Annotated in this window: 111 protein-coding genes and 2 tRNA genes (1 of these 113 running past the window's edge); 63 read left to right on the forward strand and 50 right to left on the reverse strand. The window is 63.0% G+C overall.

Going from position 1 to position 113,465, the window contains the following annotated elements:
- The 22 genes from sdhC to purF all read left to right on the forward strand — a co-directional run.
- Positions 1–378 (forward strand): succinate dehydrogenase, cytochrome b556 subunit (sdhC, locus tag ACTJK4_RS11640; RefSeq protein ID WP_316871993.1); only part of this gene is annotated, 378 nt, incomplete at its 5' end.
- A 10-nt stretch (positions 379–388) separates the two neighbouring features.
- Positions 389–754, forward strand: a complete 366-nt coding sequence (sdhD, locus tag ACTJK4_RS11645) for a succinate dehydrogenase, hydrophobic membrane anchor protein (RefSeq protein WP_316882015.1) — start codon at positions 389–391, stop codon at positions 752–754.
- A gap of 3 nt (positions 755–757) precedes the next feature.
- A complete protein-coding gene (gene sdhA / locus ACTJK4_RS11650; protein WP_316882014.1) occupies positions 758–2,536 on the forward strand; it encodes a succinate dehydrogenase flavoprotein subunit in 1,779 nt (592 codons plus the stop codon).
- Between the two features lie 22 nt (positions 2,537–2,558).
- Positions 2,559–3,260, forward strand: a complete 702-nt coding sequence (locus ACTJK4_RS11655; RefSeq protein WP_009241007.1) for a succinate dehydrogenase iron-sulfur subunit — start codon at positions 2,559–2,561, stop codon at positions 3,258–3,260.
- A 71-nt stretch (positions 3,261–3,331) separates the two neighbouring features.
- Entirely contained in the window at positions 3,332–3,619 is a 288-nt protein-coding gene (locus tag ACTJK4_RS11660) for an FAD assembly factor SdhE (RefSeq protein WP_232040410.1), read from the forward strand.
- A 122-nt stretch (positions 3,620–3,741) separates the two neighbouring features.
- Entirely contained in the window at positions 3,742–5,043 is a 1,302-nt protein-coding gene (gene gltA, locus ACTJK4_RS11665; protein WP_232040409.1) for a citrate synthase, read from the forward strand.
- A gap of 217 nt (positions 5,044–5,260) precedes the next feature.
- Entirely contained in the window at positions 5,261–6,670 is a 1,410-nt protein-coding gene (leuC, locus tag ACTJK4_RS11670; protein WP_260802258.1) for a 3-isopropylmalate dehydratase large subunit, read from the forward strand.
- A 23-nt stretch (positions 6,671–6,693) separates the two neighbouring features.
- Positions 6,694–7,344, forward strand: coding sequence for a 3-isopropylmalate dehydratase small subunit (gene leuD / locus ACTJK4_RS11675; protein ID WP_260802259.1), 651 nt, complete (start codon positions 6,694–6,696; stop codon positions 7,342–7,344).
- 29 nt (positions 7,345–7,373) lie between these two features.
- Entirely contained in the window at positions 7,374–8,444 is a 1,071-nt protein-coding gene (gene leuB / locus ACTJK4_RS11680) for a 3-isopropylmalate dehydrogenase (RefSeq protein WP_440817975.1), read from the forward strand.
- 81 nt (positions 8,445–8,525) lie between these two features.
- The gene (locus ACTJK4_RS11685) at positions 8,526–8,702 is read left to right on the forward strand and encodes a hypothetical protein (RefSeq protein ID WP_414560779.1); all 177 of its coding nucleotides are present in this window, start codon (positions 8,526–8,528) and stop codon (positions 8,700–8,702) included.
- A gap of 82 nt (positions 8,703–8,784) precedes the next feature.
- Positions 8,785–9,888 carry an aspartate-semialdehyde dehydrogenase gene (gene asd, locus ACTJK4_RS11690; RefSeq protein WP_004634424.1) on the forward strand — a complete coding sequence of 368 codons (1,104 nt, stop codon included), beginning with the start codon at positions 8,785–8,787 and terminating at the stop codon, positions 9,886–9,888.
- Between the two features lie 387 nt (positions 9,889–10,275).
- Positions 10,276–13,191 carry a FimV/HubP family polar landmark-like protein TapV gene (tapV, locus tag ACTJK4_RS11695; RefSeq protein ID WP_440817976.1) on the forward strand — a complete coding sequence of 972 codons (2,916 nt, stop codon included), beginning with the start codon at positions 10,276–10,278 and terminating at the stop codon, positions 13,189–13,191.
- Between the two features lie 83 nt (positions 13,192–13,274).
- Entirely contained in the window at positions 13,275–14,099 is an 825-nt protein-coding gene (truA, locus tag ACTJK4_RS11700; RefSeq protein WP_232040403.1) for a tRNA pseudouridine(38-40) synthase TruA, read from the forward strand.
- Positions 14,096–14,815, forward strand: a complete 720-nt coding sequence (locus ACTJK4_RS11705) for a phosphoribosylanthranilate isomerase (protein ID WP_322016882.1) — start codon at positions 14,096–14,098, stop codon at positions 14,813–14,815. Before truA ends, ACTJK4_RS11705 begins: the two co-directional genes overlap by 4 nt.
- Before the next feature lie 95 nt (positions 14,816–14,910).
- Positions 14,911–16,104 carry a tryptophan synthase subunit beta gene (trpB, locus tag ACTJK4_RS11710; RefSeq protein ID WP_232040402.1) on the forward strand — a complete coding sequence of 398 codons (1,194 nt, stop codon included), beginning with the start codon at positions 14,911–14,913 and terminating at the stop codon, positions 16,102–16,104.
- 16 nt (positions 16,105–16,120) lie between these two features.
- Entirely contained in the window at positions 16,121–16,942 is an 822-nt protein-coding gene (locus tag ACTJK4_RS11715; protein WP_232040401.1) for a DNA-methyltransferase, read from the forward strand.
- A gap of 14 nt (positions 16,943–16,956) precedes the next feature.
- On the forward strand, positions 16,957–17,754 hold the full coding sequence (trpA, locus tag ACTJK4_RS11720) for a tryptophan synthase subunit alpha (protein WP_232040400.1): 798 nt from the start codon (positions 16,957–16,959) through the stop codon (positions 17,752–17,754).
- 30 nt (positions 17,755–17,784) lie between these two features.
- Positions 17,785–18,657: an acetyl-CoA carboxylase, carboxyltransferase subunit beta gene (accD, locus tag ACTJK4_RS11725; RefSeq protein ID WP_232040399.1), complete on the forward strand. Its 873-nt coding sequence runs from the start codon at positions 17,785–17,787 to the stop codon at positions 18,655–18,657.
- Positions 18,658–18,750: 93 nt separating this feature from the next.
- Positions 18,751–20,049 carry a bifunctional tetrahydrofolate synthase/dihydrofolate synthase gene (folC, locus tag ACTJK4_RS11730; protein WP_316871358.1) on the forward strand — a complete coding sequence of 433 codons (1,299 nt, stop codon included), beginning with the start codon at positions 18,751–18,753 and terminating at the stop codon, positions 20,047–20,049.
- Between the two features lie 13 nt (positions 20,050–20,062).
- Positions 20,063–20,923: an SPOR domain-containing protein gene (locus tag ACTJK4_RS11735; RefSeq protein ID WP_440817977.1), complete on the forward strand. Its 861-nt coding sequence runs from the start codon at positions 20,063–20,065 to the stop codon at positions 20,921–20,923.
- Positions 20,924–21,013: 90 nt separating this feature from the next.
- Positions 21,014–21,511 (forward strand): CvpA family protein, encoded by a 498-nt coding sequence (locus ACTJK4_RS11740; protein ID WP_440817978.1) that lies wholly within the window; start codon positions 21,014–21,016, stop codon positions 21,509–21,511.
- A 98-nt stretch (positions 21,512–21,609) separates the two neighbouring features.
- A complete protein-coding gene (gene purF, locus ACTJK4_RS11745; RefSeq protein WP_232040395.1) occupies positions 21,610–23,145 on the forward strand; it encodes an amidophosphoribosyltransferase in 1,536 nt (511 codons plus the stop codon).
- Between the two features lie 69 nt (positions 23,146–23,214).
- Here purF and ACTJK4_RS11750 read toward each other — a convergent pair whose 3' ends face one another.
- The 4 genes from ACTJK4_RS11750 to ACTJK4_RS11765 all read right to left on the reverse strand — a co-directional run bounded on the left by ACTJK4_RS11750 (position 23,215) and on the right by ACTJK4_RS11765 (position 25,919).
- Positions 23,215–24,036: an ABC transporter permease gene (locus ACTJK4_RS11750; RefSeq protein WP_232040394.1), complete on the reverse strand. Its 822-nt coding sequence runs from the start codon at positions 24,034–24,036 to the stop codon at positions 23,215–23,217.
- A gap of 11 nt (positions 24,037–24,047) precedes the next feature.
- A complete protein-coding gene (nodI, locus tag ACTJK4_RS11755; RefSeq protein WP_260802267.1) occupies positions 24,048–25,010 on the reverse strand; it encodes a nodulation factor ABC transporter ATP-binding protein NodI in 963 nt (320 codons plus the stop codon).
- Positions 25,011–25,169: 159 nt separating this feature from the next.
- The gene (locus ACTJK4_RS11760; protein WP_004634401.1) at positions 25,170–25,370 is read right to left on the reverse strand and encodes a glycine zipper 2TM domain-containing protein; all 201 of its coding nucleotides are present in this window, start codon (positions 25,368–25,370) and stop codon (positions 25,170–25,172) included.
- 138 nt (positions 25,371–25,508) lie between these two features.
- Complete coding sequence (locus tag ACTJK4_RS11765) at positions 25,509–25,919, reverse strand: PRC-barrel domain-containing protein (protein WP_260802268.1); 411 nt, start codon at positions 25,917–25,919, stop codon at positions 25,509–25,511.
- Between the two features lie 190 nt (positions 25,920–26,109).
- Between ACTJK4_RS11765 and ACTJK4_RS11770 the strand changes: the two genes are divergently transcribed.
- From ACTJK4_RS11770 to ACTJK4_RS11790, 5 genes are all read left to right on the forward strand, one after another.
- Entirely contained in the window at positions 26,110–26,619 is a 510-nt protein-coding gene (locus tag ACTJK4_RS11770; RefSeq protein WP_260802269.1) for a phasin family protein, read from the forward strand.
- 260 nt (positions 26,620–26,879) lie between these two features.
- The gene (locus tag ACTJK4_RS11775; RefSeq protein ID WP_232040390.1) at positions 26,880–27,119 is read left to right on the forward strand and encodes a hypothetical protein; all 240 of its coding nucleotides are present in this window, start codon (positions 26,880–26,882) and stop codon (positions 27,117–27,119) included.
- 151 nt (positions 27,120–27,270) lie between these two features.
- Positions 27,271–27,600 carry a hypothetical protein gene (locus tag ACTJK4_RS11780; protein WP_232040389.1) on the forward strand — a complete coding sequence of 110 codons (330 nt, stop codon included), beginning with the start codon at positions 27,271–27,273 and terminating at the stop codon, positions 27,598–27,600.
- A gap of 246 nt (positions 27,601–27,846) precedes the next feature.
- A complete protein-coding gene (locus ACTJK4_RS11785; RefSeq protein WP_440477084.1) occupies positions 27,847–28,134 on the forward strand; it encodes a hypothetical protein in 288 nt (95 codons plus the stop codon).
- 309 nt (positions 28,135–28,443) lie between these two features.
- The gene (locus ACTJK4_RS11790; protein WP_024972523.1) at positions 28,444–28,857 is read left to right on the forward strand and encodes a GlcG/HbpS family heme-binding protein; all 414 of its coding nucleotides are present in this window, start codon (positions 28,444–28,446) and stop codon (positions 28,855–28,857) included.
- A 206-nt stretch (positions 28,858–29,063) separates the two neighbouring features.
- Here the strand turns inward: ACTJK4_RS11790 and hemP are convergent, their stop codons facing one another.
- The 4 genes from hemP to ACTJK4_RS11810 all read right to left on the reverse strand — a co-directional run bounded on the left by hemP (position 29,064) and on the right by ACTJK4_RS11810 (position 31,424).
- Complete coding sequence (gene hemP / locus ACTJK4_RS11795; RefSeq protein WP_440477083.1) at positions 29,064–29,345, reverse strand: hemin uptake protein HemP; 282 nt, start codon at positions 29,343–29,345, stop codon at positions 29,064–29,066.
- Positions 29,346–29,569: 224 nt separating this feature from the next.
- The gene (locus ACTJK4_RS11800; RefSeq protein WP_024975369.1) at positions 29,570–29,980 is read right to left on the reverse strand and encodes an ExbD/TolR family protein; all 411 of its coding nucleotides are present in this window, start codon (positions 29,978–29,980) and stop codon (positions 29,570–29,572) included.
- A 9-nt stretch (positions 29,981–29,989) separates the two neighbouring features.
- Positions 29,990–30,718 carry a MotA/TolQ/ExbB proton channel family protein gene (locus tag ACTJK4_RS11805; RefSeq protein ID WP_440817979.1) on the reverse strand — a complete coding sequence of 243 codons (729 nt, stop codon included), beginning with the start codon at positions 30,716–30,718 and terminating at the stop codon, positions 29,990–29,992.
- A gap of 49 nt (positions 30,719–30,767) precedes the next feature.
- On the reverse strand, positions 30,768–31,424 hold the full coding sequence (locus ACTJK4_RS11810; RefSeq protein ID WP_260802272.1) for an energy transducer TonB: 657 nt from the start codon (positions 31,422–31,424) through the stop codon (positions 30,768–30,770).
- 516 nt (positions 31,425–31,940) lie between these two features.
- On the opposite strand from ACTJK4_RS11810, the gene ACTJK4_RS11815 reads away from it, so the two are divergent.
- The 6 genes from ACTJK4_RS11815 to ACTJK4_RS11840 all read left to right on the forward strand — a co-directional run bounded on the left by ACTJK4_RS11815 (position 31,941) and on the right by ACTJK4_RS11840 (position 38,397).
- A complete protein-coding gene (locus ACTJK4_RS11815) occupies positions 31,941–34,262 on the forward strand; it encodes an AAA family ATPase (protein ID WP_440817980.1) in 2,322 nt (773 codons plus the stop codon).
- Between the two features lie 74 nt (positions 34,263–34,336).
- Positions 34,337–35,617 (forward strand): hypothetical protein, encoded by a 1,281-nt coding sequence (locus tag ACTJK4_RS11820; RefSeq protein WP_440817981.1) that lies wholly within the window; start codon positions 34,337–34,339, stop codon positions 35,615–35,617.
- Between the two features lie 45 nt (positions 35,618–35,662).
- Positions 35,663–36,679 carry a ubiquinone anaerobic biosynthesis protein UbiU gene (gene ubiU, locus ACTJK4_RS11825; RefSeq protein ID WP_232040383.1) on the forward strand — a complete coding sequence of 339 codons (1,017 nt, stop codon included), beginning with the start codon at positions 35,663–35,665 and terminating at the stop codon, positions 36,677–36,679.
- Positions 36,680–36,689: 10 nt separating this feature from the next.
- Entirely contained in the window at positions 36,690–37,574 is an 885-nt protein-coding gene (locus ACTJK4_RS11830; protein ID WP_440817982.1) for a U32 family peptidase, read from the forward strand.
- Positions 37,571–37,996, forward strand: a complete 426-nt coding sequence (gene ubiT / locus ACTJK4_RS11835; RefSeq protein ID WP_414560772.1) for a ubiquinone anaerobic biosynthesis accessory factor UbiT — start codon at positions 37,571–37,573, stop codon at positions 37,994–37,996. The genes ACTJK4_RS11830 and ubiT overlap by 4 nt, the downstream gene beginning before the upstream one ends.
- Before the next feature lie 11 nt (positions 37,997–38,007).
- Positions 38,008–38,397, forward strand: coding sequence for a putative zinc-binding protein (locus tag ACTJK4_RS11840; protein WP_112184419.1), 390 nt, complete (start codon positions 38,008–38,010; stop codon positions 38,395–38,397).
- Between the two features lie 20 nt (positions 38,398–38,417).
- Here ACTJK4_RS11840 and ACTJK4_RS11845 read toward each other — a convergent pair whose 3' ends face one another.
- The 5 genes from ACTJK4_RS11845 to ACTJK4_RS11865 form a co-directional block, all read right to left on the reverse strand.
- Positions 38,418–39,095, reverse strand: a complete 678-nt coding sequence (locus ACTJK4_RS11845; protein ID WP_232040380.1) for a Crp/Fnr family transcriptional regulator — start codon at positions 39,093–39,095, stop codon at positions 38,418–38,420.
- Positions 39,096–39,099: 4 nt separating this feature from the next.
- On the reverse strand, positions 39,100–39,813 hold the full coding sequence (locus ACTJK4_RS11850) for an anaerobic ribonucleoside-triphosphate reductase activating protein (protein ID WP_440817983.1): 714 nt from the start codon (positions 39,811–39,813) through the stop codon (positions 39,100–39,102).
- Positions 39,776–39,952, reverse strand: a complete 177-nt coding sequence (gene nrdD, locus ACTJK4_RS11855; protein ID WP_440817984.1) for an anaerobic ribonucleoside-triphosphate reductase — start codon at positions 39,950–39,952, stop codon at positions 39,776–39,778. The genes ACTJK4_RS11850 and nrdD overlap by 38 nt, the downstream gene beginning before the upstream one ends.
- On the reverse strand, positions 39,949–42,012 hold the full coding sequence (locus ACTJK4_RS11860; RefSeq protein WP_440817985.1) for a ribonucleoside triphosphate reductase: 2,064 nt from the start codon (positions 42,010–42,012) through the stop codon (positions 39,949–39,951). The genes nrdD and ACTJK4_RS11860 overlap by 4 nt, the downstream gene beginning before the upstream one ends.
- 136 nt (positions 42,013–42,148) lie before the next feature.
- Positions 42,149–42,490 (reverse strand): DHCW motif cupin fold protein, encoded by a 342-nt coding sequence (locus ACTJK4_RS11865; protein WP_232040378.1) that lies wholly within the window; start codon positions 42,488–42,490, stop codon positions 42,149–42,151.
- Between the two features lie 371 nt (positions 42,491–42,861).
- Here ACTJK4_RS11865 and ACTJK4_RS11870 point away from each other — a divergent pair, with 371 nt between their 5' ends.
- Complete coding sequence (locus tag ACTJK4_RS11870; protein ID WP_232040377.1) at positions 42,862–44,139, forward strand: dicarboxylate/amino acid:cation symporter; 1,278 nt, start codon at positions 42,862–42,864, stop codon at positions 44,137–44,139.
- Between the two features lie 58 nt (positions 44,140–44,197).
- Here ACTJK4_RS11870 and murI read toward each other — a convergent pair whose 3' ends face one another.
- The 4 genes from murI to ACTJK4_RS11890 form a co-directional block, all read right to left on the reverse strand.
- On the reverse strand, positions 44,198–45,046 hold the full coding sequence (murI, locus tag ACTJK4_RS11875; protein WP_232040376.1) for a glutamate racemase: 849 nt from the start codon (positions 45,044–45,046) through the stop codon (positions 44,198–44,200).
- A gap of 14 nt (positions 45,047–45,060) precedes the next feature.
- The gene (locus tag ACTJK4_RS11880) at positions 45,061–46,584 is read right to left on the reverse strand and encodes a fumarate hydratase (protein WP_004634356.1); all 1,524 of its coding nucleotides are present in this window, start codon (positions 46,582–46,584) and stop codon (positions 45,061–45,063) included.
- A gap of 189 nt (positions 46,585–46,773) precedes the next feature.
- Positions 46,774–47,313 carry a TIGR00645 family protein gene (locus ACTJK4_RS11885; RefSeq protein ID WP_316880235.1) on the reverse strand — a complete coding sequence of 180 codons (540 nt, stop codon included), beginning with the start codon at positions 47,311–47,313 and terminating at the stop codon, positions 46,774–46,776.
- Between the two features lie 90 nt (positions 47,314–47,403).
- The gene (locus tag ACTJK4_RS11890; RefSeq protein WP_440817986.1) at positions 47,404–48,375 is read right to left on the reverse strand and encodes a DMT family transporter; all 972 of its coding nucleotides are present in this window, start codon (positions 48,373–48,375) and stop codon (positions 47,404–47,406) included.
- A 203-nt stretch (positions 48,376–48,578) separates the two neighbouring features.
- Between ACTJK4_RS11890 and acs the strand changes: the two genes are divergently transcribed.
- Both acs and ACTJK4_RS11900 read left to right on the forward strand, forming a co-directional pair.
- On the forward strand, positions 48,579–50,561 hold the full coding sequence (acs, locus tag ACTJK4_RS11895; RefSeq protein WP_232040374.1) for an acetate--CoA ligase: 1,983 nt from the start codon (positions 48,579–48,581) through the stop codon (positions 50,559–50,561).
- Between the two features lie 22 nt (positions 50,562–50,583).
- Positions 50,584–52,647, forward strand: a complete 2,064-nt coding sequence (locus tag ACTJK4_RS11900) for a sodium:solute symporter family protein (RefSeq protein ID WP_322016867.1) — start codon at positions 50,584–50,586, stop codon at positions 52,645–52,647.
- A gap of 122 nt (positions 52,648–52,769) precedes the next feature.
- Here the strand turns inward: ACTJK4_RS11900 and ACTJK4_RS11905 are convergent, their stop codons facing one another.
- From ACTJK4_RS11905 to ACTJK4_RS11920, 4 genes are all read right to left on the reverse strand, one after another.
- The gene (locus ACTJK4_RS11905; protein ID WP_316871383.1) at positions 52,770–53,573 is read right to left on the reverse strand and encodes a bestrophin-like domain; all 804 of its coding nucleotides are present in this window, start codon (positions 53,571–53,573) and stop codon (positions 52,770–52,772) included.
- Positions 53,574–53,577: 4 nt separating this feature from the next.
- Positions 53,578–54,591 (reverse strand): hypothetical protein, encoded by a 1,014-nt coding sequence (locus tag ACTJK4_RS11910; RefSeq protein ID WP_440817987.1) that lies wholly within the window; start codon positions 54,589–54,591, stop codon positions 53,578–53,580.
- Between the two features lie 324 nt (positions 54,592–54,915).
- A complete protein-coding gene (locus ACTJK4_RS11915; RefSeq protein WP_260802714.1) occupies positions 54,916–56,478 on the reverse strand; it encodes a methyl-accepting chemotaxis protein in 1,563 nt (520 codons plus the stop codon).
- A 525-nt stretch (positions 56,479–57,003) separates the two neighbouring features.
- Positions 57,004–58,998 (reverse strand): CocE/NonD family hydrolase, encoded by a 1,995-nt coding sequence (locus ACTJK4_RS11920; protein WP_440817988.1) that lies wholly within the window; start codon positions 58,996–58,998, stop codon positions 57,004–57,006.
- A 526-nt stretch (positions 58,999–59,524) separates the two neighbouring features.
- On the opposite strand from ACTJK4_RS11920, the gene ACTJK4_RS11925 reads away from it, so the two are divergent.
- Positions 59,525–59,806: a DUF7696 family protein gene (locus tag ACTJK4_RS11925; protein WP_260802286.1), complete on the forward strand. Its 282-nt coding sequence runs from the start codon at positions 59,525–59,527 to the stop codon at positions 59,804–59,806.
- Between the two features lie 416 nt (positions 59,807–60,222).
- Here the strand turns inward: ACTJK4_RS11925 and ACTJK4_RS11930 are convergent, their stop codons facing one another.
- From ACTJK4_RS11930 to ACTJK4_RS11970, 9 genes are all read right to left on the reverse strand, one after another.
- The gene (locus ACTJK4_RS11930) at positions 60,223–62,310 is read right to left on the reverse strand and encodes an acyltransferase family protein (protein WP_440817989.1); all 2,088 of its coding nucleotides are present in this window, start codon (positions 62,308–62,310) and stop codon (positions 60,223–60,225) included.
- A 319-nt stretch (positions 62,311–62,629) separates the two neighbouring features.
- Positions 62,630–63,676: an acyltransferase family protein gene (locus ACTJK4_RS11935; protein ID WP_440817990.1), complete on the reverse strand. Its 1,047-nt coding sequence runs from the start codon at positions 63,674–63,676 to the stop codon at positions 62,630–62,632.
- Positions 63,677–63,987: 311 nt separating this feature from the next.
- Positions 63,988–64,860, reverse strand: coding sequence for a hypothetical protein (locus ACTJK4_RS11940; RefSeq protein ID WP_433867476.1), 873 nt, complete (start codon positions 64,858–64,860; stop codon positions 63,988–63,990).
- A gap of 319 nt (positions 64,861–65,179) precedes the next feature.
- Positions 65,180–65,380 carry a hypothetical protein gene (locus ACTJK4_RS11945; RefSeq protein WP_440817991.1) on the reverse strand — a complete coding sequence of 67 codons (201 nt, stop codon included), beginning with the start codon at positions 65,378–65,380 and terminating at the stop codon, positions 65,180–65,182.
- An 18-nt stretch (positions 65,381–65,398) separates the two neighbouring features.
- Positions 65,399–65,605, reverse strand: a complete 207-nt coding sequence (locus ACTJK4_RS11950) for a hypothetical protein (protein ID WP_440817992.1) — start codon at positions 65,603–65,605, stop codon at positions 65,399–65,401.
- Positions 65,598–65,840 carry a hypothetical protein gene (locus tag ACTJK4_RS11955; RefSeq protein ID WP_440817993.1) on the reverse strand — a complete coding sequence of 81 codons (243 nt, stop codon included), beginning with the start codon at positions 65,838–65,840 and terminating at the stop codon, positions 65,598–65,600. The genes ACTJK4_RS11950 and ACTJK4_RS11955 overlap by 8 nt, the downstream gene beginning before the upstream one ends.
- Positions 65,840–66,076, reverse strand: coding sequence for a hypothetical protein (locus ACTJK4_RS11960; protein WP_440817994.1), 237 nt, complete (start codon positions 66,074–66,076; stop codon positions 65,840–65,842). Before ACTJK4_RS11960 ends, ACTJK4_RS11955 begins: the two co-directional genes overlap by 1 nt.
- Positions 66,073–66,237 carry a hypothetical protein gene (locus ACTJK4_RS11965; protein WP_232040547.1) on the reverse strand — a complete coding sequence of 55 codons (165 nt, stop codon included), beginning with the start codon at positions 66,235–66,237 and terminating at the stop codon, positions 66,073–66,075. The genes ACTJK4_RS11960 and ACTJK4_RS11965 overlap by 4 nt, the downstream gene beginning before the upstream one ends.
- A 10-nt stretch (positions 66,238–66,247) precedes the next feature.
- A complete protein-coding gene (locus ACTJK4_RS11970; protein WP_440817995.1) occupies positions 66,248–66,577 on the reverse strand; it encodes a hypothetical protein in 330 nt (109 codons plus the stop codon).
- Between the two features lie 222 nt (positions 66,578–66,799).
- Between ACTJK4_RS11970 and ACTJK4_RS11975 the strand changes: the two genes are divergently transcribed.
- A complete protein-coding gene (locus ACTJK4_RS11975) occupies positions 66,800–67,369 on the forward strand; it encodes a hypothetical protein (protein WP_440817996.1) in 570 nt (189 codons plus the stop codon).
- Complete coding sequence (locus tag ACTJK4_RS11980) at positions 67,366–67,602, forward strand: hypothetical protein (RefSeq protein WP_440817997.1); 237 nt, start codon at positions 67,366–67,368, stop codon at positions 67,600–67,602. Before ACTJK4_RS11975 ends, ACTJK4_RS11980 begins: the two co-directional genes overlap by 4 nt.
- Here the strand turns inward: ACTJK4_RS11980 and ACTJK4_RS11985 are convergent.
- Positions 67,592–67,993, reverse strand: a complete 402-nt coding sequence (locus ACTJK4_RS11985) for a hypothetical protein (protein ID WP_440817998.1) — start codon at positions 67,991–67,993, stop codon at positions 67,592–67,594. The genes ACTJK4_RS11980 and ACTJK4_RS11985 overlap by 11 nt on opposite strands.
- 150 nt (positions 67,994–68,143) lie before the next feature.
- Here ACTJK4_RS11985 and ACTJK4_RS11990 point away from each other — a divergent pair, with 150 nt between their 5' ends.
- Entirely contained in the window at positions 68,144–68,632 is a 489-nt protein-coding gene (locus ACTJK4_RS11990; protein ID WP_440817999.1) for a lipase family protein, read from the forward strand.
- Positions 68,633–68,689: 57 nt separating this feature from the next.
- A complete protein-coding gene (locus tag ACTJK4_RS11995; RefSeq protein WP_440818000.1) occupies positions 68,690–69,682 on the forward strand; it encodes an acyltransferase family protein in 993 nt (330 codons plus the stop codon).
- 300 nt (positions 69,683–69,982) lie between these two features.
- Here the strand turns inward: ACTJK4_RS11995 and ACTJK4_RS12000 are convergent.
- Positions 69,983–70,073, reverse strand: a tRNA-Ser gene (locus ACTJK4_RS12000).
- 180 nt (positions 70,074–70,253) lie between these two features.
- Between ACTJK4_RS12000 and ACTJK4_RS12005 the strand changes: the two genes are divergently transcribed.
- On the forward strand, positions 70,254–70,721 hold the full coding sequence (locus tag ACTJK4_RS12005; RefSeq protein WP_440818001.1) for a (2Fe-2S)-binding protein: 468 nt from the start codon (positions 70,254–70,256) through the stop codon (positions 70,719–70,721).
- On the forward strand, positions 70,718–73,015 hold the full coding sequence (locus ACTJK4_RS12010) for a molybdopterin cofactor-binding domain-containing protein (protein ID WP_440818002.1): 2,298 nt from the start codon (positions 70,718–70,720) through the stop codon (positions 73,013–73,015). The genes ACTJK4_RS12005 and ACTJK4_RS12010 overlap by 4 nt, the downstream gene beginning before the upstream one ends.
- Before the next feature lie 72 nt (positions 73,016–73,087).
- On the opposite strand, the gene ACTJK4_RS12015 is transcribed toward ACTJK4_RS12010, so the two are convergent.
- The 12 genes from ACTJK4_RS12015 to lpxO form a co-directional block, all read right to left on the reverse strand.
- Entirely contained in the window at positions 73,088–73,678 is a 591-nt protein-coding gene (locus ACTJK4_RS12015) for a peroxidase-related enzyme (RefSeq protein WP_440818003.1), read from the reverse strand.
- Entirely contained in the window at positions 73,675–75,567 is a 1,893-nt protein-coding gene (locus ACTJK4_RS12020) for an acyl-CoA thioester hydrolase/BAAT C-terminal domain-containing protein (protein WP_440818004.1), read from the reverse strand. The genes ACTJK4_RS12015 and ACTJK4_RS12020 overlap by 4 nt, the downstream gene beginning before the upstream one ends.
- A gap of 5 nt (positions 75,568–75,572) precedes the next feature.
- A complete protein-coding gene (locus ACTJK4_RS12025) occupies positions 75,573–77,147 on the reverse strand; it encodes an ABC transporter substrate-binding protein (RefSeq protein WP_440818005.1) in 1,575 nt (524 codons plus the stop codon).
- 53 nt (positions 77,148–77,200) lie between these two features.
- A complete protein-coding gene (locus ACTJK4_RS12030) occupies positions 77,201–78,202 on the reverse strand; it encodes an ABC transporter ATP-binding protein (protein WP_343620676.1) in 1,002 nt (333 codons plus the stop codon).
- Positions 78,199–79,203, reverse strand: a complete 1,005-nt coding sequence (locus ACTJK4_RS12035; protein WP_440818006.1) for an ABC transporter ATP-binding protein — start codon at positions 79,201–79,203, stop codon at positions 78,199–78,201. Before ACTJK4_RS12035 ends, ACTJK4_RS12030 begins: the two co-directional genes overlap by 4 nt.
- Positions 79,200–80,129, reverse strand: coding sequence for an ABC transporter permease (locus ACTJK4_RS12040; protein WP_440818007.1), 930 nt, complete (start codon positions 80,127–80,129; stop codon positions 79,200–79,202). The genes ACTJK4_RS12035 and ACTJK4_RS12040 overlap by 4 nt, the downstream gene beginning before the upstream one ends.
- The gene (locus ACTJK4_RS12045) at positions 80,126–81,109 is read right to left on the reverse strand and encodes an ABC transporter permease (protein WP_232040360.1); all 984 of its coding nucleotides are present in this window, start codon (positions 81,107–81,109) and stop codon (positions 80,126–80,128) included. The genes ACTJK4_RS12040 and ACTJK4_RS12045 overlap by 4 nt, the downstream gene beginning before the upstream one ends.
- The gene (locus ACTJK4_RS12050) at positions 81,106–82,605 is read right to left on the reverse strand and encodes an FAD-dependent oxidoreductase (protein WP_440818008.1); all 1,500 of its coding nucleotides are present in this window, start codon (positions 82,603–82,605) and stop codon (positions 81,106–81,108) included. The genes ACTJK4_RS12045 and ACTJK4_RS12050 overlap by 4 nt, the downstream gene beginning before the upstream one ends.
- The gene (locus ACTJK4_RS12055; protein ID WP_440818009.1) at positions 82,602–83,576 is read right to left on the reverse strand and encodes a LysR family transcriptional regulator; all 975 of its coding nucleotides are present in this window, start codon (positions 83,574–83,576) and stop codon (positions 82,602–82,604) included. Before ACTJK4_RS12055 ends, ACTJK4_RS12050 begins: the two co-directional genes overlap by 4 nt.
- A gap of 166 nt (positions 83,577–83,742) precedes the next feature.
- Complete coding sequence (locus ACTJK4_RS12060; protein ID WP_316871403.1) at positions 83,743–84,894, reverse strand: ABC transporter substrate-binding protein; 1,152 nt, start codon at positions 84,892–84,894, stop codon at positions 83,743–83,745.
- A 211-nt stretch (positions 84,895–85,105) separates the two neighbouring features.
- On the reverse strand, positions 85,106–85,723 hold the full coding sequence (locus ACTJK4_RS12065) for a BPSL1445 family SYLF domain-containing lipoprotein (RefSeq protein ID WP_440818010.1): 618 nt from the start codon (positions 85,721–85,723) through the stop codon (positions 85,106–85,108).
- A 315-nt stretch (positions 85,724–86,038) separates the two neighbouring features.
- On the reverse strand, positions 86,039–86,941 hold the full coding sequence (lpxO, locus tag ACTJK4_RS12070; RefSeq protein ID WP_147213844.1) for a lipid A hydroxylase LpxO: 903 nt from the start codon (positions 86,939–86,941) through the stop codon (positions 86,039–86,041).
- A 261-nt stretch (positions 86,942–87,202) separates the two neighbouring features.
- Here lpxO and ACTJK4_RS12075 point away from each other — a divergent pair, with 261 nt between their 5' ends.
- Positions 87,203–87,763 carry a hypothetical protein gene (locus ACTJK4_RS12075; RefSeq protein WP_322016852.1) on the forward strand — a complete coding sequence of 187 codons (561 nt, stop codon included), beginning with the start codon at positions 87,203–87,205 and terminating at the stop codon, positions 87,761–87,763.
- A gap of 12 nt (positions 87,764–87,775) precedes the next feature.
- On the opposite strand, the gene ACTJK4_RS12080 is transcribed toward ACTJK4_RS12075, so the two are convergent.
- Complete coding sequence (locus tag ACTJK4_RS12080) at positions 87,776–88,168, reverse strand: hypothetical protein (RefSeq protein ID WP_232040355.1); 393 nt, start codon at positions 88,166–88,168, stop codon at positions 87,776–87,778.
- Between the two features lie 104 nt (positions 88,169–88,272).
- On the opposite strand from ACTJK4_RS12080, the gene ACTJK4_RS12085 reads away from it, so the two are divergent.
- The 7 genes from ACTJK4_RS12085 (at position 88,273) to ACTJK4_RS12115 (ending at position 96,429) form a co-directional block, all read left to right on the forward strand.
- The gene (locus ACTJK4_RS12085) at positions 88,273–89,127 is read left to right on the forward strand and encodes a DUF4743 domain-containing protein (RefSeq protein WP_440818011.1); all 855 of its coding nucleotides are present in this window, start codon (positions 88,273–88,275) and stop codon (positions 89,125–89,127) included.
- 8 nt (positions 89,128–89,135) lie between these two features.
- On the forward strand, positions 89,136–90,002 hold the full coding sequence (gene purU, locus ACTJK4_RS12090; RefSeq protein WP_322016850.1) for a formyltetrahydrofolate deformylase: 867 nt from the start codon (positions 89,136–89,138) through the stop codon (positions 90,000–90,002).
- Positions 90,003–90,027: 25 nt separating this feature from the next.
- Positions 90,028–90,756, forward strand: a complete 729-nt coding sequence (dnaQ, locus tag ACTJK4_RS12095; RefSeq protein ID WP_260802300.1) for a DNA polymerase III subunit epsilon — start codon at positions 90,028–90,030, stop codon at positions 90,754–90,756.
- A gap of 71 nt (positions 90,757–90,827) precedes the next feature.
- Positions 90,828–90,902 (forward strand) — tRNA-Val (locus ACTJK4_RS12100).
- 660 nt (positions 90,903–91,562) lie between these two features.
- Entirely contained in the window at positions 91,563–93,485 is a 1,923-nt protein-coding gene (locus ACTJK4_RS12105) for a PrkA family serine protein kinase (protein ID WP_004634293.1), read from the forward strand.
- 54 nt (positions 93,486–93,539) lie between these two features.
- Positions 93,540–94,802, forward strand: coding sequence for a YeaH/YhbH family protein (locus tag ACTJK4_RS12110; RefSeq protein WP_260802301.1), 1,263 nt, complete (start codon positions 93,540–93,542; stop codon positions 94,800–94,802).
- Positions 94,803–94,920: 118 nt separating this feature from the next.
- Entirely contained in the window at positions 94,921–96,429 is a 1,509-nt protein-coding gene (locus ACTJK4_RS12115; protein WP_232040350.1) for a SpoVR family protein, read from the forward strand.
- Positions 96,430–96,519: 90 nt separating this feature from the next.
- Here ACTJK4_RS12115 and ACTJK4_RS12120 read toward each other — a convergent pair whose 3' ends face one another.
- On the reverse strand, positions 96,520–96,798 hold the full coding sequence (locus ACTJK4_RS12120) for a DUF1488 domain-containing protein (protein ID WP_232040349.1): 279 nt from the start codon (positions 96,796–96,798) through the stop codon (positions 96,520–96,522).
- Positions 96,799–96,971: 173 nt separating this feature from the next.
- Entirely contained in the window at positions 96,972–97,631 is a 660-nt protein-coding gene (locus tag ACTJK4_RS12125; RefSeq protein WP_232040348.1) for a LuxR C-terminal-related transcriptional regulator, read from the reverse strand.
- A 248-nt stretch (positions 97,632–97,879) separates the two neighbouring features.
- On the opposite strand from ACTJK4_RS12125, the gene ACTJK4_RS12130 reads away from it, so the two are divergent.
- The 4 genes from ACTJK4_RS12130 (at position 97,880) to ACTJK4_RS12145 (ending at position 100,417) form a co-directional block, all read left to right on the forward strand.
- Positions 97,880–98,548, forward strand: a complete 669-nt coding sequence (locus ACTJK4_RS12130; RefSeq protein ID WP_232040347.1) for a DUF2589 domain-containing protein — start codon at positions 97,880–97,882, stop codon at positions 98,546–98,548.
- Between the two features lie 109 nt (positions 98,549–98,657).
- Positions 98,658–99,431, forward strand: coding sequence for a DUF2589 domain-containing protein (locus ACTJK4_RS12135; protein ID WP_260771839.1), 774 nt, complete (start codon positions 98,658–98,660; stop codon positions 99,429–99,431).
- Positions 99,421–99,873, forward strand: coding sequence for a lysozyme (locus ACTJK4_RS12140; protein WP_012762196.1), 453 nt, complete (start codon positions 99,421–99,423; stop codon positions 99,871–99,873). Before ACTJK4_RS12135 ends, ACTJK4_RS12140 begins: the two co-directional genes overlap by 11 nt.
- 34 nt (positions 99,874–99,907) lie before the next feature.
- Entirely contained in the window at positions 99,908–100,417 is a 510-nt protein-coding gene (locus ACTJK4_RS12145; RefSeq protein ID WP_440818012.1) for a hypothetical protein, read from the forward strand.
- 17 nt (positions 100,418–100,434) lie between these two features.
- On the opposite strand, the gene rnhA is transcribed toward ACTJK4_RS12145, so the two are convergent.
- The gene (gene rnhA, locus ACTJK4_RS12150) at positions 100,435–100,881 is read right to left on the reverse strand and encodes a ribonuclease HI (protein ID WP_440818013.1); all 447 of its coding nucleotides are present in this window, start codon (positions 100,879–100,881) and stop codon (positions 100,435–100,437) included.
- 40 nt (positions 100,882–100,921) lie between these two features.
- Positions 100,922–101,827: a class I SAM-dependent methyltransferase gene (locus ACTJK4_RS12155; protein ID WP_232040343.1), complete on the reverse strand. Its 906-nt coding sequence runs from the start codon at positions 101,825–101,827 to the stop codon at positions 100,922–100,924.
- On the opposite strand from ACTJK4_RS12155, the gene gloB reads away from it, so the two are divergent.
- From gloB to ACTJK4_RS12195, 8 genes are all read left to right on the forward strand, one after another.
- Positions 101,826–102,665, forward strand: a complete 840-nt coding sequence (gene gloB, locus ACTJK4_RS12160; protein WP_440818014.1) for a hydroxyacylglutathione hydrolase — start codon at positions 101,826–101,828, stop codon at positions 102,663–102,665. The genes ACTJK4_RS12155 and gloB overlap by 2 nt on opposite strands.
- Before the next feature lie 137 nt (positions 102,666–102,802).
- On the forward strand, positions 102,803–104,353 hold the full coding sequence (locus ACTJK4_RS12165; protein WP_440818015.1) for a transglycosylase SLT domain-containing protein: 1,551 nt from the start codon (positions 102,803–102,805) through the stop codon (positions 104,351–104,353).
- Between the two features lie 145 nt (positions 104,354–104,498).
- The gene (gene prpE, locus ACTJK4_RS12170; RefSeq protein WP_440818016.1) at positions 104,499–106,400 is read left to right on the forward strand and encodes a propionate--CoA ligase; all 1,902 of its coding nucleotides are present in this window, start codon (positions 104,499–104,501) and stop codon (positions 106,398–106,400) included.
- Positions 106,401–106,745: 345 nt separating this feature from the next.
- On the forward strand, positions 106,746–107,882 hold the full coding sequence (gene carA / locus ACTJK4_RS12175; RefSeq protein ID WP_252691290.1) for a glutamine-hydrolyzing carbamoyl-phosphate synthase small subunit: 1,137 nt from the start codon (positions 106,746–106,748) through the stop codon (positions 107,880–107,882).
- A gap of 21 nt (positions 107,883–107,903) precedes the next feature.
- Positions 107,904–108,578 carry a leucine efflux protein LeuE gene (gene leuE, locus ACTJK4_RS12180; protein WP_232040338.1) on the forward strand — a complete coding sequence of 225 codons (675 nt, stop codon included), beginning with the start codon at positions 107,904–107,906 and terminating at the stop codon, positions 108,576–108,578.
- Between the two features lie 16 nt (positions 108,579–108,594).
- On the forward strand, positions 108,595–111,840 hold the full coding sequence (gene carB / locus ACTJK4_RS12185; protein ID WP_232040337.1) for a carbamoyl-phosphate synthase large subunit: 3,246 nt from the start codon (positions 108,595–108,597) through the stop codon (positions 111,838–111,840).
- Positions 111,841–112,035: 195 nt separating this feature from the next.
- Complete coding sequence (gene greA / locus ACTJK4_RS12190) at positions 112,036–112,512, forward strand: transcription elongation factor GreA (RefSeq protein ID WP_027681156.1); 477 nt, start codon at positions 112,036–112,038, stop codon at positions 112,510–112,512.
- A 20-nt stretch (positions 112,513–112,532) separates the two neighbouring features.
- Positions 112,533–112,991 carry a DUF4149 domain-containing protein gene (locus ACTJK4_RS12195; protein WP_232040336.1) on the forward strand — a complete coding sequence of 153 codons (459 nt, stop codon included), beginning with the start codon at positions 112,533–112,535 and terminating at the stop codon, positions 112,989–112,991.
- A gap of 66 nt (positions 112,992–113,057) precedes the next feature.
- Here the strand turns inward: ACTJK4_RS12195 and ACTJK4_RS12200 are convergent, their stop codons facing one another.
- A protein-coding gene (locus ACTJK4_RS12200) for a YhbY family RNA-binding protein (RefSeq protein WP_440818156.1) crosses the window boundary here: on the reverse strand, positions 113,058–113,465 show its 3' portion. It continues 93 nt past the right edge of the window; 408 of the gene's 501 nt are visible here — the last part of the coding sequence; its start codon lies off the right edge, out of view; the stop codon is at positions 113,058–113,060.

Below are 113,465 nucleotides of genomic sequence, written 5' to 3' on the forward strand. Positions count from 1 at the left end.
TACAGGAACATCGGTTTGGGCGATATCGCCCGTTACCGCTTGCCCTGGGCCGGTAAGGTGTCCATCTTGCACCGTGCCAGCGGTGCGCTGATGTTCCTTCTTCTTCCGTTCGTGCTGTACTTGTTCGAGCAAAGTCTCACGTCGGAAATCAGTTTCGCCAAGTTTTCGGCGCTTCTGTCCAACGGTTTTGCCAAGGTTGTCGTCCTTGCCCTCATCTGGGCATACCTGCACCACTTCTGCGCCGGCATCCGTTACCTGATCCTCGATCTGCATATCGGCATCGACAAGGCCTCGGCCTCCAAATCGGCTGTGAGCGTGCTGATCGTCAGCCTGCTGCTGACCGTCGTGTTCGGCGCCAAGCTGTTCGGCCTGTTCTGAGGAATCCGCAATGGCACAAAACAATATTGGTCCCAAGCGCCTCGTTGTCGGCGCGCACTACGGCCTGAAGGACTTCCTCGCGCAGCGCGTCACCGCCGTGATCATGGCGGTGTACACCATCGTGCTGCTGGCTGCGTTCCTGCTCTCGAAAGACACGTCTTACCAAAGCTGGGCGGGGCTGTTCGCCAACCAGTGGATGAAGATGCTGACGTTCCTGGCATTCGTGTCGCTCACGTATCACGCCTGGATCGGTGTGCGTGACATCTGGATGGACTACGTGAAGCCCGTGGCAGTGCGTTTGACGCTGCAAGTGTTGACGATTCTGTGGCTCGTCGGTTGCGCGGGCTACGCAGCTCAGATTCTCTGGAGGGTTTAAGACATGGTCGCAGTCAAGACTGGGCTGCCGCGCCGCAAATTCGACGTGGTGATCGTCGGTGCGGGCGGTTCGGGCATGCGTGCATCGCTGCAGCTGGCAGAAGCCGGCCTCTCCGTGGCCGTGCTGTCCAAGGTTTTCCCCACCCGCTCGCACACCGTGGCGGCGCAGGGTGGTATCGGTGCTTCGCTGGGCAACATGAGCGAAGACAACTGGCACTATCACTTCTACGACACCGTCAAGGGCTCCGACTGGCTCGGCGACCAGGACGCGATCGAGTTCATGTGCCGCCAGGCACCAAACGTGGTGTATGAGCTGGAACACTTCGGCATGCCGTTCGACCGCAACGCCGACGGCACCATCTACCAGCGCCCGTTCGGCGGCCACACGTCGAACTACGGCGAGAAGCCCGTGCAGCGTGCCTGCGCCGCGGCTGACCGTACCGGCCACGCGCTGCTGCACACGCTGTATCAGCGTAACGTACGGGCCAAGACCCACTTCTTCGTCGAATGGATGGCGCTGGACCTGATCCGCGACCAGGACGGCGACGTGCTGGGTGTGACGGCGCTGGAAATGGAAACCGGCGAGGTCTACATCCTCGAAGCGAAGACGACGCTGTTCGCCACGGGCGGTGCAGGCCGGATCTACGCAGCGTCCACCAATGCCTTCATCAACACCGGTGACGGCCTGGGCATGGCAGCGCGCGCAGGCGTCCCGCTGGAAGACATGGAATTCTGGCAGTTCCACCCGACCGGCGTGGCCGGTGCGGGCGTGCTGATCACGGAAGGCGTGCGTGGCGAAGGCGGCATCCTGCGTAACAAGGATGGCGAGCGCTTCATGGAGCGCTATGCCCCGACGCTGAAGGATCTGGCGCCGCGTGACTTCGTGTCGCGCTCGATGGACCAGGAAATCAAGGAAGGCCGTGGCTGCGGCCCGAACGGCGACTACGTGCTGCTCGACCTGACCCACGTCGGTGCCGAGACCATCATGAAGCGCCTGCCGTCGATCCGCGAGATCGGCCTGAAGTTCGCCAACGTCGATGCCATCAAGGAACCGATTCCGGTGGTGCCGACCATCCACTACCAGATGGGTGGCATTCCGACGAACTATCACGGCCAGGTCGTGGTGCCGAAGAACGGCAACCCGAACGAGGTCATCAACGGCTTCTACGCGATCGGCGAATGCTCGTGCGTGTCGGTGCACGGCGCCAACCGCCTGGGCACGAACTCGCTGCTCGACCTGGTGGTGTTCGGCCGTTCGGCGGGCAACCACATCATTGCGCAGAACCTGAAGAACCGCGAGCACAAGCCGTTGCCGGCCGATGCAGCGGACCGCGCACTGTCGCGTCTGGCCAAGCTCGATGCGTCCAGCTCGGGCGAGTACGCGCAGGACGTTGCCAACGACATCCGCCGCAACATGCAGTCGCACGCCGGCGTGTTCCGTACGCAGAAGCTGATGGATGAAGGCGTCGAGCGCATCCTGGAAGTGGCCGAGCGTGCTGGCAGCATCCACCTGAAGGACAAGTCCAAGGTGTTCAACACCGCGCGCGTTGAAGCGCTGGAAGTGGCCAACCTGGTGGAAGTGGCCAAGGCGACGATGGTGTCGGCCGCCGCCCGCAAGGAATCGCGCGGCGCACACGCACACAGCGACTTCCCGAATCGCGACGACGAAAACTGGATGAAGCACTCGCTGTGGTACAGCGAAGGCAACCGCCTCGACTACAAGCCCGTGCAGTTGAAGCCGCTGTCGGTGGAATCGGTGCCGCCCAAGGCGCGTACGTTCTAACGGATAAGAAGGGCCCACAAAAATGAAGCGTATTTTTGAAGTCTATCGCTACGATCCGGACAAGGACGCAGCGCCCCGCATGCAGACCTACGAGGTTGAGCTCGACGGTCACGAGCGCATGCTGCTCGACGCGCTGGTCAAGCTCAAGAAGCTGGACGAGTCGATCGCGTTCCGTCGCTCGTGCCGTGAAGGCGTGTGCGGCTCCGACGCCATGAACATCAACGGCAAGAATGGTCTGGCATGCCTGACCAACATGCGTGAGCTGCCCGAGAAGATCGTGCTGCGCCCGCTGCCGGGGCTGCCCGTGGTGCGCGACCTGATCGTGGACATGACGCAGTTCTTCAACCAGTACCACTCGATCAAGCCGTACCTGATCAACGACGAGCCGCCGCCCGAGAAGGAGCGCCTGCAGTCGCCGGAGGAGCGTGAAGAGCTCGACGGCCTGTACGAGTGCATTCTGTGCGCGAGCTGCTCGACGTCGTGCCCGTCGTTCTGGTGGAACCCGGACAAGTTCGTTGGCCCCGCCGGTCTGCTGCAGGCGTATCGTTTCATCGCCGACAGCCGCGATCAGGCGACCAGCGAGCGTCTGGACAACCTGGAAGATCCGTATCGCCTCTTCCGCTGCCACACCATCATGAACTGCGTCGATGTGTGCCCGAAGGGTCTGAACCCGACCAAGGCCATCGGCAAGATCAAGGAATTGATGGTGCGCCGCGCGGTGTAAGGCGCGAGTCAGGGCACTTTGGCATTGTGTGTCGCCGGAGCGGTTTCTCCGGCGACGCATTTCTAGGAAGTATGGTTGCTGTGAACACTCCGACGTTCTCCCATCAGTCCGATCCGCACAAGCGTGCCCGTTTACGCTGGCGTGCCCGACGCGGCCTGCTTGAGAACGACATCATCGTCGAGCGCTTCTTCAACCGCTACGAGACGGAACTGTCGGATGACGACGTTGCCGCACTCTCGCAGTTGTTCGAGCTACCCGACAACGACCTGATGGATCTCCTGCTTGCACGCAAGGAACCGGAGGGCGACCTCGACGTGCCTCACATCCAGCACGTCCTGACCTTGCTGCGCTCGGTCTAAACCGGCGCGCGAGAGGTTGCCGCAAGACGAATCAGTCCAGCCGCCCCCGGCCGGCGCCCCTTGATCCGTCTGGCGGGAGTCTCCCGACTTTATTTTTATAAACAGCAGAGAAGGAAACCGACATGACGCCGTCCGAAGTGAAAGCCACCCTATCGTTTTCCGATGGCTCGCCCAGCGTCGAGCTGCCGATCTACAAGGGCACGGTTGGCCCGGACGTGATCGACATTCGCAAGCTGTACGGTCAGACGGGCAAGTTCACGTACGACCCCGGCTTCATGTCGACCGCGTCGTGCAATTCCAAGATCACCTACATTGATGGTGACAAAGGTGAGCTGCTGTACCGCGGCTACGCCATCGACGATCTGGCCAGCAAGTGCGATTTCATGGAAATCTGCTATCTCCTGCTGAAGGGTGAGCTGCCCAATGCCAAGCAGAAGGAAGAGTTCAACCATGTGGTGACGAATCACACCATGGTGCACGAGCAGATGCAGTTCTTCCTGCGCGGGTTCCGTCGTGACGCCCATCCGATGGCCGTGCTGACTGGCCTGGTTGGTGCCATGAGCGCGTTCTATCCGGACGCTGCCAACATCAACGACCCGCGCGAGCGCGAAATCTCGCAGATCCGCCTGATCGCCAAGCTGCCGACGCTGGTGGCCATGGCGTACAAGTACAACATCGGCCAGCCGAACATCTATCCGCAGAACAACCTGTCGTACACGGGTAACTTCATGCGCATGATGTTTGCCACGCCGTGCGAAGACTACAAGGTGAACCCGGTGCTGGAGAAGGCACTGGACCGCATCTTCATCCTGCACGCAGACCACGAGCAGAACGCCTCGACTTCGACGGTGCGTCTGGCCGGTTCATCGGGCACCAACCCGATCGCTGCCATTGCGGCCGGTATCGCTTGCCTGTGGGGCCCGGCGCACGGCGGCGCGAACGAAGCTGCGCTGAACATGCTGGAAGAAATCGGAACCGTCGACAAGGTGCCCGAGTTCATCAAGCAGGTGAAGGACAAGAACAGCGGCGTGCGCCTGATGGGCTTTGGCCACCGCGTGTACAAGAACTACGATCCGCGCGCCAAGCTGATGCGCGAAACCTGCCATGAAGTGCTGAACGAACTGGGCCTGCACAACGACCCGCTGTTCAAGCTGGCCATGGAGCTGGAAAAGATCGCGCTGGAAGACGAGTACTTCGTCAGCCGCAAGCTGTACCCGAACGTCGACTTCTATTCGGGCATCGTTCAGCGCGCGCTGGGCATCCCGACTTCGATGTTCACCTGCATCTTCGCGCTGGCCCGCTCGGTGGGCTGGATTGCACAGTGGGAAGAGATGATCACGGATCCGGAATACAAGATCGGCCGTCCGCGCCAGCTGTTCAACGGTGCTGCAACCCGCGAAGTGCCGTCGATCGACAAGCGCTAAGCCAGGCTGTTTGCTTTACAGAAGCCCCGCTCGGGAAACCAGCGGGGCTTTTTGTTGCCCGCAGCTGTCAGAAGGGCTTTCGCATAATGGCGAAACCCCCTTTCGTCAGTCACGTCCGGTGCCCAATGCACCGGGTGGCATAATCGATCACTCCCCACGAAACTGCTCGCGCGGCGGCCCTGAAATAAGAAAGGGCGCGTTGTGCACGGATCGCATCATGGCCAAGACGCTCTACGACAAACTCTGGGACGACCACGTCGTTCATACCGAAGAAGACGGCACGACCGTGCTCTACATCGACCGCCAACTGCTGCACGAAGTCACGAGCCCGCAGGCCTTCGAAGGCCTGAAGATGGCCGAGCGTCCGGTGTGGCGCATCAGTGCCAACCTGGCGGTGTCGGATCACAACGTACCCACCACCGATCGTTCGCACGGCATTGCCGATCCGGTTTCGAAGCTGCAAGTCGATACGCTCGATGCCAACTGCGACAGCTACGGCATCACGCAATTCAAGATGAATGACAAGCGTCAGGGCATCGTGCACGTGATCGGGCCGGAGCAGGGCGCGACGCTGCCTGGCATGACGGTCGTGTGCGGCGATTCGCATACCAGCACGCACGGTGCGTTTGGCGCGCTTGCGCATGGCATCGGCACGTCGGAAGTCGAGCACGTGTTGGCTACGCAAACATTGCTCGCCAAGAAGAGCAAGAACATGCTCGTGAAGGTGGAAGGCACGTTGCCGCGCGGCTGCACCGCCAAGGACATCGTGCTCGCCATCATTGGCAAGATCGGTACGGCCGGCGGCACGGGCTACGCCATGGAGTTTGGTGGCTCGGCCATCCGCGCGCTGTCGATGGAAGGCCGCATGACGGTGTGCAACATGGCCATCGAAGGCGGCGCACGCGCAGGCATGGTCGCCGTGGACGATGTCACGCTGGAGTACATCAAGGGTCGTCCGTTCGCGCCTCAGGGCGTGGAGTGGGAACAGGCCGTCGCCTATTGGCGCACGCTGCATTCCGACGAAGGTGCGCACTTCGATCAGGTGGTCGAGCTGCGTGCTGAAGAGATTCGCCCGCAGGTGAGCTGGGGCACGTCGCCGGAAATGGTGGTCAGCATTGAAGACCGCGTGCCAGATCCTGAAAAGGAAAAAGACCCGAACAAGCGCAACGCCATGGAGCGCGCGCTCGAATACATGGGCCTGCAGCCGAACGTCGCCATCAGCGACATCAACATCGACAAGGTGTTCATCGGCTCGTGCACCAACAGCCGCATCGAAGACATGCGCGCTGCCGCGTGGGTCGTGCAGAAGCTGGGCAAGCGCATTGCCTCGAACGTGAAGCTGGCGATGGTCGTGCCGGGCTCGGGTCTCGTGAAGGAGCAGGCCGAGCGCGAAGGGCTCGACAAGATCTTCAAGGCGGCGGGTTTTGAATGGCGCGAGCCGGGTTGCTCGATGTGTCTGGCAATGAATGCCGACCGCCTCGACCCGGGCGAGCGCTGCGCATCCACGTCCAACCGCAACTTCGAAGGCCGTCAGGGCGCGGGCGGCCGCACCCATCTGGTCAGCCCGGCGATGGCGGCTGCGGCTGCGCTGGAAGGCCACTTCGTTGACGTGCGCAAGCTCGCTTGAGCGGCAGGATAGAGAGAGCAATCATGGAACAATTCACCATCCACACCGGCCTCGTGGCGCCGCTCGACCGCGAAAACGTCGACACCGACGCCATCATCCCGAAGCAATTCCTCAAATCGATCAAGCGCACGGGCTTCGGCCCGAACCTGTTCGACGAGTGGCGCTACAAGGACGTCGGCGAGCCTGGGCAGGACAACAGCAAGCGTCCGCTGAACCCGGATTTCGTACTGAACCAGCCGCGTTACAAGGGCGCCTCGGTGTTGCTGGCGCGCAAGAATTTCGGCTGCGGCAGCTCGCGTGAGCACGCGCCGTGGGCGCTGCAGCAGTACGGCTTCCGCGCCATCATCGCGCCGAGCTTTGCCGACATCTTCTTCAACAATTGCTTCAAGAACGGCCTGCTGCCGATCGTGCTGACAGAGTCGCAAGTCGACCATCTGTTCAACGAGACGCAAGCCTTTACCGGCTACCAGCTGACTGTCGATCTGGACAAGCAGATCGTCGTCACGCCAGGCGGTACGGCGTATCCATTCGACATCACGGCGTTCCGCAAATACTGCCTGCTCAACGGCTTCGACGACATCGGTCTGACCCTGCGCTACGCCGACCAGATCAAGGCTTACGAAGCGCAGCGCTTGGCCAGGATGCCGTGGCTCGCGCACAAGCTCGTCGGCTGAGCGGATACCAGAACAACAAGGACAACTACATGACCAAGATTGCAGTGTTGCCGGGTGACGGCATTGGCAAGGAAATCGTCGCCGAGGCCGTAAAGGTGCTCAAGGTGTTGGGCGAGCCTTTCGAGATGGAATTCGCCCCGGTGGGCGGCGCCGGTTACGAGGTCAAGGGCCATCCGCTGCCGGAAGACACGCTCAAGCTCGCCAAGGAGGCTGACGCCATCCTGTTCGGCGCCGTGGGCGATTGGAAGTACGACACGCTGGCGCGCGAGCTGCGCCCGGAGCAGGCCATCCTCGGCTTGCGCAAGCAACTGCAACTGTTCGCCAATTTCCGTCCGGCGATCTGCTATCCGGAACTGGCCGGCGCGTCGAGCCTGAAGCCTGAGATCGTCTCCGGCCTCGACATCCTGATCGTGCGCGAACTGACTGGCGATATCTACTTCGGCCAGCCGCGCGGCGTGCGAGCAGCACCTGACGGTGTGTTCGCCGGCGCGCGCGAAGGCTTCGACACCATGCGCTACAGCGAGCCGGAAATCCGCCGTATCGCGCACGTCGCCTTCCAGGCTGCCGCCAAGCGCGGCAAGAAGCTGTGCAGCGTCGACAAGGCCAACGTGCTCGAGACGTTCCAGTTCTGGAAGGACATCGTCACCGACGTGCACAAGGAATATCCGGAAGTCGAGCTGTCGCACATGTACGTCGACAACGCGGCCATGCAACTCGTGAAGGCGCCGAAGAACTTCGACGTGATCGTTACCGGCAACATGTTCGGCGACATCCTTTCGGACGAGGCTGCCATGCTGACGGGCTCGATCGGCATGCTGCCGTCGGCGTCGCTCGATGCGAACAACAAAGGCCTGTATGAGCCGTCGCACGGTTCCGCGCCGGACATCGCTGGCAAGGGTGTTGCCAACCCGCTGGCGACGATCCTGTCGGCGGCGATGATGCTGCGCTATTCGCTGAACAAGGCCGAGCAGGCTGATCGCATCGAAACTGCCGTCAAGAAGGTGCTGGCGCAGGGCTACCGGACCGGCGACATCCTGACGCCCGGTTGCAAGCAGGTCGGCACTGTCGAGATGGGCGACGCCGTGGTCGCTGCCTTGTAAATCAAAACATGCGTTGCGGTGCCGTCACATGCGGTGCCGCAATCGTCGTTTTTTCGGTGGACACATGTTGCAGTGCATTGTGTGGCCGCCAAATCGTGTATATTTTTGCAGATGATCTCGATCGCGCTCCCCGTCCTCGTACTGGGCATTCTGGGCACCCTGGCTATCGCCGCCAAGGGCACCGCCGCGCGCACTCGCATGACGCCTGTCGAGATTCGCACGACCACGGAAATCATTACCAAAAAAACGATCTCGTAGATCGTCCGTCGTGCCCGTTCGCCTTCCCCGCGCGGTCACGCCGGGCGACCGAGGCGGGGAAAATCACTAGAGGTTCACAATCATGAAGGTAGGTCTCGTCGGTTGGCGCGGCATGGTCGGTAGCGTGCTGATGCAGCGCATGCAGGAAGAAAAGGATTTCGACCTGATCGACACCGTGTTTTTCAGCACCAGCAACGCTGGCGGCAAGGCACCCGCATTCGCCAAGACGGATGCGCCCCTGGCTGACGCCAACGACATCGAAGCGCTGAAGGCATGCGACACGATCATCACGTGCCAGGGCGGCGACTACACGACCGAAGTCTTCCCGAAGCTGCGCGCTGCCGGCTGGAATGGCTACTGGATCGACGCCGCCTCGACGCTGCGCATGGAAGACGATGCCGTGATCGTGCTGGACCCGGTCAACCTGTCGCTCATCAAGAATGCGGTGGCGGCCGGCACCAAGAATTTCATCGGTGGCAATTGCACCAACTCCATCCTGCTGATGGGCGTGGGCGGTCTGTTCCGCGAAGGCTTGGTCGAATGGGTCAGCTCGATGACCTACCAGGCAGCCTCGGGCGGTGGTGCAAACCACATGCGCGAACTGCTCAAGGGCATGGGCGTGATCCACGGTGCTGTGGCCGATGAGCTGGCCAACCCGGCGTCTGCCATCCTGGACATCGACCGCAAGGTTGCCAAGACCATCCGCGAAGACGTGCCGACCGAATTCTTCCCGGCGCCGCTGGCTGGTGGGTTGATCCCGTGGATCGACAAGCAGCTCGACAACGGTCAGTCCAAGGAAGAGTGGAAGGGTCAGGCCGAGGTCAACAAGATCCTGGGCACGGCGCAGACGATTCCGGTTGATGGCCTGTGCGTGCGGATCGGCGCGATGCGCTGCCACAGCCTGGGCCTGACGCTCAAGCTCAAGCGCGACCTGCCGCTCGACGAAATCGAGCAGATCATCCGCTCGGGCAACCCCTGGGTGAAGTGGGTGCCGAACGACCGCAGCATCACCGAGAAGGAACTGACGCCGGCTTCCATCACGGGTGGCCTGGAAATCGGCGTGGGCCGTGTGCGCAAGCTGAACATGGGGCCCGAGTATGTGAGCGCCTTCGTGATCGGCGATCAGCTTCTGTGGGGCGCCGCCGAGCCGCTGCGCCGTACGTTGCGTATCCTGCTGGGCAAGTGATTCGGCCTTTGCTTTCCTTGTCAGGCCGGGCATCGACGGCTGTCGTTGCGGCCTGACAACAGAAAGTGCGCTTTTTCTACCAACGCCGCGCGGCCTGCGCGGCGTTGTGCCATCTGGACGCCCACGGTCTGTAACGTTGGTACACAATAGCGGCCGGAACGCTGTCCGCCCATTCGTGGGGTGGACGGGGCACGGGGAAGGGTTAGCGCCACATGAAGCACACGCATTCCGGGGGGTACGTCGGGTGCTTCAGAATCTCGCCAATTGTGTCGTTTTCATAAAGATTGACGGCGGTTCTTATCCAGCATTTCACTTTTTGGGTGAACTTGCTGCGCTAACTCGTTGATGTTAAGTTCGTTTGCACATTAAAAGATAACGGAGTCGAAGGTGAGGGTGAGCCAATACCGCCGGAGAGAATCGTCCCATCGCAGTCCTCGCTGGTCGGCCGTCGCGTTTGCTGCGGCGAGCCTGCTGCTGATTCAGCCCGCTGCGCAAGCGGCCGGTTTCGGCGCGCTGCACGTGCGTTCCAGCCTCGGCCAGCCGCTGCAGGCCGAAATCGATCTGACCGGCGTGACGCCCGAAGAGGCGCAAAACCTGGTCGCCAAACTGGCCGCGCCGGATGCCTATTCGCGTGCCGGCCTGACCTACAACCCGATCGTCTCCTCGCTGCGTGCCTCGCTGGAGCGCCAGTCGAATGGTAACTACGTGGTGCGTCTTCGCTCGACGCAGCCCGTCGCCGAGCCGTTCGTTGATGTTCTGGTCGACTTGAACTGGGCGAGCGGCCACGTTTCGCGCGCCTATACGTTCTTGCTGGACCCGGTGGGCTCCAGCAATACCGCACAGAATTTCGCGCCGACGCCGGTGGTGCAGGCCACCACGCCGGGCGCCGCTGAATCGACGTCGGCTGCCTCGGCAGCTCAACCGCAAGCTGCAGCCCCGACTGCGGCCGCACCGGCACCGGCACGCCAGCCCCGTGCTGCTCGCCAAGCCGCGCGTGCCCAGCAAGCTGCTCCTGCTGCTGCCGCGCCGGACGCTACGCCTGGTGGCTCGTACACCGTGCAGCGCGGCGATAGCCTGTATGACGTGGCGTCGACGGCCGCTCAAGGCCAAGAGGCCGTGTCGCTCGACCAGATGCTGCTTGCCCTGTATCGGAACAACCCCAACGCTTTCATTGGCGGCAACATCAACCGGCTGCGCACCGGCTCTGTGCTGAAAGTGCCGTCGCAGGCCGAAGCGCAGAAAACGCCTGCGCGTGAAGCACGCCGCGAGGTCATTGCGCAAACGTCCGGCTTCGCCGGCTACCGCAATCGCCTCGCAACGGCAGCGGAAGCCAATGCGGCCACGGATACCGATTCCGCCCGCCAGCAAAGCGGCAGCGTGTCGGCCCGTGTGCAGGATCAAGCTACGCCCGCTGCCAGCAGCCGTGACGAATTGCGTCTGTCCAAGGCTGACCGTGCCGGCAAGGCTGGCGGGGCAGCCGCCCGCGACGAGGAACTCGTCGCCAAGGAGCGCGCGCTCAAGGAGATGGAGTCACGCGTTGCACAGTTGGAGAAGAATCTCTCTGACATGCAACGCCTGGTTGAATTGAAGAACGCTGAACTGGCCAAGGCCGCCAGCGCTGCCAAGCCGGCCGCTGGCGCTGCACCGTCGACGGCGGCTCCGGCAGTGGCGGCGGCCAATGCGCCCGCTCCCGCACCGGCAGCAGCGTCCACGTCTGCCCCGGCCCCTGTTGCCGCTGCGACGGCGGAAACGGCCGCCGCCCCGGCTTCGTCGGCGACGGCTGCTGCGTCGGCTTCCGCACCGGTGGCCGCATCGGCGCCGTTGGCGGCAGCCTCTGCACCGCAAGCAACTGCCAGCGCACCGGTTGCTGCTGCGTCGGCTCCCGCTGCCGCGCCGAAGAAGGCGCCCGTGGTTGTGGCCCCGCCGCCGCCGATCCAGGAAGAATCGTTCCTCTCGTCGCTGCTGGGCAACCCGATGGCTCTGGGCCTGGGTGGCTTGGTGGTCGCCCTGCTGGGTGGTCTGGTGGTGTATCGCCGTCGCCAGCAGAAGCCTGAGCAGGCGCATGGCTTCCAGGACAGCCTGCTGTCGCAGGAAAGCACTGTGATGGCGGGTGCCAACTCGCTGTTTGGCGCGGCCGGTGGTCAAAGCGTCGACACTTCGCAGCACAGCGTGTTCGGTGCGGATTTCCGCATTGGTGGCGGCAACGAGAGCAATGAAGTCGACCCGATTGCCGAGGCCGATGTCTACATCGCCTACGGCCGCGACGTACAAGCCGAAGAAATCCTGCGCGAGGCTCTGGAGCAGCATCCGGAGCGCCAAGCCATTCGTCTGAAGTTGATGGAAATTTACGCGAATCGTCAGGACGCCCATGGCTTCCAGACCATTGCTGAAGAGATGCTGGCGCAAGTCGGCGCGGCCTCGTCGGAATGGGCAGAGGCGGCTGCGATGGGCCGCAAGTTTGATCCCGCCAACCCGCTGTACCTGACGGTGCAGGGTGATGGGAGCCATGTTGGTGCCGAAGCCCATGCGGAACCGAGCCACGCTGGCGCCGCAGTGGCAGGTGCCGCTGCCCTGGCCGGTGTGGGCGCCGCAGTGGCTGCCGAGGCCTTCAGCCCGACGGTGACCGGTCAAACCACCCGTCGCGGGGACGACTGGACCACGCTGTCTCCGGATCTGGACCCGTCCGCACCGTCGACCAAAGCGCCGCAACTGGCCGATTTCGATCTGCCGCTGGAGTCGTTCCCGGCGCCGGCAGCAGGCGAGCCGATCACCGCGCCGGAAGAAGCATCGGACATCTTCAAGGTGCATGCAGAACCTGAAGCGGATCTCCCCCAGTTCAACGCGCACGCTGGCGAGGCTTATCAGCCCGTCGCCGCGCCCCCGCTGCACATGGACTTGTCGGACTTGTCGCTGGATCTGAACCCGACGCCGCCTGCCGCAGAAACGGCTGCTCCGGCAGCCTCGGTTGCTGCGGAGGAAAGCCTGCCGAGCTGGGCTCAGCCGACCGACCTGTCGCAGGCTCCGATGCATTTCGAATCCGAGCCGCACCACGCAGAGCACGCGGAAGTCGCGAACGACGAACCGCAATCGGCTATCCGCCTGGACACCAACCTGCCGCACACGCTGTCCGGTGAGCACGGTGCCGACGGTGTGCGCGATCTGCAGATCAAGTTCGATCTGGCCAAGGCCTACATCGAGATTGGCGACAAGGAAGGCGCACGCGAACTGCTGCAGGAAGTGCTGGATTTGGGCGATCCGTCGTTCCACGCCGAGGCGCAAGCCTTGATGCGCCAGATCGGCTGACGCAACGCGTTTTACGCCATCGACAGCGCCGGCAGGGTGGTATCCTGCCGGCGTTTTTCTTTCCGCATGGGGATTCACACGGCATGACGCGCATCGCGCTTGGCATTCAGTACGACGGTGCCGCGTTTTCGGGATGGCAATCGCAGCCGCACGGCAACACCGTGCAGGACGCACTGGAGGCGGCCCTGCGACAGTTTGCCGGCGTGGCGCTCCCGACCACGGTGGCCGGCCGCACCGATGCGGGTGTGCATGCGCTGGGCCAGGTCGTCCACCTGGATACCGACCTCGTGCGCGAGCCGTTTTCGTGGGTGCGCGGCACCAACGCGTTTCTGCCCCCCACGGTGGCCGTGCGATGGGCGCAGGAAATGCCGGAGGACTTCCACGCGCGCTTCTCCGCGCATCGCCGCACGTATTACTACGCGCTGACCTTCGGCCCGACGCGCGCACCGTTGCTCGAAGACAAGGCGGGCTACGTGATGCTGCCGCCTGGCCAAGCGCTTGACGTGGCAGCCATGAACGAGGCTGCGCAGGTCTTGGTCGGTGAGCACGATTTCTCGTCGTTCCGCGCGGCCGAATGCCAAGCCAAGTCGCCCGTCAAAACGATGTACTCGATCGAGGTGCGAGGCGAGGGCGAGTGGGTATTCGTCCGTATTCGTGGCAGTGCATTCCTGCACCACATGGTGCGCAACATCATGGGCTGCCTGGTGGCGATCGGGCGGGGCCGGCAGCCATCTTCCTGGATGCGCGATGTGCTGGCAGCACGCAGCCGCGTCGCCGCCGCCCCGACCTTCATGCCCGACGGGTTGTATCTGGCCGAGGTCGGCTATCCTGATGTCTTCTCGTTGCCGGCATCTCCGGCATCGTCCAGCCTGTTTCGTGGCGTGTTCGACGAACACGTCGGCCCGTGAACTCCGCTTCCACCATGCCGTTGCACCGTACCCGTATCAAGCTGTGTGGCCTGACCCAGCCGGCCGACGTCGACCACGCCGTCGAGCTCGGCGCCGATGCGATCGGGCTCGTCTTCTATCCGCCCAGCCCGCGTTACGTCGCCACCGAACGCGCTGCCGAGCTGGCTCGCCGCGCCGGTCCGTTCGTCACCGTGACGGGCCTGTTCGTCAACGCCAGCGCGGACGACGTGGCGCGCGTGCTGGACAAAGTGCCGCTTACGCTGCTTCAGTTCCACGGTGACGAGCCGGCAGAGCTGTGTGCCGAGATTGCAGCGAAGGTGCGGCTGCCGTGGCTGCGTGCCCTGCGTGTTCAGCCCGGGGCCGATTTGGTAGAATTCGGCAATCGGTTTGCCGCTGCTCAAGGCCTGCTGCTCGACGCATTTGTTGAGGGGTATGGCGGCGGCGGCCACGTCTTCGACTGGACTCTCATTCCTCCGCAATGGCTCCCGCAATCGCCATCCTTGCCAACCACAAGCGCCGCTCCTCGGCTCGTTTTGAGTGGTGGGTTGAGCGCGCAAAACGTCGCTGGCGCGATTGAACGCGTGCGGCCTTACGCTGTTGACGTCAGCAGCGGGATCGAGGCCGCACGGGGCGTGAAAGACCACGCCCGGATGACCGCATTTGTGCGTGCGGTCCGCGAGGCCGATGCAGCCCTGGGCGCATCGGTTCAGGCCTGAGCCGATCCGGCAGGTCTTTCGCGACGCACGCCTTCCTGAATATTTCCGCCGACGGGGCTTCACCCTGACCTCGGCGGACGCCTCGAGAGATTGCCATGTACAACCTGCCCGACGCCCACGGCCATTTCGGCCCCTACGGCGGCACCTTCGTTGCCGAAACGCTGTCCCACGCGCTGGATGAGCTGCGCGACGCCTATGCGCGCTATCAGCACGATCCCGAGTTCATCAAGGAATACGAATACGAGCTGAAGCATTTTGTCGGTCGGCCGTCGCCCATCTATCACGCACGCCGCCTGACCGAACACTGCGGCGGCGCGCAGATCTACCTCAAGCGCGAGGACCTGAACCACACCGGCGCGCACAAGGTGAACAACGTGATCGGCCAGGCGCTGCTCGCGCGCCGCATGGGCAAGCCACGCGTGATTGCCGAAACGGGCGCCGGCCAGCACGGTGTTGCCACCGCCACGATTGCCGCGCGCTACGGCATGGAGTGCGTCGTCTACATGGGCAGCGAAGACGTGCGCCGCCAGGCCGCCAACGTCTACCGGATGAAGCTGCTGGGCGCGACCGTGGTGCCGGTGGAGTCGGGCTCGCGCACGCTCAAGGACGCGCTGAACGAAGCGATGCGCGACTGGGTGACCAACGTGGCCGACACCTTCTACATCATCGGCACGGTGGCAGGCCCGCACCCGTATCCGATGATGGTGCGCGACTTCCAGGCCGTGATCGGCGAGGAATGCAAAGTGCAGATGCCGGAGATGACCGGCCGCCAGCCGGACGCGGTGATCGCCTGTGTGGGCGGCGGCTCCAACGCCATGGGCATCTTCTATCCGTACATTGACCACACCGACGTGAAGCTGATCGGCGTGGAAGCAGCGGGCGAGGGCATCGAGACCGGTCGCCACGCCGCGTCGCTTACGGGCGGCTCACCGGGCGTACTGCACGGTAACCGCACCTATCTGCTGCAAGATGAAGACGGCCAGATCATCGAGACGCATTCGATCTCGGCCGGGCTCGATTATCCGGGTGTCGGTCCGGAGCACGCCTGGTTGAAGGATGTGCGGCGCGCGGAATACGTCGGCATTACCGACAAGGAAGCGCTGCAGTCCTTCCACGACCTGTGCCGCATGGAGGGCATCATCCCGGCGCTGGAATCGAGCCATGCGCTGGCGTATGCGTGCAAGCTGGCGCCGACCCTGCCCAAGGACAAGATCCTGCTGGTGAACCTGTCCGGCCGTGGCGACAAGGATATGCATACCGTCGCCGAATTCTCCGGCATCAAACTCTAACGGCACTGGCACACGCATGACCGAGCGCGCCATCGACGGCATCTTCAACGAGGACTGCATTACCGGGGTCGAGCATCTGGCCGACGGCAGTGTGGACCTCGTGATCGCCGATCCGCCGTACGGGCTGGGCAAGGATTACGGCAACGACTCCGACAAGCTGTCGGGCGATGCATACCTCGCCTGGTCCGAACGCTGGATCGATGCGGTGCGGCCGAAGCTGGCGCGCAACGGATCGTTCTACCTGTTCTGCACGTGGCAATACGCGCCGGAACTGTTCGTGATGCTCAAGCGGCGCCTCACGATGGTCAACGAGATCATCTGGGACCGCCGAGTGCCGAGTATGGGCGGCAGCACGCGCAAGTTCTCGTCGGTGCACGACAACATCGGTTTTTTTGCCGCTTCACGCGATTACTACTTCGATGTCGACGCCGTGCGCATTCCGTACGATGCCGAGACGAAAAAAGCGCGCAGCCGCAAGCGTTTCGAGGGCAAGAAGTGGCTGGAAGTTGGCTACAACCCGAAGGACGTGTGGAGCGTGTCGCGCCTGCACCGGCAAGACCCGGAGCGCGCCGAGCATCCAACCCAAAAGCCGCTGGAACTGGTGGAACGCATGATTCTGGCAAGCTGCCCGCCGGGCGGTCTGGTGCTGGACCCGTTCCTGGGCAGCGGCACCACGGCGGCCGCGTGTGCAAGGCTTGACCGCCGCTTCGCCGGCTTCGAGATCAATGCCGACTATTGCCGCGTAGCGCGCGAGCGGGTGGCTGCTGTGCATGCCGCCGCTGCCGCCAACGTCCAACCGACTGAATCGCAGGCGCCTGAGACTATCAAGGTCGCCTGAAACCTGATCCCCCTATGTCCCGCATCGCTCAAACTTTTTCGCAGTTGTCCGCACAGGGCCGCAAGGGCCTGATTCCGTTCATCACGGCGGGTGATCCGTACCCCGAGATGACCGTCGACCTGATGCACGCGCTGGTCAAGGGCGGTTCCAACGTCATCGAACTGGGCGTACCGTTCTCCGACCCGATGGCGGACGGCCCAGTTATTCAGCGTGCTTCGGAGCGCGCATTGGCCAAGAAGGTCGGTCTGCGCACGGTGCTGGAGTATGTGCGGGCATTCCGCACCACCGATTCAACGACGCCCGTGGTGCTCATGGGCTACGCCAACCCGATCGAGCGCATGGGCGTGGAGGCTTTTGCCAAAGCTGCATCCGAAGCCGGCGTGGACGGCGTCCTCGTGGTCGACTATCCGCCCGAAGAGTGCGAGGCTTTTGCCAACACCATGCGCGCCGCCGGCATTGATCCGATCTTCCTGCTGGCGCCCACGTCCACCGAAGCGCGTATCGCGCAGATCGCGCGCGTGGCGAGTGGCTACATCTACTACGTGTCGCTCAAAGGCGTGACTGGCGCGGCCACCATCGACCTCGACGCTGTGGCGGCACGCATCCCGCAAATCCGCCAGCACGCGCGGCTGCCGGTGGGCGTCGGGTTCGGCATTCGTGATGCTGCAACGGCACGTGCGATCAGCGGTGTGGCGGATGCGGTGGTCATCGGATCCCGCATTGTGCAATTGCTTGAAGAAGCACCTCGCGAACAAGCGGTACAATACTTGACTGATTTCATCGCGGAGATTCGCCAGGCGCTCGACGCCTGATCTCAGCGACATTGCATTCAAGGAGCACGCATGAGCTGGCTGGACAAACTGCTTCCGCCCAAGATCCAACAGACCGACCCGTCGCAACGCAAGGGCATTCCGGAGGGCCTCTGGGTCAAATGCCCGGCCTGCGAGTCGGTGCTGTATCGGACCGACGTCGAGGCCAACCTGCACGTCTGCCCGAAGTGCGACCACCACATGCGCATCGGAGCCCGTGCTCGCCTGGACGCGCTGCTGGACGCCGAAGGGCGCTATGAGCTGGGTCAGGAGATCCTCCCGGTCGACGCGCTCAAGTTCAAGGACAGCAAAAAGTACCCCGACCGCATCAAGGCCGCCATGGACAACACCGGCGAGACCGATGCCATGGTCGTGATGGGCGGCGCCATCCATGCGTTGCCGGTGGTGGTGGCCTGCTTCGAGTTCGAATTCATGACGGGCTCGATGGGCTCGGTGGTAGGCGAGCGTTTCGCGCGTGGTGCGCAGATGGCGCTGGAACAGAAGGTGCCGTTCATCTGTGTGACGGCCTCGGGCGGTGCGCGCATGCAGGAAAGCCTGCTGTCGCTCATGCAAATGGCCAAGACCACTGCGATGGTCCAGAAGCTGGCGCTAGCCAAGCTGCCGTTCATCAGCGTGCTGACCGATCCGACCACGGGCGGTGTGTCCGCCAGCTTCGCCTTCATGGGCGACGTGGTGATCGCCGAGCCCAAGGCAATGATCGGCTTTGCCGGTCCGCGTGTGATCGAGCAGACCGTTCGCGAGAAACTGCCGGAAGGCTTCCAGCGCGCTGAGTTCCTGCTGCAGAAGGGCGCCATCGACATGATTGTCGACCGCCGCAACATGCGCCGCGAGATCGCGGAGCTTCTTGCGCTCCTGCAGAAGCAACCGGCCGACGCGCTGGCCTGATGCAGCACATCTGTTGAACCGAAGCGCGGGCGTGAGTCCGCGCTTCTTGTTTTTGCGCGGCCCGTTTCCCTGACGTCGCGCCACCTATTTCGCATGCCTACATTCGACACGCTGCCCGACTGGCTGGCCCACCTGGAAACCGCACACCCGGTCGGCATCGACATGGGCTTGGCCCGCATCAGTCGCGTGCGCGATGCGCTCGGGCTGGAATTCAAGTCAGTCGTCTTTACGGTGGGCGGCACCAATGGCAAGGGCTCGACCTGCGCGATGCTCGAGGCGATCTTGCTGGCCGCCGGCTACAAGGTCGGTTGCCATACCTCGCCACACCTGATCGATTTTAACGAGCGCGCTCGCGTGAATGGAGAGATCGCCACCGACGCGATGCTGCTGCCGCACTTCGCGGCCGTAGAGCGCGCGCGCTGCAGCTTCCCCGAGCCCGTCAGCCTGACCTATTTCGAATTCACCACGCTGGCGATCATGCATCTGTTCGCCAACGCGGGTCTTGATGCGGTGATCCTCGAAGTCGGCCTGGGTGGCCGGTTGGACGCGGTCAACATTGTCGACACGGATTGCGCCATCATCACCAGCGTCGATCTCGATCACATGGCCTACCTGGGCGATACCCGCGAGGCGATCGGCTTTGAGAAAGCCGGCATCTTCCGAGCAGGCAAGCCGGCGATCTGCTCTGACCCGGTGCCGCCGATCTCCCTAGTGAAACACGCCGAGGCCATTGGCGCAGATCTCTGGCTGATCGGTCGCGATTTCAACTTCCAGGGCGACAAGCAGCAGTGGGGCTTTAGCGGCCGCGGGCGCCGTTGGCCGAGCCTGGGCTATCCCGCATTGCGCGGGGCGAACCAACTGCTGAATGCGTCGGCGGCGCTGGCTGCTTTGGAATCAGTGCGCGATCGGTTGCCGATCTCGGCGCAGGACGTGCGTCTGGGGCTGTCGCAGGTGGTGCTGCCGGGGCGCTTCCAGGTTCTTCCCGGGCGTCCGTCCGTGATCCTGGATGTCGCACACAACCCGCACGCGTCGGCCGCGCTGGGCCAGAACCTCGAGAACATGGGCTTCTACCGCTACACCTACGCGGTGTTCGGTGCGATGCAGGACAAGGACATCGAAGGTGTGCTCCGGCACATGCTCGACAAGGTCGATCACTGGTGCCTGACCGACTTGCCGACGCCGCGCGCGGCGACTGCCGCAAGCCTGGCGCAGGTGCTGGCCGACGCCGGTTTCCGCGCAGGCAAGGAATCAAGCGTGAGCACATTCAGCGATCCCGCCACAGCCTATCGCAACGCCATGGAGCGGGCCACCGAGGATGATAGAATCGTGGTCTTCGGATCGTTCTACACCGTTGCCGGCGTGCTGGCGGAGCGCAAGAGTCGCGCGCACTAAAACCGGGGCCCTCATGGGACTGTTTTCCATCTTTTCCTCCCGCAAGAACGCTGAAGGCCAACGCACACGCGGCGCAGCCGCCGGTAGTGCTGCCGATGTGGCTCGCGATGCGGTGCGGGGTTCGCGCGCATCGTCGAATGCTCGCAGCCGCGCTTCCCGTCGCTCCGACGATGACGACGACGGTCTTGACCCTGAACTCCCGCAAAAACAACGCGCTCGCCGCAGGCTGATCGGTGCGGTGGTGCTGGTTGGCGCCGCGGTGATCGTGCTGCCCCTCGTGTTTGATTCCAAGCCGCGCCCCGTGACCGATGCCGTGGCCGTGCAGATCCAGGATCAGCCGGTCGATCGTGGCGCCAAGGCCTCGACCGACGAGCCGAAGGTCGCCAGCCGGCGTTCCGCGTCGCGTCCCGCAGTTTCGTCGACGGATCAGGCGCAGGCGCTTGACCAGGGCGAAGAGGTTGTCGCAAGCAATGACGCACCGCCCGCAGCCCAGAACCCGTCGGCTGCAGCCAAGCCCGCGACACCGCCCAAGCCCGTCGCCAGTCCGACGCCACCTGCTGAGTCCAAGCCCGCAGCGAAACCTGCCCAACCGGCCGCCCAGCCCCCACAGCAAGCGGTTGCACCGAGCACCGATGCCAACGGCGGCAAGTTCATTCTCCTGATCGGCGCATTCGCTTCAGAGGACCGCGCCCGCAATTGGCTGGGCAAGCTCAAGGGCGAGAAGATTCCGGGTTACATCGAACACAAGAAGGTGCCTGAGAAGGGCGATCTGGCCTTGCTGCGAGCGGGGCCGTTCAACGATCGTGCGTCTGCGGAAGCGGCGCAGAAGCGTGCAGAGCAGATTGGCCTGACGCCCAAACTCGTGCAGCAATGATGATGCGGCCGAACGTGGACTCAGCGCGCTCGTCAGATTTGCTGATTCATCACCCCGCACTCCGCCACAGTCAATCCAAGCCGCTGCCCGATGCAACCGACTTTCTTTGACTACGGTGTGCTGTTCATCATCGTCACATCGGCGCTGATTGGGTTGTTTCGGGGGCTGATTCGCGAAGTGCTGGCGCTGCTGGGGTGGCTGTTTGCCGCGTGGGTGGCGTACACGTTTTCTGGTGTGGCGGCGGGCTGGATGCCGGAATCGCTGCCCGGTGGGCCGGTGGCACGCACCATTCTCGGTTTCGTCCTACTGTTTATCGTGACGGTGATTGCAACTTCGCTGGTGGGCGCACTGCTTTCGGCGGCCCTGGCGAGCGCGGGGCTCAAGCCGGCAGATCGCGGTTTGGGTATGGTGTTCGGGTTGGCACGCGGTGGCGTGATCATCCTCGTGTTGATGACGGTGGCCGGCTTTACCAGTCTGCCTGAGCAACCGTTCTGGCGCGATGCGATTACGCGACCCTATGCGGAGCAGGCAGCACAAGTGGCCAAGCCGTTGTTGCCCCCGGATGTCGCGAAGTATGTTCACTATTGATCTGGAGCGCTTGGCCGCGAGCTAGGCGATCCGGAAAGCTTTTTCGGCGCCCGCAACGGGTGTGGGCGCCACCAAATACGTTCTCGCTGGAGTTCGACATGTGCGGTATCGTTGGGGTGGTTTCAGCCACGCCCGTCAATCAGCTGATCTACGACAGTCTGTTGCTCCTGCAACACCGGGGGCAAGACGCGGCCGGCATTGCCACCGCATCAGGCAGCACTTTCCACATGCACAAGGCCAACGGCATGGTTCGGGACGTGTTCCGCACCCGTAACATGCGCGGCCTGCCGGGTACGAGTGGCATCGGCCAAGTGCGCTATCCGACCGCGGGCTCCTCCAGCGAAGAAGAAGCCCAACCATTCTATGTCAACGCGCCGTTCGGCATCGTGCTGGCGCACAACGGCAACCTGACGAACTCCGATCAGCTGCGCGACGAGATGTTCCGGCGCGACCGCCGCCACATCAACACGCAGTCCGACTCGGAAGTGCTGCTCAATGTGCTGGCCGACGAGCTGCAACGCGCCAGTAACGATATCCCGCTGAATCGCGATTCCATCTTCACGGCCGTGGAAGGCCTGCACCGCCGCGTGCGCGGTTCGTATGCCATCGCTGCCGAGATTTCCGGCTACGGCGTGCTGGCTGTGCGCGACCCGTTTGGCATCCGCCCGCTCGCACTGGGTAGCCAGGAAACGCCGGAGGGCCACATCGAATACATGGTCGCTTCGGAGTCCGTGGCGCTGGAAGGCATCGGCTTCAAGTTCGAGCGCGATGTGGCCCCGGGCGAAGCCATCTTCATCGACCTCGAGGGCAAGCTGCACACCAAGCAGTGCGCCGCCAACCCTGTGCTTTCGCCGTGCATTTTTGAATACGTGTACCTCGCCCGCCCGGACTCCCGCATGGATGGCGTGTCGGTGTACGACGCGCGCCTGCGCATGGGCGATTACCTGGCCGAAAAGATCAAGCGCGAGGTCACCGACAAGATCGACGTGGTGATGCCGATCCCGGATTCATCGCGTCCGGCCGCAATGCAAGTGGCCAACCACCTGGGCGTGCCGTATCGCGAAGGTTTCTTCAAGAACCGCTACGTTGGCCGTACCTTCATCATGCCGGGCCAGGCGGTGCGCAAGAAGTCCGTGCGTCAGAAGCTCAACGCCATGGCGATCGAGTTCAAGGACAAGAACGTGCTGATCGTCGACGACTCCATCGTGCGCGGCACGACCTCGTCGGAGATCGTGCAGATGGCGCGCGATGCCGGTGCGAAGAAGGTGATCTTCGCTTCGGCCGCGCCGCCGGTGAAGTTCCCGAACGTGTACGGTATCGACATGCCGACGCGCGGCGAACTGGTGGCTTATGGCCGCACGCACGAAGAGATTGCCAAGATCATCGGCGCCGACCAGCTTGTGTACCAAGACGTGGAAGACATGAAGCGCGCCGTGCGCGACGTCAATCCGGCGCTCAAGGATTTCGATGCGTCATGCTTTGACGGCAAATACGTAACGGGCGACATCGACGAGGCTTACCTCGATCGCCTGGAGGCTGCGCGCAACAACTCGGCCAAGGCCGATCGTGAGAATGCGCAGAACGATGATCCGCGTACGCAATTGCATCTGCAGCGCTCTGCCGTGAACGAGTAAATCTCGAGCGCAGCAAAAGAAAAGCCCGTCATCGCGACGGGCTTTTTTGTTGGGCGTTGCGATCGTGCCTTACTTGAGCATGCGACGACGCAGCAGCCACAGGCACAGCAGCAGCGCGCCAACGGCGTACAGCAGCAGCACGCCGAGGTGCAGCAGGATGTTCTCCGGCGTGCGGCCCAGCATCAGCGGGCGGATCAGATCCACCGCGTGCGGCAATGGCAGCACGCTCGTCGCTGCGCGCACGGGCGCCGGCAGTTGCGAGAGCGGAAAGAACACGCCCGAGAGCAGCATCATCGGCGTGATCACCAGCGTCTGGTAGAACATGAAGAAGTCGTAGTTGGGCGCGAGCGCCGTCATGTTCATCGCCAGGCAGGCAAAGGTAAAACCGGTCAGCACGATGACGGGTAGGGCGAGCAGTGCTTGCGGCATCGACGCATAGCCGAGAGCACCGGCAACCAGCATGATCGCCAGGCCCGAGAGCACCGACTTGCTGGCGGCCCAGAGCAGCTCCCCAAGGACCACGTCACCCAGGCTGAGCGGCGCGTACAGAATTGCTTCCCAGGTACGTTGCACGTGCATGCGCGAAAACGCGGAGTACATCGCCTCGAAGCTCGCCGACATCATCGTGCTGGACGCCACCGTGCCGGCTGCCAGGAATGCGATGTACGACACGCCGTCGACGCGCCCGACCAGCAGGCCCAGGCCGAGCCCAAGGCCGAACAGGTAAATCATCGGGTCAGCCAGATTGCCGGCCATCGACGGAATGGCCAGCTTGCGCCACACCATGAAGTTGCGCAGCCAGACGTACTGCCAGTTGCGGAAGTTCAGCGGTAGCAGGGGCTGCGGAAAGGCGCGTTTCTGCGTTGGGGTGAGTGCGGTTTCAGTGGACATGGGCGGTTCTCTCAGTCGCGCATTTCGCGGCCGGTCAGGCGCAGGAACACATCTTCGAGATTGGCCGGGCGGTGCAGATAGCGCAGCCCGGGCATGGTGTGCGTTTCTGCCTGCGTGCGCAGCGCGGCCACCAGCGGCTGCGGATCGCGTGCATAGCAGAAGAGCGTCTCGCCACTGGTTTCGACGCGATCAGCGAGCGGTGTCAGCAGCGCGCGCAGGGCGTTGAGGTCGTCGCCGTAGACTTCAACGACGTCGCAACCGATTTCACGTGCGATGAGTTCTTGTGGTTTGCCTTGCGCGATCTTCCGGCCGTTGTCGATCACGCAAAGCTCATCGCACAGGCGTTCGGCTTCTTCCATGAAATGCGTGGTCAGCAAGATGGTCTTGCCTGCTGCGAGCAATGAGCGCAGGCGCTCCCAGATCAGGTGTCGCGCTTGCGGGTCGAGCCCCGTGGTGGGCTCGTCCATGACGAGGATGTCGGGATCGTTGATCAGCGCGCGCGCTACCGTCAGCCGCCGCTTCATGCCGCCCGAGAGGGCGCGTACGGGCGCATCGGCCTTCTGTTCGAGCCGCGCGAACTCCAGCAGGGTAGGAATGCGCTCGCGAATGGTCGCAGACGAGAGGCCAAAGTAGCGCCCAAAGATCCGCAGGTTTTCCGAGACGGAGAAATCAGGATCGAGATTGTCGAACTGCGGCACGACGCCCACACGCATGCGCGCGCGGTGTGCGGCTTCGGGGACGGGCTCGTCGCACAGTCTCAGGCTGCCCGCATCGGGCATCGTCATACCGAGCAGCATGCGCAGCGTGGTGGTCTTGCCGGCGCCATTGGGGCCGAGTAGGCCAAAGCACTGGCCGCGGCGCACGCTGAAGCTCAGGTTGTCGACGACAGTCTGGTCGCCGTAACGTTTGCGCAAGCCTTCGACGCTGAGGATCGGTGTGCTGCTCACGCCAAAACCTTCTTGCTCGTATCGCACATTGCCTCCGTTGCAAAACGCCGATTATGCGCCGGCATCCGCATATGCGTATGGGGGGAATCTGCGACGACATTGCGCGGCTCTCAGGCAACAAAAAGGGCCAGGCGACATGCCTGGCCCGAGCTTGCAGCGCGCGCATCGCTGCGCGCTCTGGCGGGGTTACTTGGTGACGGCGTTACCGACCACGCCACCCAGTGCCGCACCACCCAGCGTGGCGCCCGGACCGCCCCAGATGGCCGCCCCGGCGACACCACCTGCGGCTGCGCCTAGCGCAGTGTTGCGCTGCTTTGGCGTCATGTCCGCGCATCCGCTGACGGATGCCAATGCGGCCGCCAGAATCAAGGATACGAAGGCACGCATAACAAACTCCTTTTGTCGTCTGTGTAACTTCATTCAAGAGCATGCACGCCGCTATGTGCAGGGCAGGTTGCCTGAAAGGCTTGTCAGCCGATTCCCACACCTTCAGCGTGGCTGCAGAGGACAAAGTTCCCCGGCTCGTCAGGCCTTGGCCGGCTTTTGCTGACGCTCGTACTTGAATTCCGGCAGCGCTTTGATGGCGTCTTTGGTCGCGCCAGGCAGCACGATTCTGCCTTGATCGTACTGGAACTGATTCACAGGAATGGCCACGTCATGCCGGCCCAGGCCCACAAAGCCGCCCGCCCCCACGATGGCAAACGACACGGCGTTTTCCGGCGTCACGATCAAGTCCTGCACATTGCCGACCTTCTCCTTGGCCTCGTTGTAGACCGGCTTGCCAAGCACCTGCTTCTTCACACTCACGCCCTTGATGACGGCATCGAGTTCGGTAACGGACACCCCTAGCGCAGCGTGGCCCGCGACCTGCGCGAAAGCCTGCGGTGTGGCGGCAATGGTGGCACCAGCGATCAGGGCGGCGGCGAGACGTTTCATCGTGACTCCGTGGTCTGGTGAAGGATGCGATTCACTCTAACGCGCACACGGGCGGCACCGCAGGCGATGGCGTCCGAAACACCTGTAGGACAAACGGTTGAGGTCAAGGAAATCGGCATCATGCGCGGCTACACTGAAACGCCCGGCACATGCTGGACGTATTCACCGATCTCACGAGGGAGTAACCGACATGATGACTCTGGAGCAACTCGGCGTTCTGCAACGATCGCAGCTCGAAACCTGGATGGCGGTCACGGAAGAGGCCGTGAACGGCGTCAATCGCTTGATCGGGCTCAATCTGCAGGCCCTCAAGACCGGTCTTGGCGAAACGGAGCACTGCCTGCACGACGCCGCCGGTGCGCACGACGCCGGCGAATGGTGGAACGCACAAGCGCGTTATCTGCAACCGGCTGGCGAACGTGTCTCTGGCTATACCCGCAACTTTGTTGAAATCGGCGTCGAGACGCAGAACGGAATTGCCCGCGCCTTGCAACGCCACGGTGACGAAGTGCGCCGCCAATGGGGGTTCCTCGCGGAAAACCTTGTGGACGCCGCGCCTCCTGGTGCCGAGGCGGCCGTGAATTTTTTCAAAGCATCGGTCGGCCTGGAGGTGGCCGCCGCAGAGGCGGCTGAAGATGCCGGTACGAGCCGGATCTTGAGCCCAAGTGACGTAACCGCCAAGGACGGCACTGCACACTAGGCCTCCTCTGTACGGGTGAGAAGCGTCGGCGTGGGCCGACAGTCATTTCGGTACAGTCCTACAAAACGGCGCGGGCGGAGGTCGACACTCTGCCCATGCGCGCGTCTTTACACTTCCTACATGCCTATCAACATGTGGGAGGTTGTCATGCCCTATCTCGTTGCGTGGCTCTTGGGTGTTCCCGCGCTTGTGTTGCTGGTGATCTGGCTCTTCGTGCATTGACACGAGGCTGGGCCAATCCAATACGAACCGGAGGACACATGACTTTCCGAGACGACTGCAAAATCGAGGTATCTGCCTATGAACTCTCGCCGCAAGCTTGGCGCGCCGAAGTGAGCATCTTGCGCGCCAGTAACGGTGAGACCCTGTTAGCCCGCACCACCGTGCGCGAATCCGCCAACACGTATTCGAGCGCCGCCAGGGCCTTGGAAGCCGCGCGAGCGTACGCCGAAGCGATGATCGCCGCAGGCGAGTTCGACTGCAGCCCCGCGCTGGACTGATGAGGCGAGCGTGATGCGCGGAGTGGCGTTACGTTCTGTTACTAATTCGCCAGCGCCGTATCACCTGTGTCAGCAGCCCTGAATACAATACAGATACCGTATTCCGCGCCGGCTACGGACTCGCTCGGCGCTCTAGCTGCAGGTGATCAAGATGATTCGACGCAATGTGCTGTGGATTGCAGGTGCAGCCGCACTGGCAGTGCTGGCCGTGCCGCGGATGGCGTCGGCGCATGTGAGCGTCGGCATCGGGTTTGGCGTGCCGGTGGCGCCTGTGTATGTGGCACCTGCGCCGGTGTACTATCCGCCGCCGCCTCCGGTCTACTACCCGCCCCCGCCGCCTCCGGCGTATTACGCCCCGGCGCCTGTGTATTACGGTCCGCCTGCGTATGGCCCGGCCCCGGTTGTGGTGGGCCCCGGCTGGTACCGTTGGGGTCCTCGCTATCGCTGGTACGACGGCCGTCACTGGCGCCACTGGCGTTGAGCGGGCAATCTGCCAAGAGAAGGCTCCTTCGGGAGCTTTTTTCTTTGGTGGCAAGAGCCCCGGTGGCATGGCACGTGCGTCAATTTGGATGACGGGTAATCGAGTAGCCAGCCCCGTGACAAAGCAGCGCGGTGGAGAACTGGCGCCTCGCTTACCCGGTCGATATGACGTCCGCGTGAATCACGCGGACACGTGTGTCACAGCGGCGCACGTCATGTTCGCAGTGTCCTGACCGAAGGAGTCCTCATGCAAGTCACCACGCAACGCTTTGCAACGCGCACCTTGATTGCAGCCGCAAGCGGCTTGGCCCTGGCGCTAGGCGCGGCGGTCGCGCACGCCGGCTCGAGCGATCCGTATCAGGCCACCCACAAGGTGAGCCGCGCCGATCCTTACACCGATGGGGCCAAGGTCAGCCGTGCTGATCCCTACACCGATGGCGCAAAAATGGGCCGCACCGACCCCTATACCGACGGGGCGAAGATGGGGCGCGCCGACCCCTACACCGATGGCGCTTGCAGCGGCCGTCCGTCATAAACCGAGAGCGGCAGGTTTGCTGCCGCATCGCAACATCAAGCCCGGGCCATACCCGGGCTTTTTCTTTGTGCATCTTCATGATGCATGCCGCGTGTTAACGTAGGCTCCCCAGGGACTCAGGAAACGCTGGCGTACGGCGCAAGCGCAACGATACTCGACGATCCTGAAGCGCAGGAATGTATCGGCTCTTTTGCGTCATGGGTGCGGGATCATGCTGTGGAAGCGCTCACTGCCGATGGCATACTTTTGCCTGATACGGGCTTTACACAGCCCTTGCGCCTTCGCATTACAACCACCAAGGAGAACGTCATGAAAACGAAACCGTGCCTGTGCCAGGACGATGTCACCAAGATCCTGGACGCTGCCGAGAAAGAAGCGCGCGCGCACCAATGGAACGTGACGATCGCCGTGGTGGACGACGGCGGCCATCTGATGGGCCTGCGCCGCATGGACGGCTGCGCCACCATCTCGGCGTACATCGCCCCGGAAAAGGCCCGTACTGCAGCGCTGGGCCGTCGCGAGTCGAAGATCTACGAAGACATCATCAACAACGGTCGTATCTCGTTCCTGTCGGCGCCGCATCTGCAGGGCATGCTCGAAGGCGGTGTGCCGGTAATGGTTGAGGGCGTGTGCGCCGGTGCGGTGGGTGTGTCGGGCGTGAAGTCCACGGAAGATGTGGTGATCGCCAAGGCGGGCATTGCCGCTGTGAACGTGATCTGCTGATACGCAATCACGCTGGACGAATCAGCAAAGGGAAGGGCGCGGCAGGGGTCGCGCCCTTTTTCTTTGGGCGCGCGATGCAGGGAAAGAGCGGCGTGGCTGGCGGTCGTCTGGCCATGCGAAACAGCCATGCGAAGCGACGACGGCTGGCTAGGGCCGAATGTCTCCTGAGAGAGACGTCCCCACAAAAGCCGGTACGTGTTGCGGTGTTACTTGGTCAGAATCAGCTTGCCGAAGCGCGTGACGCGCAGCGTGTAGATCGCGCCGTTGTGGCGGATGGCCACGGCATTCTGGCCGGCAAAGAGTTGCTCGGAAGTCATCACCCGCATGTCACCGATGGCAGACGGAATATCCCGCACGGCTTCGGGTGCCGCTGATGCGGCCTCCGTTGCGGGCGCGGCATTCAGATCGGCGGGGCGTTTGCGAGCCACGATGACGTGACGACGACGCGTCACGGTACGTCCTGCGTCTTGGTGTTCGGCAACATTCATAGCAATGTCCTGGCGAGCGAAAAACGAGGCTGGGGCGCTGGCTGAAGTCAGCCCAGCGAATTCCAGATAGAGTAAATGAGAATCGTTATCACTACAAGCGTGATCTGAGAATGCGCTGATCCGTGCTCGAAAAAAAAAAACCGGGCGCGTGGCCCGGTTGCGTTAGGTTCTGAAGCGACGAACCCTCGAAGACGAGGTTCGTTGGGCACGGTGATGCGTGCCGCCTAGTGCTGCGGCTCCGTCACGAAGCCGATGCGGGAAAGCCCACCACGCTGGATGGAGGCCATCACCTGCGCCACGCGCTCGTAGCGCACGTTGCGGTCAGCGCGCAGGTGCATTTCCGGCTGCGGCTGCTGCTGCGCGGCCTGGGCGATGTCGGCCTGCAGCGTGGCCTCGTCGACCGGCTGGTTGTTCCAGAACACCTGGCCGTCTGCGTTGATCTCGACGTTCACGCTTTGCGGCTTGGCGTCGTCGGGTTTGTTGGACGCGCGCGGCAGGTCGATCTTCACCGCGTGGTTGATCACCGGAATGGTGATGATGAAGATGATCAGCAGCACCAGCATGACGTCGACCAGCGGCGTCATGTTGATCTCGCTCATCACCTCGTCGTCGCTGTCGAAAGATCCGAAGGACATGGCCTCTCCTTACTGCTGCTTGACCGCCGCCAGACGCACGCCGGCGTCGTCACGCGAAGTGCCCGGGCGCAGGCGCGCGCCGGTCACAAAGTAAGCGTGCAGGTCGTGCGCAAAGCGGTTGAGCTTGGCGATGATGGCCTTGTTGCCGCGCGTGAGGGCGTTGTAGCCGAGCACCGCGGGAATGGCCACGGCCAGACCGAAGGCGGTCATGATGAGCGATTCGCCCACGGGGCCGGCCACCTTGTCGATGGTCGGAACGCCCACGGCGCCGATGCCGAGCAGGGCGTGATAAATGCCCCACACCGTGCCGAACAGACCGACGAACGGTGCGGTCGAGCCGACCGAGGCCAGTACGGCCAAGCCCGATTGCATCTGGCCCACCGACTCGTCGATCGCGCTCTTGAGCGAGCGCGTGATCCAGTCGGAGATGTCCATCACATCGTGCAACTGCGGCTGGCTGGCGCGATGGTGCTGTGCAGCCTCGCGGCCGGTTTGCGCCAACATGTGGAACGGGTTGTCCTTGGCTGAGCCCAGCGTCTGCATGGCGTGATCGAAGTCATCCGAGTGCCAGAAACGCTTTTCAGCGCCTTGCGCCATCGACTTCAGGCGCACGATGTCCCATGCCTTGGTGAAGATGACGATCCACGAGGCGAGCGACATGCTGAGCAGCAGAATTGCCGTGGCGCGGGTAACGATATCGCCTTGTGTCCAGAGATGGGAAAGACCGAGTTCCTGCATGATGAATGTCCTGAATTGAGCGAGAGGCTAAGCGAGAAGCGGGATCGAATCAGTTATCGAGCTTGAAGACGAACGGCTTGCTGGCCACCACGGGCACGGCGTGGCCGTTCTGCTTGTATGGGCTGCACTTGATGGCGCGCGCGGCATCGGTGGCGGCACGGTCAAGGCGCGGCGAACCGGACGACGAGGTGACCGTCACGTTGGTGACTTCACCCGCCGTGCCAATGGAAATCTTGACCATGGCACGGCCTTCCTCGCCCATCTTCTGCGACATGCTGGGATAGACGAGCGGCGGATCGCTGCATTGAATGTCGTTGATGCCGACGCTGATCGGGCCAGACGAAACCGGGGCCGGCGCGGGCGCAGGTTCCGGAGCCGGTGCCGGCGGCGTGGGCGGTGCGGCGGGCACCACGGGGGCATTGTCCGACGGCGGCAGCGTGGGCGTCGGCATCGGCGTGGGCTTGGGTTGCGCGACCGGCTTGACGATATTGACGGGCTTGGGCGCCTCTTGCTTGACCGGCTGCTGCTTGGGCGGCTCCGGCTGCTTGATCGGCTCAGGCGCGGCCGGAATGATGTGCGCCTGGATTTCCAGTGGTTCTTCGACAGTCGGGCGCGGCGCGATCAGGCCAAGCTGAATCAGCATCAGCACGCCCGCATGCAGCAACAGCACGACCACCAGGATCTTGAGAGTACGAGGGTGAATCATCAACGACCGTGAATCGAAAGCAGAGAAATGGAATGCGATGCGATGGTGGTGGGATGAACGACGAAAGCGGCGTAGCGTCAGCGCTTGCCGAAGACGATCAGTGAAACCCCAATGCTGATGAGCAGACTCAGGAGCAATTCCATGGCGCCTAGCGTTGAAGCCAGCCGGCCGTCGCCAGCGTGACAGGTATTGTAGGCCTGCAAGTGCAACAGTGTTGCGACAACCGAACAGAGTTTGCGTTCAGTCTATTGGGCCGATAGGCAAAGTATAAACGATAATGATTCCTATTTGCGCACAAAATTCCCTCTCTTTCGTGGGGTGGGGCTCACGTCCAGACGGCCGATGGCGGGAAACTGCCTGTGCAGGCGGTTGGCCATTCAAGGCGCTGCGGGCGCGCAACTTGCAAAGACACGGGTCCACCCGGGGTACGCTGTGTGCGCAAACGCGCTAGGATGAAAACCATTCAAACACGGTGACCGGCCGGCCAACCGTGAAACGGGGAAGAAGGGGGCGACCATGGATGAAGCCAACCTCAACATGGACGACGCTGACGACGATGGCACGTTCGTCCCCACGGGCGGCAGGCAGCCGCAGGCGCTGCTGTTGTCCTCGCTCGATTCCATGTGCGCACAGTTTGCGCTGCGCACGGTCTGTGCGATGGGCCTGCGCTTCAACCTGCGCACCAATATCAATGACATTCTCACCGTTTGCGCGCCGGAGCTGATCTGGCCCGTCACGGTTATCCAGCGGCTGCAGCGTTTTCTGTCTGCGCGCTGCGCCGACATGCCGGGCTGGCGTGCGGTCGGCAAGCTCGACTTGCCCACCTTCATGGAGCGCCACGGCCAGTGGAGCAGCGCCTTCGATGAAGGCTCGCTGTTCTATTACCTCGACGAGTACGTCAAGCATCACGCCAAGGACATGTTCACCGTGTTTGGCGCGTCGTGCGATGCGCTGGGCGAGCGATTGTCCGGTGAACGTGTCCTGCTCGTCGGCAACATCGACATGCTGGCCCGCGTGCTCGGCCTGCCGCCGCACGAACGCGCGCTGCTGCTGTTTGCCTCCCTGGTGAAGTACAAGCGCGACCTGCGCGCCGTGATGGTCGATTGCAAGGTTGCGCACAGCCAGGAAGCGTTCCAACTGCTCGCCAGTCTGGCGGGGGCGAGCACGTCCGAAGTTGCCGCGTCATTGCGGCCCGGTTCCCGACTGGAGACGCTGGGTCTCATCGAGCCGCCTCTGCCGGAGAACAGCGTCACCGACCTGGGCGATCTGATGCGTATCTCCGACCGCCTGCTGCATGTGCTGCTGGGCGACTACGCCAGCGAGGCGGACATGATGGCCGTCTTCACGCGCCCGGCGCCGCCGACCACGCTGTCGCAGTCCGACTACCCGCATGTGGAAACCGATGCGCGCTACCTGACCGCGCTGTTGGAGAACGCGTCGCAGCAGCGTGCCTCGGGCGTCAATATCCTGCTGTACGGCGCGCCTGGCACCGGCAAGACGGAACTGGCCCGCGTACTGGCACGTGACGCTGGTTGCGAACTGTACGAGGTGGATTGTCTCGACAAGGACGGCAACAGCCTCACGGGCAAAGACCGCTATCGCTCGCTGCAGGTGTCGCAGGCGTTCCTGCGCGGGCGGCCCGGTGCGGTACTGCTGTTCGACGAAGTGGAAGACGTGTTCCCCGGCCCGACGCGCGAGTTGATGAGCCTCTTCGGCCACGAGGAGCCGCGTGGCTCGGTCAACGGCAAGGCGTGGGTGAACCAGACGCTGGAGCAGAACCCTGTGCCGGTGATCTGGGTGTCGAATTCGATCCGCCAGATCGATCCGGCATATCTTCGCCGCTTCCAGTTCCACCTTGAGCTGAAGGTGCCGCCGCCGACGGTGCGCGAAAGCATCATCCGCAAGCATTTGGAAGGGCTGGAGGTGTCGGACGCGTTCATGGCCAAGCTGGCGGCGCGCAAGACGCTCACGCCTGCGCAGATCGATTCTGCCGCACGCTTTGCGCGCCTGACGCAGCCGGCAATGGAAGAGCCTGCCGAATCGCTGATCGAGCGTCAGCTGGACCACGCCGATCAGGCGATGGGCTTGCGCCCGGACGTGCAGGCGCACCGCGTCGTGACCGAATACAAGCTGGATTACCTGAACCTCGAGACACGGTTTTCCGTCGAGCGCATCATCGAAGCGCTGCGCGCACGGCGACGCGGCACGCTGTGCTTCTACGGGCCGCCGGGCACGGGCAAAACGGTGCTGGCCGAGCACATTGCGGCGCAGCTCGACATGCCGTTGATGATTCGCCGCGCGTCGGACTTGATGAGCAAGTACGTTGGCGAAACCGAGCAGCAGATTGCTGCGATGTTCTCGCGAGCAGAAGAAGAGCGCGCATTGCTTCTGCTCGACGAGGCGGACAGCTTCATGCAGAGCCGCCAGGGCGCGGTGCGCAATTACGAAGTGTCGGAAGTCAACGAGATGCTGCAGGGCATGGAGCGCTTTGACGGCATCTTCGTCTGCACGACCAACTTGTTTGATCGGATTGACGAAGCGGCGCTGCGGCGGTTTGCGTTCAAGATCCGCTTCAAGCCGCTCGTACGTGCCCAGCGTGAGCAGATGTTCATTGCCGAGGCGCTAGGCGGCAAGGCCGAGGCGCTCAAGCCGGTGTGGCGCGAAATGCTGGCGTCGCTCGACATGCTCACGCCCGGCGACTTTGCGGTGGTCAAGCAGCAGTCTGTGCTGCTGGGCGAGACGCTTGACCCGGAGGCCTTCCTTGCGCAACTGCGGCAGGAGCATTCCATCAAGCCGGAACTGCGTGAGCGGCGCTCCATCGGATTTACACCGCGCTGACGCTTAACGCACATCAAGCGCATGCACACGCGTCTGCGCTAACGTGGTCGGCTGGATAGATGTCCGACTGACAGATGCCGACCGCCCCCACGCTGTTCTACGAACGCATGCCGCCCGCCGGCGTGGTGTTCGGCTGCCTGCTGCCTGTGCCGTGGATGGGCTCAGCGGCCGGTCTTCTGCTGGCGCTGGAGCCATCTGCGGGTTTGCCTGACCGGTTCGCTCCGCTGTCGCTCGCGCTGGTGCACGCCTTGGCCGTTGGCATGCTCTTGCCGGCGATGCTCGGTGCGCTATTTCAATTGCTTCCCGTTGTGGCCGGCGTGCCAGTCCGTGGCGCGAGATGGGTGTCACCTTGGGTGGCCTTGTGGTGCGTGGCAACGGCATCGGCGCTGGCAACGGGTTTCCTGGGCGCAAGCCCTCGCGCGTTCGTGCTGGCTGCATGGTTGGGAGCGCCGCTGCTGGCTGTGCCCGCTGCGTTGATCGCCGTCGCGGGGATGCGCGTGGTGCAGACACGCGCCACGCACGCGACGGTGCGAACACTGCGCCGCATCGGCTGGGCCTTGCTGGCAACGCTGGCGAGCGGTGCAACGCTCGCCACGGCATTGGCCAGCGGATGGTTCGCGCCATCCCCCGGGCTGCTGGCTTTGCATGTCGGGTGGGGTCTGGGGGGCTGGCTGGCAACGTTGGTTGCGGGCGTGGCCTCGACGGTGTTGCCGATGTTCTGGCAGACACCGCGTCTACGAGCGTCTTGGCATCGGCTGATGCCGTGGTGGCTCTGGGTGCCGCTGATCATTGGGAGTCTGTGCGGCGGCGTGGGCGGTGCGGTGTTTTGGCAGACATGGGGATGGCTCGCGCTGGCTGCGCTGGCGATGGTGGGCGTGCGCGCCGTGTGCAGCGCGCGTCGTCGGCACGATCCGGGCTGGCGGCTGTGGCTGGCAGCTGCCGTTGCTTGGCTGGTGGTTGCCGTGTTGGGTCTGACCGCATCGTGGTTGCCGGCAGACTGGCCCATCGCGTGGGAGATGGGCGTGTTGGCGCTGGTGGGCGGGGGCGTGCTGCCTGTCAACGCGATGCTCGGCAAGATCATCCCGTTCATGATCTGGATGCACCTGCGCAGACGGGTGCCGCGGCATGTGCGGCTGCCGGCCATGCAAACCTTGATCGGCGAGCGGCAGCAGCATTGGCACGCGCGCTTGCTGTTGCTCGTATTGCTGGCGTTGTTGGTGGCGCCGTTGCAGCCTGAGCGGATGGCTGTGATTGCCGGCGTGCTGTTCGCGCTGTCGCACGCGTGGCTGGGTGCGATGCTGTGCCGGGCGCTGCTGACGTTTCGCCGTGTCTCGCGAGCGTTTGCGCCCGGTTGACGGAACGCAAAACCACAATGGCGGACAAGTCGCAGACTGGCCGCCATGACACAGAACGCTTCCCCCATTGAACTGGTGGCGCCCGCGGGCAGCCTGGCCGCACTCAAGGCGGCCGTGGAGGCCGGGGCCGATACCGTCTACCTCGGCTTGAAGAACGCGACCAACGCGCGCAACTTCGCCGGCCTGAACTTTACCGAGAACGACATCCGTGCCGGCGTCGAATTTGCGCATCGGAAAGGGCGCCAGGTGCTGTTTGCCATCAACACGTTTCCGCAGCCTGGCCGTGCCCTCGAGTGGCGCATGGCCGTCGATGCCGCCTACATGCTGGGCGCCGATGCCGTCATCCTGGCCGACCCCGGGTTGATGGCCTATGCGCGCGACCGCTATCCAAACCTTCGGCTGCATCTGTCGGTGCAGGGTTCGGCCACGCATGCCGGCGCCATCGAGTTGATGCGCGAGCAGTTCGGCATCCACCGCGCTGTGTTGCCGCGTGTGCTGACCTTGACCGAAGTCGAACGCGTGATCCAGCAGACGTCGGTGCAGATCGAGGTGTTCGGCTTTGGCAGCCTGTGCGTGATGGCCGAAGGGCGCTGCCTGTTGTCGTCATATGCCACGGGCGATTCGCCCAACAACAAGGGCGTGTGTTCGCCCGCGCATGCTGTGCGCTGGGTGGAGCGAGACGGCAGCCTGGATGCACGCCTGAACAACATCATGATCGACCAATACGCACCGGGCGAACCGGCTGGGTACCCGACGCTGTGCAAGGGGCGCTTTCTTGTCGACGGCGAAGTCGACCACGTGCTGGAAGAGCCCACGAGCCTCAATGCGCTCAGCCTGTTGCCCCGGCTGATCGCCATGGGCGTGTCGGCAATCAAGATCGAGGGGCGCCAGCGCAGTCCAGCGTACGTTGCGCAGGTGGTGGCCACATTGCGCGCCGCATTGGATGCGGCACAGGCAGACCCGGCGCGCTTCTCCGTCAAGCCCGACTGGCAGGCGGCACTTGTGCGCCACGCAGAAGGCGCGCATGTCACGCAAGGCGCGTTTGATCGGCCCTGGAAATAGAAGGCACATCATGTCTTACGAAATTTCGCTTGGTCCGCTGCTGTATTACTGGCCGCGGCTACAGACATTCGACTTTTACACGGAGGTCGCCGCCAGCCCTGTCGACATCGTCTACGTGGGCGAGACGGTCTGCAGCCGTCGCCACGAATTGCGGGCGGACGACTGGCTCGATATCGCGGCCATGCTGCGCGAGGCCGGCAAGTCGGTGGTGCTATCGACGCGCACGCTCATCGAAACCAGTGCCGAGGCGCAGGCGTTGCGCAAGCAATGTCAGCAGGACGACTGGATGGTCGAAGCCGGCGAGCTTGGCGCTGTGCGGTTGCTGAACGGTCGGCCATTCGTTGCGGGGCCGCATTGCAACGCATATCACGGCGCGACGCTGGCTTGGCTGGCTGGGCTGGGCGCGGTGCGTGCGGTCATGCCGCTGGAGATGAGCCAGGCCACACTGGCCGAGCTGATGCGCGAGAAGCCTGCCGAGTTGGCGATCGAAGCGATGGTGTGGGGACGCTTGCCATTGGCATTTTCTGCACGCTGCTTTACGGCGCGGCACTTTCGCCTCAACAAGGACGACTGCGGCTTCCGCTGCATCGAGCATCCCGATGGCCTGGCGGTGCGCACGCGCGAAGGGCAGGAGTTTCTTGCCATCAACGGTATCCAGACGCAATCGGGGCAATGCCTCGACATTCTCGATCAGGCGCCCGCGCTGTCTGCGCTGGGCGTGAAGGTGCTGCGTGTCAGCCCGCAATCGCAAGGCACGCTGGACGCCCTGGCGGCACTGGATGCCCTGCGCCTTGGTCTGCCTGCGGGGGAAGTGCAGCCTCCGGAGGGCATTGGGCGCTGCAATGGTTATTGGCACGGGCAGTCCGGCATTGAATGGTTGGAGGCGCCGCAATGACACGCTTACGCCCCCCCGAAATGTTCGTCCGCATGGCGCGCAGCCTGCCGGTGCCGCTCACGTCGTTCCCTTTTGTGCTGGGCCTCGATCTGGCCCGGCGCCTGTCGTGGCTCACGCCGCCCCCGGAACTGGAAGGGCGGCGCTTTGCCATCACCGTGGAGGACCTCGGCCTGCGCGCCTGCTTTTGCTGCCGCGGTGGAGCGTTCCACACGCTTCCCGCTTCAAGTCCCGAACCGGAGCTGGAGTTGCGTGCCGGCGTGGCCGAATTCGTTGCGCTTATTCGGGGCACTGCCGACGCAGATACGCTGTTTTTCCAGCGCCGCCTCAAGATCGCAGGCGACACGGAGCTTGGGCTGATCGTCAAGAACTGGCTCGATGCGGCTGCACGCCCGGCGTGGCTTGCACGCTGGCAATCGCGATAGCGAGGGGCGCCATGTCATCACGTGCATTGCCGCTCGTCTATGCATGCTCCGGTTGTTCAAGTGTGGCGCAGGCGGCAAATCGTTTGGCCGTTGATCTGGACCGTGCGGGCAGGGCAGAGATGTCCTGCATCAGCGGTGTCGGCGGCGGGGTGCGCGCGCTCGTCAAGACGGCACGCAGCGGGCGGCCCATTCTTGCACTCGACGGTTGTGCACTGGCGTGCGTCAAGGCCTGCCTGGCAACGGCAGGCGTGGCGCCGGATATTCACCTCGTGCTCAACCAGTGCGGCGCCAAGAAGCGCTATCACGCAGATTGCAGTGACGACGAATTGAGTGCCGCCGCTGCGCTGGTCGATGACGCAGTCAACACGCTCCAGCATCGCCTTGATACCGCAGGCGATTGATCTGCGTCGATTGCCTGCTTTTATCCCGCGATGAGCTGGCGCTGCAACGCCGTGGTGTTCGGGATGACAACCTCGCGGCCTTCCACGCGGATCAGTCCGTCGCGAATCAACTGACGCAGCGTGCGGGAAAGCGTGGCCGGCGCCAGCCCCAGCTTGGACGCGACCAGGCTCTTGCTGCATGGAAACCGGGTGCGGTCAAACTTGCGCGGCAGCGAGAGCAAATACCCGATCAACCGTTCATTGGCGCTTTGCAGGTTCACTGTTTCGATGTCGCACATCAACGTGTGCAGTCGCGCGGACAGCCCTGCCAGCATTTGTCGCGCGAGGCGCGGATGCACGTGCAGTGCATCGTCGATGGCGCGCTTGTCGATCCAGACCAGCAGGCTGTCTTCCATGGCTTGCGCATCTGCCGCGTAAGGGCGGTTCAGGAACATGAAGGGCTCGCCAAAACACGCGCCCGGGCCAAAGAATTCGATGACCTTGCATTGGCCGTGCGCACCCGGCAACACAAGCTTGATCGCACCGACCACCACGACGTAGAAGCCATCGGCACGATCGCCACGGTGAAACGCGAAGTCGTGCCGCGACACGCGCACTGCGTGGCTGTCACGCGTGAGCACGGCCATGTCATCGTCGTCAAAATCCAGGAACAGCGGGCTGTGCTTGAGCAGAGCGCCCACATCGAGGGGGTCGTGCATGGTGTCACCGGCAACAGAAAGAAGAAAAGCAGGCGGCCAATACGCGCTGGGTGCCCTCGCTGGGCAGCGTGATGGCCGGGGTTCCGGGGGCACTTCGGTAGGCTTGTAGTGCGTAGTGTTTCACGCCGCGCCGGCTGAGGTTTTGCGCCAGCGCAAGAAGCTCGTGTTCTGGCAGCCAATCGGGGTGCCACGTGGTGCGGCACTCAAATGCGCTGCCGTTTTGCAGCAGAAGATCCAGGCATGCATCGACCGGCGCAGCACTCCCGCGGCGGCCTGTGAGCGCGTCGTAGCGCGGTGCGCTCGTCTTGATGTCGAGCCCGACCCAGTCCACCAGCGGCAGTACGTCGGCCAGGCGCGCCGGATAAATACCGCCGGTGTGCAGGCCAATCTTGTAGCCGAGCCCGCGCACGTCGCGCATCAGGTGGGGCAGATGCGGTTCGCTCAGCGGTTCGCCGCCGGAGAAGACAACCGCATCAAGCAGGCCCGCGCGACGCTGTAGAAACGCGAAGACATCGTCCCAATCCAGCGTGCGCGCCCGCGTTTGCAGGTGCGGGTTGTGGCAGTAATGACAGCGCCACGGGCAGCCGGCCACGAATACCACCGCCGCAAGCTGCCCCGGCCAGTCGACGCTGGAAAACGGCGCCAGGCCGCCGATGGCCGGCGGCGGGCAGTGCGGTGGCTCAGCGGGCGCGGTCTTCAACAAAGAAGCGGCGTTCACAGAATTCCCCTTGCTTGCCGATGTTGAACGAGCTGACGGGCCGGTGATAGCCCATCACGCGGGTCCAGACTTCGCATCGTGTGCGCTGGTTGTCGTCGAGTACAGCGGCGTGGTTGGCGGTGTGTGCAGCGGTAGTCATACGGAGGCTCCTTCGTGATGGAGGTGGGTGGAAGAACCTGGGGTGTCCGCCGTTGTGCAGACGCACTTGCCATGGGGCTGCTGAGCCAGCAGTTCTGCATCGCATTTCGGACAGAACGCGTGATGGCCGGACAGGTAGCCGTGCTTCGGGCAGATTGAAAACGTCGGGGTGATGGTGATGTACGGCAGGCGGAAGTTCGCCAGCGCGCGGCGCACGAGTTCCTTGCACGCCTGCGGCGAGGAGATCGCTTCGTTCATGTAGAGGTGCAGCACCGTGCCGCCGGTGTACTTGCTCTGCAGCGCTTCCTGGCGCGCCAGTGCTTCGAACGGGTCGTCGGTGTAGCCGACGGGCAACTGGCTGGAGTTGGTGTAGTACGGCTGGGCGGTCGTGCCGGCCTGCAGGATGTTTGGCCAGCGCTTGCGGTCTTCACGGGCGAAGCGGTAAGTCGTGCCCTCTGCCGGCGTGGCCTCGAGGTTGTACAGATGCCCCGTCGCCTCCTGGAATTCCGTCATGCGCTGACGCACGTGGTCGAGCAGGCGCACCGCCATGGCGTGGCCGAATGGCGTAGTGATGTCGTCGGCATCGTGCGTGAAGTTGCGCACCATCTCGTTGATGCCGTTCACGCCGAGCGTGCTGAAGTGGTTGCGCAGCGTGCCCAGGTAGCGCCGCGTGTACGGATACAGCCCCTGGTCGATCAACCGCTGGACGAACTTGCGTTTGACTTCCAGCACGTCGCGGCCGAGTGCGAGCAGCGTATCGAGCCGCGCCAGCAGCGCCGCCTCATCGCCCGCGTAGAGGTGTCCCAATCGCGCGCAGTTCACCGTCACCACCCCGATGGAACCGGTCTGCTCGGCCGACCCAAACAACCCGTTGCCGCGCTTGAGCAGTTCGCGCAGGTCAAGCTGCAAGCGGCAGCACATCGAGCGCACCATGTGCGGCTCGAGATCGGAATTGAGGAAGTTCTGGAAGTAGGGCAGCCCGTAGCGTGCCGTCATCTCGAACAGCAGCGTGGTGTTGGGGTGCTCCCAGTCGAAGTCTGGCGTGATGTTGTACGTGGGAATCGGAAACGTGAACGCGCGGTCCTTTGCATCGCCGGCCATCATGACCTCGATGTACGCGCGGTTGATCATGTCCATCTCGGGCTGGAGGTCGCCGTAGGTGAAGGGCATCTCTTCGCCGCCGATGTACGGAACCTGCTCGCGCAGGTCCGCCGGGCACGTCCAGTCGAACGTGAGGTTGGTGAACGGCGTCTGCGTGCCCCAGCGGCTGGGCACGTTCAGGTTGTAGATCAGCTCCTGCATGGACTGCTTGACCGCCGCATACGACATCGCATCGCGGCGGATGAACGGCGCCATGTACGTATCGAACGAACTGAACGCCTGCGCGCCGGCCCATTCGTTCTGCAGCGTGCCGAGAAAGTTGACGATCTGCCCGATGGCTGCGGACATATGCCGCGGCGGCGTCGCTTCCACCTTGCCCGGCACGCCGTTGAATCCCTCCGTCAGCAACTGCCGTAACGACCACCCTGCGCAGTAGCCCGACAGCATGTCGAGATCGTGGATGTGGAGGTCGCCCTCGCGATGCGCTGCGCCCGCCTCTGGGCTGTAGACATGCGAAAGCCAGTAGTTGGCCGTGACCTTGCCTGCCACGTTGAGGATCAGGCCGCCCAGGCTGTACCCCTGATTGGCGTTGGCATTGACCCGCCAGTCGCGCTGCTCGAGGTATTCGTCCATCGTGCTCTCGACATCGACCAGCGTGTGCTTGAGCGAACGCAGCCGGGCGTGCTGCTCGCGGTAGACGATGTAGGCACGCGCGGTGCGCCAATAGCCGGCGTCGACCAGCACCTCTTCCACGCAGTTCTGGATGATTTCGATACCGGGGCTGGGGAGCGAGGCGAGATGCTCGAGCACGCCCGTGGTCAGGCGCTGCGCTTCGACGGTGTCGAATTCGCCGGTGGCCTGTCCGGCTGCCGCGATGGCCTGGCGGATCTTTTGCGCGTCAAACGGGGCCAATGAACCGTCGCGCTTGGTGACTTGCCTGGTGACCTGTGTGCCCGTCATGAGGTACTCCATCTAGTGGTATGGAGTCAGACTAGCACTACATATTGTGGTCGGTGAGCCCTAAAGACCTTGATTTTTAAATCGCTTGACCCCGGTCAACCGGGGCCATTTGCGACGCAGAATGGTCGTGTCGCTGTCAGTCGACGATGAACAGCCTGGCGCCGTTCTTGGTGTAGGACTGATGGGCTTCAGCGTCGTCGCCCACCTGATAGCTCATGCCCGGCGTGAGGGTGAACTTGCGGCCGTCTTCCAGCGTGGTTTCCAATTCGCCATCCAGGCAGAACAGGATGTGGCCCTTCTTGCACCAATGGTCAGCCAAGTAGCCGGGGGTGTACTCGACCATGCGTACACGGATGCGGTTTGACTCGTCCCCGAAGTAACGGGTGCGCCAGATCGCCATGCCGGTCTCGCCGGTGTGCTCGGTAGGTTCAACGGCGGACCAGTCGGTCGTGCCAAAGGCGAAGGGCGCCATTTTCATCGCGGGACTCCGGGTAGGTGACGTAAGCCCATGATGGTATCAGCGGCTTACGTGGTCCATGCGTCGCATTTCATGTGCTTGAAGCGGCGCTTGTTGGTACGCCGTGACGGCATTGCGTGCGGCTCAATAATCCGCTTCGGAGGGGCTCGTTCCACTGCCCGTGCGGCATCGCAGCAAGGCGTCAACGGCGCCATATCAATGTATGCAGAAATTGCATGGTGCCATGCAACATCGACATAACGATCGCCATGCGCTTCTCTAATATCGTCGCTTTTTACAAAGCGTGACGAAGTTGGGCCAGCCCTTGGCCCCATGAGATCCGCGTCTGTCGCGCGCCGTCCCTCCGGCCACGATATTCCTTGGAGAAAGTCTTGAACACCAAACGTCTGACCTCCCATATCGGGCTGGCAATGCTGCTGGGCATTGCCGTCGGCTGGGGTTGCCACGAATATGCCAAGGACGCTGCGGCGGCCAAGGACATCGCTTCGTACTTCAGCATCATCACCGACATCTTCCTGCGCATGATCAAGATGATCATTGCACCGCTGGTGTTCTCGACCCTGGTGACCGGCCTGGCGAGCATGAGCGGCGGCCGTTCGGTGGGCCGCGTGGGCCTGCGCGCGATGATCTGGTTTGTGTGCGCGTCGGCCACGTCGCTTGCGCTGGGCATGCTGCTGGTCAACTTCTTCCAGCCGGGTGTGCACATGAACCTGGCGCTGCCGGATGTGTCGGCCACGTCGGGCCTGAAGACCGGTGACTTCACCCTCAAGGCCTTCATCACGCACGTGTTCCCGCGCAGCATCGTGGAGGCCATGGCCACCAACGAGATCCTGCAGATCCTGGTGTTCTCGCTGTTCTTCGGCGCCGCGCTGTCGACGATGAAGAACCCGATGGACAGCGTGATCGGCCGTGGCCTGGAAGAGCTGACCAAGCTGATGTTCCGCATTACCGACTACGTGATGCGCTTCGCCCCACTGGGCGTGTTTGCTGCCATGGCCGCTGCCATCACGGTGGAAGGCGTGGGCGTGCTGTGGACCTACGGCAAGCTGATCGGCGAGTTCTACCTGGGCCTTGCGCTGCTGTGGGCGATCCTGTTCTTTGTCGGCTACGTGCTGCTGGGCCGTTCGCTGGGCCGTCTGCTGGGGCTGATTCGTGAGCCGACGCTGCTGGCGTTCGCCACGGCGAGCAGCGAATCCGCTTACCCGAAGACGATCGAGGCGCTTGACCGATTTGGCGTGCCCAAGCGCATTTCGAGCTTCGTGCTGCCGCTGGGTTATTCGTTTAACCTCGATGGCTCGATGATGTACCAGGCGTTTGCGGTGCTGTTCATCGCGCAGGCCTACAACATCGAGATGGGCTTCACGCAGCAACTGACGCTGCTGCTGGTCCTGATGCTCACGAGCAAGGGCATGGCCGGTGTGGCGCGTGCCTCGCTGGTGGTGGTGGCAGCCACGCTGCCGATGTTCCATCTGCCCGAAGCCGGTCTGCTGCTGATCATCGGCATCGACCAGTTCTTCGACATGGGCCGCACGGCCACCAACGTGATCGGCAACAGCCTGGCCACGGCCGTGGTGGCGAAGTATGAGCCGGCTGAAGAGGAGGCGGTGGAAGAGACCGCAGAACCCGCAGTGCAGCCGCAGGTCGGCTGACTTTAAGCCAAGACGACAGCGCCGCCTTTCAGGGCGGCGTTGTTGTATCTGAGCGGCGTTATTCCGGTTGAGAAGCGAGCGATGCCACGGCCGGGCTCAGGGGCGCATCGCCGATGTCGACACGCTGTGCCATCGGTGCCTCTCCGAGCAATGCAGCCACCATGGCTTGCAGCGGAAGCACGTCGCCGGTGCTCATGAAGCGGGGCGATGCGGCTGGGCCCGCTGCCTGCAATCCCGCCGCCGCGAGCGTGCGGCCCAGATGGCGCGCGACGGCGTGGCCGGTGTCGATCAACGTCAGACGATCGCCCGCGATCTCGCGGATGGCGTCTTCCAGAAACGGGTAGTGCGTGCAGCCGAGCACCAACGTGTCGGCGTTTGCGTCCAGCATCGGTTGCAGATACGCCCGCAGCAGCTCCAGCACCGCAGGCGAGTGGGTATCGCCACGTTCGATCAGGGGGACGAGCCCGTAGCCGGGTTGGCTTAGCACTTTGCAATCGCCCGAGGCAGCCGCCAGCAGGCGTGCAAATTTTTCGCTGCGCAGCGTGCTTTCGGTCGCGAGCACGCCGACCACACGACTCTTCGATGTGGCAACCGCTGGCTTCAAGCCCGGCTCGACGCCAATCACCGGCACCGCGAGTTTTTCGCGTAGCACGTGCACGGCTTGCGCCGTGGCGGTGTTGCACGCGATCACCAACGCCTTGCAGCCCTGGTCGACCAGCCATTCGCACACGCGCAGCGTGCGATCGGCAATGTATTCGGGAGATTTTTCCCCGTACGGGGCATGGCGGGAATCCGCCAGATAGAGAAGCGATTCGGCCGGCAGTTCGGCGCGAATCGCGCGCAGGACGGAGAGCCCTCCGAGGCCGGAATCAAAGACCCCGACCGGTGCCTGCGCGCGTGTCGTCATATTGGATGAACGGATCAGCCTGCTGCGACGGGAATCTTGCCGATCTTCGCCTGCCATTCCGCCGGGCCGGTCTTGTGGACCGACGTGCCCGAGCTATCGACGGCGACGGTCACGGGCATGTCCTTCACGTCGAACTCGTAGATGGCTTCCATGCCCAGGTCTTCGAATGCCAGCACCTTGGAACCACGGATGGCCTTCGACACCAGGTAAGCGGCACCGCCCACGGCCATCAGGTAAGCCGACTTGTGCTTCTTGATGGATTCGATGGCGACCGGGCCACGCTCGGCCTTGCCCACCATGGCGATCAGACCCGTCTGGGCGAGCATCGTCTCGGTGAACTTGTCCATGCGCGTGGCCGTGGTCGGGCCTGCCGGGCCAACGACTTCATCACGCACCGGATCGACCGGGCCGACGTAGTAGATCACGCGGTTGGTGAAGTCGATCGGCAGCTTCTCGCCCTTGGCGAGCATGTCGGCGATGCGCTTGTGTGCGGCGTCACGGCCCGTCAGCATCTTGCCGTTGAGCAGCAGCGTCTGGCCCGGCTTCCACGAGGCAACTTCTTCCGGCGTGAGCGTGTTCAGGTCGACGCGCTTGGAGGTCTCGGTGTTCGGTGCCCACTCGACCTTCGGCCATTGCGACAGGTCCGGCGCTTCAAGCTTGGCAACGCCGCTGCCGTCCAGCGTGAAGTGTGCGTGGCGCGTGGCGGCGCAGTTCGGGATCATCGCCACGGGCAGGTTGGCCGCGTGGGTCGGGTAGTCCAGGATCTTCACGTCGAGCACGGTGGCCAGGCCGCCCAGGCCTTGCGCGCCAATGCCCAGCGCGTTGACCTTTTCGTACAGCTCGATGCGCAGTTCTTCTGCACGGTTGCTCGGGCCGCGGGCGATCAGGTCTTGAATGTCGATCGGCTCCATCAGGGCTTCCTTGGCCAGCAGCATGGCCTTTTCGGCCGTGCCGCCAATGCCGATGCCCAGCATGCCCGGGGGGCACCAGCCGGCGCCCATGGTCGGCACGGTCTTGAGCACCCAGTCGACGATGGAATCGGACGGATTCAGCATCACGAACTTCGACTTGGCTTCGGAGCCGCCGCCCTTGGCCGCGACGATCACGTCCACCGTGTCGCCCGGCACGATCGACATGTTGATCACGGCCGGGGTGTTGTCCTTCGTGTTGGTGCGCTTGCCGGCCGGATCGGCCAGCACGCTCGCGCGCAACTTGTTGTCGACGTCGTTGTACGCGCGGCGCACGCCTTCGTTGACCATGTCTTCCAGGCTCATCGTGGCGCCGTCCCAGCGCACGTTCATGCCGACCTTCAGGAACACGGTGACGATGCCGGTGTCCTGGCAGATCGGGCGCTTGCCCTCGGCGCACATGCGGCTGTTGGTCAGGATCTGCGCGATGGCATCCTTGGCCGCCGGGCTCTGCTCCTGCTCATAGGCGCGGCCCAGAGCAGTGATGTAGTCCATCGGGTGGTAATAGCTGATGTACTGCAGCGCGTCGGCGACGCTCTGGATGAGGTCTTCTTGACGAATGACGGTCATGGTGGGGGACCAACGTATAGGAATGAAAAGCCGGTGCGGCAGGGCAGTGGTCGGTGACTTTCACTCCCTGCCTGTGACCTGGACGGCGGGCGCCGCAGGCTCAGAACAGCCTGAGATCATACACCCAATGTCGGGCGCGGATTGTCCGATCGCGTTCGTCGGAATCGCCGCGCCAACAAGGGCGCAGCGTCAATGTGCGTCGGCAGCCTCGCCGTGCGGATGCGCGTGCGAAACGATGCGGTCCACCCACGCCATCACCAGCGCAGACACCAGGAACGCCACGTGGATGACCACCTGCCACAGGATCGTGTGCGTGTCTTTCTGGGCCGCGTCGATGAACGTCTTGAGCAGGTGGATCGACGAGATGCTGATCAGCGCCATCGACAGCTTGACCTTCAGCACGCCCGCGTTGACGTGGTCCAGCCACTCGGGCTCGTCCTCATGGCCCTCGATGCCGAGCTTGGACACGAAGATGTCGTACCCGCCGATGATCACCATGATCAGCAGGTTGGAGATCATCACCACGTCGATCAGGCCCAGGACGGCCAGCATGATCTTGGTTTCGTCCAGGTCACCCAGGTGTGACACCAGGTGCCAGACCTCGACAATGAACAGATACACATACGCTGCCTGGGCGATGATCAGCCCCAAGTAAAGCGGCAGTTGCAGCCAGCGGGAAAAGAAGATCAGGCGCGGAATCGGGCGCAGCGGGGCGATGGGCGACTTCATGGGCGGAACGGAGCGGGTGGAGGAAAAACCGCGTGATTGTAGCGTTCCGCGATGAGAATTTTGCTTACAGGAAAACGCTTGCGGCGCGCCTCATTCGCGATCCAACGACGGGTCCAGCGGGTCGAGCGGATCGCTCACACGGCCGCGCTGTCGGCCCCGCTGCATCCTCTGGCGCGGGCGCGCTGGCCAGCTCGCCACCAGAATGCCCGCCACCACGCATGCCAGCGCGATGCCGTGGGGCCAGCCCGGCGTTTCGCCCAGCGCCACGATGCCGTAGGTTGCGGCCGCAATCGGCAGCACCGAGGTGAATACGCCTGCAAGGTGGGCGGGCACATGCCGGATGCCCTTCATCCACAGCCAGAACGAGAAGATGCTGGCCGATAGTGCATACCAGAGCACGAGGCCCCAGATGGGCAACGGCACGCTGGACACATTGAAGGTGAGCAGCGGCATCAGCCCCAGCGGCAGCATCAGCAGGCCGCCGATCAGGTGCGTGTACGCGCAGATCTCGATGGCGGGCAATGTTTGCGTCAGCCGCCGCGACAGGATGACGTAGATCGATTCGCAGAGCACCGCACCCATCACGAGCGCATTGCCCAGCAGCGCTTGCGCCGCATCGGCGGGCGCAGCGCCTGAAGATTCACCCCCGCGATAGGCGTTGAGAATGGCGACGCCCGCCACCGCGAGCGCCACCGACACCAGCGTGCGCCCCGACGGCTTCTCGCGCAGCACGAGCCAAGACAGCAGCGCCACCGTGGCCGGAATCGTGCTCGTGATAATGCCCGCAGCCAGCGCAGAGGTCAGCCGCACGCCGTTGAGCATGAGCAGCGTGAAGCCGAACGTGCCGAAGAATGCCTGGAGGAACAGGTTGGTCCACTCGCCACGCGTCACGCGGCGCATGCGCGACGGCTTGTACCAGGGCGCCATGCAGACGATGGCAATCAGAAAGCGCAGCAATGCAAACAGCATCACCGGCATGACAGCGACGATCGACTTGCCGAAACCGACGTTGCTGCCGACCAATGCCATGGCAGCAATCAGGAAAAGGGCGTGGATGGGCACGATGAGGAATCAGTGGAAACCGGCACGGGGCGCGGCTCTGTAGCCGGCCATGTTGCGTTGCGATGCGTGCCGTAACGTGAAGTGACGCATTATAGTAGTGCCCTTCACGTCGGCTTGCGGTGCAGAAATGCGTAAGGCTGGAGTCAGGTCAGCCCCTTAGATTCGCCGCAAAACGACAACAGACATCGCTATCAGGAGACACCATGGCTGGCATTGAATCTGTCCTGCAGGAAACGCGCGTGTTCAACCCGCCCGAATCCTTTGTTAAACAGGCAAACATCGCCGGCATGGATGCGTACCGTGCGCTGTGTGCCGAAGCCGAGAAAGATTACGAGGGTTTCTGGGCGCGCCTCGCACACGAGCACCTGCTTTGGCACAAGCCTTTCAGCAAGGTGCTGGACGAGTCCAATGCACCGTTCTACAAGTGGTTTGAAGACGGCGAACTCAACGCCTCGTACAACTGCCTCGAACGCAACCTTGAAAACGGCAACGCCGACAAGGTCGCCATCATTTTCGAGACTGACGATGGCAAAGTATCGCGCGTCACGTATCGCGAATTGCATGCGCGCGTCTGCCGCTTCGCCAATGGCCTGAAGGCCCTGGGCATCAAGAAGGGCGACCGTGTGGTGATCTACATGCCGATGTCGATCGAAGGCATCGTGGCCATGCAGGCGTGCGCGCGCATCGGTGCGACGCACTCGGTGGTGTTTGGCGGGTTCTCGGCCAAGTCGCTGCAGGAACGCATTGTCGACGTGGGCGCCGTGGCGCTCATTACGGCCGACGAACAGATGCGCGGCGGCAAGGCGCTGCCGCTCAAGGCCATCGCCGATGAGGCGCTCGCCATGGAAGGCACCGACGCCGTCAAGCACGTGATCGTCTATCGCCGCACCAACGGCAACGTGAACTGGGTGGAAGGCCGCGACCGTGCGATGGACGAGGTCGAAGCCGGCCAGCCCGACACCTGCGAAGTCACGCCGGTGGGTGCGGAACACCCGCTGTTCATCCTCTACACCTCGGGTTCGACGGGCAAGCCGAAGGGCGTGCAGCACAGCACGGGCGGCTACCTGCTGTGGGCCCTGCTCACCATGCAGTGGACGTTCGACCTGAAACCGGACGACATCTTCTGGTGCACCGCCGACATCGGCTGGGTGACGGGCCACAGCTATATTGCGTACGGCCCGCTCGCTGCCGGCGCCACGCAGGTCGTGTTCGAGGGTGTGCCGACGTATCCGAACGCCGGCCGCTTCTGGGACATGATCCAGCGTCACAAGGTCAACACGTTCTACACTGCGCCGACCGCGATCCGCTCGCTGATCAAGGCCGCCGAAGCAGACGAGAAGGTCCACCCCAAGCAGTACGACCTCTCTAGCCTGCGCCTGCTGGGCACCGTGGGCGAGCCGATCAATCCGGAAGCCTGGATGTGGTACCACACGAACATTGGCGGCGGCCGTTGCCCGATCGTCGATACGTTCTGGCAGACCGAAACGGGCGGCCACATGATGACGCCGCTGCCGGGCGCCACGCCGCTGGTGCCGGGTTCGTGCACGCTGCCCCTGCCGGGCATCATGGCTGCCGTTGTTGACGAAACCGGGCACGACGTGCCGAACGGGCAGGGCGGCATCCTGGTCGTCAAGCGTCCGTGGCCGTCGATGATCCGCAACATCTGGGGCGACCCGGAGCGCTTCAAGAAGAGCTACTTCCCGGAAGAGCTGGGCGGCAAGCTGTACCTTGCGGGCGATGGCTCCATCCGCGACAAGGACACCGGCTACTTCACCATCATGGGCCGCATTGACGACGTGCTGAACGTCTCGGGCCACCGCATGGGCACGATGGAGATCGAATCGGCGCTGGTGGCCAATCCGATCGTGGCCGAAGCCGCCGTGGTGGGCCGCCCCGACGACATGACGGGCGAAGCCATCTGCGCCTTCGTGGTGCTCAAGCGCTCGCGCCCCGATGGCGACGAAGCCAAGCAGATCGCCAACGAGCTGCGCAACTGGGTCGGCAAGGAGATCGGGCCGATCGCCAAGCCGAAGGACATCCGCTTTGGCGACAACCTGCCCAAGACGCGCTCGGGCAAGATCATGCGTCGCCTGTTGCGTTCGCTGGCCAAGGGCGAGGACATCACGCAGGATACGTCCACGCTGGAGAACCCGGCCATCCTCGATCAACTGAAGGAAACGCGCTAACCGCCAGCGCTGGTCGCCAACCTTGGCCGCCGACTCCCAACAAGACAGCCGCTTCCGCAAGCGGCTGTTTCTCTATTACGGGCTCTATACCGTAGGGCTGCTGCTGTTCATCGTGATGATGGGCGCGATTGAACGCGTGCGCGGGCCAGGCGTGTGGCTCGGCTATGTGTTCCTGTTCGTCACCATCGCCATTTATGCGTGTATCGGGCTGATCTGCCGCACGGCCGATCTGACCGAGTATTACGTGGCGGGGCGCCGCGTGCCGGCGTTCTTCAACGGCATGGCGACTGCGGCCGACTGGATGAGCGCTGCCTCGTTCATCGGCCTGGCCGGCATCGTGTTCGCCTCGGGCTATGAGGGCCTCGCTTATGTGATGGGATGGACGGGCGGCTACTGCCTCGTCGCTTTCCTCCTCGCGCCGTACCTGCGCAAGTTCGGTGGCTACACGGTGCCGGATTTCCTGGCCAACCGCTACGGTAACGGCGAGCGCGGCGGCAGTTCTGTCGTGCGTGGCATCGCTGTGCTGGGCGCGACGCTGTGTTCGTTCGTCTATCTCGTCGCGCAGATCCAGGGTGTGGGGTTGGTGGTCACGCGCTTTATCGGCGTCGAGTTTTCGGTGGGCGTGTTCTTCGGGCTGGCGGGCATTCTGGTGTGTTCGTTCCTGGGTGGCATGCGTGCGGTGACGTGGACCCAGGTGGCGCAGTACATCATCATGATCGTGTCGTTCCTGGGCGTGGTGTCGATCATCGGCTGGCATCGGTATCACGATCCGGTGCCGCAGTTGTCGACGGGCCGCCTGCTGCTGCAGATCGAGAAAGAGGAACAGCGCATCGCGCACGACCCTGCAGAGCAGCACGTGCGCGACCAGTTTCTGAGCGAGGCGCAGGCGCTGCAGGAGCGCATCTCGCAGCTACCGCAGTCGTTCGAGCAGGCGCGGGAAACACTGAACACGCAGCTCAAGCTTGCACGCGAACGCAATGCGCCGCTGCGCGAGATCAAGGCGCTGGAGCGCCAGCGCGAGGAGTTTCCGCCGGATGCGACCGCCGCGTCGATCCTGTGGAACCAGCAGCGCGAAGACGCGCTGGCGCGCAGCCGCATGGCGCCGCCATCCATCGAGCCATTTCCGTCTGCATCGGAAAACGAGCGCGGCACCGAGCGGCTGAACTTCGTGCTCCTGGTGTTTTGCCTGATGGTGGGCACGGCCAGTCTGCCGCACATCCTCACGCGCTTTCACACCACGCCGTCGGTGCGCGAGACACGCAACTCCGTGAGCTGGACGCTGGTTTTCGTGGCGCTGCTGTATGTCTCGGCACCAGCGCTGGCGGCGCTCGTCAAGCTCGATCTGCTGCAGCATCTGGTCGGAGCGCCGTTTGCCGACCTGCCGCAGTGGATCGTGCCGTGGCGCAAGGTCGATCCGGCCGTGTTTGCTCTGCATGACATCAACGGCGACGGCATCGTGCAGTGGGCAGAGGTGATGATGCAGCCGGACATGGTCGTGCTGGCCGCGCCCGAGATTGCGGGGCTGCCGTACGTGTTGTCCGGGTTGATTGCGGCGGGTGCGTTGGCGGCCGCGCTGTCGACTGCCGATGGTCTTTTGCTGACCATCGCCAACGCCTTATCGCACGACGTGTACTTCCACATGATCGACAACACGGCCAGCCACCAGCGGCGCGTGACGAGCGCCAAGGTGGTGCTGCTGGGCGTAGCGTTGCTGGCCGCGTATGTGACGTCGTTGAAGCCGGGCAACATCCTCTTCCTGGTTGGGGCGGCTTTCTCATTGGCGGCCTCGTGCTTCTTTCCGGTATTGGTGCTGGGCGTGTTCTGGAAGCGCACCAATCGTGCCGGTGCCATCGCGGGCATGCTGACGGGGCTGGCTGTGAGCGTGTACTACATCATCGCCAACTACCCGTTCTTCACGCGCATGACGGGCGTGCTTGGCCAGCCGTGGTTCGGCGTCGACCCGATTGCATCGGGTGCGTTCGGCGTGCCAGCGGGTTTTGTCGCGGCGATTGTCGTGAGCCTGCTTACCAGGCCGAACCGGCCGGTGGTCGACAAACTTGTTGGCTACATTCGCGATCCGCAGTAAAAAAACCGGCTCCCGACGAGCCGGCAAAGGGCGGGGCCGGAATGTGGGGACTCCGACCCCAGGGCTGACCTCTCCCGCCAGCCCACAACGCGAGTGAGGCAGCGCGGCGAGGCGGCACGGGCTCAGTCGGGCGAGGGGTGCGTCTGCGGTCTGTCGTTCGATAACGTTTGGATGGCCCGCTCCAGCGGCGCCGCACTGACGCTGACTTCGCCTGCAAAGGGCCGGTCCACGGCCAGCACAAAGAAGAACGCCAGGCCCAGCGTGGTCGCCCACACCGCCACCAGCGCCATATGAAAGCGTGTGGCCGGCAGCGCATAGAGCAGCAACAACGACAGGCCGCTGGCGATCAGCATCACGCCCCAGAGCGTGCCGGGCATGGCGGCTTCCAGGTTCTGCAGACGTTTCTCCCGGTACTTCACCATCTCGTTGACGCGGGCGAGCACTTCAATCAGCAGCACCCGCTCGCGGTCGTCGCGGGGTGTGATGCGGTTGGCCGTGGCAAACATGCTGTCGAACGCAGCCTCAGTGTCCGCATCAGGACGCGATTGTTGCTGCATGCTCGGCCATTCGTCACGGACGACGTGCTGCAGATAGGCGATCAGTTCGCTCCGCGCGTTTGTAGCGCTCGGGTGTGAGAACGCCGACAGGTCGCGTGCGAGTTCCGTCGCGCATGCGGCTTCGGCGGCCACGATATCGGCGGCGGCCTGATACGCACCCCATACCGAGATGGCCGAGAAGGCGACCAGCAACGAGTTGATGGTGGTGACGGCGGTCATCATGGCGATGGTCATGTTGCGCTGTTCAGCGTCGAGCGTGACGGGAAACGCGCGGCGGAACAGCGCGTAGCCGCCCAATGCCACGAACAGCGTGGCAAAGACGATGACAGCGCCCATCGCCCATGCGGGGATGTTGTAGAGGAACAGCATGAGGTCACTCCTTGGATGGCCAGTTGGAGGCAGAGGGAGGCGCAGAGGCGGGTGCATCGGTGGCGGCCAGCATGGCGCGCGTGAAGTCGGCCAGGCGTTGGCGCATCGCCTCGGGAGAGGCATTGCTGTCGAACGACTGCTGCAGATCGATCAGGTTGGCGGCGAGTTCGCTCTGCCATTGCGTGCGCTCGCCGGCGGCACGCGCGCGGTAGGTCTGCATGGCTGCGTCGGCATCTGCCGAGCGGTCACCGCGTACGAGTGTTTCGAGCGCATCCACCAGCCGCTGCAGCAGCCGGTGCACAGCGGTGGCAGAGAAACCACCCAGCATCGCCAGTGCCGGTTTGCCGAAGTTGTGCATGCTGCCGTGGTCGAACAATTGCGCTGGCAGCATCTCGACCAGGATCAGCCCGGCTATCACGCCGAGGATCAACCGCGCGCCGTAGGAGGCGTCGTACTTCGGATCGTACGTAGAAGCGGCCACATAGCGATGCGCCTGAAACAGCGTGGCAAACGACGCGCCCAGCCCCGCGCAGAACAGCAGGAACAGCGTGTTCCACAGCAGAGGCGCGCCGTCCGAATCCAGGAAGCCCCGGTCGATGTTTGCGCTCGACACGTCGGGCGACATGCCGGTGGCAATCACTGCAATCAGGAAGACGATCGCAGCGCCGGTCAGCAGCCGGATCAGCGGCACAGGGCCGAGCCACGCGAACGGATGTTCGCTGCGATGCTGCGCGTCGAGCAGTGTGACCGCCTGAGGCGTGGCCGGTGCGATGGCCGCAGCAAGCTTGCGGTGGATGGCCGCCAGTGCATGGTGCGGTGTGGCCTGTGGCGGCATCTGCCGGTCGATGAGCGCGCCCAGCTGGGCGATGAGTTCCGGCGCAACCGGCAAGCCGTGGTGCAGGGCATAGCGGGCCATGGCCGCGCACTCTTCACGCAACTGTTCAGCGAGGGCCGGGGTCGGTTGCGGCTGCGGCGCCGTGCGCGACAGCAGCCGCCGTGTGAAGGCAGGCGGGATCATGCCGGCCTCTCGTCATGGCATTGCTTGGGTGACATGCGCGGCATGACGGCGCTGGACAGACTGCGCCACGAGTCTGGGGTCTTCGCTTGCATGGTGGCCTTCGTCGGCAAGGTGGGCCGTACGCGGCCCCGGCTTGCTCCGCCGTGGATGTCGAGCGGAGCAAGTTCACTTTGCGTCGTGCATGCAAGCCCGCCAATGCAGCGGAAGTCACGAACGACGGCCTAACGAAAGACACAGGACACCAAGAGAAAACGCCCGCAGCCTTTCGGCGGCGGGCGCAATGACAGCTTGGAGATGACAACTACTACGGTGACAGTGCCTGGCTCAGGCGTGTGCAGCGTGCGGATCGACGCGGAAGAAGGACATCGCAGCGTTCAGCTCTTGTCCCTGGTCCTGCAGCGATTGCGATGCGGCTGCGGCTTCTTCCACCAGCGCCGCATTGCGCTGCGTGACTTCATCCATTTGCGAGATCGCCTGGTTGACCTGTTCAATGCCGCGCTTCTGCTCGACCGAGGCGGCGGCAATTTCTTCCATGATGTGCGTGACGCGGGCCACGGCCTGCGTGACCTCCGTCATGGTCTCACCAGCTTGGCCCGCCAGCGTGGAGCCATCGTGAATGCGTTCTACCGACGAGGCGATCAGTTCCTTGATCTCCTTGGCCGCCGTTGACGAGCGTTGCGCCAGGCTGCGCACCTCGCTGGCGACCACCGCAAAGCCGCGGCCCTGCTCGCCTGCGCGTGCGGCTTCCACGGCGGCATTCAGCGCGAGGATGTTGGTCTGGAACGCAATGCCTTCGATGATGCCGGTGATGTCGGCGATCTTGCTCGAACGGTCGCTGATGTCCTGCATGGTCGATACGACCTGGCTGACGACCGTGCTGCCCTTGAGCGCCACTTCAGACGCAGTGGAGGCGAGCGCGGTGGCGTGCTGGGCGTTGTCGGCGTTCTGCTTCACGGTGGACGTCAGCTCTTCCATGCTGGCTGCCGTTTCCTGCAGCGACGATGCCTGTGCTTCCGTGCGTTGGCTCAGGTCGGCATTGCCCGCCGCAATCTGTTTGGCTGCGCCGGCCACGCTGGTGCTGCTGTCGCGAACCTTGTCCACGATCTCGGTCAGGCGGCCGTTCATGTCGCGCAGGGCAGAGAGCAGGTAGCTTGTCTCATCCTTGCCTTGCACCTCGATGCGGCTGCTCAGGTCACCGCGTGCCACCGTCCGCGCGACATCCACAGCGGTGCGGATTGGCTGCGTGATCGAGCGCGTGATGATGATCCCGGCGATCACCGCCAGCAGCACCGCGCCGATCGACAGGCCGGCCAGTAGATTGCGCTGCATGACGTACTGCGCCTCATACGCCTGCACGAGCTGCTCCTGGCGCTCGTGCGTGTACGTGGCATACGCATCGGTGGTCTTGATGAGGGCAGCCAGCAGCGGGCGGCACTCGTTGTCCATCTTCTGGATGGCTTCGTCGCGTTTGCCCGCCAGTGCCAGCCCGACGATGTCGGTCGCCACCGGGCCGTACTGTGCTTCCACGCGGTTGATGTCTTCCACCAGCTTGCGGGCGCGGTCGCTGGTGTCCTTGGCGCCCGCAATCATGTCGTTGAGCTGCTTGAGCTTGTTCTTCACATCGTCGTGCGCCTGAAAGACGTCGGCCTTCTCCAGATCCAGGTCTTTTTGCGTGACCACGAGAACCAGGTTGCGTGCGGCGATGGCGCGGCGATCCACCGCCGTGCGCACGTCGTTTGCCACATCTGCGCGGGCGCTGATGCCGTGCACGTAGTTCGAGAACCCTTCCGTCGATTCGGACAGCGCCCGCAGCGACATGCCCGATACCACGACAACAATGGCTGCCAGCACGCCAAAGCCCGTTGTGAGCTTGGCTTTGATGGTCATCTGAGAAAGGTTCACTGCGTCCTCCGGTTTGCTGAATGGATTGAGAGGTGGTCGGGCACCGGAGCGGCTTAAAAAGAAAGACGGTCGGCGACCACGTTGTTATGTGCAACGACTGCGTACTTGAGAAAGGTGCAGGTTATGTCACGGTATGACCGATTTGTATGCGTCGGATTTTTGAGGCTCCACCGGGTTATCGGCATTGAAAAGAAAATCCTGAATAACATTCTTTCTGAGCGTTTTCACTTAATGCAAATTGTGGGCCTTTGTTTTGCCGGTGAAACCTTGCCTGGCAAGGCCTGGGCGCCATTGTTTCGAATCGTGAGACGGATTATGCAGGCTGGATAGCGCCAACGTTTTCCTACTCTATTTGCGTTATTTATATTCAGATGTTGATATTTTCACTACAGTATTCGCGATGCGTGGTTTTGCGGATGCAATTGGCGGATTACATATTTTGGTGGTGCCCGATATCCAAAGAAAACGGCCCGCGAAGCGGGCCGTCAGATCACCGCGGACGGGCGCTTGCTACAGCGCCGTGGCCGGCACCACGGGCAGCACAACCTTGGAGGGATGGGCCGCATCGCTGTAGATCGTCAGCACCCCGACGAGCGAGTTGAGCAGCGTGGGCAGTGGCGGCACGCCTTGCGGCAGGTTGCTGGCGCCCACGGCCACCCGCAGCTTGTGGCCCTTGGCGATGAGCGCACTCGTCGGGAACACCTCCACCGGCACCATGACGGCCTGGCCCGGCATGAGTGCCTGCACGGAGCTTGGGGTGAACGGATGCCATGGCTGGATCATCAAACCATTCATCGTGCGGGAACGGCTGGCGTCCACCGCGCGAAGCGAGGCTGTCTGAAGCCCATCGGTGAGTGGCGTGACGTTCCCCGCCGCGTCCACGTCGTCAATGCGGACCGAGACGCCGGCATCCAGAGCGGTGGTCGAGATCCAAACATCGGCCTCAATCGGCCCGTTGAGGTAGACATCCGCCGGCATGGGTGGCGTCTCGAACTTCACGTCGGCGGCTTCGGCGATGGTGTCGTCGGTCTGGCATGGCAGCGGGAGGAAACCCGTCAATCCAGCCGTCCATTGCGACAGGCTGATCGAACATGCGCCGTTCAGTGGCAGCTGTGCGACCGTGTTGGACGCTTCGTTTGCCGCAGGCGCGGTGGCCGACAGGCTCTTGTCGCCGCGCAGGAAGAGCTGCTGCGCCTGCACCTGCGGATGCGGCCAGTCTGTAGCGGTGGCGTAGTGGGCGAGGCCGCTCACGTATTGCGTGACGTTGGGCTGCGCATCGGCGCCCACGTTCATGCCTTTGACGTACTGGTCGAACCATTGCAACTGAATGTGGTTCAGCGGCGGCACGCCATCGACCGGCAACCCGCTGCCCAACGCGGCCTGCAGATGTGTCCACGGGCCGATCAGCAGCTTGGCCGGTGCCTGCGTCTTGATGCTCTCGTACGTGAGCGGTTCACTGCGTTGGAAGAGATCGTGCAGGCCGCCCACCACGAAGGTCGGCACCTTGATCTTGCCGTCGTTTTCCAGCGGCGAACGCGTCGCCCAGAATGCGCCGTCATAGGCTGTGGCCGTCGTGCCGAGCAGCGCCTGCAGCATGGTCGGCAACTGGAACGTCGTGACCGCAGACACCAAGTGCTGCAGCACGGCCGGCAAACCGATCGTGGGGTCAGTCACCAGCGTCGGATCGGTCAGGCTAAGCACTGATACCAAACCGAACCACGCCGGGATAAAGGTCAGGTTTGTCTGCCCACCCGTGAAGACGATGTCGCGGTAGCCATCACCGATCGGCACGATAGGGAAGGCCGCCTTGACCGCAGGATGGTTCTGCGCCGCCGTGATGACCGTCGTGATGCCGAGGTACGACACGCCGTAAAGGCCGATGGCGCCGTTGCTCCACGACTGCTGGGTCACCCAGTCGACCACGCGGCCGTAGTCGCCTTGCTCATCGGCGCCAAAGGCGTCCCATGTACCTTGCGACTGGCCTGTGCCGCGTACGTCCACCACCACCGTCGCGTAGCCGTGCTGGACGATGTACGGATCTGCCGCGCCGAGCGCTGCGCCAATCGAGGCTTCGTATTGCGCGTTGCCACCGTTGTACGAGGTTTGCACCAGCACCGTGGGGAACGGGCCGGCGGCGGCGTTGCCCGATGCGTCGGCCGGCAAGGTGACATAGGCCGCGAGCTTCGTTCCGTCGGGCATGGTGATGTACTGCGTGGCTTGGCGCGCGACGCCCGCGTAAAGCATGGGCGGGTTGTAGTCGACCCACTTCGCGTCCGCGTTGCTCTTGATGGATGTTCCCGGTTGCGCCGGTGTGGCACGCGTACCCAGCGTGGTCCAGTTGGCTGCGGCTGGCTGTACCGGCTGCGTGGTGTTTGAATCTGCGGCGATGCTGTTGGCGACGGTCGAGCCGTCACCGCCGCCGCAGCCCGACAGTGACAGCGCCGCGCACAGCAGCGCCGACATCAGCATGCGGCCGCGCCGCACGTGTGGGTTACCCATTTGCATGGGGTGTCTCCTCTTGAATGCTTTTGTTGTGTGTGGGGGGAGGGCGGCGTGCCGAGGGTGGCGGCACGCGGCCGATCGCTTCCGGTTCGGAAGCGGAGCAAGCGAAGAGGCCGGCGCAGAAGAGGGGTGGGTGACACGACCGACCGCGCGCCAGCGGGCTTGGGCGCACGGATAAAGCACCAAGCATGCCCACGGCGCGATACCCGCAGATGGCGCTGTATGGCGGTGTGGCACGCCTGTTGGGTCTCGGAACGCTACCGGCGTTACGTAACGTTCCGCGTAACGCGGGGCCTGATGCCGCCGTTTTCAGATGAGAAATTTGCACCCCACCAACGGAGGGGTGCTGCCCGCCAAGCCCCGTCCACAGGGTGTTTCAAACAGATCAAAACGACAACGCATGCATGCAAAAAGTGCGTGTGGACCGGCTCATCGGTGTTGGCATGGACGTTGCATATTCAGGCTGCGCGCCCGGCACAGGGCGCCACACGAAGAGCGCAACTACAGCACAGACAGCAAGGGGCCCATCATGAATCGCACCGTTCAAGACGTCGAAATTGCCGCTGCCATCGACTCTGACCTGCTCCGCCGCCGCGAGCAGTTTGTTGGTCAGCCCGCCGCGTGGCGGGTGTGGTCAGAAGCCGCTCATGTCGCCACATTGAATGAACGCGCACGTAACGCCTTTATCGAGCACGTGGCCAACGGCCGCGGTGCCGATATTGCCCTGCGCCTGCTGCTCAAAGCGCAGTCGATTCGCGATCAGGTTACGCGGACGCTGCTGACGAACGAGACGCCAGCCACGCTGCATTGAGTTACGCGAGGGGATGCCGGCCGCGCCAGATGTGTCGGCGGTGGGATGCAAAAGGCCTTGTCGGGAGACAGGGCCTTTTGTTTTGGAGCGATGGAAAAGGTGCCTCAGAAATGAAAATGCCCGCTCGCAGTTTTCCACGCCGATGTTCTAGAGAACTCTGAGCCGCGCCATTGCCAGCAGCTTTCTTGCATGATGCCGGATCACCTTTGATGTCGCCTTCGTACCTCGGGGCGGATAGTCCGACCATTCCGGCAACGCTAGGTCGGCGATCCCGCGCGTGGCGCCTTGCCGGCGCCGCCCGCTTGGAAGTTTGCCCCTTGGTGAAAGTGTTCATGCCAGGGACGATTTGCATGTTTGTCGCTCCGCTCCGGCTCTATGGCGCGAAGATAAGGGACGCTTCTCAGGATCACCTCACCTCACTGTGTTGATGCTTGAGGGGCTCTGTCTTGATCGGATCTTTTGATGACGTCGATCAGTTCCTGTGCAACCATACCATTCGCATAATCCGAAATGTGATCAAAATAGCTATACAAAAATCGACCGTTCATCGCAACGGGGCATATGTTGTTTTCTATGTCGCAATACAAATGGCTGGCATCATAAACGATCAATTTTGGGTGAGCCCTGGCTATCTCCGATATTTCATCGCGATAATCTTTAGTGCGAAGCAGGTACTCTTCGTATGTAATCGAGCATTCCGCATTATTTTTACGCGTCATGCTTTGATTCAAAATCGAGATCGACGTGACTCTAGACATGCAGTCCTTTGAATTCGCTAAGGTGGGATTGTCGATTACAAGGACAACATTCTTTCCTCCCGATTCAAGTCTGCCAATCGAATTACTCAAACCGACGTAGCTGGATTTCTGGGAGCTATGCGCCTCATGACTTCGGTCAGTGTAGGTCGCGTCGGTTAGAATTCTCTTGGCGGTCACCAAAACAACCGTTTTCAAATCATTGTTGGCCAATATGGAATCCATGGCGAATCTGTTCGCCTTCACGCATTCGCTGGGGTCGTCATTTCTATAAGAAGAGGTTCGCTCAACGCCAAATATTGGTGCGCACGAAGGTCTGGCAGCGATGACCCATCCATATTTGTCATCGTTGCGGGCAAGCCCCCAAAACAGAGCATCAGCTTTGCTATCCCCCCAGACTATATATCGCAGAGGCTTCTTTTTATTGCTATGGCAAAAGGGGAGGTAGTATTTATTGGGCACCGGAATACTGCACTCGTCATTCACTAGCTCGCGGCCTTGTCCTAGTGAGGCAGTCTTGGCATCGTTGCTGTGGCGAGCTACAAATCTAAAAGGCAGGCCTTCTCTACTATAGACGTTATACCCAACGTACCCGATTGCAACCATCAAGATAGAAAGCGCTGCCACCTTTGTTTTTTCATGCTTTCCCAGGCGAATGGGACGCTCGACCAATCGATATGTCAACCACGCCAGAAAGATTGAAATGAAAACCGCGGAGAATCGGACAGTTCGGCTTGGAAGTTCGCCCACGAAGATTCGAGCAAACGAGAGTAACGGCCAATGCCAAAGATAGAGCGGAAAACTAATCAATCCAAACCAAACCACTGCCTTGTTGGATAGGATCACACGATTTACCCATGCCTTAGGGCCGGCAAAAATAATTAGGACGGCGCCCAGCACAGGAACAAGGGCCCACTTCCCGGGAAACCCAATGTCTTTATTTATTCGCCAAAAGCCGTAAGCGAGAAGTAGTAAGCCAAGAAATGAGATTGCACTCGCCAACAAGCTGCCGTCGTTGATTTCCCTATCCCTAAAGATGATTCTGCCAAGCCATTCATCCAATTTCCTTGCATTAACAACGGAGATCGATGGCTGATAAATTTTCAACCATGCCAGGATACTCCCAAACATCAGCTCCCAGAATCGATTTTGCGGCGAATAGAAATCCGCCACAGCATCCGTTTTGATGTGGTGAGTGCTGAGATAAAAGGACATGGAGGCAACAAGAATCCCCGTGGTCAATAAATTAAATCGGCCTCTGTAAGCGAGCCACAACACTAGGGGCCAGACAATGTAGAATTGCTCCTCTACGCCTAAGCTCCAAAGGTGCAGCAGGGGCTTGGTGTCGGCGGCATTATCAAAGTAGCCGGATTCCTTCCAGAGCACAAAATTAGAAACAAAGGATGCTCCGCCGGCGATATGTTTGCCTAGCTGCTGATATTCGTCAGCAAGCAAGATGAGCCAGCCAATAGCAAAGCAGGAAAATAGAACAAGAGTGAGTGCGGGAAAAATTCGCTTTATTCGTCTTAGATAAAACTGAATAAAGCTAAATGTTCCCTTGTCCAGGTTTTCAAAAATAATCGTGGATATTAGGAAGCCGGATATAACAAAGAATATATCCACCCCTATAAACCCGCCATGCATCCAGCTGGGCGAGGCGTGGTAGGCGACAACGGATAAGACAGCTATTGCCCTGAGTCCATCAATATCACGACGGTACTTGGGATGTGAAAGGTGGGGAAGAGACATGAGTCTTTTTCTTCCGGAATTTGCCGCGCCTGTCAAGCTAGCCCAAATCGGGCGGTGCAAAGGAGTGGTAAAAAAATTGAAGAGCCCCGCACGGGGCGCGCCAACTGTCCATTGGCTCGAAAGAATCGATCATTGGCCGTCTCCAGATCGCCAGGGTTGCACTAGCCTCCTGCGCGCTGGCGCTCTTTGCGCTTTGCAATCGGGTCTCTGACGTTGAGGCCCGGCACGACCGCGAAGCCGAAGCTTTCCACGCGAACGCCCAGCAACAGGCGGATTTGCAGGACTGGATAAAGCGGCAAACCTCGGTCAAAGCGAGCAACTAGGCTGACACAACCATTGAAGTCTGGCGCTTGGGAAATAGACGCGTGGCAAGTCGCGCATGAAACCAGACTTCAAATTTTCCAAATGCGGATCCAAGTCCCACAGAAATTATAGCCATGGAGGCCCAGCAGGCCCAAAGTGGGAGATCAGGAGTAAAGTGCCTGATTGCTTTGGATGCGGCCGTGAGGAAAATCATATGGACTAGGTAAATACCATATGAGTAATCACCCAGTTTGCAGATAAATCGCGGAAACGTCATGCGAGAAGCTGCCAGGATAGCGGCGCTGAAGGCAGCCGCTTGCATCACAAACATGGGTGCCGCCGATTTGAACTGAATCCCGTTTGAAATCGCCCAAAGCAGGATCGCTGAGAGCATGAGGTTCGCCGGCGAAATGCGATCGCCGAGGTTCGCCATGGAGATGGATGCGAAAAGGCCGATGATGAAGAAGATGGGGTACGGCGTGATTAGGATGTAGCGTCCAGGCTGAAAAACCGGCAGGAAGTTCGTCCAGACATCAATGTCGCCAACGGGTCGATAAACGTCAATAACGACGATAAGAAGCAGCCATACGCCGAGCACACCCAGGATTTTCTGGCGAGACAACCCCAGCGTGATCAAGCCGTAGGTGACCACATAGAACGCGATTTCGTAGCACAGGGTCCAGTAGGGAATGGCGTACGTCGTATTAATTTGCCCGGATGGCTGCAAGGTAAGCGACCTAGCGGTCAAACTCCAGTCGACATGGGCGAGCTTCAGGGTAACGAAACTAATTAAGATCGCGATCCAGAATGGCGGATAGATTCGCACGGCTCGTTTCAACAGGAATGTTTTGCCCTGATCAAGGCAATACCCCATAACAAAGCCGGAGATTACGAAGAATAGACTTACACCAAGTCGCCCAAAGTTGATTAATAGGAATGGATGGTCGTCGACACCCTTCGTGAACGCGCCCCAGAAGGTGACGTGTTGAAGCACAACCAGCAAGCAGGCTATTGCCCGAAGTGCTTGGATACCCTCGAACCTATTTTGTACAGTTGAGCTCATTATGGATCGCCGAGTAAGAGTTGCGCGATTCTATCCGTTCTCGCGCTTCTTACCCAGCCGCCCGATGCTCACAATGCGGCATCTTGTTGTCGCGCAGGATCGCGGTCATAGCCTCAAGGTGCGCGAGTCGGGATTCAGCCACGCGTCCAAGTCTTCCGGCTTGATGTGCGCCGGGCCGCGGTCGGCCCGCCCGTGATGGGGCAGGCACCTGCAAGCACGAGTAGGCTGCGCATGTGGGTTCTACAGGTCTGATGGAGTAGCGCCTTTCTTCAAGGCGCAGCCGCAGATCATCGACGCAATGCCAATATCGGCTATTGGCTTCGCTGCGCTGAGTTACTGCAGTACCGCGCATCGTGCGAAACCGTGCAGACGTAGTAGTCCGAAGTGCGCAGGAACTCTTGTCTGAACGTGCCAGCAATTTGCTTGTCCAGCTCCAAGGCCTTGTAGAAAGATGAATAGGCAGCGTTGGAATCCCCCTTGTCCATCGCGGAGTGCCCCATGTCGTCGTACATGATGGCCTCTAATTCCTTCAGCCCAATGGCATCCAACCCCTCGCGCTTCGATTGCGCAATGAAGGCCTGCATCTCGGGATAGGAGCCACCCCAACGAGGTGTCAGCGTCGCGATGTAGCGACCTCGTGCCAGATGATTGGAAGGGAGTGCCTTATTCGCTATGCGGACCAGTCGCAGGGATCCCGCACTATCCCCCTCTTGTTGGGTAATGGCGAGAAGATGGAAGGCTGCGAGATACGGTTTGGGGGTCAATTCCAATGCCCGTTCCAATTCGGGGCGGGCTTCGTCATGGAGCGCACGCATGCGGGCAATCTTTTCCGGGGACGTCTGGCCGATGAATTCATTGCCACGGGCGACCCCTGATTGGAATCGCAGAAACACCCCGAGCCCCAGATGCGCGGAATACGAATTCGGTGAAGTACGAACCCATTCGCGTGCTGCGGCCTCCTGCGAGGGCGTGAGCTTATAGAACGGCCGGAAGGCATTGCGAAGCTCGATTTCGGTTGCCTTGCCGGCCTCGAAGCGCGCCTGCAAACCGTTCAGGCTGTCGTCGAGTTGCTTGAACTGGTGTTTGTCGAGGGCGGCTAGCGTCGGGTTCGATTGTGCGCAAACCGAGAGCGAAAGTAACAGCGCCAGCAGGGCGCACGAACTATGAAAGAAGCGGAGTCGCATTTTCTGATGAGGTGCACGAAGCATTGATGGTCCCGGGACTGTGTATTAACAAACCGGACTGGCGAAAGACTGACGTAGGTAACGAGTACGCCACTTACAAATGAGCTTCGCGGGATATTACTCGACAATGCTTCTCGACGACCTGTTCTGCACTTCCAGTTGGTAATACCCAAAATGCGCAAGCGGCGTCGACTGGGGCCGACTTGGTATTGTTTCTCACGTGGCAGACTCATTCGGCTTAATCTCCAACTCCACCGCTGTTGTAAAGCCATTGTCGTTCAGACTATGAACGACACGGCCAACCGACCATCCCGTTCCATCAATCTGCGGCTTCCACCCGCTTAGCCGCGCAGTTCTTCAGCCGATTGCAGCGCACGACCCAGGGCGCATCTGCAAAGGCCCACAGCGAGCGCTTGCCGCACGAGGGACACGTGCCGTTCTCCAGCTTGTTCGATCGTTCCTTGAAGCCGTAGTCGTGCACCAGGCGCGACGCAAGGGCGGAGGAGAGGTCGAGGTTCATTGCGATCAGGGGGATGGGTCAGTCGTCGACATCGCCGGCGGCGCGGCGTTTGAGGTCGACGGTGGATCGGTTGGCGCGGCGGCGCTCGCGCACCGTTGCCATCGCCTTTGCGGCGGCGGTGACAGCGGTACGCAGCAGCGGCGACATGGCGTCGTATGGGGTGGTCAGGCGCAGGAAGCGGTGCATCCGGCGCACGTCCATATCGGTCACGACCGGCTCAGGCATGGCGGGCGCTCCTGCAGAAGAAGCCGAGCCACACGCCGCGCCCGTAGCAGACGACAAAGAACACCGACGCGGTGAACATGCCGGCCTCGCCCGTGACGTGCGTCAGGTACAGCCACACTGGCTGGCCGAGCAGCCCGACCACGGCGCCCCAGCGCTGCGTGCGCGGGCTGTAGTTGAGCAGCGCCACGGAAACGAAAGCCGTCAGCAGCATCCAGAGATTGACCAAGGCGAGCATTATGCGGCCTCCGTCAAAACGCCGTAGGCCATCAGGCCCGTGACGACAAACGCGCCGCCGATGCACACCACGGCCACCCACAACAGCACACGCGCAAGCCCGTTGAAGGGATTCGGCTGCGCGGTATAGCCGTTGACGGTCGGGTCGTTCTTGCTGCGCCAGGCGAAGAGGAAGCCCACGGCAGCGGCCTGCACGGCCAGGGTGGCGAACATGGCAACGAGCTGCAGGACGTTCATGCGGGCCTCCCGACCAGGCGAGCCGAGCCGGCGCGTGCGGCCAGGCCGAGCGCTTCAGCCGTGCGCATCACGGCCATGAGCGCATCGGTGCTGGATGCGGCGATGGTGTGGAACGACAGCCGACGACCGCCGGCGGCAACGCGGACGAGGTAGGTTTTCATGCCGGCCCCCTCAAGCAATGCCCTGCAGGCTGTTCTGGCGCGCTACCGGCGCGAGTACGCCAATGGGCTGCGTTTGCATGCCCAGCAGCCGGGAGACGTGCTGTAGGTTGGCGTACAGCTCCACCGCGAGCGAAGCCGTGCGGGCGTTGGCAAGTTCTTTGGCCAGGGTGCCACGATAGCGCAGCGCTGCCAGCCGCTGCGGCACGGTCATGCGGCCGGTCTCTTGCGGCACTAGGCGGCCTTCCAGCACGTCGAGCACGCCGTCCGCCAACACCAACCTCGACAACGGTCTCTCGCCGTCGACCTGGACGGTGGAGCAGTATTCGCTCTCGATCGCCATGTATGGCGATATGATCGACCTGAACACGGTGATCCTCGCCGACCCGAGCCATCAACGGCGGTACGAACGGCATCACCGATCGCCGAGCGCTCTGGAAGCGGGCGAAGGCCGCGCTGCACGCCTGACCCATCCTAAAACCATCGGTTTGCGGATTTGCGCAATTTCGCAATTTGCCATCGCAGCCCCGCCCAGCGCGGGGCTTTTGCTTTTCTGGAGGGCCAAATGGCCGTCAATACAGCCCCACACGGTGAGCATCTGGTCACTGAGACCATCGTCGAAGCCGAGTACTACCCGGACCACGTCCAGCGCACTGAGTCCCCTACGTTCCGCCACGCAAAAGCGGAAGGGCACAATGCTGGGCTGGTTTGCGCCATCAGCGGGCAGCCAGATCCTGAGTATCACCACCTCTTTTGCGAGTGGGCTGACTCGGACGCTGTTGACGGGGAAAAGGTGCGCGGTGTCGCGCTCGGCACGGTTACCGAATTGCCGGTGCTGGATCCGCATACCGATCAACCGACCGGCAAGACCTTTCCGGCTAAGCAGTCGCTGGTTTGGCTGATCTGCAAGCTCGCTGAGCTACGCGGCTTCGACTGGAAGGCATTCGATCCGGCGCGGCCTGAGCTGTTCGTCGACTCCATGCAGAACATGCTGCCTGTCGCGATGAAGTTCCACCGCTCGCCGACGCACGGCATCCACCACCGCAGTTTCCCGACCTACATCTTTCAGGCGTACCCGCGCAAGGTGGGCTTCGTGTTCACGCCGGATGAGGTCACTAACCCGGAGCAATCATGAATCGCAAGCTGAAATACCTGCTTGGCGCGCTGGCCATCGCTGGCTACGGTTTTGCCGCCGTGCAAAACCCCGCGCTGATTCCAGGCTTTGTCGCCTACGTGTCGAGTGCCGTGCAGCAGATCAGTGCTCAAGCACCCGCCGCGCAGCCCACATCTGCGCCGGCCCGCCGCCCTGGCATCGACTCCGACGGCCGGTCAGTAATTCCGCCTTTCCTCCTGCAGTTCAATCCCTAGAGGTTCCACCATCAAGCGTTGCATCATGCTGCTTGCGGCAGGCATCGCCGCGACCGTTCTCGCCGCGTGCGCCAGCGCGCCGCAACTGACGTTCGATCAGCAAGTTGCGATCGCCTGCGGCGGCGCCCAGGGCGAGATCGCCATCCTGAAGGCCGACAACGTCTTCACAGGGGGCGCTGCCGATACGCTCACCAAAGACATTGAGCCGGCCATCAATAAGGTTTGTAAGGTTGGCGCCACCGTGACGGATACAAGCCTGCAATCGCATTGTGAATGCCACGCTACCACTGGTCAAACAGGTTATCGGTGCATCCTCGCTGCCGCAGGACAAGAAGAACGCGGCCGATGCGGCGATCGATACCGGCGTACGGGCTTTCAATATTGCGATCAAGCTGGCGCCGGCTGCCACGTGGTCTGTGCCGGCCCCTGCTGCGTCTGCGCCAGCGGTGAAATGACACCGCAGGACTAAGCCAGGCTTGCGCAGCGGGCCTACCAACTGCAGCCGCAGATTGGTGCAGCGGCCAGCGCTGCGCGCGCGATTGTGGAGGGCGACGCGGTCGCCTTTCCGGGCTCCGACAACCTCGCATGCTGGCTAGCGGACCTAGATGCCGATGCGATGCATGTTGACGGCTTCGGTGCATTGCACCGCGGATTTTGGAAGGCGTTCAGCACCATCAGCGCGCAACTGCTCGCGCTACCCCCGCCAGCCGTGACGGTGGGGCACAGCGAGGGCGCTGCTCTGGCGATTCTGTTCGCTGCCGCACTGTACAAAGCGGGCCGGCCGCCGCGCGCCGTGTACGGATTCGAGCCTCCCCGCATGAGCGCCGACGACACGCTTGCGGCGCTGCTTACCGCGCACGGCGTGCAGGTCAACCTGTACCTCAATGGCCAGGATGTTGTCCCACTGGTGCCGCGCCTGCTGCGCCCGTGGCAGCATCCCGCGCCGGTGATCGAGATTGGGCGCGCGGCATGGCCGGTGCCCAACGTCGAAGATCACAAGCTGACCCGAGTTATCCAGGCGCTTTCGTAGCCGAAAGGGGCCGAGCCGATTATCATTGCAGCCACTTTCTAGGCAAGGAATGGCGGCATGGGCACCCTTCGTTACGTTCTCGCGCTCCTCGTGGTGCTCACGCACACGGGTTTTAACATCGGTCGCTTCATCCAAGGTGTGTCGGCTGTAGTCATTTTCTTCCTGATCAGTGGCTTCGTAATGACTGCCCTGATACAGAAGAGCTACCCAACCGTCGAGCGGATGCCTGCATTCCTCCTCGACCGGGTAATGCGCCTTTTCCCGCAGTTTCTTTTCTATCTGGCGCTGACAAGCACTCTGATGCAGTTCTTCGTGCCGACATACGCGTTGCCGCCGGAGCTAGGCCTTGAGCTGAAGTACATCGTGCTCAATTATTTGATGCTACCGATGGGCTTCTACATGTACGTGAGGCCGGACAAGTGGCTGATCATGCCGCAAGGATGGTCGCTTGGCTTGGAGTTGACGTTCTATATGGTGCTGCCGTTCATCCTGGCGTTTCGGGCGCGCGGCCTGACGTTTGCCTTGTCCATGGTTGTGTTCATCCTCGCATGCACTGGGATGATTCCGACCAACACCTGGAGCTACCGATTGTTGCCGGGTACGTTGTTCATTTTCTTGTGCGGCAGCTACATGTTCAGCGGTACCGCCAGTGAGCGACGCATTGCCCTCGGGGGGGGGATGGTCGTGTGTGCTGTGCTGTTCGTGGGCAGCAGATTCTTCCCGCAGCTTGGCTGGCCAGAGAATTCTGAGGTGCTGATTGGTGTGCTAATCGGAATCCCGCTTGTGTACTGGCTCACCTCCCTGAGAACAGGAAAGGTGGACGCCTTCCTGGGTAACCTGAGTTACGGCATTTACTTGAACCACTTCTTTCTGATGTGGGTTGCCGAATTCTTCAAGCTCAAGTTCCAGAGCGCCGAGTTCATGGTGTTCATGCTGATCGCCACGAACGTCTTTGCCGCCATTTCCTTCTACGCGATTGAGTGCCCGGTGATCAGGCTGCGTCACAAGTTGCGCAGACAAGCTGCTGCTGGTGCTGCTGCGGCTGCCTAAGCGACTAGAGAGATTCTTAGTTTGCCGCCCGATGCTCAAAATGCGGCATCCCGTTGTCGCGCAAAATCTCGTCCATAGTCGCAAGGTTGCTCGGGGCCCGGCAGCGGTACCAACCCTCAGAGATTTCTGGCGGAGGCCAGCGGGACAGCAGCTATCCGTGCGAAAAGTACGAGCGCGAGCCGGGGGTCGACTAGGGGAAGAAAGTGGCAACGGCGTGTCAGTGCAGCCGTTGCAATGACCCAGCAGGCAATCTATGACCCAAGCATTGCGCTTGGCTGCCTGCAGAGCCTTATAAGTACTTGGCGGAGAGAGGGGGATTCGAACCCCCGATAGGCTATTAACCTATACACGCTTTCCAGGCGTGCGACTTAAACCACTCATCCATCTCTCCGGAAGCCCGCGATTGTAGCACACCGGGCGAGCTAGCCAACCCCTCCGGCCTTGGTCAGGGCCAGGTTGTCGGTTCTTCGCGTGGCGAGCGACCGAGGGTGTCCACTATTGCTGACCTCAGCCGTTTGAACGTACGCTTGGCCAGCAAAAAAATCACAAAAGCCAAGGAGACCACCGCCCCATGGATTTGGACGTCAACCACAAGCCGGTCAGCGTTGATTGCGACCCGGCCACGCCCCTGTTGTGGGTGCTGCGTGACCACCTGAACCTGACCGGTACGAAGTTCGGCTGCGGCGTTGCGGCATGCGGCGCCTGCACGGTGCACGTGGACGGCACGGCCGTGCGGTCCTGCGTGCTGCCGGTCGCGGCTGTCGCCGGCAAGCACATCACTACCATTGAGGGACTTGCCGGCGCCGAGGGCAAACGCCACGCCTTGCAACAAGCCTGGATAGATGAGCAGGTGCCCCAGTGCGGCTACTGCCAATCCGGCATGCTGATGGCCGCGGCGGACTTGCTTGCCCAACACCCCGATCCGAGCGATGCCGACATCGACGCGGCCATGACCAACATCTGCCGCTGCGGCACATATCCGCGCATGCGCGCCGCCATCAAGCGCGCCGCCAAGGCGTTGCGGGAGGCCAGCGCATGAACGCGAAGACAACGAAACCGCGTAGCGGACGCCGCCGTTTCCTGCTCGGCGCGCTTGGCATTGGTGGCGCACTGGTGGTGGGTTGGGGCGTCATGCCGCCGCGCAGCCGCGTGGGCGATCCGGGCGTCTTCCCCGAGCACAACGGCGAGATTGCGCTGAACGGCTGGATCAAGATCACCCCCGAAGGCAATGTCGTGCTCGCGATGCCGCGTGTGGAGATGGGGCAGGGCATCCACACCGCGCTCTCGATGCTGGCGGCAGAAGAGCTGGACATTCCGCTCTCGCGCGTGAGCATCGAAAGCTCGCCCGTGGAGCGCATCTACGGCAACGTCGTCGCCATGGGCGACAGCTCGCTGCCGCTGCACCCCGATAGCGCCGACAAGACCTGGGCACGCGCACTGCATTGGATCATGGCCAAGAGTGCGCGCGAGATCGGCCTCATCATCACCGGCGGCAGCAGCAGCACCGCCGATGGCTGGCAGCCCGTGCGGGAGGCCGCCGCTACGGCGCGCGCAGCGCTGGTGGAAGCGGCGGCGCGCGCATGGAACGTGCCGGCTGCGCAAGTCAGTATTCGTGAAGGCCAGTTGATCGGCCCCGGCGGCAAGCAGTCCACGTTTGGCGGCATGGCCAAGTCGGCGCGCGGTATTTCTGCGCCGTCCAATGTCACGCTCAAGCCGGCTTCGCAATACCAGTTGATCGGCAAGCCGGCGCCGCGTAACGATCTCGCGGCCAAGACAGATGGCAGCGCGCGTTTCTCCATCGACACGCGTTTGCCCGGCATGCTGTATGCCGCGGTGGTGATGTGCCCGGTGTTTGGCGGCAAGCTCAAGACATTCCAATCGAAGGCCGCGCTTGGCATGCCGGGCGTGCGTTACGTGGTGCCGTTCGAGGGCACCGCCGGCGGCGCACCTGGCGTGGCAGTGGTGGCAGATCACTATTGGCAGGCGCGTCAGGCGCTGGCAACGCTGGAACCCGTGTGGGACAACGGCCCGCATGCCAAGCTCGATTCCGCTGGCATTCGGCAGCAGCTTGTCAGCGCGCTCGACAGCGACAAGGGCGGCTTCACGTACCGCTCGATGGGCGATGGCCTGAAAGCCTTTGACAAGGCCGATGGCGCCACCATCGTCGAAGCGGAGTACACCGCGCCGTATCTCGCGCACACGACGATGGAGCCGATCAACTGCACCGCGCAGGTAACGGCGGACGGCGTGCATCTTTGGGCGCCCACGCAGGTCGCCACGCTGGCGCAACTGGTGGCGGCGCGCGCGGCGGGTGTCAGCGGCGACAAGGTTCATATCGATATCCCCCTCATCGGCGGCGGTTTCGGGCGACGGCTGGAATCGGACTTCATCGGCCAGGCCGTGACCATCGCCACAAAGACCGAAGGCAAGCCCGTGCAGGTCATCTGGTCGCGTGAAGAGGACGTTCGCCACGACTTTTATCGCCCGCAGACCATCGCACGGCTCAAGGCGCGTGTCGAGAACGGCAAGGTCACGGCGATTGCGTCGCGCAGCGCCGGACAATCGATTCTGGCGGGTGAGCTGGATCGCCTGTTCGGCGCGCCGTCGGTGGGTATCGACCGCTACACCGCCGAAGGCCTGTTCGATCTGCCGTACGAAATCGAGCACGAGCACATTGCGCACCTGGCAGTCGATCTGCCGGTTCCCGTGGGGTTCTGGCGCAGCGTGGGGCACTCGTACAACGGGTTCTTCATGGAGGGCTTTCTCAACGACGTGGCGGCGGCAGCCAAGCTTGACCCGTTGGCGATGCGGCGTGACTTGCTGAAGGCCCATCCGCGTGAGTTGAAGGTGTTGGACACGGCAGCGCAGGCGGCCGGTTGGGGGCAGCCGCTGGCACCGGCCGCCGACGGCGCGCCACGTGCACGCGGCATTGCCTTGCACCCGAGCTTCGGCTCCGTGGTCGCGCAGGTCGTGGAGGTGTCGATGAAGGACGGCAGACCGCGTGTGCATCGCGTCGTCTGCGCGGTGGATTGCGGCACGGTGGTCAATCCCGGCATCGTTGCGCAGCAGATGGAAAGCGCGGTCATTTTTGGCCTGACGGCAGCGCTGTATGGCCGGATCGATATCAAGAACGGGCAGGTCGTGCAGTCGAATTTTCCGGACTATGCGGCGCTCAAGATGGCCGAGACGCCTGTCATCGAAACGCACATCGTGCCGAGCACCGCGGAGCCCAGCGGGATGGGCGAGGTGGGTGTGCCGCCAATCGCTCCGGCCGTGGCCCATGCCGTGGCGCAGTTGACCGGCAAGCCGGTGAGGCAGTTGCCGATGGTGTGATGCTGCAGTGTTGAAACGAAAAAGCCGCAGGTTTGCGCCTGCGGCTTTTTCTTTGGAGCAATTCTGCCGGGTTCAGGCCGCGTCCGGAAACACGGGTTCGCCCAGATTCAGCATCAGGCGATTCGCCCACGCAAAGATGGCCACCGCGTGTATCAGGTCGAGGATCTCCGCGTCCGTCAGGCCAGCGGCCTTGAGCGGCTGCAGGTCTTCGCCGTGCACATCGCCCTGGCGCAGTGTCAGGTCGATCGAGAACAGCACGATGGCACGCTCACGCGCATTGGTGCCTGCGATGTGCGGGTCTTCAAAAACCTGCTTGATCACATCGTTGCGCTTGGCAAGCTGCTCGAAGCGCTGCGCGTGGACAGACGCGCAATACACGCAGCCGTTCACGCGCGACACCACGGCGCTGGCGAGTTCGCGTTCCGCCCGCGAGAGGCCACCTGGCGCATACATGATCGCGTTGAACGCCGCCGAGCGCTGACGCAGGATCTCTGGCTGATGAACGAGAAAACGGTAGTAATCGGACGTTTTCGCCTTTGGGTGGCTTTCTTCCAGTACGGCGAGCTGCTCGGGCGTGGCGCGGTCGAGGTCGACCACATCGAGCCACGCTTGCCACTCCAGCGATTCGTTGGTGAAGCCGTGGGCGCGGATGATCTCGGTCATGCTGCGGTCTCCGTGGAGGCGGTGGCGCTGCCGCTGCCGGCGGCTTCGCGGAGCGCGCGCAAGCCGGCGACCAGCCGCGTCTGATACGACAGAAAGGCGATGAGCTGCGCGAGCGTCACGACGTCGGCCGTGGCGAGGCTCGCTGCGGGCAAGCGCAACAGCGCATCGCGGTCGCCTTCGATGGGGCGCTCGACGAGCGTGCGCGTGAAGGTGAGGATGGCGTGCAGGCGCGCGTCGCCCAGCGTGTCGACATTGCCGTGGTCGACGGCTTGCAAGACATCTGCATCGACCGGCGTGTTCGCGAGGCGTGCGCGGTAGTGTTCGGCCAGTTCAGCCGCCGGTGTCAGCCGGCAGGCATAGAGCGCGACGAGCAGGCGTTCGCCCAACGTCAGGCCGGGCAGGGCTGCGTCGAACAATGCGTCGTAGCTGCCCTGCGTGGCCGTGGCGACCTTTTCGCGGGCATGGCGCAGCGCTTGCGTGGCGCTGCCGTCGTCCAGGCCGGCAACCTGGTCGACCACATCTTGTGCGGGCGTGAAATCCATCGATGAAAGACTCCGAGAATCGGGTACGGACGCGCCGCGCGCGGCCACCGCGCTGGCGAGGAAGCGAAGCACTGCTGCCCACGACTGGGCGTCGGCGCGGGCGTTGGCGCGGGGCTCGCCGCCGCCGGTGCTGATGCGGCCCGACACCGGGTGCGCATAGACGAGCTGCGTGGTCGGCACGTACGGGAAGACGATGGCGTGCCCCGCGCCTTCGTAATCGAAATGCTGGACGGGGTAGGGGTGGCGTACCTCGGCCAGTTTGGTGGTCACCATGCGCGAGTAGTCGCTCGAGGGCCACGAGCCGTCATCGGTGGCGGAGAGCAGCAGCACCGGTCCACGCGCGCGCTCGATGCGGATGCGCGCGCGTGCCACGGCATCGGCATCCTGCAGCGCCGTGCGAATAGCGCGTTCATGCCGATGCGGCGCGGGGCCTTCGTCAAACGGTGCCCAGGTCGCGGTGCGGTTGCCTTCCCACAGGTGCGGTAGCGGCTGACCGCGATACAGCCACGTCGGGCCTTCGCGGCCGACAGCAGGGTCTGCGGCGTTCTGCCCGCTGTGCACGACGGCGCCCGGCACGTAGCCGATGACCGCAGACACGGCTTCTGGGAACGTCGCCCCGAGCAGCAACGCGAGTTCACCCCCGCGCGACTGGCCGCTCACGGCAACGAAATCGTGCAGCGGCGCCACGCGTTTGCGCAGCCAGGCGAGCGCGCGCTCGAAATATTCCAGCGGCGTATTCGAGATGTAGTCCGACAGCCCCGGCGCCTTGAAGTACGCCAGCGCAAAGGCCGCATAACCGTGCGAGGCATACAGCGCCGCGCGCGGTTCGTTGGTGCCGCCGCCCGACCCGTTGAGGATGAGCACGGCCGGGCGCGGGCCCGGGTGCGCGTACGGGTCGGGCAGGTACAGCGTGCCGACCAGGCCCTCTTCGTTGTCCGGCGCGCGCACATCGTGGCGCGTCACACCCGGGGCGGCCAGCCGTTGGACGAAGCTCGCATGGACGGACTCGCCCTCGGCCGTGGCCGTGAGCGTGGTTGTTAGCGGCTCTGTCGCGGGTAGCGGAAATACCTCGCGCGCTGTTCCGTCCTCCGGGCGCTGGCTCCAGATGATGCCCATCGCGCTGACGCCGGTGTAGTCGCCCGAGACGGGAGCGTCGCGCGTGAGGTCCACGGTGCCTTGCGCGTCGGCGACAAACGCGGCGCGGCTGTGCCACAGCACGCCGTTGCCGCGACGCGTTTGCGCGACGATGCCGACCTGGGCGCCGGGCGCAAGCCCCGTCACGACGATGCCACGCGATACGTCGATCAGGTCATCCGCCGGCGTCACGCTGAGCGCGAACGTTCCCATGGCGCTTACTTGCCGTCCTTGGTGACCATTTGGGCTGCCGTACGATCGCTCGTCATCGGCGTCACCTTCAGGCCCTTCTTGGCGGCCCACACGTTCTGGTAGTGGTACAGCGGCATCACGCCCACATCATCCGACACCAGCTTGACGGAGTGGCGCAGGATGGCCGCGCGCTTTTCAACGTTGAACTCTTCAGTGGAGGCGTTCAGCGCGTTGTCCACGGCGGGGTTGCTGTAGTGGCCCCAGTTGGATGCGCCCAGTCCCTTCTTGGTGTCGACGGTGGCCAGCACGTTGACCAGCGCGTAGCTCGCCTCGCCCGTGCCGTTGCCCCACGCCAGCATGCTCATCGCATATTCATTCTTGTTGGCGCGGCCGGAGTAGACCGACCAGGGCACCACCTCCACGCGCGCCTTCACGCCGATGCGGGTCCAGAACTGCGCCACCGCCTGCGCTGTTTCGGGGCCTTGCGGATAGCGGTCGTTGGGCACGTGCATCACGAGGTTGAAACCCTGCGGAAAGCCCGCATCGGCCAGCAGCTTCTTGGCCTGCGCCGGGTCGTAGGCGATGTCCTTCACGTCGGGGTTGTAGCCGTACGTGTCTGACGGCATCCACTGGTTGGCGACCGTGGCGGCGCCTTGCAGGATGCGGTCGACGATCGCCTTGCGGTCAATCGCCAGCGACAGCGCGCGGCGCACGCGCACATCCAGCAGCGGATTGTTCGGCAGCGGCTTGCCGTCGTTGCCGGTGATGTACTGGTTCTCGCCCTTGCGGAAGCTCGGCTGCAGCAGCATCACGCGCAGGCCCGGATAGGCGAACACCTTCACGTTGGGCGACTGGCGCAGGCGGGCAAGGTCAGACACCGACACCTTGTCGATAACATCCACTTCGCCTGAGAGCAGGTTGGCCGTGCGCGCAGCAGCATTGTTGATGTAGCGGTAGTTGACCTTCTCCCAGAGCTGCTTGCCGCCCCAGTAGTTGTCGTTGCGCGCCATCACCACGCGATCGCCGGGCACATACGAGACGAACTTGTACGGGCCGGTGCCCACCACGGCACGGCCGGCGTTGTAGTCCTCAGTCGACGATTTCTCCCCCACATGCTTGCTGACGATGTGCACGGATGCGAGGTTCAGCGGCAAGTCCGGGTTCGGGATGTTCGTCTTGATGATCAGCGTGAGCGGGTCTTTGGCCGTGACGGACTCCACCGTGCGCAGATAGCCGGCGAACGTTGCCACGCTACCCGGCACGCTGCGCGCGCGTTGGTACGAGAAGATGACGTCGTCCGCGGTGAACGGCTGGCCGTCGTGCCATTTCACGTTCGGGCGCAGCTTGATTTCCCAGGTCTTCGGGTCCAGCGTCTTCCACGACAGCGCCAGGCCCGGCTGCAGCTTGTTCCACTTGTTTTCAACCAGCAGATCCCAGAAATGCACGTCGACGGAGCGGTCGCCAGCGTGGTTGTTCAACTGAGGGTCCAGCGACGACAGCGGATCGGCAAAGGCGATGTTCAGCGTCTGCGCGCTGACAGCGCCAGCGCCAGCGGCAGTCAGCACGGCAATGGCAAGCGATGAAGCGAGGAGGCGTTTCACGTTGATTTCCCTTTTTCCCTTTTTGTTGGAATCGTTGGCTTATTGCAGATCGTTCAGATCGCGTCGTTCAAGTGGCAGGCGCTGACGTGGTTGACCGCAATGCCGCGCAGCGTCGGTGTCTCGGTCTTGCAGCGGGGCATGGCGTGCGGGCAGCGCGGGTGGAAATGGCAGCCGGTGGGCGGGTGCAGCGGGCTCGGCATCTCACCCTGAATGGCGGTGAACGTCTTGTGCCGGGCCGACAGGCGCGGGATCTCCGCCAGCAATGTCTGCGTGTAAGGATGGTTCGGGCGGCGGAACACTTCCTCCGCCGTCGCCGATTCCACCACGCGGCCGAGATACATGATCACCACGCGGTCCGAGAGGTGCTCCACCACGCCAAGGTCGTGGCTGATGAACAGGTAGGTCAGGTTGAGCTGCTCGCGCAGGTCCATGAACAGGTTCAGGATCTGCGCCTGGATCGACACGTCCAGCGCTGCCACAGCCTCGTCGCAGACGAGCATCGACGGCTGCACCGCCAGCGCGCGCGCAATGCCGATGCGCTGCCGCTGGCCGCCGCTGAACTGATGCGGGTAGCGGTCGCGCAGGGCGGGGTCCAGGCCGGCGCGCTGCATCTGCGCAGCCACGTAATCGGCAAAGTTGGCGCGGTCGGTCAGGCCGTGCACGCGTGCCGCCTCGCCAACGATCTCTTCCACGCGCAGGCGCGGGTTGAGGCTCGCGTACGGGTCCTGAAAGATCATCTGGATCTTCAGGCGGGCCGCGCGGGCTTCCTCTGCGGAAAGCGTGTCGACAGCCTTGCCGTCCACGCGCACCTCGCCGGCCGAGGGCGGCATCAAGCCCGCAGCAATGCGGCCGAGTGTGGACTTGCCGCAGCCCGATTCGCCGACGAGCCCCACGACTTCACCGGGCTGGATCGCAAGGTCGACACCGTCGACCGCACGAACAATCGCCGGCGGATGCGCCAGGCCAAAGCGCTGCAGAACGCGATCGGCCGCGCCGACCTTGCGATCGCCAAAGCGTTTGCTGACCTGTTTGAGTTCAACGAGAGGTGTGCTCATGCGACCTCCCGCGAGGACGCGTGCTGCGGGCCCGGATGGAAGCAGCGCACGAGGCGCTCAGGTATCGGTTGGGTGATTTCCGGAGCGGCGCCGCAGACATCGGTGGCGCGCGGGCAGCGTGCCGCAAATGCGCAGCCTGCCGGCAGCGACAGCAGGTTCGGTGTCATGCCGGGAATCTGGCGCAGGCGCTGGCCGCGGCGATTCTCGCTGGGCAGGCTGTCGATCAGGCCCATGGTGTAGGGATGCAGAGGGGCATCGAGCACGGCATCCACCGGCCCGTGTTCGACGATGCGCCCGGCGTACATCACGGCCACTTCGTCGGCCAGGCCGGCAACGACAGACAGGTCGTGCGTGATCCAGATCAGCGCCGTGCCGTGCATGCGCGCGAGCTTCTGCACTTCGGACAGGATCTGCGCCTGGATGGTCACGTCCAGCGCCGTGGTCGGTTCGTCGGCAATGATCAGGTCGGGCCGATGCAGCATCGCAATGGCAATCGCCACGCGCTGGCGCATGCCGCCGGAAAGCTGATGCGGATACGCCCGCAGCCGTTCTTCAGGGCTCGGGATGCCCATCAGGCCGAGTGTGTCGCGCGCATGTTCCCGCGCCTGCTTGTGGCTCATGCTGCTGTGCGCGCGCACGGCCTCGATCATCTGGGCATCGATGCGCAGCACGGGGTTGAGGGTCATCATCGGGTCCTGGAAGACCATGGCGATGCGGTTGCCCTGCAGCTTGCGCAATTCACGCGGCGGCAGTTTGGTGAGGTCGCGCCCTTGGTAGAGGATCTCGCCGCCGACCACGCGGCCGGGCGGGTCCACCAGGCCCATGATCGAGAAGCCGGTGACGGACTTGCCTGAGCCCGACTCGCCCACCAGCCCGAGGATGCGCCCGCGTGCGAGCGAGAACGACACGTCGTCCACGGCCGGCAAAACGCCTTCGCGCGTGAAGAAATACGTGCGCAGGTTCCGGACTTCGAGGGTGGTCGCGTTGGTGGACGCCGTCATCGTTGCGTCCTCGGGTTCAGCACTTCACGCAGGCGGTCGCCCACCAGGTTGATGGCCACCAGCGCCAGCAACAGCGCGATGCCCGGATAGAAACTGATCCAGTACTGGCCTGAGAGCATGTATTGGTATCCGTTGGAAATCAGCAGGCCCAGAGACGGCTCGGTAATCGGCACGCCCAGGCCCAGGAACGACAGCGTGGCCTCCAGCGTGATCGCGCGCGCCACCTGCAGCGTGCCCACGACGATCAGCGGCGGCAGGCAGTTCGGCAGGATGTGCTTGAGTGCGATGCGCCAGCCGGGCAGGGCGAGCGAACGCGCGGCTTCCACGTATTCGCGGCGGCGCTCGACGAGGGCCTGGCCGCGCACCGTGCGCGCGTAATACGCCCACTCCAGCAGCACCAGCGTCAGCACGACGTTCGTGATGCTCTTGCCGAGATAGGCGAGGATCATCATCGCCACCAGCACGGATGGGAACGACAGCAGCAGGTCGACCGTGCGCATGATGAGGCTATCGACGCGGCCGCCGGCATACGCCGCAATCAGCCCCATCAACGTACCGATCACCGCCGCCACGGCTGCCGAACCGATCCCCACACCCAGGCTGATGCGCAGGCCATAAAGGATGCCGGAATATAAGTCACGCCCCTGGCCATCCGTCCCGAGCCAATACGTGAACGTGCCCGTGCCGGAAGGCGACCCGGGTGGCAGTCGCGAGTCGAGCACGTCGAGCTGCATCAGGTCGTACGGATTCTGCGGCGTGATCCAGGGTGCGGCTAGCGCGGCCAGAATCAGTACCACCACAACGACCAGCCCGAAGATAGCAGCCTTGGAGGCGAGGAAATCCGACGCCACGCGCCGCCAGGGTGATTGCCTGCGCGGGGCTGACACCGTCGTCGCCGTCGTGGATTGCGAAGTCGTATTCATCATGCAGCCTCCGCGTTATCGGCCGCACGCACGCGTGGGTCCAGCATCCGATACAGGATGTCGACGATCAGGTTGAGCGACACGAACAGGCACACCACCACGATGAGGTAGGACACGATGACTGGCCGGTCCAGCGCGTTGATGCTATCGAGAATCAGCTTGCCCGCGCCGGGCCACGCGAAGATGCTCTCCGTCACCACCGCAAAGGCGATGGTCGAGCCCAGCTCCAGGCCGAGCACCGTCACCAGCGGGATCAGCGTATTGCGCAGCACGTGCGCCAGCACCACGCGCAGCGGCGACAGGCCCTTGGCACGCGCGAATTTCACGAAGTCCTGCGGCAGTACCTCGCGCACGCCGGCAGAGGTCAGCCGCAGCACCAGCGAGAGCTTGAACAGCGACAGGTTGACCGCCGGCAGCACAAGGTGCCGCAGGCCATCCACCGTTAGCCACGACCATTCGATGCCGAAGAGGCGTGCCGTTTCGCCGCGCCCGCTGGCGGGCAGCCAGCCCAGGCTCACGCTGAACGCCATGATCAGCATCAGGCCCACCCAGAACGTCGGCAGCGAAAAGCCCACCACACTGCCCGTCATGAGCAGGCGCGACACCGGATGGCGCGGATACAACCCGGCGAACAGCCCCAGCGGCACACCGATCACCACCGCGATGATCAGCGCAGAAAACGCCAGCTCCAGCGTGGCCGGCAGGCGCTGCAGGATCAGCTGGATGGCTGGCTCGTTGTAGACGAAGCTCTTGCCGAGATTGCCGTGCAGCGCGCCGTTCAGGAAGGCGAGGTACTGCTCCCACAGCGGCTTGTCCAGACCCAGCTCGGCAATGATGCGTGCGCGGTCGATCTGGTCCACGTCCTGGCCGATCAGGATGTCGACCGGGTTGCCGATGGCGTGCAGACCGATGAAGACGATCACCGTCATCACCAGCACGACCAGCAGCGCCTGGCCGATGCGGCGGATTAGCCAACCTGTCATCGTGCAGCCTCCTGGCCGGAAGTGGCATTTGCTTCCACACCGGGCGGTGGGGCAGGTGTCCATTCATCGCCGAAGATTTCCGGCTCGGCATACGCCTGAATGGCGGCGTAGTGGGCGTCGATGTCTTCCTGGTACAGCAACCCGGCAATGCCCTGCGCCAGCCGTTTCGCGCCTTCGCTGATGGCCGGGATGTCGCCCGAGACGCTGCCGTGCGTGACCGACGCCGGATAGCAGAAGCAATGCACGCGCGACAGGCCGGGCAGCGTGCCGGGCGTTTTCTCGCGAAATTCGAACGCGTGGCCGAGGTCGGGCGAATCGGCGAGTTCCGCGTCTTCCTCGCCGGGGCGCGGCGTATAGCGGTCGCGCCATTGGCGAATGTGCGGTGCCAGTGCGCTGAATTCGGGCCGGGCCGCCCAATCGGTGCGAAAGCCTGTCGAGAAGATCAGGAAGTCCAACTGGAATACGCCTTTGGTGGTGGCCACGTGCAGCACGCCGTCATACTCGTCCACACCCAGGATGCCGCACCCGAGGTTGAAGCGCGCATTCGGATGTCGCGACACACGCAGCGTGCTGCCGCGCGGCGGTGGGACCTGCTCGACATTGATGTAATGGCGGATGCGCCATTTCCATGCGTCGGGCAAATGCAGGTGGCCATGCACGAGGCCTGGGCTACCGGCGCCCTTGCCCTTGTTCACGCGCGGCAGGTCGGGGCGGCGGATCAGCATGTCGACGCTGGCAGCACCGGCTTCCAGTGCCGTCGCGGCCGAATCCATCGCGGATGCACCAGCGCCGATCACGCCCACGCGCTTGCCGGCCAGCGCGCCGTAGTCCATCTCGTCAGATGAATGGGCCCACCAGCGGCGCGGCAGCCGATGCGCAAAGTCGGGCACGGATGGGCCGCCCAACCCATCACGGCCGGTAGCCAGCACCACGCGGCGCGCAAACACACGCTGCGTCGGTTGGCCCGGCGCGTCGATCAGCAATTCAACGGCGCCATCCACGCGCGGGAGGATCGTCTTCACGTAATGATCGTTGCGCACGTCCAGTTGCAGCACGCGGCGGTACCAGCGCAGGTAGTCCATCCATTGCAGGCGTGGAATCTTGTCGAGCACCTCCCACGCATCGGTGCCGAACTGCGCTTCAAACCATGCGCGAAACGTCAACGCCGGCAGGCCGAGCGCAGGGCCCGTCAGTTGCTTGGGCGAGCGCAGCGTTTCCATGCGCGCCGTCGTCGCCCAGGGGCCTTCGAAGCCGGCAGGCGAGCGGTCGAACACCACCACGCCGATGCCAAGATGCTTGAGCGATGCCGCCGCCGCCAACCCGGCCATGCCGCCCCCGATGACGGCCACGTCCAGCGCGGGTTGATCCTCTAACGTGTGTGGCAGCGTCCAAGTTTTCGCAGGGAGTTCAAGCCACGAGAGGTCCTGATGCAAGCGGGCTTCCAGCGCGGCGAGCCCGGTGACTTGCAGCGCGTTGTCTTGTTGAGCAGCGGTCATGCGGACGCGCCTTCGGTTTCGTTGATGGATTCGCCATACACCATCTGCAGCATGCTGGCATGGCGTGCCGGATCGTGCAGCTTGCAGTCCGGCAGCAGGCGCTGTGCCGCGCGCGCGAGGGCGTCGGTCAGTGAGGTCACCGCCGCCGAGGGCCGCCTGGCCTCAGGCGTGATCACGCCAAAGAAGAAGGGGATGTCGGCGTCGATCGGGCGCACGGTCACGCCGTCGATCGGCACGCCGTACGCCGTCACGGGCTCTAGCAACGCGACACCCAGGCCCGCACGCACGGCGGTCAGCGCATTCAGCGAGGCGTTCGTCTCGATGAGCGCGGTGGGTTCCACGCCGGCCTTCGCCAGCGCTTGGTCCAGGCGTCGGCGCAATCGATAGGGGTTGTGCATGGTGATGATGCGCTGTCGGGCGCAATCGGCCAATGCGACGCGCTTGCCGGCGGCGAGCGGGTCGTGTGTCTGCACGGCAGCCACGCACGCCGCTTCGCCGATCCAGTGCACGGTGACGCCACGATGCTCCAGCGGCAGGCTGCTGAGGCCAAGGTCGGCGGCACCGGTCAGCACCGCGTGCACAACCTGCTCGGGCGAGGCGCTGCGAATCTGGATGCGCTGCGCGAGTTCCGGCTCATCGGCCAAGGCCGCGGGCAGCAAGCCGGCCGCCAACGCGGACGTCGCTGCCAGGCGCAGCGGGCGTGCCTCGCCGCGCGCGATTTCTTCGGCACGCGTGCGGATCTGCCGTAAGCTGATCAGCGTATGCTCAACGTCTTCGTACAGTAGGAAACCTTGCTCCGTCGGCGAGACGCGCGGCCCCGCGCGCGTGAACAGGGCATAGCCGATTTCGGCTTCCAGATCCTGGATGAGCCTGCTGATGGCGGGCTGCGAGCGTCCCAGCAGCTTGCCCGCCGCGGTGACGCTGCCGGTCGACATGACCGCGGCAAACGCTTCGAGTTGTCGGAGTTCCATCCGCCTGTTTGATCCCAGTCATGCATGTAGTTCGTGCATTCTGGTAGAGGCAGTATGCGAGTTCCAAATAGTATTTTCTTATGTACTCATGCGTTTTTCGCTGGCAACCGCTATTTCCTGCGGTGCAACAACTGCCGAGGCAGGCTGCACCGCAGCGCAACCGCATCTATTTCACGAAGGTGCCGTTCGGCCCGATCACTGTCAGCTCGACATAGTTCGATCCCTTACGCAGGTTTGGACCGTAGTGGACTTCCAGGCCGCCCAGGTCGATCGTGCCGGCCGATTCCAGCCCCGAGACAAAGCTGGCCCGCGTGGGCGACTTGCCTGCACGCTTGAGCCCCTCGACCAGCACGCGCGCGGCTGCGTAGCCTTCCATCATCGCGTACGACGGCGTCACGCCGGCAGACTTCGCGCTGGACTCCAGCTCCCGCCCCAGCAATGAGGTTGAGCGCACCGGTGACGGCATCACCTGTGAGATCACAACGCCGCGGCCCAGCGCCCCGAGCGATTTCGCAAACGCCAAGCCGGCGTTGTTGGACAGCGCTGCAATCTGCGTCACCGTGCCTTGCTTGTTGAGCGCCTCGATCATGGCGCGCGCCGTCGTGCCCGGGCAGGCCAGGATCACCGCTTGCGGCGCGAACTTGCCAACGTCTGCGGCCGCCTTGGCGACGTCCGGTTTCAGGCGGTCGACGGTGAGGATGCTGTGCGCGTCGGCGGGAAGCTTTTTCGTGGCGTTGTTGAAGCCGATCTCGGTGTCTTTGCCGAAGGTGTCGTTCACGTTGACGAGCGCCAGGCGGCGCAAGCCTAGCGTGTCGAAGTAATGCACCAGCTCGGCAATCTCTGCCTGGTATTTCGCGCGCACGACGAAGAGCAGCGGATCGGGCTGATCGAAGAACGTTGAGGCACCGGTGGACGGCGCCACCACCGGCGCGCCCACCGGCCGGGCTTCGGTCATGATCGCCTCGGTATTCGGGGTGCCGCGCGGCAGGAAGAGGGCAAAGACCTGTTTATCGAGCAGCAGCGCGTGCGCGTGCTTCTTGGAGGCAGCCGCATCAAAGCCGTCGTCTTCCGAGATCAGCTCGATCTTGCGTCCATTCACGCCCCCCGCGCGGTTCACGGCATCCAAGTAGAGCTTGGCGCCCTGCGTCATCTCCTTGACCTGCTCGCCGGCGGGGCCCGTGAAGCCGGCGGTCTGGCCGATGACGATCTTGGTGTCGGTGATGCCCGGTTCGGCCATCGCCTGGCCAGACGCCAGCAACAATCCCGCCAGCCACGCGCATGCAATGGCGCTGCGCAACGCAGCGTTGCGACCTGTCATGTCTCCCCCTTTTTTCTGGGTGATTGTTTTGTCGTATGCCGATACGGCAGCGTGCACCGCAGCATCGGCCGGACGATGCTAGCTGAGAAGCCGCGCATCGCCCCTCCGGATTTCCCTAGGGCTGCAACATTGCTGCAACGCTTCATGCGGGTTCCGCGCAAAAAAAAACCGCCGTACGAGACGGCGGCATTGGCGTGCAGCGAAGCGCCGGTCAGTTGTTCTGCTTCGTGATCTTCGTGCCCTCGATCGACGCGCCGGCCATCAGGCCTGCGTTGGTCAGGTTGAAGCCGATGATCGGCTGCTGTGCGGTGTTGGTATCGACCGCGCCGTTCGCGCCGATCTTTGCCAACGCCACGGTGGCATCCACGCCGGCCGTCCAGCCTTGGCTAGCCTGGAATTTCTGCAGCGCTTCATCCGTCATGAACAGGATGATGAGCGCACGCGATTGCGCACCAGCCTGGAAGCCCACCGAAGCGGAGGCGATGTTGTAGTAGCCCAGCGGACGCCCGCCGCCGGTGCGCAGCACGCCTTCGCCGTATTGGCCACCCACCACAAAGCCGGCGTTCAGCACCGACGGGAACACGAGCACGCCCTTGGCGCGTCCGACCAGCTCGCGGGAGCCGTTGGCCGTGGTGTACAGGCGCGAGAGCACGGAATCGGCCTGCGAGTTGGTGGTGGCGTGCTTGTTGGTGGACGACATCACGTCGGAGCCCTGTGCATTGGGGCTGGTCGTGGTACAGGCCGCGATCTGGGTACCGAGCAGTGCGACAGCAGCAAGCGTGGCGGCGCGGGTGACGATGGTCTGGCGGCTAATGAGGTTCTTTTTCATGGCGATTGATCTCACTGTCTTTGTTGTTGACGAGGGACACAGGCACACGCGCATCCCGGCTCCGACTCGGTCCCATGCATTGAGCAAGGGTGTCGACCAAGGTGGAGCAAGCGGCGTGCCCGCCATATCGCATAAGCGCCGGAGCGCTCAATTCCTGACATTAGGCGAGATTTGTGCCCCATGTGGCGCTTTTGCTTCACTGCTTTGTAAAAACGCAAGCCGACCGCAATGCAGGTAGCTTTTTCACGCGCAACAAAAAACCGGCGCTTCAGGCCGGTTCTTTGTGCAAAGCAGGAGAGGGGAGAGGGTTGGCGGTCAGATCCAGATGATCAACGCAGCCACGCCAATGATCAGGCCGAACTTCACCACGTAATAGACCTTGCGGTTCCATGCCTTGAAGCGGCGGCGGTACTGGCCCATCACCCACACGTAGCGGAACAGCTTGTTGATGCCGCCGGTTTGGTCGCCATCATCGTTGGGCGAGCTGGCAGCAGTCATGACCTTGCGCCCGAGCCATTTGTTGACGCGCTGTGCCCAGCCGAATTTCATCGGGCGTTCGATATCACAGAAGAGGATCAGGCGATCCTTGTCGGAGGCGTTTTCGGCCCAGTGCAGATAGGTCTCGTCAAAGACCACGCCCTGGCCGTCGCGCCAGCTGTGGCGCTCGCCGTCGACTTCGATGAAGCAGCGGTCGTCGTTGGGCGTGGACAGGCCAAGGTGATAGCGCAGCGAGCCGGCAAATGGATCACGGTGCGGATTCAGCTTGCCGCCCGGCGGCAGCTCGGCAAACATCGCTGCCTTCACGCTGGGTAGGTCACGCAGCAGCGCGACGGTCTGGGGGCAGAGCTGTTCGGCTGAAGGGTGATGGGCTTCGTACCACTTCAGGTAGAAACGCTTCCAGCCATTCTTGAAGAACGAGTTGAAGCCGGCGTCGTCGTTCTTCTCGGCAGCCTTGATCTTGCGCAGGTTGATGAGCGCCAGGCCTTCGTCGCGGATCTGCGGCCACGCGGCCTGCAGCTTTTCCAGATCCGGAAAGCGCTCGACCGGCACATACGGCGTCTGCGGCACGCCCGAAAACGCGTACATGAAGCAGTTGACCGGCGCGACTACGGCCGAGTGGTCGAACATCTGGCGCCAGAATTTCAGGCGCACCTTGCCGCGAAAGTGCACGTACAGAATGGAGCCCAGATAGAGGGCTACGATAATCCACTTGATCAAGGCGATTTCCTTGCCGCACAGAGGCGGTCAGCAATTGATTGCATGCGCTGGCAGCGCAATCTGGCATTTTACCCGTGGCGGGACCGCATCGCGTAGGTCGTCGCCAACAGCGCACGGTGGCTTGGTGACGCCACGTTACCGTTTGCGCCGCTTTTGCAATAAGGAACCTCTGTGTTCATTTGTCGTGAAATGTGCGCCGCGTTCTACAATCGAGCTTCGCCAGCCCGGCACCATAGCCGGGGGCGATTACCGGAGGGAGCGATGGACGTCAAAAAGCGCGACGAAGAATCCAGCGACATGCCGACCACCATTGGCATCGTGCCGGGCAATGCGGAATCGCTGGACGCGTCCATCCGCCGTGCTCAGGAAGCGCTGTCCGCGGTGTCTGCCCGCTTGGCAAGCCGGCCTGCACCGCCGCGCCCGGACCCGGCGACAGATCGCTTCGTTGAAACCGACGACACCATGTCCCCCGCAGAAGCGCGCGCCCTGGCCGAACGTTGCATTGCCGGCGAGACAGCGGAGCCGGCAAGCCTGGCGCGGGCGTTTTCCGCATTGCTTGGGCAGATCGATGGGTTGGAAGCCGACCATGCCGGCCGGCGCCGCGTGCTGCGGCAGTGGATGGTGAGCCAGCTCACCTACAAGATGCTGTATCTGCACCACACGGGCCAGGATTCGACCGTGCCGCCGCGTGCGCTGCGCGCTCAGAAAGAGCGGGTGAAGGCGCAGGTTTCGGCATTGCTGGATGCCGGGCGCTCCTACGCCGATGTGCGCCTGACCGACCTGCGCTTTGCCGAGGATGGCAGCGCCGCAGGTCAGGGCTAGGCGATCAGGCGATCAATCCTCGTCGTCGTCCGGTTCGGAGTCGAGGAAGTCGCGGCGGGTGAGCCAGTCGGCGATGGCTTGGTCGCAGGCATCCTTTAGCTTGGACTTGTTATCCACCTTGTCGAACAGCGTGAAGTTCATCAGCGCCAGGCCCAAGTCCGTGATGTAGAACATCCGCTTGGGGTTGTCGAAGTGGACGATGCGGCCGTCGATGTCCCCTTCGTCTTCCGGCTCGGCCGGTGCGTCTTCGAGTTCGACCACGCGGCAGGTGAAGCGCGGCGCGCGGGTGTGCGTCAGATATTCGAATTCATCGTGCGACACTTCGCCGGACGGTGTGACGGCAATGGCGAAGCCCCAGATAAAGCGCGGGGTCGGCAGATCCGACAGCTCGTCGATTTCATCCATCCTTGTTTCTCCAGTCTGATGACGGCTTGTATTAACGGCGCATTATCGCGCGACCCGTGCTGCACGGAAAGCACAATGCACGCCCGACATGATGGGGCGCAGAAATGACCGACCCGCGAATACAACGCATACGAGACGGCCTTGCCGCCCGGCAGGCGTTCGACGCTGACGCACTCGTTCCGTGGATTGTTGCCGGACAACGCGTCGGCTGGCTGAGCCGCGAGCGCGCTGCGCTGCTTGGGCGCTGGCCGCAGTGGTTCGACGTATCGGCGCAGCGGGTCGATTTGCGGGAGACGCTCGCCAGCGAGGCCGAGCGCACCGCCGCGCTGGCCGAAGTCGTCATGCGCCTGGCGGAAGACGGCCACGTGCGCGGTTGGCGCGACGAGCGTTTCGCCGTCAACACCGGCTGGGGCACGCCCACGCTGGCGCTGATCGAACGCGCCGCCGCGCGCTTCTTCGGCATCCGAACCTATGCGGCGCACATGAACGGCCTGATCGACGGCGGTGAGGCTGCCGAGCCGGCGCTCTGGCTGGCCCGCCGCGCCCAAACCAAGCCGATCGACCCCGGCATGTGGGACAACCTCGTCGCTGGCGGCATTGGCCACGGCTTTGATGCGCGTGGCGCGCTGGAAAAGGAATGCTGGGAAGAAGCGGGCATCGGCGCCGATCTGGCAGCCCTTCTGGTGCCGCGCGGCACGCAGGATGTGCTGCGCGAAGTGCCCGAAGGTATCCAGTGCGAGACGCTTTTTGCCTTCGACCTGACGTTGCCAGCCAGCTTCGTCCCCGCCAATCAGGACGGCGAGGTCGCGGGCCACCTGCGCGCCAGCCCCGACGCGGCGCTTGATATCATGGCGGACTTCGCGATGACGGTCGACGCCACGCTCGTTACCCTTGACGCCCTGGCGCGCCTGGGTTTGGCACATGCGCCGCAGCGGTTTGCGTCCGACAACAATACATAAAACGCTTCATGAGTCACTCCGGTTTCATTCTTACCCTGTCGTGTCCGGACCAGCCGGGCATCGTCCATGCCGTGTCGGGCCTGCTTTTCGAGCAGGGCTGCAACATTCTCGATTCGGACCAGTTTGGCGACGAATTCACGGGCCGCTTCTTCATGCGCGTGCATTTTGTTCCGCAGGGCCAGCCGCTGGGCCTCGCCATGCTGCGTGACCGCTTTGCACCGATCGGGGAACGTTTCACCATGCAGTGGGGCATGTTCGACGCGGCAGTCAAGCCGCGCGTGATGATCCTGGTCTCGAAGATCGGCCATTGCCTGAACGACCTGCTGTTCCGTGCCCGCGCCGGCCAACTGCCGATCGAGATTGCAGCCATCGTCTCGAACCACCGCGATTTCTACCAACTGGCGGCGTCTTACGACGTGCCGTTCATGCACCTGCCGTTGCTGCAGGCGACGGACGCGCAGAAGGCGCAGCAGGAAGCCCGCATCTGGGAAATCGCGCAGGAGCAGCAGATCGATCTGGTCGTGCTTGCGCGCTATATGCAGATACTTTCCGACGACCTGTGCCGCAAGCTGGAAGGCCGCGCCATCAACATCCATCACTCATTCCTGCCGAGCTTCAAGGGCGCCAAGCCGTATTACCAGGCGCATGAGCGCGGCGTGAAGCTGATCGGCGCAACGGCCCACTACGTGACGGCTGACCTGGACGAAGGCCCGATCATCGAACAGGAAATCGAGCGCGTGGACCACAGCATGGACCCGGAGCAGCTCACCGCTGTCGGCCGCGACGTGGAATGCGTGGCGCTGGCGCGCGCCGTGAAGTGGCATGCCGAACACCGCATCCTGCTCAACGGCCACAAGACCGTCGTCTTCAAGTAATCCAGTCAGAGTAGGGGAGCGCGCGATGCGACAGATCATTCTCGATACCGAAACCACCGGCCTGAATGCCGCCACCGGCGACCGCGTGATCGAAATCGGCTGCGTGGAGATGGTCAACCGCCGCCTGACCGGCCGCAACCTGCACTTCTACATTAACCCCGAACGTGAGATCGACGCGGGCGCGATGGCCGTGCATGGCATCACCAACGAGTTCGTGGCCGACAAGCCGAAGTTTGCCGACATCGTCAACGAGATCCGCGACTACGTGCAGGGCGCCGAGGCGATCATCCACAACGCCGCGTTCGACCTGGGCTTCCTCGACATGGAATTCCAGCGCCTGGGCCTGCCTGCCTTCCGCGAGCACCTGTCGGGCCATATCGACACGCTGCGCGAGGCGCGCCAGATGTTCCCCGGTAAGCGCAACTCGCTGGATGCACTGTGCGACCGTCTGGGCGTGAGCAATGCGCACCGTACGCTGCACGGCGCATTGCTGGATGCGGAACTGCTGGCCGAGGTCTACCTCGCCATGACGCGCGGCCAGAACACGCTGGTGATCGACATGCTGGAGTCGGGCGAGGGCGCGTCGGACGAAGCCGTCGCCGTCGACCTGAGCGCGTTGCAACTGCCGGTGCTGCTGGCAACCGAAGCGGAGGCCGAAGCGCACGCCGGCGTGCTCAAGGAGATCGACAAGGCCAGCGGGGGCAAGACCGTCTGGACGCGTGAACCTGTGGAATCTGTGCAGCCGGCTGCCTGATCAAAAAAATGTGCGGCCAGGGTATTTACACGGCCGCACCTTTTCGTCATAATCTCGTTTTCACCGCATTCGGGTGGTTAGCTCAGCGGTAGAGCACTGCCTTCACACGGCAGGGGTCACAGGTTCAATCCCTGTACCACCCACCAAACTGGCGAGAAATCGCTTAAAAGGCCCTCAGGCAAATGCCGAGGGCCTTTTTCTTTGTCCGTTCTCCGTGCAGGCTTTTCTGGCCGCGTCTTTGTCGCATCGGGCAAAACTCCCTCTGGCGCAAAAAAGAGACACCCTCGGGCGGATCCGTTCGGTCCTGCGGCCCGGAGTTGTGGGCACATGCGAGGCGATGAACGCAGTTCTCCTTACGCGTTGCGCAATGCTTCGTTGTCTCCCAGGGAGAAAAGCTGCCGCTACAAGCGTCGCGTCGCTGGTGCGCGCCATGCGCGATACCACAGTTGGCGAAACACGAAAACGCAGGGATATCCCCCTCCCGATTTCACCGAGCGCGCGGGAACTCGCGCGGATCGGTTACGTACCAACCTGCGAGCCCGAGAAGGCGACATAGGTACGCTTTCTGCTGTGCTCGAGGTAGCCGATCGTCGTGGTGCACGCGTGTTGATGCATCGTGCAAGGTCCGTTTAGCACTTCATGCTGTCGAGCGCTAACGCAATTGCAACGGTTGTGCACCGTTCCAGGCTCTCAACCGTTCTTGTGATCATCGGTGATTCGTCTACAGTGGAATCAGCAACGCACGCAAGAACTAGCCTGGCTCTCGCTTGTTGGTGTGGAGTAGGGAAGAAATCTACGGGGGAGATATGGATATTTTCCGCCACTACGCAACGCGTTTTGAAGCTCGCAAAGAGGACGAGTACAGCATCCAGGAGTATCTGGATATCTGCAAAAAAGACTCGACCGCCTATGCGACCGCCGCCGAGCGCATGCTCACCGCAATCGGTCAGCCCGAACTGGTGGACACCCACCACGATCCTCGGCTGTCGCGATTGTTCTTCAATAAGGTCATCAAGATCTATCCGGCCTTCCGGGAGTTCTACGGCATGGAGGACACGATCGAGCAGATCGTCTCCTTCTTCAAGCATGCCGCACAGGGCCTTGAGGAACGCAAACAAATTCTTTACCTGCTGGGCCCTCCGGGCGGCGGCAAGTCGTCGCTCGCCGAGAAGTTGAAGTCGTTGATGGAGCAGATCCCCATCTACGCGCTCAAGGGCTCGCCCATTCACGAGTCCCCGCTCGGGCTGTTCTCGCCCGAGGAAGACGGCAAGATCCTGGAGGAGGACTACGGCATACCACGGCGCTATCTGAACTCGATCGCTTCGCCGTGGGCGGTCAAGCGGCTGCATGAGTTCAATGGCGACATCACGCGTTTCCGCGTAGTGAAGCTGCATCCGTCGGTGCTGTCGCAGATTGCGATTTCCAAGACGGAGCCGGGCGACGAAAACAATCAGGACATTTCGTCTCTGGTAGGCAAGGTCGACATCCGCAAGCTGGAGGACTATCCGCAGGACGATCCGGATGCGTATTCGTATTCGGGCGGGCTGTGCCTGGCCAACCGCGGGTTGCTTGAGTTCGTCGAGATGTTCAAGGCGCCGATCAAGGTCTTGCACCCGCTGCTGACGGCCACGCAGGAAGGCAACTACAAGGGCACGGAAGGGTTTGGTGCGATCCCGTTCGATGGCGTCATCCTGGCGCACTCGAACGAGGCGGAGTGGCAGAGCTTCAAGTCCGATCGCAACAACGAGGCGTTCCTTGATCGCATCTACATCGTCAAGGTGCCGTACTGCCTGCGCGTGTCGGACGAGGTGAAGATCTACGACAAGCTGCTGCGCAACAGCTCGCTGGCGGCCGCGCCGTGCGCGCCGAACACGCTGAAGATGATGGCGCAGTTCGCGGTGCTCACGCGTATCAAGGAGCCCGAGAATTCCAACATCTTTTCGAAGATGCGTGTGTACGACGGCGAGAGCCTGAAAGATGTCGACCCGAAAGCGAAGTCATATCAGGAGTACCGCGACTTTGCCGGCATCGACGAGGGCATGACAGGGTTGTCGACGCGCTTTGCGTTCAAGGTGCTCTCGAAGGTGTTCAACTTCGATGGGACGGAGGTGGCGGCCAATCCGGTGCACTTGCTGTACGTGCTCGAGCAGCAGATCGAGCGCGAGCAGTTCCCGCCGGAGACGGAATCCAAGCTGATGTCCTACATCAAGGAATACCTCACGTCGCCGTACGTGGAGTTCATCGGCAAGGAGATCCAGACCTCGTATCTGGAGTCCTATTCGGAGTATGGGCAGAACATCTTCGACCGCTACGTGGTGTTTGCCGACCTCTGGATCCAGGATCAGGAATATCGCGACCCGAACACCGGCGAAATTCTCGATCGCAGCGCATTGAACGACGAGCTGGAAAAGGTGGAAAAACCGGCGGGCATTTCCAATCCGAAGGATTTCCGCAACGAGATCGTCAATTTCGTGCTGCGGGCGCGCGCCAAGAACGGAGGCAAGAACCCGGTCTGGACGAGCTACGAGAAGCTGCGCGCGGTGATCGAGAAGCGGATGTTCTCGACCACGGAGGATCTGCTGCCCGTGATCTCGTTCAATGCCAAGTCGTCGCATGACGACAAGGAGAAGCACGAGAACTTCGTCAACCGCATGGTGGAGAAGGGCTACACCCAGAAGCAGGTGCGCTTGCTGGTCGAGTGGTATCTGCGCGTCAGGAAGTCATCGTAAGGAGGTCAGGAGAGGGAAAAGGCACCCAGCGAACTTCCAATCGAGGGCAGTCACATGGGCACGATCATTGATCGGCGGGAGAACGGTGGCGGCAAGAGCACCGTCAACAAGCAACGCTTCATCAAGCGTTACCGAGACCAGATCCGCCGCGCGGTGGCCAAGGCGGTGACGGGTCGCAAGATCATGGACATCGAGCAGAGCGGGCAGGTGTCCATTCCGGTCAAGGACATCTCCGAGCCCATGTTCCACCACGGCTCGGGCGGGCGCCGAGAAGGCGTTCACCCGGGCAACAAAGAGTTCATTCGCGGCGACAGCTTCGACCGCCCGCAGCAGGGCAGCGGCGGCTCAGGCTCGCAGGCCAGCGACTCGGGCGAGGGCGAAGACGATTTCATCTTCACGCTCTCGCGCGAGGACTTTCTCAACTTCTTTTTCGAAGACATGGCGTTGCCCGATCTCGCCAAGCGCAGCCTTGCCAAGATCGCGGAGGTGCGCAAGGTGCGCGCGGGGTTCTCACTCGACGGCACACCGTCCAACCTGTCGATTCTGCGGACGATGCGTAGCTCGCTCGGTCGCCGCATTGCGTTGTCCAGCCCATATCAACGTCGACTGCATGAGCTGGAAGGCCAGTACAACGAAGAACTGGAAAACGACGGCCCTTACAGCGTACGTGCGCAAGAGCTGATGAAGGAGATGCGCCATCTGCGCTCGTGCCTGGATCGCGTGCCGTTCATTGAAAAGCTCGACCTGCGCTACAACAACCGCGTGCTGCGCAAGCGGCCGCAGGCGCAGGCGGTGATGTTCTGCGTGATGGACGTGTCCGGCTCGATGGATGAGTCGCGCAAGGACCTGGCCAAGCGTTTCTTCATGTTGCTGTATCTGTTCCTGAAGCGGAACTACGAACGGATCGACGTCGTCTTCATCCGCCACCACACGGTGGCCAAGGAGGTGGATGAGGAGGATTTTTTCCACTCCCGCGAGTCGGGCGGCACTGTTGTGTCGAGCGCACTCAAGCTGATGGCGGAAGTGATTCAGGAGCGCTATTCGCCCAGCCAATGGAACATCTACTGCGCGCAGGCTTCGGATGGAGATAACTGGGCTGGGGACTCAGAGCTGTGCGCCAAGATCCTGCGCGAGTCGATCCTGCCGCTGACGCAGTATTACGCCTATGTTGAGGTGGTCTCCACGGAGCCGCAGAACCTGTGGGAGGAGTATCTTACGTTGAAGGCTGGGCACGATAACTTCGCGATGCAGCGCATTCTCAAGGCGGACGAAATCTATCCGGTGTTGCACGAGCTGTTTCAGAAGCGCGCCGCCTGATTGCTGATCGGGCTGCAGCAGGTTGCTCCCAGCTGCGCACTGCCGCCGTGCAGAGGCAGCGTGTGCCATGGCGAGCACGCCACCTGTGACCCTGTGTGATGGACCAACGGGAACGAGCATGGCCTACCTATCTACGGGCTCGGAATGGACCTTCGAGCTGATCAGGCGCTACGACCAAAGCATCGCCCAGATTGCCGCAGATTTCGGCCTGGACACCTATCCGAACCAGATCGAGATCATCACCGCCGAGCAGATGCTGGATGCCTATGCGTCGTCCGGCCTGCCGCTGGGCTACAACCATTGGTCTTACGGCAAGCACTTCCTTGCATCGGAGCGCGGCTACCAGCGCGGCCTCATGGGGCTGGCCTACGAGATTGTCATCAACTCGAACCCCTGCATTGCCTATCTGATGGAGGAGAACACGATGCCGATGCAGGCGCTGACCATCGCGCATGCCTGCTACGGCCACAACTCCTTCTTCAAGGGAAACTACCTGTTCCGCACGTGGACGAACGCTGACGCCATCGTCGATTACCTGCTTTTCGCCAAGAACTACGTGGCCGAATGCGAGCAGCGCTACGGTGAGCAGGAGGTGGAACTGCTGCTCGACTCCTGCCATGCGTTACAGAACTACGGGGTCGATCGTTATCGGCGGCCCAAGAAGCTGTCGATCAACGAGGAGCAGGCACGCCAGGCGGAGCGCGAGAAATATCTTGAAGCACAGGTGAACGACCTGTGGCGTACGCTGCCCACGCACCGCGCACGCGCGCTGGCAACTGCCGACGATGCCCCGGAGCCCGATCCGCAGTTTCCGCCGGAGCCGGAAGAGAACCTGCTGTACTTCATCGAGAAGAACGCGCCCAAGTTGCAGCCGTGGCAACGAGAGATCGTGCGCATCGTGCGCAAGATCGCGCAGTACTTCTATCCGCAGCGGCAGACCAAGGTGATGAACGAAGGCTGGGCCACGTTCTGGCACTACACCATCCTGCACAAGCTCTACGACGAGAAACTCGTCAACGATGCGTTCATGCTCGAGCTGCTGCAGGCGCATACCAACGTGATCTACCAGCCGCCGTTCAACAGCCCGTACTACAGCGGCCTGAACCCGTACACGCTGGGTTTCCTGATGTTCCAGGACATCCGGCGCATTTGCGAATCCCCTGACGAAGAGGACTACCGCTGGGCGCCCGAGATTGCCGGCAGTGATTGGCAGAAGACGCTCGACTTCGCCATGCGTAACTTCAAGGACGAGAGCTTCCTGCTGCAGTTCCTGTCGCCGCGCGTGATCCGTGAGCTGAAGCTGTTCTCCGTGCTCGACGACGACCGCGACGCGAGGCTGCGCGTCACCGCCATCCATGACGACGATGGCTATCGCAAGATCCGCGAGTTGTTGGCAGGGCAGTACGACCTCTCAAACATCGAGCCCAACATCCAGGTAACCAACGTGGACGTGGGCGGCGATCGCTCATTGACGCTGCGTCACCTGCAGAGCAACCGCCGCCCGCTTGGGCCGAACTACGAAGAGATGCTGCGGCACGTCGTACGCCTATGGGGCTTCACATGCCGGCTGGAGGTTGTCTACGAAGACGGGCGACGCGAGATGAAGCACGAGTGCAAGCCTGACTAGCCCGCGCCTGCGTCCACAAGGCCAGCTTTGCGCTGGCCTTCTTTTTGTTCGCGGCAGACGTAGATGTCGGCCATGCTGCTCACTGCGCAGCTACATCCCGAAGCGGAAATGGCCGCTGCGCAGCACGATGTTGTGCGAGTCGGTCAGCTTGAACAGCGAGCGCGCCATGTCTTCGATCGTGCCACGGTGGGTTTCCATCGCTTGCAGCAGATCTTCCCGCCGCCACGACCGAGCGCCGAAATGCTCTTCAAGCGCTTCAGCCGTCACTGCATAGCACGCGGGGGCGCCGTCGACGCTGGCGGTGCAGGTGAGGGTGAGATCCGCGGCGCAGTAGCGTGGTGGGCTGGTGTGGAATTCGATGATCTCCATGGGCGGCCTCCATGAAAAAACGGCGATGCACCGTGCGCTGCCTTCCAAGCAGTGTATGGCGTGGTTGCGTGAATGCAATGGAGTCTGCTCGGTGTTTTCACTGGGGCGAAGCCTGGGGCCCGTAGCCTCCGACGAGGCGGCCGGCTGCCACGGGCGAGTGGAGGCGGGCGCTGCTACATCGCGCACATCTGCACGCGGACGAGGCTCGCCTTGCAGCGCGAGAGCCAGAGCGCGGCCTCAGTCCGGTTGTTGACGCCAATCTGCCGGAACAGCGCGTACAGATGGTTCTTGATGGTGCCCTCGGCCACGTTCAGCACGCGACAGATTTGCTTGTTGGATTTACCCTCTGCAAGCAGTTGCAGCACCTCATGCTGCCGCGGCGTGAGCCGGCGCCAGAGTTCGACCGGACTTTCTCCCAGGCTTTGGCGCGGATCGTCGGGTGAGAGATTGCTGATGGGCGGCAAGTAGACCGCGCCCGAGGTAATGCGTTGCAGGGCTTCGAGCAGAACGTCGGCCGTGGCCTGCCGGTCGACCACGCCGGCCGCGCCAAAGCGCAGCGCATCGCCCACCACGTGCCGGCCGACCGCTTGCACCGTCAACAGCACAGGCACTTCCGGCAACACCGCTTTCAACTCCGACAGGCGCTGCCGTGCGTCGTCATCCTGTGCGCTCCATTCCATCACGACAGCGCTGGGTTCGGCTTGCCTGCAAGCCGGTCCGATTTGCTCGGCGTAGTGAGTATCGATAAACACACCCTGCGCGTCGAGTGCATTCAATACATTGGACACACCTGCCGCAAAAAGCGGCAAGCTATCGATTACCAGAATATTCATCGACCCCTCGTACTTCAGTTAATTGTTTTCAGTGAAACCGATTATTTTGTAGAGCGGGATCGATCCGGATGCATTGAAACGGAAGTTCAGTGCCGAAAGTCACGGGCGGCCTATCGCCACGTACTGGGCCGCTGTTCCGTGGCCTTGGCTGGGACTTTCGAGGCATCGAACCCCGCAGGAAAAACTCTTACTTTGGATTCGGGCACACAAACCTGTGCGTCCAAATAATTCAATGTGAGGAGTTTTAAATGGACAACGGACTTATCGGGTCGGTTATCAATGCGCTGCCGATCGACAAGATGATCTCTGCGCCGCTGCAGGCAATGATCGCAGCGCAAACCTCGGCGGCAAAATCCTATGCGGATTTTCTGCTGCAGGTGTGTATTCAGAACGGCAAAGCCGTTGCGGTGCAATTTGACTACGACGAAACCATCGTCGACGAGAAGGGCGTGTCGCAGGGCACCATCCAGAAGACGATGCGCATTCCGCTGCTGTGCGCGGTCGTGCATCCGGTGATCGCCATCGAAGAAGGCACGATCGACTTCGAGCTGGAGATTTCGCAGTCGGAGAAATCGTCGTCCAGCACCGAGGCGGAAGGGTCGTTCCAGGCGAAGCTCGGCTGGGGCCCGTTCAGTGTGTCGGTGTCGGGCCGCGCCTCGCACAAGTCGGAGCAGACCCGCAGCACCGACACGCGTGCCAAGTACTCCTTCCACACCCAGGTCAAGCGTCAGAACCCGCCGGAAGCGCTGATGCGCGTGATGGAATTTTTGACTGACGCGGCAACCAAGCCGGTGGTCGTCAAGGGCAAGGAGAACGACGTCAAGCCGCTGCCGGCCACGCCGACCGACGGCACGATGATCGGCGAGAAGGTGCCCGCTGGCGGCAACGCGCCGGCCCCGGCTCCGGCCAATCCCTAAGCCGCTACGGCAACGGACGCCGGCCGGCCTCCCCACGGCCGGTGTCCTGATCGGTGCGCGCCCGCCGCGCGCCGCCTATTGATCTGATCGATCCGACCGACCCGACACCATGTTCAAACTCTTCAGCCGCCGCGGGCGTGACGATAACCGTGCGTCGTCAGCGCCCGCCACACCGCCAGCGCCGCCTGCCAGCGCTCCACCAGCGCCACCCGTGTCAGCGCAGCCCGCCGGGCATTCCGATGCCGCACCGTTTCCAGAGACTGCGTCCGATGCGTCTGCGCCGCCGCCAGGTTCGTCGCCGCCGGGCGGCGGGGCCGGTGGTGGCAGCAACAGCCACGGTCATCCGGGCTTGAATGGCCTGACGCTCGACGACATCACGCGTGGCATGCAGCACGCCGCCGCGTCGGCCAACCAGATGCTCGCGCAGCAGTACACCGCGTTGCTCGATCAGTTTTTCGATGCCGACGAGAGCGGCACGCTGGTCGCCCGCGAAGTAGAGCTTGCGCTCGACAGTCAGCACCGGCTGGCGCTGCCGCTGGTGTCGCTGGCAATGCCGCGTGGCCTCGCGCTCGATGAAATGACGGTGAACATGACCGTGCGCAGCGACCTCGCCGAAGCCTTGCCCTTACACGGCGCAGCCACGGGCGGTGTTGGCCGGTTCTACGTCTCGCTTGCGCCGCATTCCAAGCGGGATACGGGCCGCGACAGCGAGCACATCGACATCGAGATGAAGTTTACCGCGCTGCAGCCGCCGGAAGCTGTGATGCGCGTGATCGACGAATACACGAATCGACTGGTGCCACGGCCCACGCAGCCCAATGCTGCGGGTTCCGACGGCCCTGGCACACCTAGCACGCCCCAGGAGAAAAGCGATGAGCACTGAGCACAACCCGCGTACCACCGGCGAGCGAGGCCTCGCGCTGATCAAGGAATCGGAAGGGCTGCGTCTGTCGACGTATCTGGATGCGGTCGGCAAGCCGACCATCGGCTACGGCCACCTGATTCGGCCCGGCGAGACCTTCAACGGGCCGATCTCGCAGCAACAGGCGGAGGCACTGCTGCGCAAGGACCTGGCCGACACCGAGCAAGGCATTGCCAAGGCCGTGCGCGTGTCGATCACGCAAGGGCAGTTCGACGCGCTGGCGTCGTTCGTCTTCAACCTGGGCGCGGGGCGGCTGCGCTCGTCAACGCTGCTGCGCAAGCTCAACGCCGGCGACTACGCCGGCGCGGCCAACCAGTTCCTGCTGTGGGACAAGGCAGGCGGCAAGCCGCTCAAGGGGCTGACGAAGCGTCGTCAGGCCGAACGCAAGTTGTTCCTGTCCTGATTCACAACCACGTTACTTCACCGGAGAAACTCGCATGCATACCGAACCCATGTCCGTGATTCCCACCACCCGCCCGCGCCGCCTGTATCGCGCATTGACGTGGCTTGCCGCCGCAGCCATTGCGATCGGCATGTCCTACGCCCGCGCGGCCGACAATGCCGCGCCAACGTGCACGGCGGAGGCGCAGCGCATCCGCGCTGAACTCGGAAACCAGGATCTGCCGACGTTCAACGATCAAGCAGGACGTTACCTCGCCGACACGCTGAGTCAGCTCTACGCCTATGGCACGTTGCCCAACCGCTACGTGCCCGAGCGCCAGGCCAACTGGGAACCGGGTACAAATCGCCCCGTCATGATGCACAAGCGCAGCATCGGTGGAGATTTATGGGCGCAGACCAGCCTGTTGCAGGCGGATATTGACGATGGCCTTTCCAAGCGCGGCCCGCTGCGATTGATCTACGCGCAGGATGGCAAGCCGCAATACATCACGACCACCGCCGCGAATGCGCCGCAGATCCCGACGCAGCGCTGTGCGGGCAGATAGGCGACTGTGCGGCCGCGTCAGGCGCTGGCTTGGCGCGCCATCTCGACGCCCTTGTTGGCCAGCGCATCGGCGCGCTCGTTGCCGGGATGGCCGGCATGGCCCTTGACCCAATGCCAGCTCACGTCATGTCCGGCGACGAGTGCGTCGAGCGTGCGCCAGAGGTCGTCGTTCTTGACCGGCTTCTTGTCGGCTGTTTTCCAGCCGCGCGCCTTCCAGCCGGCCAACCATTCGCTGATGCCTTTCTGCACGTACTGCGAATCGGTATACACCTGCACCCGGCATGGCCGCTTCAGCGCGCGAAACGCCTCGATCACGGCCATCAGTTCCATGCGGTTGTTGGTGGTCAGCGTTTCGCCGCCAAAGAGTTCTTTTTCGTGGCTGCCCGAGACGAGCACGGTGCCCCAGCCGCCAAGGCCGGGGTTGCCCTTGCATGCGCCATCGGAATAGACGGTGACTTCCTGCATTGAGAAAACGATGGGTGATCAGTGAGTGGAGCGGGCGCGCTCAGGCGCCCGATTTGCCGTCACGCGCGGTAGCCGATGGCGCCTTCGTCGAATGCGAGCCCGAAGGTGTCGCGACCGGCGTACCGGCTGGCACCAGCGCCGGGGATTTGCGCGTCTTCCAAGCCGGACCAACCAAGCGCATGGTGCGCACCCGCTTGACCGCCTGCAGCATATAAACCGCGCCGAAGATCGGCCACCAGCGGTCGCCGGCCTTTTCCATGAACGCGGTGCGCTGCAGCCATTTGTCCGAGCGATTGGGCGGGCAGTAGCAGCCGAAACGGCCGCGCACGATATCAAATCCGAGCAGCTTGAGCCAGTCCTTCAGGCGCGTGAACGCAATCATCTGGCTCTGCGCAGGCAGGAACGATTCCGTGCCCAGGCGCCGCATGCCCTGTCGCATGCCCCACAGGCTCAGCGGGTTGAAGCCGGTGATGACCAGGCGCCCCTCGGGCATCAGCACGCGCGCCACTTCGCGCAGCACTTCGTGCGGGTCGTCCGTGAACTCCAGCACGTGGGGCAGGGCGACGAGGTCGATGCTCTGCGATGCGAAGGGCAGTTCGTCATAGCGGCAGATGACGCGCGGAGTGGCCTGGCGCTGGGGCGTGGTGGCGTCCGGCTCTCCGTCGGCCGCATCGGCGGATTCGGCGGGGTCGCCGTCCATCGGGTCAAGCGTTTCGGTGGGGGCGGTCGGGTCGATGTCATCCACCACACGCGCGATCAGCGGGATGCGGTTCTCGCGCAGCGCCCCAAAGCCAGGGTGGCCGAGTTGCAGCGCGTGATAGCCGAACATGTCGGCCACCGTGCGATCGAACTGGGCCTGTTCCCAACGCAGGACGTATTGCCCGGGCGGCGAGGCGAGCCAGTGGTGCCAATCTATAATGCGACGATCGTTAGAGGAGTCGGACATGGTCCAGGGTGGTGTGCCGCGTGGTGTAGCGCTTGAGGTCGAGGCGATCGCTGCGTTTGCCGACAATTATATTTGGGCACTACACGATGGTCGGGTGGCGGCTGTCGTCGATCCGGGCGACGCGCAACCGGTGCTGCGTTTCCTGAAGGAACGCGGGCTCGCGCTCGGTGCCATTGTAATCACACATCATCATGGCGATCACGTTGGCGGCGTGCGCGACCTGCTCGCGGCGTATCCGGAGAATCCCGAGGGTGCGCCGCTGCCGGTCATCGGCCCAGCGGGTGAATCGATCCCGTGCCGCACGCGGGCCGTACGCGAAGGCGACGTCGTTACCCTGGCGCAGCCGGCCGCCACATTGCGGGTGATCGATGTGCCGGGCCATACCAGCGGTCACGTCGCCTATGTGGGCCACCTTCAGGGTAATGCCGCATCGGCGAGCCTGTTTTGTGGCGATACACTCTTCGCCACCGGTTGCGGCCGGCTTTTTGAGGGTACGCCTGCGCAGATGCGCGCGTCGCTGGCCAAGCTGGCGGCGCTGGCGCCCGATACGCGTGTCTACTGCGCGCATGAATACACGGCATCGAATGTGCGCTTTGCGCGTGCAGTCGAACCTGGCAACGCCGACTTGGCGGCCTGGGAGGATGAGGTAACGGCGTTGCGGGCCGAGGGCCGCTCGACTGTACCCACTACCGTTGGCCACGAGCGCGCGACCAATCCCTTCATGCGATCGGATGACGCCAATGTGACGCAGGCCGTGGTACGCCATGCGGGTATCGACGCGAATGATCCGGTTGCGGTATTCGCTGCGTTGCGCCAGTGGAAGAACGATTTCCGTTGAGAAACCTCGGCGCGCGGCGACGACGCGGCCAATGTGATGCATCCAGCAGGCGCCACGCCGGGTGAACGCGGGTTGACGCGGTCGGATGCGTTTCTTACTATCTGGGGCAATTTTTAGCCCTAACCCCACAGAACTTGATGCGATCCGTGCGACTTCTTGCGGCAACTGTGCTCAGTCTGCTCCTTGCGGCCTGTGCAACGGCCCCCGGGCCGAACGCCGACACAGCCAGCACCAGCGCCTCCACTGCCACCGGCCAGACCCCAGCGCCGGTCGTCAATGTCGATCAGCAGCCCGTGGCGTCCCTGAAAGGGCCGGCCAAGGATCTCTGGGCCCGCATTCGCCAAGGTTTCTCCATGCCCGACCTGCAAAGCTCGGCCGTGGACGATCGTACCGACTGGTATGCGCAGCGCCCGGACGCCTTCCGGCGCATGGTGGACCGCTCCAACCGGTACCTGTACCACATCGTCGAAGAGCTGGAGCGGCGCAATATGCCCACCGAGCTCGCCCTGCTGCCGTTCGTGGAAAGTGCGTTCAACCCGCAGGCTGTATCGAGCGCCAAAGCTGCTGGAATGTGGCAGTTCATCCCGAGCACCGGCAAGACCTACAACCTCAAGCAGAACGTCTTCCAGGATGAGCGCCGCGATGTGCTTGCCTCGACCGATGCCGCGCTGGACTATCTATCCAAACTGCACAACCAGTTTGGCGACTGGCAACTCGCGCTCGCCGCTTACAACTGGGGCGAAGGTGCGGTGGCGCGGGCGATTGCGCGCAACCAGGCAGCCGGGCTGTCGACCGATTACGTCAACCTGAACATGCCCGCCGAGACGCGCATGTACGTGCCCAAGCTCCAGGCGGTGAAGAACATCATCGCCAACCCGGAGCGCTACGGCGTCACGCTGCCCGAGATACCGAACCATCCGTACTTCGTCACCGTCACGACTTCACGCGATATTGATGTGACGCTGGCCGCCAAGCTGGCCAATTTGCCGATGGATGAGTTCAAGGCGCTCAACCCATCGTTCAACCGGCCGGTGATCCTGGGCGCGTCCAACCCGCAGATCCTGCTGCCGTACGACAACGCCGAAACGTTCCAGTACAACCTGAATACGTATCATGGCGGTCTTTCGAGCTGGACGGCCGTAACGGTCGGCAACCGCGAGCGTGTGGAAGCGTTGGCGGCGCGGCTGAAGGTTGATCCCGACACCATTCGCGAGATCAACCGCATTCCGAAGGGCATGCGTTTGAAGGCTGGCTCCACCGTGGTCGTGCCGCGTGCCGATGGCGCCCAGGAAAACGCACCCGACATCAGCCCTGAATTGGCTGAGAACGCCACCATGGCGGTCGAACCCGACATGCCGGATCTCAGAAAGGTGGTGGTTCGTGCTGGCAAGCGTGACACGATTGCGGGTTTGTCGCGACGCTACGGCGTGTCCGTCGCCCAGATTCGTGCATGGAACCAACTCCCCGGCGATGCCATCCCCAAGGGGCATAGCGTCGTGCTGATGCTGCCGCAAGCGCGCGGTGGCAGTCGTGGCGGGCATGTGCGCGTGATGCGCGTGTCGGCCAAGACGGCGCGTTCCACTGCCGCAACCACGCGCGTGCCGACCGCCAAGGTGGCCGGCAAGCCGGTGGTCAAGGCCAAACCGGTGGCGAGCTCATCAAGTTCGGCCAAGCGCAAGAAGCGCTGAGGCTGGCAAGATAAACGGCGTCCTGCGGGGCGCCGTTTTGTTTTGGGGCGGCGGTAAGACCTGCGTAAGTTGGCGACCGCAAAGTAGGTGTATCCAAGCACAATCAAGATCGAGCCATCGCACACGATGGCCAGGAGACAACGTCATGCCCATGTCCGCCGCGTATCGCGCGCTGTATCAGCGCTCCATTGACGACCCCGCAGGCTTTTGGGGCGAACAGGCTCAGCGCATTGAGTGGCAAACGCCGTATTCGGCAGTCCTCGACGATTCGCGCTTGCCGTTCGCCAAGTGGTTCGTGGGCGGTCGCACCAACCTTTGCCACAACGCCGTCGACCGGCATCTCGCCACGCGCGGCGAGCAAGCAGCGCTGGTGTATGTCTCCACTGAGACCGGCCTGGAGACCACGCACACCTATCGCCAGCTCCATCGCGAGGTCAACCGCATGGCAGCGAGCCTGCAGGCGCTGGGCGTCAAACGCGGCGATCGCGTGCTGATTTATCTGCCGATGATTCCTGAAGCCGCGTTTGCCATGCTGGCCTGTGCGCGCATCGGTGCGATCCATTCGGTGGTGTTCGGCGGTTTCGCATCCAACAGCCTCGCCACGCGCATTGACGACGCTACGCCGCGTGTGATCGTCAGTGCGGATGCGGGCTCGCGCGCAGGCAAGGTAGTCGAATACAAGCCGTTGCTGGACACCGCGATTGACTTGGCGGCGCACAAGCCTGAACGCGTGTTGCTCGTCGATCGCAAACTGGCGCCCATGCAGCACAACCCGCGCGATGTTGATTACGCAACGCTTGCGGCAGAGCATGCGAATGCCGATGTGCCGTGCGAATGGATGGAGTCGAGCGAGCCCTCGTACATCCTCTACACCTCGGGTACGACCGGCAAACCGAAGGGCGTGCAGCGCGACACCGGCGGCTATGCGGTGGCACTGGCTGCGTCGATGCCGCTCATTTTCGGTGCGCAGCCCGGCGACACCATGTTCACTGCGTCGGATGTCGGCTGGGTGGTCGGGCACAGCTACATCGTCTATGCGCCGCTGCTCGCGGGCCTCACGACGGTCATGTACGAAGGCACGCCCATCCGCCCCGACGGCGCCGTCTGGTGGCGCATCGTCGAGCAATACCGGGTGAATGTGATGTTCACGGCCCCCACCGCCATTCGCGTGCTCAAGAAGCAGGATCCGGCGCTGTTACAGCGGCATGACCTGTCGAGCCTGCGCCGCCTGTTCCTTGCCGGCGAGCCGCTGGACGAGCCCACCGCCAGTTGGATTGGCGAGGCCCTGCACAAGCCCATCGTTGACAACTACTGGCAGACCGAGACCGGCTGGCCGATGTTGGCCATTCCGCAAGGGGTCGAGCCTTCCGAGCAAAAGCTCGGCTCGCCGGGCTTCCCCGTCTATGGCTACAAGCTCGACATCCTGGATGAGGCCACCGGCGAGCCGTGCGCCCCAGGCGAGAAGGGGCTCCTCGCCGTTGCCGCGCCCCTGCCGCCAGGCTGCATGACCACCGTCTGGGGCGACGACGCCCGCTTCCTGCAGACATACTGGTCGGCGTTTCCCGGTCGGCACATCTATTCGAGCTTCGACTGGGGTGTGCGTGATGAGGAGGGCTACGTGACCATCCTCGGCCGCACCGACGATGTGATCAACGTTGCAGGCCACCGCCTCGGCACCCGCGAGATCGAAGAGAGCCTGTCGTCGCATCCGGCCATCGCCGAGGTGGCGGTGGTGGGCGTAGCAGATCAACTCAAAGGGCAGGTGGCGATGGGGTTTGCCATCGTGCGTGACGCCTCGCGCGTTTCTGAGGCGGCGGGGCGTTTGGCCCTGGAGGGCGAACTGATGCGCACGGTCGAGGCGCAACTCGGCGCGGTGGCGCGGCCCTCGCGCGTATTCTTCGTCGGGGCCTTGCCCAAGACGCGCTCCGGAAAACTGCTGCGCCGCGCAATGCAGGCCGTAGCAGAGGGCCGTGACCCGGGCGATCTGACCACCATCGAGGACCCCACGGCATTGGCTCAGGTGCAGGCTGCCATGCGAGGCGAGTAGGGCACTGCAAACGTGACGTTCTCGCCCGCTTGGAGCTGGGCGTCAGGGCATGACGGGAGGGCGCCATGCGGGTGGCGCTCGCCGTTAAGTCCTTCCTTTTATTGAGTTTTTTGCGGTGTCCGGGTATACTTGTTGGGTTTGAGTTCAGAAACCCATCACCCTAGCGCCAACCGCTTCCTACCTCCCGCCTACCGCCCCGTCTGCCTCGTTTCTCGGTGATTTCTGGTGAGTTCTGTCCCAGCCCGACTCGCGACGCGCGAACGGCCCGGATTCCGCGCAGCCGGAATTCCGCTTCGGCGACAAGGTGATCAGGTCGGCACAGGGTGAATCCAGCAGGAGCTACCCGTGTTGCCGTCTTTCCCGCCCGCCATCCTCGCGCTTGCAGACGGCACGGTCTTTCGTGGCTATTCCATCGGTGCGGCCGGTCATACGATCGGCGAAGTGGTGTTCAACACTGCCATCACCGGCTATCAGGAAATCCTTACCGATCCGAGCTACTCGCGTCAGATCGTCACGCTCACGTATCCGCATATCGGTAACGTTGGCGTGAACCGTGAGGACGTCGAAGCTACGAAAGTCCATGCCGCCGGCCTCATCATCAAGGATCTGCCGATCCTCGCGTCCAATTTCCGCAAGGAACACTCGCTCTCGCATTACCTGAAGGGTGAGAAGGTGGTCGCCATTGCCGGAATCGATACCCGCAAGCTGACTCGGATTCTGCGTGAGAAGGGCGCCCAGAATGGTTGCATTCTCGCCGGCGAAGACAACGTGCAGAAGGCCATCGACCTCGCGCGTTCGTTCCCGGGCCTGTCGGGCATGGATCTGGCCAAGGTCGTATCTGTGACCGAGCCGTACGAATGGACCCAGACCGAATGGGAGCTGGGTCGCGGCTACGGCAAGCAGGAAGCCCCGAAGTATCACGTGGTCGCGTACGACTTCGGCGTCAAGTTCAACATCCTGCGCATGCTGGCCGAGCGTGGCTGCCGTGTAACGGTGGTGCCGGCGCAAACCAGCGCAGCCGATGTCCTGGCGCATAACCCGGATGGCGTGTTCCTCTCCAACGGCCCCGGCGATCCGGAGCCGTGCGACTACGCGATCGCCGCTGCCAAGGAATTCCTGGAGCGTCGCCTCCCGACGTTCGGTATCTGCCTGGGTCATCAGATCATGGGCCTGGCTGTGGGCGCCAAGACGCTCAAGATGAAGACCGGCCACCACGGCGCCAACCACCCGGTCAAGGATCTGCAGGATGGCCGCGTGGTCATCACCTCGCAGAACCACGGCTTTGCAGTGGACCCGGAATCGCTGCCGGCCAACGCCCGCGTGACGCACGTTTCGTTGTTCGACGGCACGCTGCAGGGCTTCGAGCTGACCGACCGTCCGGCATTCTGCTTCCAGGGCCACCCTGAAGCGTCGCCCGGTCCGCACGACATCGCGTATCTGTTCGACCGCTTCACCGCGGCGATGGACGCAGCCAAGCAGTAAAGCCTACGAGATCGCATCGTCATGAACGCCTTCATGCTCGCCCACTTCGGCATCACCGAGTTCTGGACCTTCCTGCTCGGCACGATCTTCATCGTGCTGCTGCCGGGGCCGAACTCGATGTACGTGCTGTCGGTGGCGGCCCGCCGCGGTGTGCGCGCGGGCTACCAGGGCGCGTGCGGCGTGTTTCTGGGCGATGCCATCCTGATGGTGTTGTCGGCAGCGGGCGTGGCTTCGCTGTTGAAGGCGAGTCCGGCGCTGTTCTACGTCGTGAAGTACATCGGTGCGGCGTACCTTGCGTGGATCGGTCTGCAGATGCTGCGTGGCGCGGTGCGCAATTGGCGCGCGCGCAAGGCCAGCGGGTCCGTCGAACAAAACGCGGTCCCGGCCGATGAATCGCATCCCTTCAAGAAGGCGCTGATCATCAGCCTGCTGAACCCGAAGGCGATCCTGTTCTTCATCTCGTTCTTCATCCAGTTCGTCGACCCCCACTACGCGCTGCCGGTGGTGTCGTTCGTCGTGCTGGGGCTGGTCTGCCAGATCTGCAGCTTCCTGTACCTGACCACCATCATCTTCGTGGGCGCGCGGCTGGCCGCGGCGTTCCGCGCGCGACGACGTTTGTCTGCTGGTATGAGCAGCGGCGTCGGCGCCATGTTTATCGGCTTTTCCGCCAAGCTGGCGACGGCCACACTGAATTAATCGAATCGAGCGGGTTATGCCAAAACGTACAGATATCAAAACCATCCTGATCATCGGCGCGGGTCCGATCATCATCGGCCAGGCGTGTGAATTCGATTACTCCGGCGCGCAGGCTTGCAAGGCGCTCCGTGAAGAAGGCTTCAAGGTGGTCCTGGTCAACAGCAACCCGGCCACGATCATGACCGACCCCAACACGGCCGATGTGACCTACATCGAGCCGATCACCTGGGAAGTCGTCGAGCGCATCATCGCCAAGGAACGCCCCGACGCGATCCTGCCGACGATGGGCGGCCAGACCGCGCTGAACTGCGCGCTGGACCTGCACCGCCACGGCGTGCTGAAGAAGTACAACGTCGAGCTGATCGGCGCATCGCCCGAGGCCATCGACAAGGCCGAAGACCGGCAGAAGTTCAAGGACGCGATGACCAAGATCGGCCTGGGTTCGGCCAAGTCCGGCATTGCGCATTCGATGGACGAAGCCGTGGCCGTGCAGTCGCAGATCGCCAAGGAAACCGGCACGAGCGGCTACCCGATCGTGATCCGTCCGTCGTTCACGCTGGGCGGCACGGGCGGCGGCATTGCATACAACCGCGAAGAATTCGAAGAGATCTGCAAGCGCGGTCTCGACCTCTCGCCGACCAACGAGCTGCTGATCGAAGAGTCGCTGCTCGGCTGGAAGGAATACGAGATGGAAGTCGTGCGCGACAAGGCCGACAACTGCATCATCGTCTGCTCGATCGAAAACCTGGACCCGATGGGCATCCACACCGGTGACTCCATCACCGTGGCCCCGGCACAGACGCTGACCGACAAGGAATACCAGATCCTGCGTAACGCCTCGCTGGCCGTGCTGCGCGAGATCGGCGTGGATACCGGCGGCTCGAACGTACAGTTCTCGATCAATCCGAAGGATGGCCGGATGATCGTGATCGAGATGAACCCGCGTGTGTCGCGTTCGTCGGCGCTGGCTTCCAAGGCCACCGGTTTCCCGATCGCCAAGGTTGCTGCCAAGCTGGCCGTGGGTTACACGCTGGACGAGCTGAAGAACGAGATCACCGGTGGTGCGACCCCGGCGTCGTTCGAGCCGTCGATCGACTACGTGGTCACCAAGGTGCCGCGTTTCGCGTTCGAAAAATTCCCGCAGGCCGACAGCCACCTGACCACGCAGATGAAGTCCGTGGGCGAGGTGATGGCCATGGGGCGGACCTTCCAGGAATCGTTCCAGAAGGCGCTGCGCGGCCTGGAAGTCGGTGTGGATGGCCTGGACGAAAAGTCCACCGATCGCGACGAAATCATCGAAGAGATCGGCGAAGCCGGTCCGGACCGCATCTGGTACCTGGGTGACGCATTCCGCCTGGGCCTGTCGATCGACGAGGTCTACGCAGAGACGTCCATCGACCCGTGGTTCCTCGCGCAGATCGAAGACATCGTCAAGACCGAAGCGCTGGTCAAGGCGCGCACGCTGGATAGCCTGTCGGCTGCCGAGCTGCGTCTGCTCAAGCAGAAGGGCTTCTCCGACCGCCGCTTGGCCAAGCTGATGAAGACGACTTCCAAGGCCGTGCGTGAGAAGCGTATCGCCGAGAAGGTCCGCCCGGTCTACAAGCGCGTGGACACCTGCGCTGCCGAATTCGCCACCAACACCGCGTATCTGTACTCGACCTATGAGGCCGAGCACGGCGAGTGCGAAGCCGAGCCGACCAGCAACAAGAAGATCATGGTGCTGGGCGGTGGCCCGAACCGGATCGGCCAAGGCATCGAGTTCGACTATTGCTGCGTGCACGCCGCGCTGGCACTGCGCGAAGACGGGTACGAGACCATCATGGTCAACTGCAACCCGGAAACCGTCTCGACCGACTACGACACGTCCGACCGCCTGTACTTCGAACCGGTGACGCTGGAAGACGTGCTCGAGATCGTCGACAAGGAAAAGCCGGTCGGCGTGATCGTGCAATACGGTGGCCAGACGCCGCTGAAGCTCGCGCTCGACCTGGAAGCCAATGGCGTGCCCATCATCGGCACGTCGCCAGACATGATCGACGCGGCCGAAGACCGTGAGCGCTTCCAGAAGCTGCTGCACGAGCTGGGCCTGCGCCAGCCGCCCAACCGCACCGCGCGTGCCGAAGACGAAGCGCTCAAGCTGGCCGAAGAAATCGGCTACCCGCTGGTGGTGCGTCCGTCGTACGTGCTGGGTGGCCGCGCGATGGAAATCGTGCATGAGCCGCGCGACCTCGAGCGCTACATGCGCGAGGCCGTGAAGGTATCGAACGACAGCCCCGTGCTGCTTGACCGCTTCCTGAATGACGCCATCGAGTGCGACGTGGATTGCCTGTCTGACGGCAAGCGCGTCTTCATCGGCGGCGTGATGGAGCACATCGAGCAGGCTGGCGTGCACTCGGGCGACTCGGCTTGCTCGCTGCCGCCGTACTCGCTGTCGCAAGCCACCGTTGATGAGCTCAAGCGCCAGACCGCTGCGATGGCCAAGGCGCTGAACGTGGTTGGTCTGATGAACGTGCAGTTCGCGATCCAGCAGAAGGGCGGTGAGGACATCGTCTACGTGCTGGAAGTGAACCCGCGTGCTTCACGTACGGTGCCGTACGTTTCGAAGGCGACCGGTGTCTCGTTGGCCAAGGTCGCGGCGCGCTGCATGGCCGGTCAGTCGCTCGATTCGCAAGGCATCGAAAAGGAAGTCGTGCCGGCGTACTACAGCGTGAAGGAAGCGGTGTTCCCGTTCAACAAGTTCCCGGGTGTCGACCCGGTGCTTGGACCGGAAATGCGCTCCACCGGCGAGGTGATGGGTGTGGGCAAGACCTTTGGCGAGGCGCTCTTCAAGAGCCAGCTCGCCGCCGGTTCGCGCCTGCCCGAGAAGGGCACCGTGCTCATGACGGTCAAGGACAGCGACAAGCCGCAAGCCGTGGAAGTGGCCCGCGCGCTGCATACGCTGGGCTACCCGATCGTGGCGACGCGCGGTACGGCTTCCGCCATTGAAGCCGCCGGCATTCCGGTGCGCGTGGTCAACAAGGTGAAGGACGGCCGTCCGCACATTGTCGACATGATCAAGAACAGCGAGATCGCGCTCGTCTTCACGACCGTCGACGAGACGCGTGCCGCGATTGCCGACTCGCGTTCCATCCGCCAGGCAGCATTGGCGCAGCGTGTCACGTACTACACGACCATCGCCGGTGCGCGCGCCGCGGTGGAAGGTCTGAAGCACATGCAGCACCTGGATGTGTATGACCTGCAGGGCCTGCACGCCACCCTGTAAGCCCATCGTCAGGGCCCGCGACGCGGCATAGCGTCGCGGTGAGCCGGCCGGAGAGGAGCAGTTGCCGCCTCCGGACGGTTCGCCTAAACTAGAGCGACCGTGTCAAAACAACGACAGCCGCCGTCAGGCGGGTGTGCGCTACGCGCCCTCCCGCTTCGCAGCGGCTGATTTTTTTGTGATTCCGAATTACTTACGATGAGCACCATTCCGATTACCAAGCGCGGTGCCGAGATGCTGAAAGAAGAGCTTCAACGTCTGAAGACAAAGGAGCGTCCGGCCGTTGTCAACGCCATCGCCGAGGCACGCGCCCAGGGCGACCTGTCCGAAAACGCCGACTATGATGCCGCCAAGGAGCGCCAGGGCTTCATCGAAGGCCGTATCCAGGAAATCGAAGGCAAGCTGTCCGCTGCGCAGATCATCGATCCGGCTTCGCTGGATGCCGATGGCCGCGTGGTTTTTGGCGCCACGATCGACCTCGAAGACTTGGATTCGGGTAAGCCCGTCACGTACCAGATCGTCGGCGATGACGAGGCCGATCTGGAAACCGGCAAGATTTCGATCAGCTCGCCGATCGCCCGTGCGTTGATCGGCAAGTTCGAAGGCGATGTCGCCACCGTGGTCGCCCCCGGCGGCGAACGCGAGTACGAAGTCCTGGCCGTCAAGTACCTCTAACCCGATCCGAGGCAACCGCCATGCCGCAGCGCTTCTTCCAGTTGCTTGCCACGGTGTGGTGCGGTTCGCTCTGGACCATCGGTTACATCGTCGCTCCGACGCTGTTTGCGATGCTGAATGATCGCCAGTTGGCCGGCTCGATTGCCGGCCGGTTGTTTCATGCGCAAGCGTGGATCGGTTTGGCGACAGGGTGCTTGCTGCTGCTGGCTGCCACGGCGCTGGTGCGTCGCGGTCAGGCCGGATACCGGCGGCTGCGCTGGCTTGTCCTGGCGATGCTGCTTTGCGTGCTGGTGGGATATTTCGGCCTGCAGCCCTTCATGGCGTCGCTGCGCGAACAGGCCGATGCGCTCGGCGTGGCGGTGGGGGATTCGCCTTACCGCGCACAGTTTGGCATGCTGCACGGCGTATCGAGTGTGTTCTATCTGGTGCAGAGCCTGCTGGGGTTGGCGCTGATCTGGAAGGCGGCCGGTATTCGGTAAGCCGCCTGCGGCCAAAAAAAAGACCGGCTGGAAAGCCGGTCGTTTTCTGTACGGTGCCGAATTGAATCAGGACAGCGCTTTCTTTTTCTGGCTGGTTTGACGCGGTTTCGCGCGCTTGACGTTGCCGCCGGCCGTGATGCGCTCGTTGCCGAGCACGCTCAGGCGGACCGGCTTCGGACGGCGCGCGCTGTTCGGGTTCGGCTTGCGCACGGTGACCGAGCGCGGGCCGGCACCAACGGTCGTCTTGCGCGGCGGCTTGAGGTCTCGCGGCTGGTTTTCCTTCAGGTACGCCGGGCCCTCGCGCCAGATCACCAGCAGCTTACCGATGTGCTGTACCGGGGCGGCCTGCAGCCTGGCGCAGATGGTGTCATAGAGTTCGATCCGGGCTTCGCGGTCATCGCCGAAGACGCGGATCTTGATCAGCCCGTGGGCCGCCAGCGAGCGGTCGATTTCGGCCAGAACGGCCTTGGTCAG

Origin of the sequence: Ralstonia sp. 22111, assembly GCF_052045895.1 — a bacterium.
GTDB lineage: Bacteria > Pseudomonadota > Gammaproteobacteria > Burkholderiales > Burkholderiaceae > Ralstonia > Ralstonia wenshanensis.

Coding starts and splice junctions, on each gene's coding strand:
- sdhD (WP_316882015.1), top strand. CDS start 389: ATGGCACAAAACAATATTGGTCCCAAGCGCCTCGTTGTCGGCGCGCAC.
- sdhA (WP_316882014.1), top strand. CDS start 758: ATGGTCGCAGTCAAGACTGGGCTGCCGCGCCGCAAATTCGACGTGGTG.
- ACTJK4_RS11655 (WP_009241007.1), top strand. CDS start 2,559: ATGAAGCGTATTTTTGAAGTCTATCGCTACGATCCGGACAAGGACGCA.
- ACTJK4_RS11660 (WP_232040410.1), top strand. CDS start 3,332: ATGGTTGCTGTGAACACTCCGACGTTCTCCCATCAGTCCGATCCGCAC.
- gltA (WP_232040409.1), top strand. CDS start 3,742: ATGACGCCGTCCGAAGTGAAAGCCACCCTATCGTTTTCCGATGGCTCG.
- leuC (WP_260802258.1), top strand. CDS start 5,261: ATGGCCAAGACGCTCTACGACAAACTCTGGGACGACCACGTCGTTCAT.
- leuD (WP_260802259.1), top strand. CDS start 6,694: ATGGAACAATTCACCATCCACACCGGCCTCGTGGCGCCGCTCGACCGC.
- leuB (WP_440817975.1), top strand. CDS start 7,374: ATGACCAAGATTGCAGTGTTGCCGGGTGACGGCATTGGCAAGGAAATC.
- asd (WP_004634424.1), top strand. CDS start 8,785: ATGAAGGTAGGTCTCGTCGGTTGGCGCGGCATGGTCGGTAGCGTGCTG.
- truA (WP_232040403.1), top strand. CDS start 13,275: ATGACGCGCATCGCGCTTGGCATTCAGTACGACGGTGCCGCGTTTTCG.
- trpB (WP_232040402.1), top strand. CDS start 14,911: ATGTACAACCTGCCCGACGCCCACGGCCATTTCGGCCCCTACGGCGGC.
- ACTJK4_RS11715 (WP_232040401.1), top strand. CDS start 16,121: ATGACCGAGCGCGCCATCGACGGCATCTTCAACGAGGACTGCATTACC.
- trpA (WP_232040400.1), top strand. CDS start 16,957: ATGTCCCGCATCGCTCAAACTTTTTCGCAGTTGTCCGCACAGGGCCGC.
- accD (WP_232040399.1), top strand. CDS start 17,785: ATGAGCTGGCTGGACAAACTGCTTCCGCCCAAGATCCAACAGACCGAC.
- folC (WP_316871358.1), top strand. CDS start 18,751: ATGCCTACATTCGACACGCTGCCCGACTGGCTGGCCCACCTGGAAACC.
- ACTJK4_RS11735 (WP_440817977.1), top strand. CDS start 20,063: ATGGGACTGTTTTCCATCTTTTCCTCCCGCAAGAACGCTGAAGGCCAA.
- ACTJK4_RS11740 (WP_440817978.1), top strand. CDS start 21,014: ATGCAACCGACTTTCTTTGACTACGGTGTGCTGTTCATCATCGTCACA.
- purF (WP_232040395.1), top strand. CDS start 21,610: ATGTGCGGTATCGTTGGGGTGGTTTCAGCCACGCCCGTCAATCAGCTG.
- ACTJK4_RS11750 (WP_232040394.1), bottom strand. CDS start 24,036: ATGTCCACTGAAACCGCACTCACCCCAACGCAGAAACGCGCCTTTCCG.
- ACTJK4_RS11760 (WP_004634401.1), bottom strand. CDS start 25,370: ATGCGTGCCTTCGTATCCTTGATTCTGGCGGCCGCATTGGCATCCGTC.
- ACTJK4_RS11765 (WP_260802268.1), bottom strand. CDS start 25,919: ATGAAACGTCTCGCCGCCGCCCTGATCGCTGGTGCCACCATTGCCGCC.
- ACTJK4_RS11770 (WP_260802269.1), top strand. CDS start 26,110: ATGATGACTCTGGAGCAACTCGGCGTTCTGCAACGATCGCAGCTCGAA.
- ACTJK4_RS11775 (WP_232040390.1), top strand. CDS start 26,880: ATGACTTTCCGAGACGACTGCAAAATCGAGGTATCTGCCTATGAACTC.
- ACTJK4_RS11780 (WP_232040389.1), top strand. CDS start 27,271: ATGATTCGACGCAATGTGCTGTGGATTGCAGGTGCAGCCGCACTGGCA.
- ACTJK4_RS11785 (WP_440477084.1), top strand. CDS start 27,847: ATGCAAGTCACCACGCAACGCTTTGCAACGCGCACCTTGATTGCAGCC.
- ACTJK4_RS11790 (WP_024972523.1), top strand. CDS start 28,444: ATGAAAACGAAACCGTGCCTGTGCCAGGACGATGTCACCAAGATCCTG.
- hemP (WP_440477083.1), bottom strand. CDS start 29,345: ATGAATGTTGCCGAACACCAAGACGCAGGACGTACCGTGACGCGTCGT.
- ACTJK4_RS11800 (WP_024975369.1), bottom strand. CDS start 29,980: ATGTCCTTCGGATCTTTCGACAGCGACGACGAGGTGATGAGCGAGATC.
- ACTJK4_RS11805 (WP_440817979.1), bottom strand. CDS start 30,718: ATGCAGGAACTCGGTCTTTCCCATCTCTGGACACAAGGCGATATCGTT.
- ACTJK4_RS11810 (WP_260802272.1), bottom strand. CDS start 31,424: ATGATTCACCCTCGTACTCTCAAGATCCTGGTGGTCGTGCTGTTGCTG.
- ACTJK4_RS11815 (WP_440817980.1), top strand. CDS start 31,941: ATGGATGAAGCCAACCTCAACATGGACGACGCTGACGACGATGGCACG.
- ACTJK4_RS11820 (WP_440817981.1), top strand. CDS start 34,337: ATGCCGACCGCCCCCACGCTGTTCTACGAACGCATGCCGCCCGCCGGC.
- ubiU (WP_232040383.1), top strand. CDS start 35,663: ATGACACAGAACGCTTCCCCCATTGAACTGGTGGCGCCCGCGGGCAGC.
- ACTJK4_RS11830 (WP_440817982.1), top strand. CDS start 36,690: ATGTCTTACGAAATTTCGCTTGGTCCGCTGCTGTATTACTGGCCGCGG.
- ubiT (WP_414560772.1), top strand. CDS start 37,571: ATGACACGCTTACGCCCCCCCGAAATGTTCGTCCGCATGGCGCGCAGC.
- ACTJK4_RS11840 (WP_112184419.1), top strand. CDS start 38,008: ATGTCATCACGTGCATTGCCGCTCGTCTATGCATGCTCCGGTTGTTCA.
- ACTJK4_RS11845 (WP_232040380.1), bottom strand. CDS start 39,095: ATGCACGACCCCCTCGATGTGGGCGCTCTGCTCAAGCACAGCCCGCTG.
- nrdD (WP_440817984.1), bottom strand. CDS start 39,952: ATGACTACCGCTGCACACACCGCCAACCACGCCGCTGTACTCGACGAC.
- ACTJK4_RS11860 (WP_440817985.1), bottom strand. CDS start 42,012: ATGACGGGCACACAGGTCACCAGGCAAGTCACCAAGCGCGACGGTTCA.
- ACTJK4_RS11865 (WP_232040378.1), bottom strand. CDS start 42,490: ATGAAAATGGCGCCCTTCGCCTTTGGCACGACCGACTGGTCCGCCGTT.
- murI (WP_232040376.1), bottom strand. CDS start 45,046: ATGACGACACGCGCGCAGGCACCGGTCGGGGTCTTTGATTCCGGCCTC.
- ACTJK4_RS11880 (WP_004634356.1), bottom strand. CDS start 46,584: ATGACCGTCATTCGTCAAGAAGACCTCATCCAGAGCGTCGCCGACGCG.
- ACTJK4_RS11885 (WP_316880235.1), bottom strand. CDS start 47,313: ATGAAGTCGCCCATCGCCCCGCTGCGCCCGATTCCGCGCCTGATCTTC.
- acs (WP_232040374.1), top strand. CDS start 48,579: ATGGCTGGCATTGAATCTGTCCTGCAGGAAACGCGCGTGTTCAACCCG.
- ACTJK4_RS11905 (WP_316871383.1), bottom strand. CDS start 53,573: ATGCTGTTCCTCTACAACATCCCCGCATGGGCGATGGGCGCTGTCATC.
- ACTJK4_RS11910 (WP_440817987.1), bottom strand. CDS start 54,591: ATGATCCCGCCTGCCTTCACACGGCGGCTGCTGTCGCGCACGGCGCCG.
- ACTJK4_RS11915 (WP_260802714.1), bottom strand. CDS start 56,478: ATGACCATCAAAGCCAAGCTCACAACGGGCTTTGGCGTGCTGGCAGCC.
- ACTJK4_RS11920 (WP_440817988.1), bottom strand. CDS start 58,998: ATGCAAATGGGTAACCCACACGTGCGGCGCGGCCGCATGCTGATGTCG.
- ACTJK4_RS11925 (WP_260802286.1), top strand. CDS start 59,525: ATGAATCGCACCGTTCAAGACGTCGAAATTGCCGCTGCCATCGACTCT.
- ACTJK4_RS11930 (WP_440817989.1), bottom strand. CDS start 62,310: ATGTCTCTTCCCCACCTTTCACATCCCAAGTACCGTCGTGATATTGAT.
- ACTJK4_RS11935 (WP_440817990.1), bottom strand. CDS start 63,676: ATGAGCTCAACTGTACAAAATAGGTTCGAGGGTATCCAAGCACTTCGG.
- ACTJK4_RS11940 (WP_433867476.1), bottom strand. CDS start 64,860: ATGCGACTCCGCTTCTTTCATAGTTCGTGCGCCCTGCTGGCGCTGTTA.
- ACTJK4_RS11945 (WP_440817991.1), bottom strand. CDS start 65,380: ATGAACCTCGACCTCTCCTCCGCCCTTGCGTCGCGCCTGGTGCACGAC.
- ACTJK4_RS11950 (WP_440817992.1), bottom strand. CDS start 65,605: ATGCCTGAGCCGGTCGTGACCGATATGGACGTGCGCCGGATGCACCGC.
- ACTJK4_RS11955 (WP_440817993.1), bottom strand. CDS start 65,840: ATGCTCGCCTTGGTCAATCTCTGGATGCTGCTGACGGCTTTCGTTTCC.
- ACTJK4_RS11960 (WP_440817994.1), bottom strand. CDS start 66,076: ATGAACGTCCTGCAGCTCGTTGCCATGTTCGCCACCCTGGCCGTGCAG.
- ACTJK4_RS11965 (WP_232040547.1), bottom strand. CDS start 66,237: ATGAAAACCTACCTCGTCCGCGTTGCCGCCGGCGGTCGTCGGCTGTCG.
- ACTJK4_RS11970 (WP_440817995.1), bottom strand. CDS start 66,577: ATGGCGATCGAGAGCGAATACTGCTCCACCGTCCAGGTCGACGGCGAG.
- ACTJK4_RS11975 (WP_440817996.1), top strand. CDS start 66,800: ATGGCCGTCAATACAGCCCCACACGGTGAGCATCTGGTCACTGAGACC.
- ACTJK4_RS11980 (WP_440817997.1), top strand. CDS start 67,366: ATGAATCGCAAGCTGAAATACCTGCTTGGCGCGCTGGCCATCGCTGGC.
- ACTJK4_RS11995 (WP_440818000.1), top strand. CDS start 68,690: ATGGGCACCCTTCGTTACGTTCTCGCGCTCCTCGTGGTGCTCACGCAC.
- ACTJK4_RS12005 (WP_440818001.1), top strand. CDS start 70,254: ATGGATTTGGACGTCAACCACAAGCCGGTCAGCGTTGATTGCGACCCG.
- ACTJK4_RS12010 (WP_440818002.1), top strand. CDS start 70,718: ATGAACGCGAAGACAACGAAACCGCGTAGCGGACGCCGCCGTTTCCTG.
- ACTJK4_RS12015 (WP_440818003.1), bottom strand. CDS start 73,678: ATGACCGAGATCATCCGCGCCCACGGCTTCACCAACGAATCGCTGGAG.
- ACTJK4_RS12020 (WP_440818004.1), bottom strand. CDS start 75,567: ATGGGAACGTTCGCGCTCAGCGTGACGCCGGCGGATGACCTGATCGAC.
- ACTJK4_RS12030 (WP_343620676.1), bottom strand. CDS start 78,202: ATGAGCACACCTCTCGTTGAACTCAAACAGGTCAGCAAACGCTTTGGC.
- ACTJK4_RS12035 (WP_440818006.1), bottom strand. CDS start 79,203: ATGACGGCGTCCACCAACGCGACCACCCTCGAAGTCCGGAACCTGCGC.
- ACTJK4_RS12040 (WP_440818007.1), bottom strand. CDS start 80,129: ATGATGAATACGACTTCGCAATCCACGACGGCGACGACGGTGTCAGCC.
- ACTJK4_RS12045 (WP_232040360.1), bottom strand. CDS start 81,109: ATGACAGGTTGGCTAATCCGCCGCATCGGCCAGGCGCTGCTGGTCGTG.
- ACTJK4_RS12050 (WP_440818008.1), bottom strand. CDS start 82,605: ATGACCGCTGCTCAACAAGACAACGCGCTGCAAGTCACCGGGCTCGCC.
- ACTJK4_RS12055 (WP_440818009.1), bottom strand. CDS start 83,576: ATGGAACTCCGACAACTCGAAGCGTTTGCCGCGGTCATGTCGACCGGC.
- ACTJK4_RS12060 (WP_316871403.1), bottom strand. CDS start 84,894: ATGACAGGTCGCAACGCTGCGTTGCGCAGCGCCATTGCATGCGCGTGG.
- ACTJK4_RS12065 (WP_440818010.1), bottom strand. CDS start 85,723: ATGAAAAAGAACCTCATTAGCCGCCAGACCATCGTCACCCGCGCCGCC.
- ACTJK4_RS12075 (WP_322016852.1), top strand. CDS start 87,203: ATGGACGTCAAAAAGCGCGACGAAGAATCCAGCGACATGCCGACCACC.
- ACTJK4_RS12080 (WP_232040355.1), bottom strand. CDS start 88,168: ATGGATGAAATCGACGAGCTGTCGGATCTGCCGACCCCGCGCTTTATC.
- ACTJK4_RS12085 (WP_440818011.1), top strand. CDS start 88,273: ATGACCGACCCGCGAATACAACGCATACGAGACGGCCTTGCCGCCCGG.
- purU (WP_322016850.1), top strand. CDS start 89,136: ATGAGTCACTCCGGTTTCATTCTTACCCTGTCGTGTCCGGACCAGCCG.
- dnaQ (WP_260802300.1), top strand. CDS start 90,028: ATGCGACAGATCATTCTCGATACCGAAACCACCGGCCTGAATGCCGCC.
- ACTJK4_RS12105 (WP_004634293.1), top strand. CDS start 91,563: ATGGATATTTTCCGCCACTACGCAACGCGTTTTGAAGCTCGCAAAGAG.
- ACTJK4_RS12110 (WP_260802301.1), top strand. CDS start 93,540: ATGGGCACGATCATTGATCGGCGGGAGAACGGTGGCGGCAAGAGCACC.
- ACTJK4_RS12115 (WP_232040350.1), top strand. CDS start 94,921: ATGGCCTACCTATCTACGGGCTCGGAATGGACCTTCGAGCTGATCAGG.
- ACTJK4_RS12120 (WP_232040349.1), bottom strand. CDS start 96,798: ATGGAGATCATCGAATTCCACACCAGCCCACCACGCTACTGCGCCGCG.
- ACTJK4_RS12125 (WP_232040348.1), bottom strand. CDS start 97,631: ATGAATATTCTGGTAATCGATAGCTTGCCGCTTTTTGCGGCAGGTGTG.
- ACTJK4_RS12130 (WP_232040347.1), top strand. CDS start 97,880: ATGGACAACGGACTTATCGGGTCGGTTATCAATGCGCTGCCGATCGAC.
- ACTJK4_RS12135 (WP_260771839.1), top strand. CDS start 98,658: ATGTTCAAACTCTTCAGCCGCCGCGGGCGTGACGATAACCGTGCGTCG.
- ACTJK4_RS12140 (WP_012762196.1), top strand. CDS start 99,421: ATGAGCACTGAGCACAACCCGCGTACCACCGGCGAGCGAGGCCTCGCG.
- ACTJK4_RS12145 (WP_440818012.1), top strand. CDS start 99,908: ATGCATACCGAACCCATGTCCGTGATTCCCACCACCCGCCCGCGCCGC.
- rnhA (WP_440818013.1), bottom strand. CDS start 100,881: ATGCAGGAAGTCACCGTCTATTCCGATGGCGCATGCAAGGGCAACCCC.
- gloB (WP_440818014.1), top strand. CDS start 101,826: ATGGTCCAGGGTGGTGTGCCGCGTGGTGTAGCGCTTGAGGTCGAGGCG.
- ACTJK4_RS12155 (WP_232040343.1), bottom strand. CDS start 101,827: ATGTCCGACTCCTCTAACGATCGTCGCATTATAGATTGGCACCACTGG.
- ACTJK4_RS12165 (WP_440818015.1), top strand. CDS start 102,803: ATGCGATCCGTGCGACTTCTTGCGGCAACTGTGCTCAGTCTGCTCCTT.
- prpE (WP_440818016.1), top strand. CDS start 104,499: ATGCCCATGTCCGCCGCGTATCGCGCGCTGTATCAGCGCTCCATTGAC.
- leuE (WP_232040338.1), top strand. CDS start 107,904: ATGAACGCCTTCATGCTCGCCCACTTCGGCATCACCGAGTTCTGGACC.
- carB (WP_232040337.1), top strand. CDS start 108,595: ATGCCAAAACGTACAGATATCAAAACCATCCTGATCATCGGCGCGGGT.
- greA (WP_027681156.1), top strand. CDS start 112,036: ATGAGCACCATTCCGATTACCAAGCGCGGTGCCGAGATGCTGAAAGAA.
- ACTJK4_RS12195 (WP_232040336.1), top strand. CDS start 112,533: ATGCCGCAGCGCTTCTTCCAGTTGCTTGCCACGGTGTGGTGCGGTTCG.